Below are 112,692 nucleotides of genomic sequence, written 5' to 3'. Positions count from 1 at the left end.
GCCGGCCCGGACCCCCGATAAGGCACATGCAGAGCCTGGATGCCGCCCTTGTAGGTAAACATGGCGCCGCTGAGATGGCTGAAGGCGTCGATGCCGGCCGAGCCGAACTTGAGCGGCTTGGCGGGATCCTGCCCGGCGGCGATCAAGTCCTTTACCGAGTGGTACGGCGAATCCTTGCTGACGGCAAGCACGCCGGGCCCCTGTGCAACCAGCGTGATCGCGGCAAGGCTCTTGGCAGGATCATAGGGAATGTCTTGGCGCGTGACCGGAGAAATGGTGATGGGCCCAGGGGTCGCCGCCAGTAGGGTGTAGCCGTCCGGCGCCGCGCGGGCTACCTGGTGCGCGCCTATGGTGCCGCCCGCTCCCGTCACGTTCTCGACCACAAAGGACTGGCCCAGGCGCTTGCCCAGCTCGTCGGCCGCCAGCCGGGCCAGCATGTCGGTAGAGGCCCCGGGTGCGAACGGAACGACAACGCGGACGGACCGCGATGGATAGCTGTCGGCCCAGGCCAGGCCGCTGAAGGCGCAGCAAGCCAGTATCAGGCCGGCGCCGGCCCGGCGCGCAATGGCGCATGCAATGGTGGACATAGTCTCCTCCTTGGATTCTCTTGCATCACGATTCGTTCTCGTATCAAAAGCGGCTCTACTCTTCGATGTGGGCGCACCAACAGCCGCCGAAGCCGCAGCCTTCTGTGTGAACCGCCCCTACCACCAGGCCGTGCTCGATGTCGGCGGGATCGTCATGCCCCGGAAACAGGCGAAAGCGCGGCGCGGCGTTCAACATGCGCTTCAGGGCAGCTTTCTCCGCGCGGCGCGACACCACGAAATTGGCGCTGGTGGCCGGATCGGCCTCGAGCACGCGAGGCATCAGCAGCTGATGCCTGACGCTGTACACCAGGTCGCCGCAGAAACAGGCCAGGCCGTCGTCGGTATCGACGTAGATCATCATCGACCCCTCGGTGTGCGCGCGCGCCGCCACGCAGCGTATGCCTTCCATCACCTGCTCCGAGTCGACCAGGTCGAGATCGAGCAGCCGCAAGGCGCGCGGCGTATGCAGGCGGTCGACCAGATGCTTGATATCCTCGGGCGGGTAGGAAGGGCCGGAAAGGCCGGATACCGAATATTCCAGCTCGCGGCGATTCACTACCACCGTGGTCTGCGCCGGGAAAATGTCGGTCTGGCCAGCGTGGTCGATATGCAGGTGGGTGTGCAACACATAGCGCACGTCGGCGGGTTTGAGTCCGTATTGCGCCAGTTGGGCGGCCAGGCGCTGCTGCGGGGTCTCCACGCCGCGCGCGCGGTCTCCCAGGCGCTCAAGGATATCCGGCGACCGGAATCCCGTATCGATGACCACGGCATCCTTGCCGTTGAGCAGCAGCCATCCTTGCACCGGCACGCGCACCACGGCGTTTTTCTCGTCGGTGACGATAAGGCGGCTCTTGTACAGTTCCACCTGTCCCAGGTCCAGGTGCTGGATTTTCCATGTCATATCGATCGTCCTCGCTGCAGACCCAGGCCCAGCACGCCCGGATTCAACGTGTGGTTCGGGTCGGTGATGGCCTTCACTTGGGTCAGCATGTCCCAAGCCGTCTGACCCGCCAGCGCATCGGCATAGGGATAGGCCTTGGCCCATTGCACGTGAAACGAGCCCATCTCGCGGAACATGCGGGTCAGGCGATGGCGGAAATCGATCGCCGCGGCCGTGCGCTCGGCGTCCTCGGCGATGCCGGCCGAACGGGCGCGCCTGTCCTCGGTGGCGTAGTGCATACGGTAGGGGCCAAGCGGGCGCTTCCAGAAAATAACCGGCTCTATCCCCCAGAAGTGGCCGTGCAGCAACGAGTTGCAGGCCACACGGATGCCGTGGCGCTGCAGAACGGCGCGGTTCTCGAGCAGGAATGCCTCGAAAGCCTCCATGGCCGGCACCGCGCGCGAAGCTGCGAATTTGGCATTGATGGGGAAGTTCACCTCGCCTTCCCGGTTGGCCATGATTTCACCGACATTCAGGAAGGGGCCATAGCGCAGGCCGAACGGAATGGTGGTAGGCACCCGCTTGCCGCCATGGGCTTGCATCAGGCGCTCGATCTGCCGTTCCATGCGGTCGGCGGCCGCCTGGTCGTGCGCCTCGGCGCTGTAGTACATGATGTTGGTCAGGCCGTCGAGGAAGCCCAGCCCCTTGGGATGCCAGGCGCGCAGCAGGTTGCGCCAGGCACGCAGCTTGTTCGGATGATCGGCCAGGAATTCGCCCACCATGCGGCGCTTTTCCTGTTTGTCGGGCGGTGGGTGCTTGGCGTACTCGCTGACGAAGTGACCGTCGAACGCGAACGCCTCGGTCTGCAGCCCGGTCTGCGCCAGCGCGGCCTGCCCGCGGACCAGATCGATGCGATTGCCAAAGGCAACGCAACCGAACGACACCTTGGGCGTTGGCTCCAGCAGCAAGTGCACCTTGGTCTTGATTCCGAAGGCACCCGAATCGCACAGGAACATGCCGGTCAGGTCCGGGCCGTTATAGCGGTAGATGGGCGGCGTGCCCCGCGTCGCCCAAGAGCCGGTACGCATGATGCGGCCGTCGCCCAGCACTACCTCGAGGCCCAGCACGTGCTCGGCCAGCGTGACGCGGCCCATGCCGGTGGCGTTCTGCGACAGGCCGCCGCCGACCGTGGCATGGTTGCCCGACAGGGTACCGATGTAGGGGGTTCGGAAACCGGTGCCGCGCAGCCCCGCGCGCAAGGCGGCCCAGGTGACACCCGTCTCTAGCGTGACGTACCGGTCTTGCGTATTGATCTCGATGATGCGGTTCAGCCCGGTGGCATCGACGATCAGGGTATCCGGCCGCACCGGCACATGGCCCCTGGTATACGACATGGCGCCACCGCGGGTGTTGACCGCCACACCGGCCATATTGGCGGCCAGCACGATGTCGGCCACCTGCTCGGCGGTGCTGGGCTTGACCACCGCCAGTGCGATTTCGCCCGGCTCTTCGGAAAAATCCAGCGAATAGAAGCGCCGGTGCTCCAAGTCTTCCAAGACCGCGTCGGCGCCGACAATGGCGGCAAGCCGCCCGATCAGGTCGGCATGCGTGTTGCGATCCGCTGCCGACGGCAACGGACTAGAAAAGGCGCTTGAGCTTGCCATGGTCGATCCACTCCTTCAATGTGCTGCGCTGCACTTTGTTTGTCATGGTGGTGGGAAACGCTGCCGTGGCATAGATCGCTTTCGGCACCTTGAATCCCGCCAGCCGTTGGCGCATTTCGCTGTACACCTTGTCCCAGTTGACGACCAGCGTGTCCAGCACCACGGCGGCGGGAACTTCGCCCAGGCGTTCATCGGCCAGGCCCAGCACGCAGACCTGGCCCAGGCGGCAGTGATCGTGCATGACGTGCTCGACTTCGGCTGGCGCGAAATTCTCGCCGCCGCAGCGGATGATCTCTTTGGTGCGCGCCATATAAGTGACCACGCCTTGCTCGGACAGCGCGCCTATATCGCCGGAACGCAGCCAGCCATCGGCGGTAAAGGCCTCGGCGTCGGCGCCGGGGCGATCGAAATAGCCACGCGTCACCGTCGGCCCCCTCATCTGGATCTCGCCGATGGCGCCCGGCCCCAGCGGTTCGCCGCTGGCAGGATCGCAAATACGCAGATGATTGCCGGGCTGCGGCCGGCCGTTGGACGAGATGCGCAGCTCTAGCGGATCGTCCGGATACCACATGGTGAATTGCCCGCAGGTCTCGGTCATGCCGTAGATGTTCGATATGCCGGGGATACCCAATTCGTCGTGCAGCCGCAGCAGGTATTCGCGGGTGCCCAGGTCATGGGCAATCTGCAGGGTCTGCAGTTTTTCGCGCGCATGCCGGTCTTTCAAGGCCAGCACGTCCCGCAGGTAGATCATGTGCGCGACATCGCAGCGATGCCGCTGTACCAGGTCGAGAAAATGTTCGGGATTCCAGATCGACATCGAGGTCAGCGTGCAGCCGGCCCATAGGCACGTCGTCAAGGCATGCATACTGCCGCTGCAATGGAAGAACGGGCCCGCGCTGATGAAGCGGCTGGACGGCGTCAGCCGCTGGCATCGCGCCACGTAGGCCGCCGTGCGCAGATATGCCTCGGTGGTCAGCAACACACCCTTGGGCGTCGAGGTCGTACCGGATGTGTACTGTATGCATAGCAAGCCGGCCTCGAGGCCGTTGCCGTCTTTCGCAGGGCCCGACAGTGTGCCGGCCCTGCCCCACTGGCCGACGCCGCGCGGCGGTGGCGCCAACACCAGCACACCGCTTGCCGCGCCCGCCAATCGATCGGCGGCCTGTTCGAAGTAGTGGCGGCCGCGGTAGCTTTTGCTGGTCAGCAGCACGTGCGCGCCGGCATCGCGCATGATGACCTCGAGCTCCTCTGGAGTCAGCCGGGTGCTGATCGGCACCGATACACCGCCCAGCAGATTGATGGCGATGAAAAGGGCGGCCCATTCGACACAGTTGTGCATCCACAGGCCCACCCGCTCTCCGGCCTGCACGCTGGGGCCCAGCACCTGCGCCAGGCGCTGCACCAGCTCGGCAAGATCACGCCAGGTAATGGTGTCTTCGTCGATGCGCAGGGCGATGTGATCGCCGAATTGCTGCGCGTTGCCGGCCAGCAACGTCGCCAGGCCCGGCATCCCGCCGGGTGCAAGAACGTTATTCATCGGGCAGGGTCACCGCGGCGAAAGCCGGGTCGTCAGGAAAGGGATAGGGCACCGGCGGCCCATCACGCAGCGGCAATACGCCTATGGCGTGCCCGCCGGTGGATTCGCCGCCATTCTGGTCCAGCAGTTGCACGCGCAATACCAGGAAGCCCAGCCCCTCGACCACCTGCTTGCCGATCACTTCGGCATGGCCGCGTATGCTGTCTCCGGCCACGTCGAGCTTCTTGTACCGAAAGCGCAGCCGCCAGGCCCAACCCAGGGGACCCAGGCCGTCTTTCACCAGTTGAACCAGCACGTGCTGCTTCCATGAGCCGTTGATGAGCACATCGGGCAGGCCATCATGCCCTGTGGCGAACCGCTGGTCATAGTGGATGCGGTGGAAATTCTCGACGGCGGCGGACCACCGCATGATGTGCGCGGTGGTGACCGCGCCTTTATCGATGGCGCCAAGGACGGCGCCCACTTCAACGTCTTCGTAATAGCGTTCGGCCACGATCATCTCCAGATCAGCGTTTGACGGTTGACCAGCAGAGGTTCGCCGGACTCGGTGCAATAGCTGGTCTCGACCACGACCAGCAGCATCATGCCGCTCTTCGACTGTTTCAGGCGCACGTCGGCATAGCGGGGCGTGACGACGCAGCGTTCGCCCAGTTTCAAATTGCGATGGAAGACCAGCTCGTTGCCGCCGTTGAGCAAGCGTTTGTACGGCATGTCTATGGACGGCAGGCCGAAAGTCACGCCATCGTTGCCGGCAGTGCCGTCACTGTCCGGATCGTCTTGCACGGCACGCAAAGGATCGGCGGCGCCGGCTGGCGTACGGTACGCATGTGCGGGATACAGGGGCGGCGCCACGACGCCGCCATAACGGCTCTGCGCGGCGTGTTCATCGTCGTAGTAGGCGGGGTCGGGGTCCATGATGGCTTGCGTGAAGCGTCGCAGCGTGTCGCGTTCCAGCGGCATGGGCGCGAGCTTCGGCTCGCCGGTCATTCCTATGTACTTGTCGTAGTTTTCCTGGCGATCGGCCAGGGCATTGGTAGCGCTACTCATGGCCTGCTGTCCCCGTTCAAGATGCCTTCGCGGCGTTGTTGCGGTAGTCCTGCAAATTTCCGCCCCGCATCACTTTGCCGGGCAGCGGGTGGCCGACGATGCGTTCGGCCTCGCGCGCGATGTCCACCAGTCGGGGCAGATCGACGCCGGTTTCCACGCCGATTTCCTGGCACATGTGCACAAGGTCTTCGGTGGCGATATTGCCCGGCGCATCCTTGAATCCGGCATAAGGGCAGCCTCCCAGCCCGGCAACGGCCGAATCGAAGTCATCCACGCCCAGTTCCATGGCGGCGAAGGCGTTGGCCAGGCCCATGCCGCGGGTATCGTGCAAATGCAGGTTGATCCGTTTTTCAGGCCATTTCTCGCGCACGCTGCCCACCAGGCGGCGAATGGAAACGGGCGTGGCCCACCCCATGGTGTCGGCCAGCTGGATCATGTCTATCGTCAAGCCATTTTCGTCGGCCAGGGACTGCAGGCGAGCGATCAGGCGGATCACGTGATCGGGATCGATGCTGCCTTCGTAGTTGCACCCGAACGCCGCCATGACGCTGATCTCGCGCGCCGCCACGCCGAGATCCTTGAAGGCTTCGATGCGCTTTTCGGTTTCGGCGTAAGTGTCTTCAATCGTGCGGTTGGTGTTGCGCTTGGAAAAAGTCTCGCTGGCCGTGACGCTGAGACTACCCTCGACCAGCAGCTTGCCGGTCTTGAGCGCGCGCACGACACCCTGCGTGTTCAAGTACACGCCGGTATAGGAAGTGCCTGCGCGCGGTGTAAGCCCCGCCACGACCGCCTCGGCGTCGGCCATCTGCGGTACCCACTTCGGGTTGACGAACGAGGTCACCTCGATCTCGGGAAAATTGCATTCCGACAGCATGTCGACCAGGCGGACCTTCTCTGATGTGTCGACCGGATTCTTTTCGATCTGCATACCCTCCCGAGGGCCGAGTTCGTGGATGGTGATACGTTTAGGCAGGCTCATTGCACTTCTCCCGATGTCATTCATGCCGGATGTTGGCCTTGCGGACCACACCCCCCCATAGTTCGAAATCGCTGTCGACCAGATCGCGGAAACCGCTGGGACTCATGGCCTCGGGCTGCAGCCCGTTCTTCACGAGCGTCTCGAGCACGGCCGGATCCGTCAGCACCTCATTGAGCGCCTGGTTCAGCTTGTCCACGATAGGCTTCGGCAGCTTGGCGGGGCCGAAGATGCCCAGCCAGGCGCGCGCCGATATCGGCAGGTTCTGCGACTCGAAGGTCGGCAGGTCTTCCATGCCGGGAAAGGGCTTCTGCAGGGCAACACCCAGTATCTTTACTTTGCCGGCCCGGTAATTGGGGTCGGCCATGGTCAGCGGCACCATCATGGCGTCGACCTGCCCGGCAAGAATGGCTGTCATGGCGGGCGCGGCTCCCTGGAAGGGTACGTGCAGCAGGTTGATGCCGGTGGATGTATTCAACATTTCCATCGCCACCTGCGACGAACTGCCGACGCCATAAGATGCATAGGTCAGTTGCCCCGGCTTTTGCCTGGCAAGCGCGATAAGGTCGGCAGTGTTCTGCACCGGCAGGTTTGCCCGCGCCACCAGGGCCAGGGGCAGATAGCCGACCAGCCCGATGGGCGTGAAGTCGCGCTTGGCGTCATAGCGGATATCGCGATAGACGCTGGGATTGATGGAATGGGTATCCGAGGCGGTGAATTCCAGGGTGTAGCCATCGGGTGCCGACTTCGCGACCCACTCGGTACCGATCATGCCACTGGCGCCCGGCTTGTTATCGACGATGAAGGTCTGCTTCAGGTGCGCACCCATGTGCTGGGCAATGGCGCGCGCCACCACGTCGGTAGATCCTCCGGCCGGATAGGGCACCACCATCCGGATAGCGTGCGCGGGGTACTCGCTGGCGGCATGCGCCGGCACGGTGGGCAGCGCCACCGACAGCAGAGCCATCACGCCGGGCAGCACCGCGGCAAGAAACCGAAAAGGCATGCGCGGCCTGCGCGCACCATGCGTCGCTGATGTCATTGTCGCCTCCGTATCGTTATGCGATCGGCACCGGCCGCCGCGTTTATGACGCCCATTATGAGATCGGCTGTCCTTGGAAAACAGTATGGATACAATGAACTTTGATAAGCATTGCTTATATAAAAAGGCGCCCCGCCTACGGGGCCAACCGGAGGCCCCATGGAGACGCGTCATCTGCGGTATTTTCTGGCAGTGGTCCAGGCTGGCACGCTGACCCGTGCGGCCGAGCAGCTTGGCATCGCCCAGCCGGCACTGAGCCAGGCCCTGGACCGCATGGAACGGCAACTGGGGGTGAAGCTGTTTGTGCGCTCGCGCAGCGGCGCCCGGCTGACGCCGGCCGGCGAAGCCATCGTCGAGGAAGTGCAAATGGGGCTGTCGCGCATCGATTCGGCAACCCACCAGGCGCGCCAGGTCGGCAAGGGCCTGGGCGGCCGGCTGACGATCGGCTTCGTCGCCACCGGCGCATATCGCATTCTTCCCGCGGCGCTGCAAACGTTTCGGGCCGGCATGCCCGATGTGCACGTATCGCTGCTGGAGCTGAGCAATTCCGAGCAGGTCGCCAAGCTGGAAGACAGTACGCTTGATCTGGCCATCCTGTTCACGCCGGTGGAGGTCAACGGCAGCATGAAGCAGCGGGTACTGCGACGCGAACGGCTGATCGCAGTACTGCCCTGCGATTTCCCGGCGGCCGAAGACGGCAAGGTCGGACTGAAAGAGTTAGCACAGCGCGGCCTGGTGTTCGCGCCACGCGAGCAGGTGCCCATGATGCGTGCCGAGATTCTCAGTGCCCTGCGGCAGGCTGGCGGAGACGGCCGCGTGGTGCAGGAAGCCTATCGCATCATGGCGGTGCTGGCTTGCGTGGCCGGCCACTGCGGCGTGTCGTTGCTGCCGCAAGCCACGCGCGACCTGGGCTTTCCGGGCGTGCAGTTCCGCGAGGTGCGAGAAAGCCGGCTGCTGCCGCTGGTGGAGCTTAGCGTGATCTGGCCGGCGCGCTCGCGCCGGACCCTGGCCGATTGCTTTGCCGACATTCTGATAACCCAGGCGGGCCTGGGCTGAGGCGGCCTGCGGGCCTATGCCACAGGCCTGCAGCGCATGCTCAGGCCAGCACCGCCGCGCCGGCTGCCGCGCGCTGCTGCGCCCGATGGCGCGGAATCTTCAACCCCAGGTTCTCGCGCAGCGTGCCGCCCTCGTACTCGGTGCGGAACAAACCGCGCCGGCGCAGTTCCGGCACGACCAGCTCGATGAAGTCATCCAGCCCGCCGGGCAGCCAGGGCGACATGATGTTGAAGCCATCGGCGCCACCCTCTTCGAACCATTGCTGCAGCTGGTCGGCAATCTGGCACGGGGTGCCGACGATCTGCTGGTGCCCGCGCGCACCCGATATTTTCAGGTAGAGCTGACGGATCGTCAGGTTCTCGCGGCGGGCCAGGTCCACCAGCAACTGCTGGCGGCTTTTGCCGCCATTGGTCTCGGGCAGCTCGGGGATCGGGCCGTCGACGGGGTAAGGCGAAAGGTCGAAGCCTATCATCGACGACAGCAGCGACACCCCCACCACGGGATGGATGCGTTCTTGCAAGTGTTCGAATTTCTCTTCGGCTTGCGCCAAAGTCTGGCCCACCACCGGGAAAATGCCCGGCATGATTTTCACATCGTCGGGGTCGCGTCCATGCTGCACGGCCCGCTGCTTGATGTCGGCGTAGAACGCCTGGGCCTCGCCGAAGGTCTGGTGCGCCACGAAAATGACTTCGGCGGTGCGCCCGGCCAGTTCGCGGCCGGCCTCCGATGCCCCGGCCTGCACCACCACCGGCCGCCCCTGCGGCGAGCGGGCCACGTTCAGCGGCCCGCGTACCGAGAAATGCTTGCCCTTGTGATTCAGCACATGCAGTTTGTCGACGTCGTAGAAGATGCCGGAATCCTTGTCGCGCAGCAGGGCGTCCTCTTCCCAGGTGTCCCAGAGCCCGGTCACGACATCATGGAATTCGGCGGCGCGCTCGTAGCGCACTTCGTGGGCGGGGTGTTTGTCGTAATTGAAGTTCTGCGCCTCGACCTCGCTGCTGGATGTCACCAGGTTCCAGCCGGCGCGGCCGCCGCTTATCAGGTCCAGCGTCGCGAACTTGCGCGCCAGGTTGTAGGGTTCATTGAAAGTGGTGGACGCCGTGGCTATCAGCCCGATATGGCGGGTAACGGCCGCCAGCGCCGGCAAGACCGTCAGCGGTTCCAGCTGGTCGGCGCGCGCGGTGCGTGCCATGAAGGACAGGTTCGAACTGCGCACGCCGACCGAATCGGCGAAGAATATGGCATCGAACTTGGCGGCCTCGGCCTTGCGCGCCAGCTCGGCATAATGGCCAAAGTTGGTGCCGGCATCGGCCTGGGCCTGCGGCAGGCGCCAGGCCGCGATGTGATGGCCGGTCTGCATCAGGAAGGCGCCCAGCTTCAGTTGGCGAGCCGTGACAGTCATGGTGTTCCCGCAAAAGTAGGTTCGAACCGGCTACCAGGCCATGGCCAGGTCGGCCAGGGAACGGGGGCGCACGTCGGCGACGGGTGCCGCCGCGCCGCCCGGGTTGGGCCCGACATCAAGAAAATCGCCCAGCACGTCATCGCGCAGGCGGATGAAGGCGGGGTCGCTGCGGCTGCGCGGGCGCGGCAGGTCGACCTGCACGGTGCGCCGGATGCGGCCCGGATGCGGCGCCATCACCACGACCTGGTCGCCCAGGAAGACGGCCTCGTCCACATCGTGCGTCACCAGCAGCATCGTGATGCCCTCTTTTTGCCAGATGTGCTGCAACTCGATCTGCAGGCGCGAGCGGGTCAATGCGTCCAGCGCGCCGAAAGGCTCGTCCAGCAGCAGCACGCGCGGGCGGTTCACCAGGCCGCGCGCGATCGCCACGCGTTGCGCCATGCCGCCCGAGATCTGGTGCGGATACGATTTCTCGAAACCCTGCAGGCCGACCAGCGCCACGTGCCCGGCAATCAGTTCGCGCTTTTCTGCCGTGGTGAGGGGTGCGTTGCGCAACCCTACGCCGATGTTCTGCTCGACGCTCAACCACGGGAACAGGCGGTGATCCTGGAACACGATGCCGCGCTCCGGGCCCGTGCCGGAGATCGGCTTGCCGTCGAGCAGGATCTGGCCATCGAATTCCGGATCCAGCCCCAGGACCAGGCGCAGCAAGGTCGATTTGCCGCAACCGCTGGCCCCCACGATGCTGACGAACTGGCCGGCCGGCACATTCAGGTCGATGCCCTGCAGCACCTGCAGGACACCGCCATCACCCTGCGTGCTGGCGTAGCGCTTGCCGACACCGATGATGTCGAGCTCGTTGGATAACAGGCTGGCGGCTGCGGCCCGGCCGGCTTGCGCTTGGGGTTGACTCATGGTTGTTCCTTGTTCATGACGATGGACGCACGCGCCAGCGGCCTATGTGCCGCTCGACGACACGCGCCGAGGCATTCATCAGCCAGCCCACCAGGCCGATGATGAACATGCCGAAGATGACCAGGTCCATGCGGAAATGCTCGCTGCCCTCGATCAAGATATTGCCTACGCCCCGCCCGGCCACCAGCAGATATTCGGCGCCAATGGTGGCCAGCCAGGAATAGATCAGCGCCAGGTAGATGCCGGTGAAAATGGCCGGCAGCGCGGCAGGCAGCACGATCTGTGTCATGGTCTGCCACTGGGTATAGCGGTACACGCGGCCGACTTCCAGCAGGCTTTGCGGCACGTTGCGTATGCCATCGCAGGTATTGACCACGACCGGCACCAGCGCGGCCAGCGACAGGAACACCACCTTGGCCACATCGCCCAGCCCGAACCACACCGAGATCAGCGGGATCCAGGCAAACAGCGACACTTGCTTGAAGGTGTTGAAACTGGGGCCGACCAGGCGGTCGAACAAGGGCAGGAAACCCAGCAGCGCGCCCAGCACCAGGCCCGCCGTGGTACCGATGACGAAGCCGGTCAGCTCGCGGGCCAGGCTGGCGCCCAGCGCCAGCCATACCTGCCCGCTGGCGAACTGGTCTACCGCGGTTTGCCACACCTTGGCCGGCGGCACCAGCAATGCGGAATTCACCAGGTGCAGCGACGTGACGGCCCACCACAGGGCAATCGCGGCCAACGGCAAGACCAGGCCGCGCCATCGGCCGGACAATCGGACGCGCGACGGCGCAAGCGATTCGGCGGCGGCTGTACTGTCGCCACGCAGCGCGGCGACGGCCGAAACAGGCGTGTTCATAGGCTGGCTCCCAGGCCCGCGGACGGACGGCTGCCGATCAACTTGATCTCGAGCAGGTTCAGCCCCCGGTCGATCAGGTAGCCGATAGCGCCCACGACGATCACCGCGGCCATGACCAGATCCAGCTGGAACAACTGCCTGCCGTAGACGATCATGTAGCCCAGGCCTTCGCTGGAGGCCACCAGTTCGACCACCACCAGCGACAGCCATGCCTTGGTGAAACCCAGCCGCAGCCCGGTAAATAGCGTGGGGGTGGCCAGGGGCAGCACCACTTCCAGCACTTCCTGGCGGCGCGTGTAGCCATACACCTGCGCCACCTCGCGGTAGGCCGCCGGTATCTGCCGAAAGCCCTGCAAGGTGTTCAGCGTGACCGGTACCAGCGCAGCCTTGGCGATCAGGATGTACTTCAGCGGCTCGCCTATGCCCACGATCAGCAGCACGAACGGCAGCCAGCCCAGCACCGGGATCTGCACCAGCGCGTTGAACGTGGGCAGCAGGTAGGCTTCCAGCCGGCGCGACAGGCCCATGGCGCAGCCCAGCAAAAGCCCCAGCGTGGCGCCGGCCAGGAAGCCCAGCAGCACGCGCCGCATGCTGGCCTCGACGTTGATCCACAGTTCGCCGTTGCGAGCCGTGTCGGCCAGCGTCTGCACCACCCATCCGGGCGGCGGCAATACCTGCGGCGAGATCCAGCCCTGGCTGGCGCCCGTCTGCCATAGCGCCAGCAAGCCCAGCGGCAGCAGCCATGGCAAGAGACCATTGCTCAAGGGGTTGCGCAGCAGGCGCTGCCGCCAACCCACGGCGGTATTTCCCGTGGTGCCATAGGGAATCAGCGTGGTGGTTTGCGTCATGGCGGCTCCTGCCTAGCTTCCCACGATGGCGGGCGGATCGCCAGGCGCCTTGCCGCTGGCATCGAAGTAAGTCCAGCGGCTTTCCAGCCCCTGCGACTTGAGCGATTGCCGCAGGAAGCTGGGATCGAACCAGTCGTCCACCGACACCTCGCGCCGGATCAGTTTCAGCTTCAGGGCGTCGCTGACCACGGCCTGGTAGCGCCCGATGATGAACTCGTCGATCAAGGGCGAATTGCGCACGGCAAGATCCTGCCCTTCGAACTCGGCCACGTACGATTGGTATGGCGTGCCGCTGCGCGCCCACAGCTTGAACAGCTCATCGCGGTTCTTCTCGTCCGAGGCCCAGTCGGCGGCGCGGACGAACACATCCACGATACGCTGCACCGCCTCGGGATACTGGGACGCGAACTCGTCCCTGACATGCAGGTGCGCCTGGCGGGTGAATGAAGGGTCGCCGCCCTGTGTAGAGAACGCAACGCGGGCCAGGCCCTGGTCGCGCAGCTTGAAGAATTCCGATCCGCCGAACGAGGCATCGATGCCGCGCGAGGCCAGCGCCGCCTGCGCGCTGCCGCTGTCCAGGTTGATACCCTTGATATCGCGTTCGGACAGGCCGTGCGCGGCCAGCAGGTTGACGGCCACCAAGTGTCCGTTGGTGCCGCGGAAGATCGATACCCGCTTGTCCTTCAGGGCCTCGATGGAATTTATGCTCGAGTCGGGCGGGGTGACCACATAAAGATTGTTGCGCGCCCCGCTGATGAGCAAGATGCGCGTCTTCAAGCCGTTGGATCGGCCCACCGTCGAGGGCAGGTCGCCGTGGTAGGCAAAATCGATCTGTTTGTTCGAGATGGCCTCGTTGACGGCCGGCCCCGCACCCTTGAAGAACAGCCACTCGATCCTGGTGCCCGTGTTCTTGAAGGTATCTTCCACCCAGCCATTAAGCCGTGCCACCGAGCCGGGCGACCCGCCCCAGGTGATGGGGTCTCCGCCGCCCGCGGTGGCGACGGCAATGCGCAGTGTGTCGGGGGTGGCGGCCAGCGCCGTGCGCGGGACATACGCGGCCGCCACCGTGGCCGCCGCGCCTGCGAGCAGGCGGCGGCGTGTGATTCCATGCCGATTCATGACTTGTGCTTCCTTTGTGCGATGCTTATTTGGACGGGGCCAGCTTGCGCTCGACGGCCGTGCCGGCAAAGAAGTCCGGGTTGGCTTCCGTGTAGAAGCGGTAGGGATTGCTGAATACCCAGGACTTGAAATCGGCGGCACTGATGACGCCCTGCTCGACCAGGTCCCAGCTTTCGGCCAGCGGTTCGGTCAGGTCGGGCACGTCCCAGTGCCCGATGTCGGACGACCAGATGGCGTTGACCTTGACGCCCAGCGGGTTCAGCTTGTCGTTGAATGCCGCCGACACCGTGCGGTCGTCCGACTCCGAACCGAAGTAGAAGTTGTCGACCCATCGGCTCTTGATGTCTTCGGGCGCCTCGATACCGGCCAGGGCGAAATCGTCGATCTCGTCCTCATTGGGTTCGCGGCTGTGCGGCAAGGCGGATATGCCCAGCGTATCGCGCAACAAGGTAGACCGGTCGACCGGGCGGCCCTGGGTGACATCCTTGCCGTAGCGCTCGTACAGTTCTTCCAGCAGGTCCAGGTCGGCATGCGCGGGGTTGTAGTTCTGGACCGCATCGCGGTTGCGCTTGTCCCAGCGATCCAGCAAATGCGTGAACACGTGCGCGCCCCAATCTGCGCCACCTTCCAGCAAGGCCACGCGCAGCCCCGGGAAGCGCCGGGTAACGCCACCGAAGAACAGCGCCTTGGCAAACGCCTGCGACCCATCGGCGAAATGGCCGATGTGGTTGTACATGTAGTTGCTGATCGAATGGCGGCCAGTCCAGCCCTGGCTGCCGTAGTGCGTGGTGACCGGCACGCCCAGCTCGACCACCTTGGCCCAGAACGGGTCGTAGTCGTGCTCGCTGTCGATGCCGTAGAAGTCGATGTAGGCCGCATGCTTGGCCAGCTCGGGATGCTCGGCGGCGGGATACTTGTCGGCGATCGCCCGGATCGGCCGGCGCACGCCGCCCGCGATGTTGATCACCTTCAAGCCCAGCGTCTTGACGGCGAACTCCAGCTCTTCGATACCCTCTTGCGGCGTGTGCAGCGGAATGCCCGCCACCGGCGTCAGCCGGTCGCTGTATTTGCGGTATTGATCCGCATGGAAATGGTTGATGGCCCGATGCAGCGCCTGCCGATGTTCCTGGCCCGCGCCCAGCGGCGCCAGCACGTCGTTCGGGAACAGCACCGAGTAGTCGGCACCCTGCTCGGCCAGGCGCTCGCTGAGCAATTCGGGCAGCGTGTAGGTGGCCAGGTCCAGTGTGTTGCGCGTGACGCGCGCCCACCACGGCGAGCGCAGCGTGCGATGGTAGCGCCGCTCTTCCTGGGTTTGCTGGTACCAGTCCCTGCCGTTGCTGCGCGTGTTGAAGCGCGACCCCAGCGCCTTGCGCAATGCATCGACCAACTTGCCGCCGCCGTATTGCTGGACGTAGTCTTCCAGCAACGGGGTGTAGTCGTTGACATGCACATCGGTGTCAATGACGGGGAAATCCAGGCCCGCCTTGACGGCAACCGAGCGGGACGCGTGAGCGGTAACGAGACGATCGTTCATAAGATTCTCCGTAGGGCTGGCGGCGCTTTTTCCGCCCGGTCTGCGTGGCGGCATCGGCGATGCATTTCCGCTCAGAGCTTGAAAATCTACGAGAGAACCGAAGAGACTTGAACGACGTATTTTGTCTTTCTATATGGAAACCGATCCGCATTTCCATATGCGGTTCGTGTCGGGCACGGGCGGGAAAGTGATGGGTATGCCGGCCTGCCGTGGGTAGCGACGGCGCCGACCGATTTGGCACATATTTTCAAAATACTGGCTTTGGCATATGTATGCGCAATATTGGCAATTGCCAATATTTTGCTCAGCCGCCCGTCGGTGCTTCAGTTGCGCCGCCCCGCTTCAATACATGTTGCGCTTGTAGTCCTGCTGCAACCCTTTGCGCATCAGCCCGGGAATGGACACCATGGCGCGCGAGATCGCGGCGCCCAGGCCGCGCGTCTTGTTCAGCCTGACGTGCGCGGCGAAGATCTCGGCCGGGTCGATGTCGGCCGGCGGCACGGGCGAAAGCCATGGCCGCGAGCGCGCCAGCGCGGCGCTTTCGCGCAACACCAGCACTGGCGCTGCCAGGCTGGTGACCAGTTTCGGCGTCTTGTCCTGCACCATGAATGCCCGCCGCTGCGCCGGGTCGGCGCTGATCTGCGCGCGGCCTTGCGCCGCCGCCACCCGAGTGCAGCCGGGCACGATCAACAAGGCGGCCGCATCGGGCCGCTGCAAGATATTGCGCAGGCTGTCGGTGCGCCGATTGCCAGGCCGGTCGGCATAGCGGATGCCGTCGCCATAAGCCTGCACCAGACTGCCGGCCGGATCGCCCTTGGGGCTCAGGTCGGTATGCAGCGCGGCATCGGCCGTGGCCAGGGCCATGAAACGGCAAGCCTGCAGAAAAGCCGCGGCGTCTTGCGGATCGGCGCCCGGATCGGGCCGCCAGAAATCGGAACGCAGCAGCGCCTTCGCACAATGCGCATAGCATTCCTGCACGTTGATCAGGATGTCGGCAGTGGACGTGTCCGCCACCACGCCATTGATGCGCAGGGTCTCGCCCAGGCCGGGTATCAGGAACAACAGTCCGGCACCGCGCCCGGCTTGCGCGTGCTGCGGATCATCCAGGGCCGCGCGTGGCACGCGCAGTTGCCCGGGCTCGGGGGCCGATGCAAAGCCTGGCGCGCCACCAACCAGGGTGGCAGCCACTTGGTGCGCATCGCTGAAACCGGCAAACGCCAGCGGCGAGGCCGCCAGCCATCGCTGGGCATGGACATCCAGATGGTCGATGACTTTCAGGTTGACCGCGTCTGGACGCGTGCCGACCTGGGCCTCCAGGGCCTCGACTGTATGAATCACGCCGTCCATGCACGCCTCCGGGCCCAATGATCGGCCATTTTATAAATGAGAACTATTTATGTCTACACTTTTTGTTGTTCTGCGCGGGCCGTGCCTCGATTGAGTACGATGGACGCTCACGCCAGACAGTGCCCAAAACGGAGCCCCGCCATGCCCCCAGCCCCCGCCGACGCCTGCGCGGCCTTCCGCGCCCTGCACGAACAAGATTGCTTCATCCTGCCCAACCCCTGGGACGTAGGCAGCGCCCGGTTCCTGCAAAGCCTGGGATTCAAGGCCTTGGCCACCACCAGTTCCGGTATGGCGTGGTCGCAAGGCCAGCGCGATGGCGCGGCCACGCTGGAATCGGTGCTGGCGCACCTGCGCACGATGGTGGCCGCCACCGACCTGCCGCTGAACGCCGACTTCGAGAACGGCTACGCGGCCGATGCCGACGGCGTGGCGCGCAACGTGCGCCTGGCGGTGGACACCGGCATCGCCGGCCTGTCGATCGAGGATTCCACCGGCAACCCGGCCGATCCGCTGTTCCCCATCGACGTCGCGGTCACCCGCCTGCAGGCCGCGCGGCGCGCCATCGATGCGGCCGGCACGGGCGCGCTGCTGGTGGGCCGCGCCGAGAACTTCATCGTGGGCCGGCCCGACCTGGACGACGCTATCGCCCGCCTGCAAGCCTACGCCGAAGCCGGCGCCGACTGCCTGTATGCGCCCGGCATTCGTACGCGCGAACAGATCGCCGCGGTAGTGGCGGCCGTGGCCCCCAAGCCGGTGAACCTGCTGGTGGGCTCGGCCAGCGAGCTCAACCTGCAAGATATCGCCGCGCTGGGGGTGCGCCGCATCAGCGTGGGTGGGGCCCTGGCGCGCGCAGCCTGGGCCGGCTTCATGCAAGCCGCACAAGCCGTGGCGCAGGGACGCTTCGATACTGCGTTTGCCCAGGCGGCCACCGGCAGCCAGCTAAACACGTTGTTCGCGCCGCGCCCTTGATGAAACCGCGGCCGGAAATCGACGGCAAGAATGCGAGTGCGGCAGGCTTGCGCAGTGCCTAGACTGGGTACCTGTAATGCCAGGCGGCCGATGCCGCCCCGTACTCAAAGGAACCTGATCATGTCATACGCATACAAGACCGTCGACTCGCCCGTGGGCCAGTTGAAACTGGTGGCCAGGCAATCAAAGCTGGCCGCCATTCTTTGGGAAAACGACAAGCCCAATCGCGTACGCCTGGGCCCCATGCAAGAAGACCCGCACCACCCGGTGCTGCGGGAAGCCGAACGCCAGTTGGCCGAATATTTTTCCGGCGAGCGCAACCGCTTCGATCTGCCCCTGGACTTCAATGGCACCGAATTCCAGAAGCAAGTCTGGACCGCGCTGCTGACGATTCCGTATGGCCAGACACGCAGCTACCGTGACATCGCCATGCAGATCGGCCGCGACAAGGCTGTACGCGCGGTGGGCGCCGCCAATGGGCGCAACCCGATTTCCATCGTGGCCCCCTGCCATCGCGTGGTGGGCGCATCGGGCGATCTGACGGGCTTCGCTGGCGGACTGCGCGCCAAGGCCCTGCTGCTTGCCTTGGAAAGCGGCCGGGACAAGCAGGCCGCATGAGCGCAAGCAACGGCGTCATCATCGGTGCGGACGGTCTTGCGCGGCCGCCATGGGCCGCGCAAGACCCGCTGCTGCGCCACTACTACGATACCGAGTGGGGCATGCCGGTACGCGACGAACAAGGCTTGTTCGAACGGCTAAGCCTGGAGTGCTTTCAGTCGGGGCTGTCATGGGCCACCATTTTGCGCAAGCGCCAGGCATTTCGCGCAGCGTTTCGCCAGTTCGCACCGGACATGGTGGCGGCGTTCACGGCGGCCGATATCGAGCACCTGCTGGCCGACAGCGGCATCGTGCGCAACCGCGCCAAGATCCTGGCCACCATCAACAACGCGGCCGCCACGATCGCGCTGCGGCGCGACGGCGGGCTGGCGGATTTCATCTGGTCGTTCCAGCCGGCAGCCACGCCGGCGCCACGCACCATCGTGGAAATTCCCACGGTATCCGAGGCATCCACGGCGCTCAGCAAGGCACTGCGCCAGCGCGGCTTCTCGTTCGTGGGCCCCACCACCATGCATGCGTTAATGGAAGCCACCGGCATCATCGATACGCATCTGGTCGACAGCCACCGCCGCGGCAGCTCGGGCGTATGGCCGCGGCCTTGATTGACGACGCGCCCGGCCAGGACAGCCTTGACGAAGATCCGTCATGATCGCATTGCGGGCCTGCGACAGGCCCAGCAGCGATTCGGCTACGGCCTATTTGCGCTTTTTTACATCCTGTTTGCATGCCGTTCGGACATAATTCCGTATCGTCAGCACCGGATTCGACGCCATGAAGCTCCTTGCCTTCCGCTTTCTTCTGATCGGTGCGCTGAGCGTACTGGCTGCCTGCGCCATGAACGACAAACGCGCCCCCTCGGCCGGCACATCGGCCACCCCCGCAACCGCCGCGCCCGACCTGTCGGCCTACCACTGGGACCTGACCCATGCGCGCGATGCCGGCGGCGCCGCGCAAACGCGCTGGGTGCCGCCCACCACGCGCAACGGCGCGCCGCTGCGCCTGAGCTTCGCCGACAACCGCCTGTCGGTGTCGGGGCTGTGCAACCGCCTGGGTGCCAGCTACGCCATCCAGGGCGACCGCCTGAAAATATCGCAGGTGGTCGGCACCATGATGGCCTGCAGCGAACCCGGCCTGATGCAGTACGAACAGGCTTTCAGCCAGCGACTGCCGCAGGCCGCTTCGTGGCACATCGACCAGGGGCAAGACGGCCCCACGCTGACGCTGGGCTTTGCCGACGGCGCGCAATGGACGCTGGCGGGTACGCCTACCGACCAGACCCGCTTCGGCTCGGCCGGGCAAACCATCTTCCTGGAAGTGGCGGCGCAACGGGTGGCTTGCTCTCATCCGCTGATTCCCGACACGCAGTGCCTGCAAGTTCGCGAGATCCAATACGACGCCAATGGCCTGAAAACCGGCCATGGCGACTGGCAGGCCTTCTACAGCGACATCGAGGGCTATACACACGAGCCCGGCGTGCGCAACGTACTGCGCATCAAGCGCTATGAACGCCAGCAGGTGCCCGCCGATGCCTCGCGCTACGCCTATGTGCTGGACATGGTGGTGGAAAGCGCCCAGGAAGGCCGCTAGGTGTGAAGAGCCAAGGCGTTGTATCCATTCAGGTTGAGCCTGAAGATGGGTACAGCGCGGCCGCTGGGCGTGATCCAGATCTTTCCCGTGATACCGCAACAGCCACTCATGACGAACCGTTCTGTGGAACCGTTCGAGAGCTCGCGATAAATCGGTAGATGCGCTTGATCGCCTCGATCCGGCTATCCGTGAATCTCGGCTTGTTCATACTGCAGGACTCCTCAACGAGAAAATCCTGCTTCTGGTCGCGCCACTTTGCGGGGTTGCCCCGCGAACGAGTCTATTAATATAGATAGTGGCAGTTCGCGCCAAATTTCATTCCTTAAACTCTTATGTCCTCGCCTTTATGCTCATCGCCAATCGCAGCGTATGGACCATGAACTTCTTGACAAATTCCCATCTGATCGACATAGCTCTTTACAAATTTACAATTTAACAACAACTGTATAGGATAAGCTTGCGGCCACGAACGAACTTAACTGAGCAACCTGAACGTTTGATGGGGACACCCACCTCGACTTATGGTGCTACCGTAGAAATAAGTGCCTCAATGCGCCGTGATTTAGAGGTCAAACAACAATGAAAACATTCGCACAACGGGTGCGTGGCGCCAGGATGTGCTGTGGCTGGACACAAAGAGAACTTGCCACGGCCAGCGGCCTCACGCAAAGCACGATCGGAAACTATGAAAGCGGCCAGCGCACCGAGCCTACCGGTGCAGCACTCATCAAGTTGGCCAATGCACTCAAGGTCGACGCTGAATGGCTACGAGAGGGCGCTGCCACTATGGCTGCGCAAAAGCAAAAAGCAACACAAGCGAAGGCGGCCACGCCCAATTTAACCTGGCCTTTTCATGGTGCAAGCCTGGAAGACTATCTGGCACTCTCGCTGGCCGAGAAGAGAATTCTGGATTCCATGGTTGAGACCTTCATCCGCTCACGCCAAGCGCAGCGTTAGGCCCACTTAGCATCAGCAGTAGCGAGCAATGCCAGGGCCTGACCGGCCCTTTTTATCGGCCCTTTCATGCTCAACATAACAACCTAGCCTAAATTTGCGCTTGGGCGACGTAAAAAAATAAACACATATGTGTTCAATTTTTACGGGTTTAGGTTTAAAATATTGTCGAGACAAAGAAAATCGCCCAAACTGCTATTTGAATTAAGCCTCGCGGGCACCGTGCATAAGTTGAAAAGTGGCTGAGGTTGCAATGCTACTGACAATGCATTAATCAAAAACATGTCAAGCAGCCCACCCTCACATACACAACATATGGAACTGAAGAAGCAGCATATTCATGCTCGCCGGTTTGAAAGGGCCGTCTATGAGGCTGCTGACCGCCAAGAGTTGGACGCGGCTCCTCTGCTGGCCGCACTCGAGTCCGCGCGCACGCTTGCATCTGGTGTGGTCTCGATTTTGACCGTCGTCCGTAACCACGGGCTGCCCGAGGGTGAAGACGACGAAGACTCCCGAGCCCTCATCGACAACCTTCAAACCGATGACATGATTTCGCTGTGCATTGAGTCTATGGGCATGCTCTACACACAGATCGAACATCTTGCTGATCAGTTGTCCCTGAAGCACGCGACGAAGTAGCCGTTCTGCGATGAGCGGCTTGCCCTTCACTGTCCTCGTCAGCTGATATCTGCCAGGGGATCGTTGCTCACGAATATGTAGCCCGTGCCCCTGATGCTTCGAATGGGAAGCATCATTCCTTTGGATGCAGCCTTCTTTTTCAGCCTGCTGATATTCACATCAATGCCTCGGGAGATCTGGCCCGTAATGGGATCGTGGATCGCGCCTTGGCTTTCTCGAGTCAGAGGCACATCCGGCTTCTTGAGGAAATGACCGATGATCTGCCTTTCAGACCAGGTCATTTCCAACCTGGCGCCGTTGGGCGCCACCAGCACCCATCCTTTGTCGACCAGATGCCACTGACCGAGAAGCTCTTCCTGAGCAGGGGGTGTCAATGCCGGCCTGGAGTCCGATTGTGCTTGGAATGCTGGCTGCGCCTGGACCTCTGGCCGGGGGCGCTCAGCTTCCATGCGCCGCTTGGAAGCCAGGATCGCTGCCATCAACTCCATCGAACCCGGCGCCGATTCTACGCAAGCGTCCGCCCCAGACAGCATGATGTCGGTTCGGGTCAATCGATCGGGGGCATCTGCAATGACGACGATGCCTGCGCGTCGAAATACTGACCGCAATTTGGCAACGGCAAGATGGATAGTGTGGGGCGTTGCCTGCAAGGCAATCAGTGGGGCAGCGCCCGGGGCAAGCGTGGCGCAGATTGAGGCGATGCTCGTGAAAAACCGGACAGTGAAGCCAAATGCCGTGAGATCGTCGGCATAGAGAGCAGTCGAGTTGTGGCTCAACGCCAGATAAACGACATCCTGATCTACAGCCTTCGCAACGGGACTGCCTGCCGTACCCTGATTGGCTCGATCCATCGACTGCGGGTCGGTTGGTACTACGCCGTCCCAGGAGCCACCCATTGCCGAGGGACGTATTTCATTCGTCGTTACGACTCGCATGGCGGCTTCAATGCCTTTAAACACAATTGTGTTTATTATTTAAACACAACGCAACATCAAGAGACAACAATTGTTATATATCTAACTGATTACTTTGCCTTTTCATGATTCCCGATAAACACAATCGTGCCTATCAGGAAAGGCTGCCATGATTGGCCTTGCTTACTTCCACCATGCATCAGCGCCGATCAACATAGCCCCCACCGGGACAGCAACCGTCTCCTTCAGGCAGAAGGTTGAGGACAGCCACTTTCTCCGTTGCAACTAAACTTCTCTTTTTGAACACATCTGTGTTTATAATTTTAAGAATCAGAACACAATTGTGGTGTCAAAATTAAGATAAAGCATTGTTTTTATTTGATTTTTCTTCGAATTGCTTGACAAGCTATCGGCACAATTTGATAGAAAACGAACGTTCCCATACGCCGAGACAAATTGCGTCAATAGTTACTAATGTTGCCAAATTAATACGAATTCCCGCTATCGCCTTGAGAGCGATCGAAGGTCAATCCACCGACCTTTGGATCGCGCTCGGCACATAGCCACGCGGCACTTCCGCCGCCGCCTGAATCCAGCAATCCCCGCCTGGTGTGTCGTCTTGCGCGACCGGTACGCCCAGGCACCAAAGTTCCGACAACGACAGAAGGTGTGAACTGTGAGAGATTTCAAACGTGAGAAAGGAATGACCAGGACGGTGCTGACGCTGGCCCTGATGGCCGCCTTCAGCCAAGTGCCTGTGGCCATGGCCGATCCTGGCAGCAACGTCGTCATCGATATCCCGGCAGACGGTTCTGGCATGGATATCAACGGTGGCACCCTGACCATCGTCAATGGCGGCGTACTGACGGGTAGCAACGCACAAATTTCGGGGGCCGCAGTAAACCTCGTGACCGTTGAGGCCGGCGGCATCATCGAAATGGACAACGTGATTGCCACCAATAACGTTGACGGCCCGGGCATCAGCGATTCGAAGACGATCTACGCCCGAGGCGAGGACGCCACGGCGATCTTGGGCAATGCTCAGATCGAAATCTCCGCCCATTCGACCAATCCGAACGTCAATTTCACTGGCACCGCCGGTGTAGGCGCCCTGGACGGCGGCACCGTAACGCTCAATGGCGGAACGGTGACCGCCTCGGGTAGCAAGCGCACCTCTGGCCTGGTCGCCATTGATGGTGGCACCATCAACGCCAATGGCACGGAAATCGTCACGAAAGACGGATTTGGCCATGCCGTACGCGCTTTCGCTACGACTGGCCTGGACAAACCCGCCACGGTCAATCTTGACGGGGCCAAAATCAGGACGGAAGGCGACTCGTACTCTGTCGGCGTCCAGGCGGTCAACAAAGGAGCCACGGTAACGGCTGTTGATACCGACATCATCACCGAAGGCCAAAACAGCTTCGGCCTGGAAGCGACCAACGGTGCTGAAATTTCCTTTGCCGGCGGCTCCATCACCACAAGCGGCAATGGCGCTGCAGCCGTACGTGCCTATACCGACGGCTCCGAAGGCCCTGGCTCCATCACGATCGACGGTGCGCAGCTCAAGACCAGCGGCGACCTGGCCTTTGGTGTTATGGCTGGTGACCCGGGTGAACCGACCGCAGGCAAGGTGGTCATCCAGAATTCACTGATCGAAACCACCGGTTCGAATAGTGCCGGTCTGGCAGCGGGCTTTGGCAGCACTGTCTCCAGCACGAATACCGACATCGTGACCACTGGTGCCGGCGCAATGGGCGCCGTGGCCTTCGAGCAAGGCAAGATCGAGATCAATGGCGGCTCGATATCCGTAGGCGCGGATCACACTTATGGCTTGCTCTCCACCGGCGCCGGCTCCGAGATCACGGGCACGAATGTAGCGGTGAGCACCGCTGGCCTGCACGGTTACGGCGCGCGCGCCGAAGACGGTGGCACGATCACCCTGACGGGCGGCTCGATCTCTACCAACAACGAAAAAGGCAAGGGCACCCAGGACGGCGATGGCTCGCGTGGCTACGCCCTTGCTGCGGATGGCGATGGATCGAAGATCAGCACCTCCGACCTGCTGATCGCCACGAAGGGCCAGCGCGCCTATGGTGCTTACGCGACCGGCGGCGCTGAAATCGGCCTGGAAGGCGGTTCGGTTTCCACCGAAGGCTTCATGGCTTACGGCCTGTACGCAAGCGGCGACAATTCGGTCGTCAATGCCAAGGGCGTCGATGTCACGACCTCGGGCAATGCGGGCGACGGCGTCTGGGCCTACAACGGCGGCACCGTCAATCTCGAAGGCGGCACGGTCATCGTCAATGGCGGCCCCAACGGCAATGAACCCGGTGAAACGGCCAATGGCCTCATTGCCGTGGGCGGCATCCACGAGCCCCTGTACGACTTCCACATCACCGCCTCGTCCCCCACCGGCGGTACCATCAATGCCAAGGATGTCACCATCATCACCCGCGGCGCCAGCAGCGCGGGGGTCAAGGTCGGCTCTGTGATCGGCACGGACAATACCTACGGCAATATCAACCTGGAAGGCTCCACCGTCGTTGTTCAAGGCGAGAACGCCCGCGCCGCCGAGGTGAACTATGGCAGCACCTTGAATGCGAAGGGCTCGACCCTGGTGTCCGAAAAGGGCAACGGCATCGTCATCAATGACAGCGGCACGGTTGTGCTGGAATCGACCACCGTTCAAGCGGCCAAGGCGTCGCTCGTCTCGAATCTGGACAATGCTGGCCAGGAACAAACCATCACCGTGGGCGCAGGCTCCAACCTGACCCAGAACAATGGCACCCTGCTGCAAGTCAATCGTAACGACGACGGCATGGATGGCGTGGTCAACCTGACCCTGGGCTCGGGATCCACCTCGCGCGGCGACGTGATTGACCGTGATGGGCTGGACGAAACGGGCAACCGTGCCGGCGGTGGCAAAACCAACTTCATCGTCGCAGATGGCGCAAGCTGGATGGGTCGCCAGGAAGGCCTCAGTGATATCACCGCGGGCGATGGCGCCACCATCATCAACGAAGGCGGCGCCCCGATCGCCGGGAATGTCACGGGTGGCCAGAATTCGACCATCGCCTTCCTCGATGGCGCAACCATTGGTGGCGACTTCGCGGTCGATACCGGCAGCCAGGCCCAATTCAATGGGAACACGTCGATTGCTGGCGGTGTGGCCGCCAATGGTTCCAATGTCGGATTCGCCGGTTCTGCTGCCATCGGCGGCAACCTGTCCGGCGATGCCTCGAAGTTCTCCTTCAGCCAGGCCAATGGCGGCGCCATCGGTGGCGATGTGAGCCTGAGCAATGGTTCGTCGATGCTCGGTGGCTCGATTGCAGCGCCGATCCAGATCGGTGGCAATGTCGTTGTTGCGGGTGGCTCCACCCTGGGTGGCAACCTGAATGTCGCCGGCTCGCTTGACGCCTCGGGCGGCACGCTCAGCCCGGGCAATTCTGTCGGCACCCAGACCTTCGGTTCGATCTCGAACCTGGGCACGGCCTACTTCGCTGAAGTCAACGCCGCAGGCCAATCCGACCTGGTGATCGCCCAAACGGGAGACGTCGACCTGACCGGCACGGCCCTGACCGTTGGCCAGGAAAACGGCAATGGCGGCTTCCGTATCAACCGCGACTACGCCATCCTGCAGACCCAGGCTGGCAACGTCGTCGGTGACTTCGCCAGCGCCGGCCTGGACTCCAGCTTCGACAGCACGCTGGTGGGCCTGGATCCTGTCAAGGTGAATGCCCAGGACGTCAAGGTAAGCCTCTCCGTTGACGCGGCCAAAGTGGCTGCCAAGAAGGAGACACTGTCCTCGAACCAGAGCAACACGCTGGACGGCGTGGTCTCGGTTGCGGGCGCGAACACCGCGGCTGATGCAGCCCTTACCTCTGGCAATGTCGAAGACTCGCTGAACCAGCTCTCGGGTGAAATCCACGCCAGCACCCAGTCGGCCCTGCTGTACTCGGGCGTCCAGGTGCGTGAGGCGCTTTCGAATCGCCTGCGGGGCGGCCTGACCACCCAAGAAACGTTCCCGCTGTGGGCGCAAGTTGCCGGCGGCGAGTTCACGCTGGATGGCGACGGCAATTCCGCCAAGGCCAGGACGACCTCGGGTGGCCTCTTCATCGGTGGTGATACCGAGATCGGCCAGGGCTGGCGCCTGGGCGCTGCGTTGGGCTACACGGATAGCACGACCAAGGTAAGGGATCGCGCTTCCTCGAAGTCGGACGTCAACAGCTACACCGCTGCCCTGTACGGCGGCAAGAGCTGGGAACGTTCCAACGGCCAGGTGGACTTCCTGTTGGGCGCGGCCTACACCCATCACGACATCGACACCCGTCGCAACGTGACCGTGGGTGGCAACCAGACCCTGAAGGCCGACTACAACGCCAAGAGCGCCCAGATCTTCACCGAGCTGGGCTATGGCTTCAATGTCGGATCCAACACCCAGGTGGGCCCGTTCCTCGGCCTGGCCTGGCTGAACCTGAAGTCGGATAGCTTCAACGAAAAGGGTGGCGATGCCGCTCTGCATGGCGATTCACGCACCGACAACACCTTCACCACCACCCTGGGCGTACGCGGCAAGACCTTTTTCGAGGTGCGCGGCACCCAAGCCTTCGTGCAGGGTGGCCTGGGCTGGCGCCATGCCAATGGCGACATCGATCCCAGCCGTTCGATGGCCTTCATCGCGGGCGACGGCGCTTCCTTCAGCGTGGCCGGCGCGCCCATCGCCAAGGATGCTGCAGCAGTCAACCTGGGCGTTGGGGTCTCGTTGGGCAAGAACACCACGATGGGCCTGAGCTACAACGGCCAGTTTGGCGACAGCCAGACGGACAACAATGGCTCGCTCTTCCTGAAGGTCGGCTTCTAAGACAGCAGCCCCAAGCCTGGCCAAACCTTGACCGGGCACACGCCCCCGGATCAAAAGTCCGGGGGCGTATTCACGACCAAACCGGCTATTCATCAACCTTCTCTAATCCATGGGAAGTGAGACATGACAAATCAACAAGTGAACTACCTTCTTGAAAATCTGAATACTTCAGTTTCGCGCGCCGCGGAACTCACGGACGATCCCAAGCTCCTGAGATATCTGGGTGCCGTCAAGAAGGTAGGAAAACAGCTTGCCGAGGCATCGCTGGGCGCCAAGCCAGTAACGCCTGCCGCCGTCAGGATTGACAGCGTGGCAACGCCGACAAACAACCCCTGCCCCCAAGATTGAGCGGGCGGCTCCGCGCGAGTTGATTCCCGTCATGGGCCTGGCCGGCGCGCAAGGTGAAGATCGGCATTGATATACAACCCCATCTCCCGCGCCATGTCCTATCCCGTCCTGCTGACCCTGCACCTGTTCGCCGCGGTAGCGTTTGCCGGCACCGTATTCTTCGAGGTCGTCATGCTCGAGGGCGTGCGCAGGCACGTGCCGCGCGAAGCCATGCGCATCATGGAATCCGCCATCGGCACGCGGGCACGCCGCGTGGTGCCCTGGATCTTGCTGGTGCTGTATGGCGCCGGCCTGGGCCTGGCCTGGCAGCACCGCGCCGCGCTGGCGCAGCCGCTGGCCAGCGGTTTCGGGCTGCTGCTGGGGCTGAAGATCGTGCTGGCGGCCAGCGTGTTCGGCCACTTTCTGACGGCCATGGCCTTGCAGCGCCGGGGCCGGCTGAACGCGCGCAACTCACGCCGCATCCACATCAGCGTGTTCGGCCACGTGGTGCTGATCTTGCTGCTGGCCAAGGCCATGTTCTATCTGCATTGGTAGCGGGCGGGCACGACGCCCGCCCCGCCACCCGCGCCGCCTACTGGCCGGCGTTCGGAAAGAACAGTTGCTGGCCATTGACCTTGTAGGCGGCAATGGCGTCCTGGCCGGCCTTCGCAGTAACCCAGTCCACGAACTGCTGCGCCTGCTTGGCCTTCACGTGCGGATACTTGGCCGGGTTCACCACCATGACACCGTATTGGTTGAACAGGCGCTTGTCGCCTTCCACCAGCACTTTCAGGTCGCCGGGATTCTTGAAGCTGAGCCACGTGCCGCGATCGGACAGCACATAGGCATTCATCGACGACGCCATGTTCAGAGCCGGCCCCATGCCGCAGCCACAGGCTTTATAGCCCTTGCCCTGGTCATCGACACCGGCGGCCTTCCAGAATCGCAGTTCGGCCGCGTGCGTGCCGCTTTTATCGCCGCGCGACACAAAGGGCGCATCGGCTTTTGCCAGCTCGGCCAATGCCTGCACGATGTCCTGCCCCTTCACGCCGGCCGGATCGGAAGCCGGACCGATCAGCACGAAGTCGTTGTACATGACGGGATAGCGCTTGGTGGCATAGCCCTCGGCCACGAATTTTTCTTCGGCCACCTGGTCGTGCACGAACAGCACGTCGGCATCGCCGCGGCGGGCCATGTCCAGTGCCTGGCCGGTACCCTGTGCCACCACTTTGATGTCGATGCCGCTGGCCTGCTTGAAAGCGGGCAGCAGGTGCGAGAACAAGCCCGACTGCTCGGTGGACGTGGTCGAGGCCATGACGATGGTTTCGGCGCCCGCCACCGGCACGGCCAGGGTCGCGGCCATCAGCAATGCCGGTGCGGCGCTGCGGCGCAATAGCATGGATAGGTTCATAGTATGCGTTCTCCTTTGACGAACAGGCTGGCCGCTTCGGGCAGCGGACCGTAGAAAAAATCGTCGACCGGCAGGTCGGCCACGACACAGCCGCGTTCCAGGTAGACCACGCGCCGTGCCAGCCGCTTGACCTGCCCCAGGTTATGGCTGCTGAACACCATGGCGGGAGCCCGGCCGGCGCCGGCTTGCACGAAGCCTTGCATCATCTGCTCGACCTCGCGCTTGGCGTGCGGATCCAGGCTGGCGGTGGGTTCGTCCAGCAGCAACACCTCGGGGGCCAGCGCCCAGGCACGAACCATGGCCAGCCGCTGTTGCTGGCCGCCGGACAAGGTCTTGGCATTGCGCGCGGCCAGGTCCGCCATGCCGGCGTCCAGCAGCGCCTGCTGCGCCTGGGTGCGGGCCTGGCGCCAGCGCACGCCGCGCAGCCACAGCCCCAATGCCACATTGTTCAGCGCCGAGGTCCGCAGCATGTACGGATGCTGGAACAGCATCGCCTGGCGCCGGCGCGCCGCACAGTGGGCCTGGCCCCGCGTCGGCTGCACCAGGCAATGCAACAACCGCAGCAGCGTGCTTTTGCCGCTGCCATTGGCGCCCACCAGCGCCACGCATTCGCCCGCCTGTATGGTCAGCGACACACCGCGCAGCGCCCGCACGGCGCCGTAATCGACATCGACGTCGCGCAAATCGAACAACGGCCCGGGCGCGTCGCCCGCCGCTCGACGCTCGGTAGCGCCCGCCATGATCGACCCGGTCTCGCAGGCAGCCAGCTTCATGGCAGGGCTCCGGCATGGCCGAACAGCCCCGGCACCCCGGCGTCGCGGCGCTCGCGCCAGCGCCGTACGATGGCGGCCAGTATGTTCAGCAGCAGCACCACCAACAACAGCAGCAGGCCCAGCGCCAATGCCAAGGGCAGATCGCCCTTGCTGGTTTCCAGGGCGATGGCGGTGGTCATGACCCGCGTAAAGCCTTCGATATTGCCGCCCACCACCATCACCGCCCCAACCTCGGAAATGGCCCGGCCGAATGCGGTGATGACGATGGTCAGCAAGGTGAAGCGCTCGTCCCAGACCAGCAGCAGGCTGCGCACCAGCGTACGGGCGCGCAAGGAGCGCAATTGCTCGCCATGGTGACGCTCGGCGTCTTCGACGGTCTGGCGCACCAGCGCCGTGACGACCGGGGTGACCAGCACCGCTTGCGCCAGCACCATGGCCTGGAACGAAAACAGCCAGCCCAGGAAGCCCAGCGGGCCGGAATGCGACAACAGCAGGTACACGGCCAGGCCTACCACCACGGACGGCAAGGCCAACGAGGTATTCAGCAGGGTCAGCACGATGCCGCGCCCGCGGAAACGCGCCACCGCCAGCCATGAGCCGGCGACCATGCCCAGGCTACAGGCCAGCAGGCAGGCACAGGCACTGACAGCCAGCGAACGCAGCACGATGGACAACAGCACCGGATCGGCCGCGACGATCAACCGCAGTGCAGTCATCACGCTTTCGGACAGAGTATTCATTATTGGCCCACGCGAGACTGCACTGAGGGTAGCCCAGCAGTATCATCGGAACCATATGAAATAGATTTCATAGGGCGGCCCCGACGGCCCTGGCGCCGGCATTTGGTGCATACTCGCGAACGTGCATCGTATCGACCTTACCTATCAGTTGGGCGGCGCTGAAACCGCCCCCGCCAACATCGGCAATGCGCTGATGGACCTGCTGTTCGCCGTACGGCAGCATGGATCGATCTCGGCCGCCGCCAAGGCGCTGGGCCTGTCGTACCGGCATGTCTGGGGCGAACTGAAACGGTGGGAACAAACCCTGGGCCGCACCTTGATCGTCTGGGACAAGGGCCAGCCGGCGCGATTGAACGAGTTCGGTGAAAAGCTGCTGTGGGCCGAACGCCAGGCCCAGGCCCGGCTGGCGCCGCAGATCAACGCCCTGCGCGCCGACCTTGAACGCGCCTTCGCCATGGCGTTCGACGACGCCGCGCATGTCGTGCCGCTGTACGCCAGCCATGACGACGCGCTGGGCGCGCTGCGCGAACACGCGGTGGCCAGCGCCAAGCTGTACCTGGATATCCGCTACACCGGCAGCGTGGATGCGATCCGCGGGTTGAACGAAGGGCGCTGCGTGATTGCCGGCTTCCATACCCGCCAGGACCCGGTGCCCGGCTCGCTGACCGAGCGCATCTACAAGCCGCTGCTCAAGCCCGGGCTGCACAAGATCATCGGCTTTGCGCAACGCAGCCAGGGCCTGATCGTGGCGCGCGGCAACCCGCTGGCCCTGGCCACGCTGCAAGACCTGCGCCGGCCCGGCGTGCGCTACGTGAACCGTGCGCTGGGCACGGGCACGCGCGTGCTGTTCGACGAACTGCTGGAACAGGCGGGGCTGCCGGCTTCGGCGATTGCCGGCTATGCGCGCACCGAACCATCGCACGCCGCCGTGGCCCATGCCGTTGCGGCCGGCAGCGCCGATGCCGGGCTGGGCATCGAACCGGCGGCCCACGACCACCACCTGGACTTCGTTCCCCTGGTGCACGAAAACTATTTTCTGGTGTGCCTGAAATCGACGCTGGACCTGCCCTCGACCCAGGCGCTGCTGGCCATCTTGCGCAGTTCGCCGTGGCAGGCAGCGCTGTCGCGCATGCCCGGCTACGCGCCGGCGCAAAGCGGCCAGGTGCTGTCGATGCGGCGGGTGTTGCCGTGGTGGAGCTTTCCCGCCAGGAAGGCGCGCGGCTAGGACGAAACGCCACGGGCCGCGTCGGCCGGCGGGCGCACGGCCAGTTCGGGCTGCAGGGCCAGCCGCTCGGGCGCCGTATAGCAGACAAAATGCCGGTTCACGGCGCGGCCGATGGCGCATAGCCCCAGGCCGCGGGCGATCTCGTAGCCCATCTGGGTCATGCCGCTGCGCGACACGACGATGGGCACACCCATCTGGGCCGACTTCATGATCATTTCGCTGGTCAGCCGGCCGGTGGTGTAGAAGATCTTGTCGGCACCGCCCTGTTCGGCCGGGGGCTGCAGCCACATCCAGCCTGCCAGCGTGTCGATGGCGTTGTGGCGACCGACGTCTTCCACGAACATCAGCATGGTTTCACCGCGGAACAGCGCGCAACCATGCACCGAGCCCGCCGATTTGTAGGTGGTTTCCTGTACCCGGATGGCATTGAGCAGGCCGTACAACTGGGCCTGCGTCACGCGGGCCTGCGGCGCCAGGCGGATATGGTCCAGTTCTTCCATCAGGCCGCCGAACACGCTGCCCTGCCCGCATCCGGTGGTTACCACGCGCTGGGCCGTGCGCGCTTCGATATCGTCAATACCGTCGCGGGTAACGACCGAGGCCGCGTTGACTTCCCAGTCGACCATGATCGACTGCACATCGCCCACGTCGCGGATCAGGCGCTGATTGCGCAGGTAGCCCAGCACCAGCAATTCCGGCATGGCCCCCAGCGTCATCAGGGTGACCAGCTCGCGCCGGTCGACGTAGATAGTCAGCGGCCGCTCGGCCGGAATCGACACGGTCTCGGCCGTGCCGTGCTCGTTGACGACCGTGACTTCGCGCGTAAGCGGAGCGCGAGCCTGGGTCAGGCGCGGCAGAGACAAGCTGGAAGCGGTCACTTGGCGGGCTTCTTGTCGGCTTCGGGCTGCGCCGAGCTGGGGGGCTGGCTGGCGGTCTCGGCAGGCGAGTGCGCGCCTGAGTCCTCGCGCGACTGGTCGGCGACGGGCGCATACGCGAATGGGCCGGGATCCTGGCATTCCGGCGTGGGGATCGGCGGCGCCGGCGTGCGGCCCGCGGCCCTGGCGCTTTCGAAGAAAGCGGCGGCGACCCGGTCCTGGACGCTGCATAGCTGGAAGGCGGCAACCTGGGCCGTCCAGGCGGTCTTGGCCTTGGCTTCGGCCGCCTTGGCCTGGGCGGCGGCATCGGGTTCGGGCAGCGCGGCGTGGGCGCCGGCGGCAAACAAGGCCAACGACAGGATGGCAAGAATCTTCATGGCGTGCTCCTTCGGTGCGCGGGTCAGGCGCCAGCCGGACGCGTGCCGCGCCCTTTTGCCGCCTTGTCGGGCGTACGCTGGGCGGGAATCTTGCCCGACTTGATGTCGTCGTACCACACGTCGTGGTGCTCGCGCGCCCAGGCCTCGTCGACATAGCCGGTCTTCATGGCTTTGAAGGCACCTTTCATGCCGATGGTGCCCAGGTAGATGTGCCCCATCAGCATGCACATCATCAAGATGACCGACACGGCGTGGATCATGTGGGCAATCTGCATGTTGCCACGGGTGTAGACCATGGCGCCCGGGATCACGCGATCGAGGAACAGCCCCGACGCCACGGCGATCAGGCCCAGCAGCAGCATGCCGACCCAGAACATGATTTTTTCGCCGGCATTGAAACGGCCGGAAGACACATGCGTGACGCGCAGCAGCCCGCCGCCCTTGCGCAGCCAATCCAGGTCGTAGCGCTTGAACAGATTGTCTTTGGCGAAAGTGATCAATATCACCGCCAGCGATACGGCGAAAACCGGGCCCACGAAGTTGTGGACGGTCTTGAGCACCCAGGTCAGCCAGCCGAAGATGGCACTGCCCACCAGGGGCAGCAAGAAGAACTTGCCAAAGGCCATCACAATGCCCGATAGGGCCAAAATGACGAAAGCCGTGGCATTGACCCAATGGGCCGCGCGCTCGAAATAGGTGAAGCGCTCGATCTTGCGCCCGGTCTCGGCGCCATGGACCTTGATGGCCCCCTTGGCCAGATAGAACAGCGCGATGGCCACCAGCACGATCAGCAACAAGCCGCCGCCATAGGGAATGAGCCAATGGTTGCGCACTTGGCGCCAGGCTTCGCCGGCCGTGGTGTACGCGGACCCCGGATACTGCACGAAGCGCTGGATCAGGATGCCGGCCTCGGGCGCCTGGCTGGCCGGCAGGCTGGTAAAGCCCGGCTCGCCGGAATTGACCTGGCGCCACATCGGCGCGTTGTTGCCCGGCTGGACCTTGGCGCGCTGCGCATTGGTCTGCTCTGCGTAGCCGGGCTGTTCGTTGGCATCCGGCCGGACTTCGAAAATATTGGCGTCCTTGATGCCGCCCAGGCCGCCGTCGGCCGGCGCGGTATTCTGCGCCGCCACCGGCACCGACATCAAGATGCCAACCAAGAGTGCCGCGAAGAATGACCGTACCATGGCTGCCTCCGGCCTATATCCGGGTGTAATCGTTTTGCCCGCGCTGGGTGCGCACGTTAAGCTGGCGCACCCAACTGGCCCTGTCGCCCTGCGTCCAGCCGGGCGCAACGAAATTGCTGCCCGTGCCCATATACGCGGGCGTGCCGGTGTCGCGGCCGGAATGCAATTCTTGCGAGGGCTCGGAACAAGCCGTCAGGCCCAGCACCAGTACCGCCGCGAAGACGATGCGCGCGATCATGATTTTTCCTTCGTGTCGGCCGGTTTCTGGGGCGGCTGCCCGGCTTGCTGCGACCCGTAGGCCGTGCCCCAGCCCCACACTTCGGCGCCCTTGCCGCGATGTGCCACCCGCGTGCGAAAGATGTCGGCCACCACATCGCCGTCGCCGGCCAAGAGCGCCTTGGTCGAGCACATCTCGGCACAGGCCGGCAGCTTGCCTTCAGCCAGCCGGTTGCGGCCGTATTTTTCAAACTCGGCGGCACTGCCGTGTTCTTCCGGGCCGCCGGCACAGAACGTGCACTTGTCCATTTTGCCGCGCACGCCGAACGTACCCTGCGACGGGAACTGCGGCGCGCCGAACGGACAGGCATACGAGCAATAACCGCAGCCGATACAGGTGTCTTTGTTGTGCAGCACCACGCCTTCGTCGGTGCGGTAGAAACAGTTCACCGGACAGACCGCCATGCAGGGAGCATCGCTGCAGTGCATACAGGCCACCGAGATGGATCGTTCGCCCGGTACGCCATCGTTCAGCGTGACGACGCGGCGACGATTCACCCCCCAGGGAATCTCGTGTTCGTTCTTGCAGGCGGTGACACAGCTATTGCACTCGATACAGCGCTCTGCATCACAAACGAATTTCATTCTTGCCATGGTGATCTCCTAGGCTTTCGCGATGTTGCAGATCGTGGTTTTGGTTTCCTGCATCATCGTGACGGAGTCATAGCCGTAGGTCGTACCGGTATTGACCGCCTCGCCGCGCACGATGGGTGCCGCGCCTTCGGGGTAGCTGGACAGCAGGTCGGCCCCCTGCCAGTGCCCTGCAAAGTGGAACGGGATGAACGCCGTGTCGGGCCCCACCCGCTCGGTAACCATCGCCTGTACGTTCAGGCGCGCGCCGGTGGGCGTGGACACCCACACCCGGTCGCCGTTGCGGATGCCGCGATCGGCGGCCGCCTTGGGGTTGATCTCGACGAAGCATTCCTGCTGCAGCTCGGCCAGCCAGGGATTCGAGCGGGTTTCGTCGCCGCCGCCCTCGTATTCGACCAGGCGTCCCGAAGTGAGGATGATGGGGAATTTCTCGTACAACCTGTCGGCCACGTTCTTCTGCTGCAGCGACTTGTACAGCGTGGGCAGGCGCCAGAAATTCTTGAGATCGTCGTGCGAGGGGTACTTGGCAACCAGGTCGGGACGCGTGCCGTAGATGGGCTCGCGATGCTGGGGAATGGCATCGGGGAAGTTCCACACCAGGGCGCGCGCCTTGGCGTTGCCGAACGGATAGCAGCCGTAGGTCTTCATGACCACGCGGATGATGCCGCCCGAGGAATCGGTTTTCCAGTTCTTGCCTTCGGCCGCGGCCTTTTCGGCATCGGTCAGGTCATTCCACCAGCCGAGCTTCTTGAGCAGCACGTGGTCGAATTCCGGATAGCCGGTGGTCAGGGCGGCACCCTTGGAATGCGAGCCATCTTCGGCCAGCAGGTTGACGCCGTTGCGCTCGACGCCGAAATTGGCGCGGAAATTACCGCCGCCATTCATGACGTGCAGGCTGGTGTCGTACAGGTTGGCCGTACCCGGGTGCTTGAGCTCTGGCGTGCCCCAGCACGGCCACGGCAATCCGAAGTAGTCGCCGGTCAGGTCGTAGCCGGTCTCGGCGTCTTTGCCGCCCTTGGCACGCAAGGTCCTGACGTCGAACACATGCATATTGCGCATGTGGGCCTTCAGCCGTTCGGGGCTTTGGCCGGTATAGCCGATGGTCCAGCATGAACCGTTGACTTCGCGCAGCACGTCTTCGATGACGGGCTCGTCCATGCCCTTGACCTTCTGCATCTTGTAGTTCTTGACGAACTCTTTGCCGAAACCCAGCTTGTCGGCCAACTGATACATGATCATCTGATCGGTGCGGCTTTCCCACAGCGGCTCGATGACTCTCTCGCGCCACTGCAGCGACCGATTGGACGCCGTACAGGACCCGCTGGTCTCGAACTGCGTGGCGGCCGGCAGCAAGTAGACGGCCCGCTTGGGATTCAGGTCTTCGGCCTTGCCCGGCATGGCGGCCATGGCCGCCGTGGCCGACGGGTACGGATCGACCACCACCAGCAGGTCGAGCTTGTCCATGGCGCGCTTCATTTCCAACCCGCGCGTCTGCGAGTTGGGCGCATGGCCCCAATAGAACACCGCCCGCAGGTTGGTGGGCTGGTCGATGACATCGGGGTCTTCGAGCACGCCGTCGATCCAGCGCGACACCGTGATGCCGGGCTTGGTCATCAGGGTGGGCGAGGCGTAGCGGCTTTTGATCCATTCGTAGTCGACGCCCCAGGCCTGGGCGAAGTGCTTCCACGAACCCTCGGTCAGGCCGTAGTAGCCGGGCAGCGAATCGGGGTTGGGGCCAATGTCGGTGGCACCCTGCACGTTGTCGTGGCCGCGGAAGATATTGGCCCCGCCGCCCGAGATGCCGATGTTGCCCAGCGCCAACTGCACGATACAGGACGCGCGCACCATGGCATTGCCGATGGAGTGCTGGGTCTGGCCCATGCACCACACCAGCGTGCCGGGGCGGTTTTCGTGCATGGTCTTGGCTACGCCGTAGACGGTGGCCTCGTCGACGCCACAGGCTTCTTCCACCTTGTCGGGAGTCCATTTGGCCAGCACATCGGCCTTGACCTCGTCCATGCCGTAGACACGCGCATCGATGTAGGCCTGGTCTTCCCAGCCATTCTTGAAGATGTGATACAGCAGGCCGAACAGGAACGGAATATCGGAGCCGGACCGAATGCGGATGTGCTGGTCGGCCTTGGCGGCGGTACGCGTGAAACGCGGATCGACCACGATCATCTTGCAGCCGGTTTCCTTGGCATGCAGCATGTGCAGCATCGAGACCGGGTGGGCTTCGGCGGCGTTGGACCCGATGTACAAGGCGACCTTGGCATTCTGCATGTCGTTGTACGAGTTGGTCATGGCGCCGTAGCCCCAGGTGTTCGCCACGCCGGCCACCGTGGTGGAATGGCAGATGCGCGCCTGGTGGTCGCAGTTGTTGCTGCCCCAATAGCTGACGAACTTGCGCATCAGGTACGACTGTTCGTTGCTGTGCTTGGAAGAGCCGATCCAGTAGATGGAATCGGGTCCGCTTTCCTTGCGCAACTGCATCAGTTGGGCGCTGATCTCGTTCAGGGCGGTGTCCCAGCTGATGCGCTGGTATTTGCCGTTGACCAGCTTCATGGGATAGCGCAGGCGGTGTTCGCCGTGCCCGTGCTCGCGTACCGCGGCGCCCTTGGCGCAATGCGCGCCCAGGTTGATGGGCGAATCGAAAACCGGCTCTTGGCGAACCCAGACGCCGTTCTCGACGACGGCGTCGATGGCACAGCCCACCGAACAGTGGGTACAGACCGTGCGATGGACGGTGGTCTTGGTGTCGCCGATGGCGATCTTGCGTTCGTCGGCCGCCTGGGCCTGCTTGACCAGCGCCAGCGGCGCGGCGGCCAGGCCAGCCCCCACGCCTACGCCGGAACGGCGCAAGAACGTGCGGCGGTCCATGGTGGGCAGGGCCTGCGACATGCCGCGCCGCAGGCTTTGCACGAAGTTGGATTCGGCCGCGATGTCGCGCGCGGCACCGGTTTTTTTGGTAAGCAGCATGCCGGGCTCCGTCAGACGAGAGTGGTCTTGTAGTACCGCTTGACGTGTTCGCTAAGGCGATAACCCCCGCCCCGCTCGGGCGGGGCAGGGGTAACGGCGGCAGACTGCGGCTGAGGAACAGCCCCCGGCAAGGCGGCCGCGCCTACGGCCGCGGCGCCCGCACTGGCGGCACCGGCCAAGAATACCCGGCGCGAGAGTCGAGGATTTGTGTTTGTCTTGGGCATGTCCGTCTCCTGGGCAGCCAGATATGAAATGCTTTGCATACTGTACCCCCACACTTGACTTCGGGCAATGTCCCCGAATTTTTACAAACGCCCGGGGGATTGCGCCTGATCAGGGAAGCATGTCGAAGCCTTGCGCCTCGACCTGGACGAAATCACGGGTGAAATCGGCGACGCGGGCGTAGAACCGGGCGGACGGCTGGGCGACGATTGCATCGCACAAATCGGCCGCCCAGGGCTGGATATGCGCGCCAAAGAACTCCCGCTGGCGCACCAGGTCGGCCGACTGGGCATGCGGCCCGCCGATCAGCAGCCGCATGACTACGCACAGGTAGGCGATATGGTCTTCGGTTTCGGGCATTGCCGGGTCGCGCGCCAGGCCCAGCGCGGACAAGTCATCGCGCAGCCGGACCAGGGGTTTCTCGTTCAGGAAGCCCGCCAGGTAGTGCGAACCGAACAGATAGACCTCGGGCTTGCCCACGCCGCCGAACAAGGCGTCGTATTCAACCTGGACGGCGGGCGCGCTCAATTCGCGCGCGCTGGCGGCCAGCGCGTCCCAGGACGCTTCCAGCAGGCTGCCGGGCGCGGCGGCCGGCGCATCGCACAGCTGTGCCAGCAGTTCGGCCGGCGGCGCATAGAACAGATGCGCCAGCAAGCCGTAGATTTCGGCCCGTGCGGCGTCTTCGTCGAGACCGGTGGAGGCAATGTCGGCGGGCGGCACGGTGGCATTCATAGGTCGGTGATGCGAGTTTCGTGGGGCGAGGAATACAGGTCGATGACGCGGCAGTCGCCGCACATCTTCAGGCGTTCGAGCGCCGCGCCCTGGAACATGGCGTGGCCGCCCAGCCGGTGCAGCATGGCGTCGATGCCTTTCTGGGTACCGAATGCCTTGCCGCAGCGCACACAATGGAACGGCTGGGTTTCATTGAGCACCACGGCTTCCTTGCGGCGCTCGGACAGCAGCAGGCGCGGCACCAATTGAATGGCGTTTTCCGGGCAGGTTTTTTCGCACAAACCGCATTGCACGCAGTTCTTTTCGATGAAGCGCAGTTGCGGCAGTTGCGGGTTGTCTTGCAGCGCGTTGGACGGACAGGCGCTGACGCAGCTCATGCAGAGCGTACAGGCCTGGGGGTCGACCGTTACTGCGCCCAACGGCGCCCCCGCGCCAGGCGCGCCGGCAGGCAGGGCAATGGCCGGCGGCAGCGGCCCGGGCGCCTGGGCCACCAGGTGGTCCAGCGCCAAGGCCAAGGTAGCGCGCTTTTCGGGTGCCACGGCGAAACGCGCGGGCAGGGCTGGCACCCGGGGATGCTGCGCCGCAATGTGCTGCAGGTGCGTGTCGAGCGCCTCGGCCGTATCGGCGCGCAGCAAGCGCAGGTGCTGGCCTTCGTAGCCCAGCCCGTTCAGGATGGCCTGGGCGGTTTCCATTTGCGCCCCCAGCCCATCCAGATACTGCGGCGCTTCTTCGTCGGTGACCAGTACGGCCACCTGGGTCGCACCGAAGGCCACGGCGGCCAGCCACAGGTCGGCGCCCAGGCTGGCGGTGTGCCACAACGCCACCGGAATCACATTGGCGGGCACGCCGTGCGCCAGCTTCAGTTGCGCGGTACGGCCCAGGGTTTCCACCAACCGCTGGCCGCCCTGCTGGCTGTGCAGCAGCACCACGGCATCGCGCCCGCCCGCCTGCGCATAGGTGGACAGCAAGGTGCGCAGTTTGCGGCCCTGGTCGGGATTGCGCGGGTACGTGTAGGCCATGGCACCGGTGGGACACACGGTGGTACAGGCCCCACAGCCGACGCACAGGTGCGGGTCGACCACGATCTGCTGGCGATGCGCGTCGCTGCGGATGGCCTCGGCCGAGCAGACATCGATACAGGCACGGCAACCGACGGTTTCATTGCGGCTATGGGCGCACAGCGACTGCTTGTAGTCGAAGAACCTGGGTTTTTCGAACTCGCCCACCATGTCGCGCAACTTGAGCAAAATGCCCGGGTCACGGCCATCCCAGGTGAAATAGCCCTGCGGCGGTTCGTGGCAGCGCAGTTGCGGCGTGGCGCCCAGGTCGAGCACCAGGTCGTATTGTTCGGTGTGCTGGCGGGGCGGGCGCTGGAAATCGATGGCGCCCGCCACCGTACAGGACGCCACGCAATCGCGATGCGAGGTACATCGCCCCGGATCCACCTGGTAGTCCAAGCCGATGGCGCCTTCGGGACAGGCGGCCAGGCAGGCATTGCAGCGGGTGCACAAGTCCAGGTCGATGGGGTTGTCCTGCGACCAGGCCAGCTCGAAGGCCCCCAGCCGGCCCTGCAGGCGCTCGAGCTTGCCGGCCAGTACCGGATAGCGGCGCGCCTGCGTTCCGCCGTCGCGGCCTTCGCCCTGCACGAACAACGTCACCTGCAAAGCATCGTCGAGCAAGGCGGCGGCCTGTTCGGCACGGTCGAGCGGCCCGATGATCAGCAACCGGCCCGCGCTGCGGTAGGTAACCGTGGCGACCGGATCGGGGTCGGGCAAGTGTGCGGCCGCCAGCAAGGCGGCCAGCTTGGGCATGGCCTGGGCGGCATCGCGGCTCCAGCCGCCGGTTTCACGGATATTGACGAAGCGCACCGGCGCCAGGGCGCCTTCGGTGGCGCGGCCCAGTTCGCCGAACAGGCGTTGTTCTTGCGTACAGGCCACCACCACGGGGTCGGTGCCGCGGATGGCCTGCTGGAAGTCGCCCGCCTGGCTGCGGCACAGCAGCGAATGCGGCGCCAGCGGTTCGCCCAGCGCGCGGCCCAGCTCATCGGGCGCCAGCGGCATGGTGCGGTTGCAGTCGCAGATCAGGGTGGTCATGGGTGCGGTTGCATGGGTGGGATCAGCCTTGCCGCTGCGCGGATGCGCGGCCTGGCACCGTAGTGGCCGGATCGGGGTCGGGGTGGGCATCGATATCGGTATCGACGTCGGGCGTGGGCGACGCGTGGGCCACGGGCGGCAGCGCGTCATCGGCGCGGCTTTGCGCCGGCTGTGGCGCGGCGTCCTGGCCTGGCTGGGACGGCGGGGCCGCCGTCGTGTCGTCGGCGGGGTCGAACATCGCCAGCGCCCGCGCACTGGCCAGGCGGGCCAGCATGGACGCGGGCAGCGTCTGCATGTTCGAGTAGTCGTCGATGTAGGTGTCCAGCCCGTCCATCACGTTGTAGCGCGGGTCGGAAAACAGCTTCTTCAAGGCCGCGTTCTTGACGTCGGGCGCCACTTGCCGCGCCACAAAGGGGGCGAAATCGGATTCGGGGGTCAGCGCCCGGACATCGTCAAGCGTCAAGGCAGGGAGCTCGGGGGACGCCTCGTCGCGGGGTGCCGCGGCAAGCTTGGCCGATTCGACACCGGCCGGATCGACGGCTGGCGCGTCGGGCAGCGGCGCCCCGTCGGGCGGCAGGCCTTCGCGAACCTGCACCTTGCGGCGCGACCAGCGTTGCAGGAAGCCGTCGGGGTCAGAAGCCATCATGGGCCACCCTCGCCGCGGAATTTCTTCAGGGTGGATACCGATGCCGGGTTGCCGAAGCGGTCTTGCAACGACTGGAAGCTGGCCGGGCGCTTGCGCCGCTTGGGTTCGGGCACGTAATGCGTGGCAATGAAGGCGTTGAGCCAGTCTACGATGACCTCGGGCGCCGGCACCTGCTCGACGGTTTCCTGCGCATCGAGCCAGCGGCCCGCATCGTGGTAGCTGAGCGTGACGATTTCGGGCCGCGCGCGCGCTTCGCCGCCATCTGCGGATTCGTGCATGCGCCACAGCACGAACCAGCACGGCGACGGCGTGGTCGCATTGAGCACGTAGCCTTCGGCATCGTCTTTGAACAGCCGCACGGTATATCCGGGGTGCAGCCAGCGTTCCTGGGTGCCGTCTTTATAGAGCAGGCGTTCGGCGGTGCCGAACGTGGCTTCGTTGGCAACCACGTCGTCGAGTATCCAGCGCCATTCCTGCCAGCGCCGCATCGGCCCGGTGATACGCTCTTTGCGCATCACCACGGCAACGTCCAGGCTGATGGGCAGGGTATCGCTCATGGCAGGCTCTAGGTGACCCGGCTGATGGAAATGGCGGACAGCTTCGAGGAATGGTCTTTGGCCATGTCGGCCACCGACACCGCCACCTGGCGGGCCACTGCCTTGTACAGGCCGGCGACCTCGCCGTCGGGGTCTGCCACCACCGAGGGCTGGCCGCTGTCGGCCTGCAGGCGGATGTTGATATCCAGCGGCAAGGCGCCCAGATAGGCCAGGTTGTAGTCTGTCGCCATTTTCTTGCCTCCGCCCGCGCCGAAGATGTGCTCGGCGTGGCCGCACTGGCTACAGACATGCACCGCCATGTTCTCGACCACGCCCAGGATCGGTACCCCGACCTTTTCGAACATTTTGACCCCCTTTCGGGCATCCAGCAAGGCGATGTCCTGGGGAGTGGTAACAATGACCGCGCCGGTTACCGGCACTTTCTGGCTGAGCGACAAGTGGATGTCGCCGGTGCCGGGGGGCATGTCGACGACCAGGTAGTCGAGGTCTTTCCAGTTGGTCTGGCGCAGCAATTGTTCCAGCGCCTGCACCGCCATGGGGCCCCGCCAGATCATGGCTTCGTCGGCATCGACCAGGAAGCCGATGGACATGACCTGCACGCCATAGTTTTCGAGCGGTTCCATGGTGTTGCCGTCTTCGCTTTGCGGGCGCGCGTCGATGCCCATCATGAGCGACTGGCTGGGGCCGTAGATGTCGGCATCCAGCAGGCCCACCCGCGCGCCTTCGGCGGCCAGCGCCAGCGCCAGATTGACGGCGGTGGTGCTTTTGCCCACGCCGCCCTTGCCCGAGGCAACGGCGATGATGTTCTTGATATTGGGCAGCAGGGCCACGCCGCGCTGCGCCGAATGCGGCGCAATGACCGAACGCACATTGACCGACACATTGCCCACGCCGGCCACGCCGCGCGCGGCGGCGATCAGGGCGCCGCGCAAGGCAGGAATCTGGCTTTTGGCGGGGTAGCCCAGTTCGACGTCGAACGCGACGTCGGCGCCGTCGACCTGGAGATTCTTGACCGCCTTGGGGCCAGCCAGGGGCTTGCCCGTATTGGGATCGATGACGGCCTGCAAGGCCTGCAGCAAAGTATCGGAAGCGACCATGGGGTCTGTGCGGGAAAGTCGGCAAAAGGAAGAAAAGGCCGCTGCTGCGGCCGCCATCGGGTCATCTTAGCAGAGCCCTTTGCGTTGTCGCATGAGACCCGTCATGCACCTGCGAATTGGGCGCCGGGCCTGGTCTATACTGGCTTCCATACCGCGATGTTGAGCGCGGCGTTTCCTATCGAGCGTCATGATCGATAAAACCGACATCACGGGCCTGATACTCGCAGGCGGGCGCGGCAGCCGCATGGGCGGCGTCGACAAGGGCCTGCAGAACTACCTGGGCATGCCCATGGCCGTGCACGCATTGCTGCGGCTGTCGCCGCAGGTGGGGCAGGCCATGATCAACGCCAACCGCAACCTGGGCGCCTACGAGGCCATGGGCGTGCCCGTCTGGCCCGACAACCTGCCCGATTTCGCCGGCCCGCTGGCCGGCCTGGCCGTGGGGCTGGAACGCTGCGAAACCCCCTACCTGGTCACCGTGCCCTGCGACTGCCCGCGCTTTCCCGACAACCTGGTCGACCGCCTGGCGCAGGAACTCGCCGCGCACGGCGCCGACATCGCCATGGCTGCCACCCTGCAAGACGGCACGCTGCGCACCCAGCCGGTGTTCTGCCTGCTGAAGACCTCGCTATTGCCCAGCCTGCTGGCGTTCCTGCAAAGCGGCCAGCGCAAGATCGACGCCTGGACGGCCCAGCATGCCTGCATCGAGGTGCGCTTCGACGACGCGCAGGCGTTCGCCGGCGCCAACACCCTGGCCGAACTGCAACACCTCCAGCCATGACCCGCCCCCTGCCCCCCAGCCTTGCCTCCATCGCCTCGTGCATCAGCGGCTACGATCCTGCCGCCCTGCCGGTGGAACAGGCCCGCGCCTTCATCGACCAGCTGGTGCCGCGCGTGCGGGCCACCGAAATGCTGCCGCTGCGCTCGGCGCTGGGGCGCGTGCTGGCGCGCGACATCGTGTCGCACCTGAACGTGCCCGCGCACGACAATTCCGCCATGGATGGCTACGCCTTCGCCGGCCATGACCTGGCCGACGGTGCCGACACGGTGCTGCAAATGGCCGGCAGCGGCCTGGCGGGTACGCCGTTCACCGGGCAAGCGGGCCCTGGGCAATGCGTGCGCATCATGACCGGCGCCGTGATGCCCGCCGGGCTCGATACCGTCATCCCGCAAGAATTCGTGCAGCAGGATGGCGACCGCATCGTCATCCCCGCCGGGGCCGTGCGCACCGGCGACAATCGCCGCCTGGCGGGCGAAGACCTGGCCATGGGAGACGCCGCGCTGGCCGCCGGCCGCGTGCTGCGCCCGGCCGATATCGGCATGCTGGCCTCGCTGGGCCAGGCCGAGGTGCCGGTGCTGCGGCGCCTGCGCGTGGCGTTCTTTTCCACCGGCAACGAACTGCGCTCCATCGGCGAACCCCTGGATGAAGGCTGCGTCTACGACAGCAACCGCTACACCCTCTACAGCATGCTGCAGCGCCTGGGCGTGGACGTCATCGACCTGGGCGTGGTGCGCGACGACCCCCAGGCACTGTCCGACGCCTTCGCCACAGCAGCCGCCAATGCCGACGCGGTCATCACCTCGGGCGGCGTCAGCGTGGGCGAAGCCGACCACACCAAGACCGTCATGGCGCAATTGGGCGATGTGCTGTTCTGGCGCATTGCCATGCGGCCGGGCCGGCCCATGGCCATCGGCCGCATCCATGCCGAACACGGCGATGCCATTCTGTTCGGCCTGCCGGGCAATCCGGTGGCGGTCATGGTCACGTTCTACGCCCTGGTGCGCGATGCGCTGCTGGCCATGGGCGGCGCCACCCCGCAATCGCTGCCGCTGCTGCGCTGCGCCGCCGCGCGCGCCATACGCAAGAAACCCGGCCGCACCGAATACCAGCGCGCCATCGTCACGCCCGCCCCCGATGGCGGCTGGCAGGCCTGCATCACCGGGTCGCAAGGCTCGGGCATATTGCGCAGCATGAGCCAGGCCAACGGCCTGATGGTGCTGCACCACGAACAGGGCGATGTCGCAGCGGGGCAACTGGTCGACGTCCTGCCCTTCGAAGGCCTGATCTGAACGCCCCTGTTACGAGCCCCGAATGACAAGAATCATAGGCTTTGCCGGATGGAGCGGCGCGGGCAAGACCTCGCTGCTGACCAAACTGATCCCCTGCCTGAAAGCCCGCGGCTACAGCGTGTCGACGCTGAAGCATGCCCACCACGCGTTCGATATCGACACCCCCGGCAAGGATTCGTACCGGCACCGCGAATCGGGCGCCACCGAAGTGCTGGTGGCCTCGTCGGCGCGCTGGGCCCTGATGCACGAATTGCGCGGCGCCACCGAACCCGAACTGGGCCAGTTGCTGGGCTCGATGAGCCCCGTCGATTTCATCCTGGTCGAGGGCTTCAAGCGCAATGCCCACATCAAAATCGAAGTCCATCGCCAGGCAAACGGCAAGCCCTGGCTATACCCCGACGACCCCAGCATCGGCGCCATCGCCAGCGATATCGCGCCCGATGGCGCGCCGCTGCCGCGCGTGTCGCTGGATGACAGCGAAGCCCTGGCCGACCTGGTCGAGGCGCTGGCGTGGCCGCTGGACCTGGCCGTGGCGCGGCTGGCCGAGCCCGCGGGCAAATAGCGCGCCGGGCACGCAATGGGGCCACCCCATTACGTCATATAGATACCCCCGTTGATGTCGATGCAGGCGCCGTTGATATAACTGGCGGCCTCGCTTGCCAGGAATACCACCAGGCCCCCGATCTCGGCGGGCTCGCCGAAGCGGCCGGCGGGTATCATTTTCAGGGTGTCGGCAAGCAATGCCGGATGCGTGGCCTTGGCCATCGCCGTGGCAATGCGCCCCGGCGCCACGCTGTTGACCGTGACGCCCTGGCCGCCATACGCGCCGGCCAGCGCGCGAGTCAGGCCCAGCAGGGCCGTCTTCGACGAATGGTAGTCCAGCCCCGACACCGGCACATAGGTACGGGCGGCTCGCGAGACGATATTGACGACCCGTCCGAAGCCCCGCTGCGCCATGAACGGCATCAGTTCGCGACAAAGGATGAACGGCGCTGTCACGTTGATCCGGTGTACCCGGTCCCATTGCTCGGTGGTGATCGCGGGCAAGGGAATCGGACCACCCTCGCCCTTCGGCGAGATACCTGCGCAGTTCACCAGCACATCGCACACTCCGCCGGCTTGCCGCAGGCACCAGTGGGCCGCATCGACCAGTTGCGCTTCGTCGCCGACATCGACGACGCGCCCGTGCACCTGGCCAGGCTGCGAACAGAGCGACCGGGCCACTTCGACGACCCGCTCGCTCAGGTCCAACAGGTAGACCCGGTAGCCCTCTTTGGCCAAGCTGCCGGCAATGGCCTGGCCAATACCGCCGGCGCCGCCCGTGACCAGGGCCGATCGCCCGCTCGTTGTCATCCTGCGACTCCAGCCGCCTTGCGTAAGGCCGGCTCGGCTGGCACGGTATCGAAAGACGCGATCAGCGCCTTGTAGGAAAGCCCGGTGGAAATACGCGCGTCGATCACGGTGGGCACTTCGGCCAGCAGGGCTTCGCGTATCGCGGTGGCAAGCTGGTCCGGCGTATCGACCTGCACGCCGTGGCAACCCATGGCACGGGCGATGGCCGCATGGTCGAAGTCGTGGAACTGGGCCGCAAAGGGGCCGCGGATGTGGGTCGACCACCCCAGCATCTGATTGTTGAAGATCAGGGTGATGATCGGGATATCTGCCTCGATGGCCGTCATGAGTCCGTTCATCGACATCGAGAATCCGCCATCGCCGCATACCGCGACGACTGGTCTTTCAGGATGCACGAGCTTGGCGCCCATTGCCGCCGGAATGGCATAGCCCATGGGCCCGGCGCCCGCGGCCTGCAGGAAACCGCCCGCTTCGCGCGTCTTGTAGTAGCGCATCATGAAAATGCGGTTCTCGCCGGCATCGCAGCAGACGATGGCGTCAGACGGCAGCACGTGCTGCAGTTCAGCGATCAGGCGCGGCGGCGACATCGGCAGCGCCGCGTCTTCGGCCGCGGCGGCTTCGGCTTCGGCATAGGGGGCGCGATAGGCCTTCGCGCGGGCGGCGCCCTGCCCGTTCAGGCCATGGGCGGCTTCGCGCAAGGCTTCCAATGCAATCGCTGCCTCGCCGATCACCACGTGATCGGCCGGGAAGCTCCAGGAAGCATTGAGCGGTTCGATATCCAACTGGATGAGCACCTGGCGGCGCGGATCGATAAGCGCCGGATTCTCGTACGCAGTATCCGAGGCGGTAAGCTTGGTACCGACCGCCACGATGACATCGGCTTCGGCCACGCAGGCGTTGGCCGCCGGATGCCCGAACGTGCCGTACAACCCCAGCGCCAGCGCATGCGACTCGGCAAACACGCCTTTCCCGGAAGGCGAAGTCACCACGGGAATGTCCAGGCCTTGCGCGAAGGCGTGCAGCGCCGGGTAGGCTTTGCCGATGCGTACCCCGTTGCCGGCAATGATGACGGGCCGCCTGGCGGTCTTCAGCGCCTGGGCGGCCTGGTCGACGGATTGCGGGTCGACGCACGCGGGCCTGCGGTTCAGGTAGGCCTGCGTGCGATACAGGCGCGGCGCGTCATCTTGCTGCACCTTGCCGCTCAAGGCCGAAATGCTGAACAGCACGGCCACGGGACCGGGCTGGCCGGTGGTGGCATGCTTGATGGCCAATTGCGTGGCATGCGCCGCGCCGGCTGGGTGATGCGCCTCGAATACCTGCTTGGTCACGCCCTTGAAGCTCAACCGCGCATCCCAGCCGCCGTAGTCGCCCCGCCCGCTTTGGTAAGGGCCATGCAGCGACAGGTCGGGGGTATCGCTGAAGTCGGTAAGCAGCAGCATCGGCGAGCTCGACAAATGTGCTTCGATGGTTCCCAGCAAACCGTTGCCAAGTATCCAGGGGCCCTGCCCCACCAGTACGCCCGGCTTGCCCGTGAGCCGGCCATAGACCTCTGCCATCGCGCTACCCAGCGATTCTTCCCGCACCAGCACGGTACGAATCGAGTCCTGGTATTTTTCCAGCGCCGCCCAGATATGGCCGGCGTGCCCTCCGGCAATGCCGAACACGGTATCGATACCGGCCTCTTTCAATACCTGGACGACGGCCTGCGCGGCGTCGCTAGGGTCTTGCAGCAGCGGTGCGGTTGTCATGCTTGATCCTGTATGCCTTCATCAATATGGGAAACGGGACATCATCACGCCAGAACGCGGCTAGCGCGCCTGCATGCCCGATACCTGGAAGATTGTGAAGCCACCCCTGCAGGCTGGCAATTTGCGAATTTTCAACTTGTTTATAAGCATCCTAAATGCGGCTGGGCCGATTGCAACGAACGGGTTGCAACGAGCTTAAAGATGCTTAATAACCACCTTTGAAAATTGCAATAATCGAAGGCCTTCTCCTTCTTTAGACTATGCGGCACAGAGCGCTGGGCGCAAAAAGAAAATCCAAGGAGGAAGGCATGCAATCGTCACGCGGTACATTCAAGAAGCTGGCAAGGCTGTTCACCATGATGGCCGCCGTCGCGCTGGCCCCGGCGGCGCACGCCGCGTATCCCGACAGGCCGCTCACCATAGTGGTGAATTTCGGGCCAGGCGGCGTTACCGACCTGATGGCCCGGGCACTGGCATCGGGCATGGAAAAAGACCTGGGGCAGCCCGTGGTCATACAGAACAAGCCAGGCGCGCTGGGCACGCTGGGCCCTGCCTACGTAGCCAAGCAGGCACCGGATGGATACACGCTGGCGATTGTCTCGGCATCGGTGGTGACCACCACGCCGCACCTGATGGACGTTCCGGTCAAGCCCGAAGATCTTATCCACGTGGCCGGTTTCGGCAAGAACCGTTATGGAATCGTGGTGCGCCAGGACTCGCCGTTCAAGAAAGTCGCCGACCTGGTGGAAGCCGCCAAGGGTAGCCAGTCGGTATTTTTCGGGTCTCCGTCCACGCCCAACAGCCTGATTTTCTTCGACCTGGGCAGGAAAACCGGTGGCAAGTTCGAACTCATTTCATACAAGGCGGGGCCAGAAGCATCTTTGGCGCTGCTGGGCGGCCAGGTGGCGGTAATTGCCGCCAATCCACCGGATGTCATCAGCCACTTGCAGGCCGGCAAGTTGCGCCTGCTGGCCTCGGGCAGTTCGCAACGCTGGCCCGAATACCCGGACGTCCCGACACTGAAAGAGGCGGGTTATGACGTCTCGGTGGAAGCCTGGGCAGGCGTGGCGGTTCCGGCGGGCACCCCACAGGCGATCGTGGATCGGCTGGAAAACGGCATGAAGCGCGCGCTGGAAATGCCCGCCGTCCAGGCAAAGATCCGGCAGATCGGCGCCGACCCCGAGTTCATGGGCGGCAAGGCCTATACGCAATACCTGCTGCAGGAACGCGAGAAGACCGGCGCCATCATCAAAGACGCGGGGATACCAAGAATCAAGTAGAAGTCGTAGCATCCTTCAGCTATGGACCTACAACACATCAGAGCGTTCGTGGCCGTCGCCCGCGAGGGCAACCTTACGCGTGCGGCCGACCGCCTGCACCTTACCCAGCCGGCCGTCAGCATCCAGCTGAAGAATTTCCAGCAAGACCTGGACTTGACCCTGCTGGTGCGCAGCAGCAAGGGCCTGACGCTGACAGGTGACGGCGAAGAGATCCTGCCGCTGGCCGAACGCGTACTTGCCGCGGTAAGCCAGCTGCAAGAGCGCGCATCGCACATGCAGGGCAGCCTGGGCGGGGAACTGTCCATCGGCACGACGATGAACCCCGAGATAACGCGCCTGGGCCCCTTCCTGCGCAACCTCATCACCACGTATCCCCGCATCCGCACAAAGCTGCACCACGGGATGACCGGCCTGGTCAAGAGCGAGATTCTCAAAGGCACGCTGGACGCCGGCTATTACGTGGCCGGGCCCGAAGAAGGCCTGCCGCCCGAGCTTTACGCCGAGCACCTGACGGTCTTTACTCATTTCATCATTGCGCCTCAGGGCTGGCGATCCCGTGTGGCCGGTAAAAGCTGGAGCGAACTGGCGCGCCTGCCATGGATATGGCCCTATCCCAACTCGGTCTACAACCGGCTGCTTTCGGCCAAGTTCAAGGCCCATGGGCTGATTCCCAACATCGTCGCCGAAGCCGACGTGGAAGCTTCGATGCTGGACATGGTGCGTTGTGGGATGGGACTTTCGCTGGCACGCCAGCCGGTGGCCATACGCGAAGCCGAAACGCACGGGCTGGTTTACCTTGACGAAATGCCGCTGCCGTCGAACCTGTATTTCATCGCCGCGGCGAACCGTAAAGATGAATCGGCCATTGCCGCCGCGTTCAAGGCGGTCAGGGATGCATTTTCGGTTTGACGTTCGCGACACCGCGTGGCCGTTGAATGCGAAATAACGAAGTTAAAAATCGCATTTAATAATTTATCAATAGGCGCCCCTATGATGCGTCTCTAGAATTCGTGTTGCTGCTTTGGACGCCCGGTATTGCACTTGCCGCCGCGCGCCCAAAGCGGATCCGACTGGCCCTGCCTGACCTTCTTTTAAAGAAAATGGGAACCAACACGAAGAATAGAACCGCGCTGGTCACCGGCGCGTGCGGCGGACTTGGCCAGGCCATTTCGCTGCGGCTGTGCCAGGAAGGCTACCCTGTCTTGCTGCTGGACCTGGACGAGCGCGTACATGCGCAGGCCCGGAATCTGGCCAGCCTGGGCCATCATGCCCGCTCGCTGACATGCGACATCACCGACGAAGATGCCGTAAAGACCCTCTTTGCCCAACTCGATGCGGAAGGCGCACGCGTCGACATCCTTGTCAATAATGCAGGCATCTCACCCAAGAGGCAGGGCAAGAGCCTGCCTCCGGACGAAATCAGCCTGGCCGAATGGCAGGCAGTGCTGAATGTGAACCTGACCGCGCCCTTCATCTTGTGCCGCAATGCCGCGCCGCGCATGCGCGCCAACGGCTGGGGCAGAATCATCAACATGGCTTCGGTGGCCGGACGCACCCGCTCGATGGTCTCGGGAGCCCATTATTCCGCCTCGAAGGCCGGGTTGATCGGGTTTTCGCGTTTCTTTGCCTCGCGCGTGGCCAAGGATGGCATCACCGTGAATTGCATTGCCCCCGGCACCATCAACGCGGGCCTGGGCGGCCAGCTCGATGCGCAGATGACCGAGAACTACAAGACGAACATTCCGGTTGGCCGCATCGGCGAAGCGCACGAAGTCGCCGCCATGGTCGCCTACCTGGCCAGCGAAGACACCAGCTTTGTCACGGGCGCCATTTTCGACATCAACGGCGGCTACTTCATGCCATGAGCCGCAGTCAGCGCAACACATAACAGACCACACGCCCAGGAGACATCTACCTTGAGGAAGCTCTTGCTTGTCGCGGCATTGCTTGCCGCCATTCCCCTGCACAGCCAGGCAGCAGACCCCTACCCTTCGCGCCCCGTCACGATCACCGTGCCCTTTGGCGCCGGCGCCTCGATCGGCAGCATCGCGCGCATCGTGGCGGACAAACTGGCGGCGCGACTGGGCCAGCCGTTCGTCGTGGAATACAAGCCCGGCGCGGGCGGCACTATCGGCTCGGCGCACGTTGCCGCGAAAAAGCCCGACGGCTATTCGCTGCTGGTGTCGGCCACGGGCACCATGTCGATCGCGCCAGTGCTCTACAAGAACCTCACGTACAAGTCAGAGGACCTGACACCCGTGGCGCAGATGATGCGCGTGCCCTTCGTGATTGCATCGGGCTCGGAGTTCAAGGGCAAGACGCTGGCCGAACTGATTGCCCAGCTCGAGGCCCAGCCCGGCAAATACAATTTTGCGTCCACTGGTAACGGTACGCTCGTCCACCTGGCCGGCCAGTTGTTCCTGGACCAGTTCGGCGGCAAGGCCGAACATGTGCCTTATGCCGCGGGCTCGGAAGTGGCCGTTGCGCTGATCTCGGGCGACGTCCTGTTCAGCGTGGCAAACATTTCCACGGTGTCGCCCCACTTTGCCGGTGGGCGCATCAAGGCCCTGGCCATCACCGGGCCTGAACGCTTTCCGCTGCTGCCAGATGTGCCTACCGTCGCCGCAAGCGGCCTGAAGGATTTCTCGGTCCGGCACTACGTCGGCATTTTTGGCCCACCGGGGCTGCCTGCGGACATTGCCGACAAGCTGAACCAGGAAATCAACGAAATCTTGCGCCAGCCGGAGGTCGAGGCGGCCTTCCAGGCGCAGGGCGACATCCCCGTGCCGGCAAGCCGCGACGCCTTTGCCCAGACAGTCGCCAGCGACGCAAAGGCCTGGGGCTCGCTGGCGCGCCAGATGAACCTGGCGCCGAACTGAAACCCATCGGGCGGCGCTCGCTGGGGGCAGGGTGGCCGCACGCCTTCGAGCAAAATGTTACCGAGGACCGCGCGTCGGTATTTGCGCGGGCATGGCACCGATGTAAAGTAGCTTCCCGCACGCAAACCTGATTCTTGCGCAAGGAAGCCCCTTGAACTTCATTTTCCGTGGCAACGAACTGCTGGTGCAGGAAACCGGGCTGGACCTGCCCGACGCCACCGTCTGCGCGGTACTGGGCCTTCAACCCGACACCCTGCAACAAGTCTGGCTGAACAACCCGCAGATCCGCACGATCCACGTACCCGCCACGGCCGAAGCCCCGCCGGGCTATGTGTTTCGCAAGCTGCGCGCCCTGCTGGGCGACCTTGGCGAGCGCGCGCCGCTGGCCGGCCGGGCGTTCCAGATTTCCGAATGGGTGCGTACCCACCGATACTGCGGAGTGTGCGCCACCCCCATGCAACCGGTGGGCCACGAGTTCTGCATGCGCTGCCCGGCCTGCGGCATGTCGGCCTACCCGCGCATCTCGCCGGCCATGATGGTGCTGGTGCGCAAGGGTGACAGCATCCTGCTGGCGCGCCACGCCACCTACGCCACGGCGCGCCATACGGCCCTGGCGGGTTTCGTCGAGGCCGGCGAAAGCATCGAAGACGCAGTGCACCGCGAAGTCCTGGAAGAAGTCGGCCTGCAGGTCGACAACCTGCAATACTTCGGCAGCCAGTCGTGGCCATTCCCGCATTCGCTGATGATTGCCTTCACCGCCGAATACGCCGGCGGCGAGATCCGCCTGCAAGCCGACGAAATTGCCGAAGCGCGCTGGTACGGCCCGGGCGACCCCTTGCCCGATATTCCCATGCACGAATCCATCGCGGGCCGCCTGGTCCGCGCCAACCTGCCAGCCGGCGCCTGCTCCTGATCCCGCACCGCGCATCCGGCGCGTGGCGCCGGTAATGGCGGAACACTATGCGACATTCGACTTTACTGTTCATCATCGCGGCCTACGTGCTGCTGACCGGCAGCCGCCTGGCGCTGGCTGCCTGGCAATGGCGCCGCGTCCGGAAGGCGGGCGGCCTGAAGCCCATCCTGCTGGGCGGGCTGCGCATCGACACCAACCAGATCGCCGTGCTGGTGGCTTTGCCCGCCGTGCTCTCGCCCTGGCTAGGACATCTGCCGTGGGCCGCCGTGGCCACCGGCATCTGGCTGCAAGTGTGCTGGATACTGCTGGGCTTCCTGGAAGTGGCCACGCCGGCCTTCATCCAGGAATACGATACCCGGCCCAACCGCCTGTTCGTGGAATACCTGAAGCATCCGCGCGAAGTCTCGGGCATGCTTTGGCGCGGCTACAAGCTGGAACTGGTTGGCGCGCTGGTGTCGGTGGTGGTCTTGCTGGCGATCGGCCATGCCTTGTTCGGCAACCCAACCCCCGGCGCGCGCTGGGCCTGGTGGCAGATGGGCCTGGGCAGCCTGGGCAGCCTGGCCGCGGTGATCCTGGCCATACGCGGCACGCTGGGACACCGCCCCATCAACCCGTCCACGGTGGCATATTCCAACGACGGCATGCTGAACACGCTGCCGCTGAACTCGCTGTACAACGTGTTCTATGCCATCTACAGCATGAAGTACGAGAAGTCTGCCGCCGCCGTGTACGGCAAGATGCCCGGCGCGCGCATGCAGGAAGTGGTGCTGTCGTGCGCCGGCCTGCCCGACCCGCCGGCGCTGGACACGCACCCCAGTGTGCACCACCAGGCACCGTCGCGGACGCGCACGCGTCCCGCCAATATCGTGATCATCCTGGAAGAAAGCCTGGGCGCCCAGTACAGCGCCGCGCTGGGCGGCGCCAACCTGACGCCGCACCTGGATGCGCTGGCCCGCGAAAGCTGGGCCTTCACGCGTGCCTACGCCACCGGCACGCGCTCGGTGCGCGGGCTGGAAGCCGTGACGGCGGGTTTCCTGCCCACGCCCGCCCAGGCGGTGCTGAAACTGCCGGCGGCGCAGCGCGGCTTTTTCACGCTGGCAGATGTGCTGGGCCGCCATGGCTACCATTCGCGCTTCATTTATGGCGGCGAATCGCACTTCGACAACATGAAGGCATTCTTCCTGGGCAACGGCTTCGACGAAATCGTCGACCGGCCCGACTTCACCAACCCGGCTTTCGTGGGTACCTGGGGCGCCTCGGACGAAGACATGTTCACGCAGCTGGACGCCCGCTTGCGCACCGACGGCGACCGGCCTTCGTTCACGCTGGCCTTCAGCGTGTCCAACCATTCGCCCTGGGAATATCCGGCCGGGCGCATCGAGGTCGACGGCAACCCCGCCACCGTCGAGAACACCGTGCGCTACGCCGATTGGGCACTGGGCCAGTTCTTCGAGCGGGCGCGGCAGGCACCCTACTGGAACGATACGGTGTTCCTGGTGGTGGCCGACCATGACTCGCGGGTGTTCGGCGATACGCTGGTGCCGGTACGGCATTTCCATATCCCGGCGGTGATCCTGGGCGGCGGCATCGAAGCACGGCGCGACGAAGGCATCATCAGCCAGATCGACCTGCCGCCCACGCTGCTGTCGCTGGCCGGCGTGGCATGCACGCATCCGATGCTGGGCCGCGACCTGACCCGCGGCAATCCCGACCGCGCGATCATGCAGTACGAGAACCACTACGGCTACCTGAAGGGCGATGACCTGCTCGTGCTGCTGCCGGGCAAGGCGCCGGTGCAGTTCCGTTACGCCATGCCCGCGGGCTACGCCCCGGCCGACACCGATCCGGTGCTGGCCGAAGAAGCCCTGGCCCACGCGCTGTGGCCCAGCTGGGCTTACCGCGAAGAACGCTACTGCGTACCGCGCGAGGCTCAGCCTTCGTAGCGCCGCCCCTGCGCCAGCAGGCCGGGTGTGCCGACCAACTCGTTCAGGGTATTGAAATCGTTCATTTCATCCCACAGCGGCCGGGTGGTGCCATGCGTCTTCAGGCTGGCCAGGTAGCGCTGCAACTGCCTGGACACGAAACGCGCCGTACCGCCCGGATAGATCACGATGCGATAGCCGCGCGCCGACAATTCGTCCACGCTGCCCACGGGCGTCTTGCCACCTTCGACCATATTGGCCAAGAGCGGCACGCGCGCGGCGAACAGGCCGCATACCCGCTCCATGTCGGGCGCCGATACCACGGCCTCGATGAACAATGCATCGACCCCGCATTCCAGGTAGGCCTCGGCACGGTCCAGCGCCGCGTCCAGGCCTTCCACGGCCACGGCATCGGTGCGCGCCAGGATCAGCGTATCGGCGCTGTGGCGGGCATCCAGCGCGGCGCGCAGCTTGCCGCACATTTCCCGCGCGGACACCAGCGTCTTGTTCTCGAGATGGCCGCAGCGCTTGGGAAACGTCTGGTCTTCCAGCTGGATCATCGCGGCCCCGGCACGCTCGAACACGCGTACCGTGCGCTGCGTATTCAAGGCGTTGCCATAGCCCGTGTCGCCATCGACGATCACCGGCAGGTTGACGCGGTCGGTAATGCGCGCCAGCACGTCGGCCGTCTCGGTGGCTGTGGTCAGGCCCACATCGGAACGGCCCAATTGCGTATACGCCACCGCGCCACCCGACAGGTACAGGGCATCGAAACCTGCCTGTTCGGCGATCAGCGCGGTCATCGCGTCATAGACTCCGGGGGCCAGCACGGCGGGGCCGCCGGCCAGGCGTTCGCGCAAGGCAAGCCGGCTCATGCCGCGCTCCCGGCGGCCACCGGCTTGCCGGCAGCCGCGATGATGGCCTCCATGTCTTCTTTGCGCACCCTGGGCTGCCAGGTCTCGAACGGCATGCCCATGGCCGCGGCCTGGCGCTTTTCGTAGGCCAGGAATTCCCCGGTGATGGCACTGCCCCGCACGCCGCCGCGCACCGCGCCGGCACGCGCATCGCCGTAGTATTCGGCCCAGTCCTCGGGCAACGGCTGCGAGCCGGGAATGGCCAGCCACAGGCGCAGCAAGTGGCGCTTGCGGTCGGGTTCTTCGTAGTCTTCGAACGGAGTACGCGAATGCAGCGTCACGTAGTTGTTCAGCAACTGCATATCGCCGCGTTCGAGCTCCATGGAATAGCAGAACGCATCGCTGGGCATCAATTCGTCGAGCAGGTCCAGGGCCTGGACCTGGGCTGCCGTCAGGCGCGGCACCTCGGGGAAATCGCGCTGCGCGGCCACCGTGTTCTTGCGATTGGTACGCGCCGAGAAATATTCCGGATGGCTGCCGAAAATCGGGCAACGATAGTACGGCGGCTGGATGGGATCCTGGGTGCCTTGATAGCTGTGGAAGAACGGGCTTTCCAGCACCGGGATCAGGTCGGGGCGGCGCTTGCGCACTTCGTCGCGCAGCGCGAGCGAGCTGACGACCTTGCTGGTGCCGCCCGACTTGGCGGTGCGCCGGCACAGCAGCGCCACCACATCGCACGAGTCCTGGTGGAAATCCAGGCCGGCATTGGTGTTGTAGCCGCGTCCGCCCTTGACCTTGTATTCGCCCCCGGCATCGCGCACGTCGTTCATCACCTGGCTGGCGCGGTTCTGCGTGCGGCCCACGCCCATGTACAGCGACATGCCCCAATACGCCAGGCGGGTGTCGTCTTCGCTCCAGTCGTCCACCGGGAAGCCCTTGACCAGGCACATGCCCCAGCGCCCCTGGGTCATGTCGATGGCCTGGCGCAGCGCGGCGCGCGACGCGGCGGGCAGCGGGAAGTCGGCCTGCTCCATGGCCAGCAGCGGCTTGTCCAGGCGCTTGGCATGCGCCAACGCGGCCTGCACACCGTCTGCCTGCTCGGCGCTCAGGTGCAATTTCCATGCAGGATCTTGCCGGACCTGGTCGGCGGTCCAGGCCAGGGGGCGGTTGGAAATGGCGTTGGCCGGCATCTGTGTCTCCGTGTGTGATCGACTGCCGCCAGTGTAAGTACGCCCGTTCATCTAGAATAGCGATGATATTTGACGCTTTTCCTAAGAAAATTTGATGAAGCTAGAAACCTTCGCCACACTCGAAGCGGTTCTGCAAACCGGCACTTTCGTTGGCGGCGCCCGGCTGATGAACATCACCCCCAGCGCGGTCAGCATGCAGATGAAGCAGCTAGAGGCCTACCTGGGAAAACCGCTGTTCGACCGCTCGGGCTTGCAGGTGCGCCCCACCCAATTGGCCCACGAAGTGGCCAACACCATGCGTGACGGGCTGCATGGGCTGGACGCGCTGCGCAGCGGCACCGTGCTGGCGATCGAGGGCGTAGTGCGCGTGGGCATCATCGAATCCATGCAGCCGGCGGTGTTGCCGGGCATGATGCGCTTCATCCGCACGCGCCACCCAAAGCTGGACGTGGTGCCGGTGCGCGGCCGCAGCAGCAGCCTGGCGGCCGCGCTGAAGGCCGGCGAAATCGACGCCGCGCTGGTGGCCCAGCCCCCGGACGGCGGTACCGGCCGGCTGTGCTGGACGCCCATGCTGCGCCGCGAGCTGGTACTGATCGCCCCGCCCGGCACGCCGGACACCCCGATCGCCACGCTGTTTCGCCAATTGGAATGGATACGCTACGACCGCAAGACAGTCACGGGCACCATGGCCGCGCAGTTCGTCAGCAACCATATCGGCGATGTGCGCAGCACCCTGGAATTCGACAACGCATCGGCCATCGTGGCGATGGTCAGTTCGGGACTGGGCATCTCGGTGGTGCAGCGGCCCGATCCGGCCACGCTGCACAGCTACCCCGTGCGCATCTTCCGCCTGGGCAAGGCCGGACCGGTGCTGCAGTTGTCGATGGTCAACCGCAAGGCCGACGAGGAAAGCCGCCAGCTTGCCGTGGTGCGCGAAGCGATGGCGCAGGCCTGTACCGAATATCAGCGGCTGCTGATGAAATAACAGTGGGGCCCCGTTTTACGTAGCAGCGCGGCCGGCCAGCGCCCATCAGCAAGCCGCCAAGGCCTGGGTGTTCTGCGGTGCCAGTCCGGCGATCAGTTGCCGTACGAACTGTTCGGTCACGTCCGGCAAGACGGCATGGCGCGCGGTTTGCACCTGCAACGTGCGCTGCGCAAAGGCGGGGTGGTCCAGGCTTACCGCTACCAGCGTTCCCTGGCGCAATGGCTCGGCCAGGGTGATTTCGCCCGCCAGGGTCAGCGCATGGCCGGCTTCGACAATGGCGCGGATGATCGACGATGAATTGCTGGAATACGCCACGTCGAACGGCGGACCATCGCCGTCGGCCGCCGAATTGTCAAACAGCAGGCGCACGGTCGTGCCCGAATCGGTCAACGCCACCGGACAGCTGCGCAGGTCATCCAGCGACACGCTGCCACGGCCGGCCAGCGGATGGCCTGGCGCCATGATGGCCCGCACGGGCGAGATGATTTCATAGCGCACATCGATGCCGCTGCCCGGCTTCACGCTGAAGGCCAGCCCCACATCGATGGCGCCGTCGCGCAGGCGCTGGGTCACCACCCCCGGCGAAGCGATGTGCACCTGGAAGACCACGTCGGGATGCCGGGCCCGGAAGGCCCCCAGGACGGCGGGCAGCACATTGCGCGCGACGGCCTCGTTCGAGCCGATGCGCACCGTGGTCAGGTCGGCGCGCCGCAGGCTGCGGATATCGCGCAGCACGTGTTCGGAATCCATGGCAACCCGGCGCGCGTAGTCGGCCAGCATTTCTCCGGCGCGCGTCAGCACCATGCCGTGCGGGCGGCGTTCGAACAGGGCCGTGCCGCATCCCTGCTCCAGCTTGGCAACCTGCCGGCTGATAGCCGAGGGCGCCACGTGCAGGGCGGCGGCCGCATCCTTGATGCTGCCGCCCCGGACGACTTCCAGAAAGTAGCGGTGCGCAGTGCTGAGCATGGTCGATTGAATTCTAAAAAAAGCAATACGTATGCGAATTATTGAACTTGATTGCCCAAAGCGCAATTCCTAGAATGGCCAGACATAGCGGCGGCCAAGACCAAGTGGACATTCAACCGCAACGGGCCACCACCTATTACTCAAGGGGAATATCGCATGGCCATTCATGCCTGCAAGTGCAATACCGCCCAGCCGCGCAACACTGCGCGCGGCGCATTCATGCGTGCCGCAGCCAAAGTGGGCGCCGTGCTCGCCCTATCGGCCGTTGCCGCCAGCGCCGCGGCAGCGGAATTTCCGCAGCGCTCGATCCAACTGATCTTGTCGTTTCCTCCTGGCGGCGCCACCGACGTGCTGGCCCGCGAGCTGAGCCAGAAGCTGGGCGATACGCTGGGTCAATCGGTCGTGGTGCTGAACCGGCCCGGCGCTGGCGGGCTGATCGGCATGCAGGCCGCGGCCCGCTCGGACGCCGATGGCTACACGCTGTACATCTCTTCGGTGATGTCCAATTCCATTTATGAGGCCGTCAATGGCAAGCAGCAGGTGTCGCTGGACGGCGATTTCGATGCCGTGGGCGCCATCGCCAGCGCACCGCACATCCTGGTGACGCCCGGCAAACTCGGCATCAAAGACTATGCTGGCCTGGTGTCTTTCCTGAAAGCCGAACCCGGCAAGCACAATTACGCGTCGATGGGGGCCGGCACGCTGTCGAACCTGGAGGGCGAGATTTTCAAGGAGCAGGCCGGCGTAGACGCGCTGCAGATTCCCTATAAAGGCAGCAGCCAGGCGCTGCCCGAAGTGATCGAAGGCTCGTCGGCCTTCATGTTCGACAGCGTGACCAGTTCGCTGCCGCACAAAGAGGCGGGCCGCATCAACGTGCTGGCCGTGGCCTCGGCCAAGCGGCTACCGGTCATGGCCGACGTGCCCACGTTCAAAGAGCTGGGCGTGCAAGGCCTGGAAGCCGAGAACCTGTTCGCGCTGATGGCGCCCAAGGGCACGCCCAAGGACCGCATCGAGATCGTGGCCCAGGCGCTGGCCAAGGCCCAGGACGACGAGGGTTTCCGCAAGGCGGTCGGCGCCCAGGGCTTTCAGATCAGCGAAATATCCGGCCAGGCCTTGCCGCAATTCATCCTGGACCAGCAAGCGTTCTGGCGCGACAAGGTCAAGGCGCTGAATATCAACATCGGCAAATAGCCGGCCATACGCGATTCACTTCTCTGCTGCAGGTTTCCATGCCCATACCCAACGACCCCTTCTGGCAACTACCCTACCCCTCGCAGCGCATGCCTGTGCTGGCGGACAACGTGGTCAGCACCTCGCAGCCACTGGCCAGCTCGGCCGGCCTGCAGATGTACGCCCGCGGCGGCAATGCCATCGACGCGGCCCTTGCCACCGCCATCGCACTGACCGTGGTCGAGCCATGCATGAACGGCATCGGCGGCGACATGTTCGCCATCGTCTGGCACGATGGACAACTGCATGGCCTGAATGCATCGGGCCGCGCTCCGGGCGCCTGGGAAACCGCGAAGTTCGAGCACCTGGACAGCATGGACGCAATCGGCTGGGGCAGCGTGACCGTGCCGGGCGTCGTGTCGGGCTGGCACGCGATCTGGGAAAAATTCGGCTCGCTGCCGTTCGAAGACCTGTTCGAGCCCGCTATCCGCTACGCGCGCGATGGCTACCTGGTATCGCCCACCGTGCATCGCCAGTGGCAAAAGCAGGTCGCCAAACTGAGCGGCCAGCCCGGCTTTGCCGAGTCGTTCGCGCCAGGCGGGCGCGCGCCGCGGCCGGGCGAGCGCTTCAGTTGCCCCGGCCAGGCGGCCACGCTGGAAAGCATCGCGCGCAGCAAAGGCGAGAGCTTTTATCGCGGCGAACTGGCCGCCGCCATCGCCGCGCACGCGCGCAACACGGGGGGCTATATCACCGAGGCGGATATGGCCCGCCACCGGGCCGACTGGGTGCAGCCCATCGGCACGCGCTACCGCGATTGCGAGCTGTTCGAGATCGGCCCCAACGGCCAAGGCATCGGCGCCCTGATGGCGCTGGGCATGCTGCAGCATTTCGACCTGGCCGAGACCGGCCGCGACACCGGACGCACGCTGCACCTGCAGATCGAAGCGATGCGCCTGGCGTTCGCCGACCTGTACGAACACGTGGGCGACTCCGACCACATGCAGGTATCCAGCGCCCAGTTGCTGGACCCGGCCTACCTGGCCCAACGCGCCAAGCTGATCGACCCTGCCCGGGTGGGCACCCCGCGGCCCGGCAACCCGCATAGCGGCGGCACGGTATACCTGACCGCGGCCGACCGGCACGGCACGATGGTGTCGTTCATCCAGTCCAACTTCAAGGGTTTCGGCTCTGGCGTCGTGGTGCCGAACGCGGGCATCGCCCTGCAAAATCGCGGCTGGGGCTTTTCCACGCGGCGCGGCCATCCCAATGTAGTGGCGCCGCACAAGCGCCCGTTCCACACCATCATTCCTGGTTTCCTGATGAAGAACGGCAAGCCCTTGATGAGTTTCGGGCTGATGGGCGGGTCGATGCAGGCGCAGGGCCACGTGCAGGTCACCAGCCGGCTGGCCGATTTTGGCCAGAATCCCCAGGCGGCCAGCGACGCGCCGCGCTGGCGCATCAAAGACGACAACGTCGGCGTGGCCGTCGAATGGAACACCCCGCCCGAAGCGATAGAGCAATTGCGCGCGATGGGCCATCAAGTCGAAGTGGCGCCGCGCTTCGACCTGGAATTCGGCAGCGCGCAAATGGCCATGCGGCTGGAACAAGGCGGCTACGTGGCGGCTTCCGACCACCGCAAAGACGGCTACGCCATCGGCTACTGACGGGGCCTGTCGCGCGGCATTGCCGGCCGGGGGGGCGATACGCGCCGCCCGGCCGGCAAGATCAATGCTTGACCGTCGTCTGCTCGGTGATGGGGGGCGCAATGTTGATGTCGCCTTCCAGCTTGTAGCCGTAGTCCACATTGTCATTGTGCGCCCACACCTGGCGCAGGTCGAACAACGGCACGCCGCAGACGTCGTCGTTGATCTGCTGCTGCGCCGTCTTCCACAGCGCCAACTGCTTGGCGCCATCGATCTCGGCCCGCGCCGCGCGTATGGCCTCGTCGCCCGCCGAGCAGTGCGAGAAATTCGTGATGGCCTTGGGCGTGCCCACAATGGAGTCCGAGTCGTAGAACTGCGTCAGGTAGGTGTCGGCCACGGGGAAACGCGCAGCGCCGTAGAACACGATGGCACTGGCGTCCTTGCGGATCTGTTCATGGAAAGTGGGGTGGTCCACCACCTTCATGTCCAGGTGGATGCCGACCTTGCCCAGCTGATTCTGCACGACTTCCATGATGGGAAGGATCGAGGATATGTTGGACACCACCACCGGCAGCGTGATGCCGTCCGGGTGGCCGGCCTCGGCCAGAAGCTGCTTCGCCTTTGCGGGGTCATAGTTGTACTTGAACGAGCAGTCTTGGCCCAGGTAACCCGGCGGCACCACCGAGCAGCCCTTCTGCGCCACGTCCTTGCCCACGAATTGCACGATCTCGTCCACGTTCACCGCATGGGCAACAGCCTGGCGCACCCGCAGGTCGTCCAGCGGCTTGATGGTGCGGTTCAGGTGCAGCGTGCGGAATTCGCCGGGGCCGAAGATGTCAAGTTCCACCCCCTTGCGGTCGCGCGTGCTGGTCACCCAGCGCTGTTCGCGACGTCCGTAGATAACATCCAGTTGCTTGGCTTTGAACGCCAGGTCGCGGCTGCTGTCGGACATGACGAAACGCCAGTAGACCTCGTCGATCTTGGGCTTGCCACGGAAGTACTGCTCGTTCGCCGTCAGGCGCACATACTGCTGCGGCACATGCTCGGCCACCTGGAACGGGCCCGTCCCCACAGGCTGGGCGGCCAGATTGGCACCCGGCTTCTCTGCTGCCTTGCGGCTGGTGATGTTGCCGCCCCGATAGTTGGCGACCAGGCCCAGAAAACCCGGCGTAGGACGCTTGAGCGTAATGCGCACGGTGTAGTCGTCCAGCGCTTCCACCTTGGCGAACGGCTCGAACGCAGCCGCTTGCGAAGACTGCGTCGTGTCGGCGGCACGCGTCAGCGAAAACACCACGTCGTCGGCATGCAGCTCGCCGTTGTCGCCATGGAACTGCACGCCCTTGCGCAAGTGGAAGGTCCAGGTCAGGTGGTCGGCGGATTCCTCCCAGCGCTCGGCCAGGTCTGGCTCCAGCTTGGCCGGGTCGGCACTGCCCGGCGGAAAGCGCACCAGGCCGTTGAACACGTAGCTCAGCAGCATGGAGTCAAAGCCCGTGGCGCGATGGATATCCAGGGTCTGGATGTCGGACGTGCCGATACCGATCTGCAGGGTTTCCGCCAGCACGGCAGGTGTGCCGGAAAGCAGTCCCGCGCCCAGCAGCGCGGCGCAAAGCAGTTTTCTTATACGCATGTTTTCTTCCTCCTTGGGGGCAGGTGCATTGCCCAATGTATGGACGGGATGGCTGGACTGGCCTTACAGCCAGTATTCGCCTTCCCACAGGCTCAGGGTCTGGCCCTGGCCGGCTTGCTTGGCATTTTCATAGACCCGGTAGCCGCTCATCACGTCGTACAGCGCCATGCCGCGGGCAAAGTAAATGATGATGTCGTCATCGGCAGCCCGTCCGCGCGACTGGCCCAGTATCACGCCGCCGATATCCACCAGCTTGTCTTCGGTGGTGACCTGCTCGGCCACCAGGCAGGCCGGCGTCATGGTGGTGCGCTCCATGACCAGGTCAGAGTTGGTGAACATGGCGTCCGCCTTCTCGAACACTTCGTACTTGGCGTCCCACAGCGACAGGTCCACGAACAGGGCGCCCTTCTTCAGCCAGCTGTATTCGATGTACGCGGCGTCCTTGTTTTGCACGCTGGTGGCGGGCACCACGACGTCGGCATCGACAATGGCTTCCTTGGCCGAGGCGCACACCACGATCTCGATGTTCAGCTGCCGCGAGAACTTGTCTGCGAAGCGCTGGGCACGTTCGGTGTCGTAATCGAACACATAGGCGCGCTCGAGCTCGGGCATGACTTCGGCGATACCCATGATCGCGGCCTGGTTGACCGGCCCGACACCAATGAACCCGGCTGTCGCGGCCTGGGCCGAACGCAGGTACTTCACACCCAGCGCGCCCAGGCAACCCGTGCGCATGCAGCTGATGACCATGGCGTCCATGACGGCCAGCGGGTAGCCGCTCTCGGGATGCAGGATCGTCACCAGGCCCGACGCGCGCGGACCGTGGCCATTCTTCAGGTTATCGGGATTGCTGGGAATGTTCTTGATCGCAACCTTCTTCACGCCATCGTCATCAATGTAGCCGGCATGAATGTTCGCGCGCTTCTTGCTGGGATAGCCGACGAAGCCGCCCTTGAGCACGGCGGGATCCACGTCCCAGAACAAAGTGGCAGTGGGCGCTTCGATTGCTTTGCCCTGGTAGGTCAGGACGACCGTGCGCTCCACGTCGGCCACCGTGGCCGCCACGTCATCGGCGCCATGCTTGATGGCTTCTTCCTGACTCAGGTAGATAAAGCTTGCTGAACTCACAACGATGCTCCGTGCAATAGAGAAGGACAGAAGAAGGGCAGGACAGCGGCTCGGCCAGGAACCCCGCCCTACAAAGGAAAGTGACAGGCAACCGTGCGGCCGGCCGGCCCGGCCACCGGCTGCGACACTGGAATCTCGGTGCGGCAACGGTCCTGGGCACGCGGGCAGCGTGGGTGGAAAGCACAGCCCGGTGGCGGATTGGCCGCCGACGGCAGCTCTTGCGCGGTAGACACCAGCGCAATACGGTGAGCCGGATCCGGCACGGGCGAGCTGTCCCGCAACACGCGGGTGTACGGGTGCCTGGGATCATCCAGGATCTGCGCCGTGGGGCCGGACTCGACGATGCGCCCCAGGTACATGACGTTGGTCAGGTAGCAGAAATGCCGAACCACACCCAGGTCGTGCGATACAAACAGGAACGACAGGCCGCGGTCTTCCTGCAGCTTCTTCAGCAATTGCAGAATCTGGGCCTGCACGGACACGTCCAGCGCGGACACCGGCTCATCGGCCACGATGAAATCCGGTTGCAGGATCAGCGCCCGGGCAATGCCAATGCGCTGGCGCTGGCCGCCCGAGAACTCATACGCGTAGCGCGACAGGCTTTCCACTGGCAGGCCCACTTCGGTCATGGCCGCTTCCACGCTGCGCGCAATCTCGGCGGGCGTGCCCATGCGATGCACGCGCAACGGCTCCTCGAGCGTCTGGCGCACCGTACGCTTGGGATTGAGCGATGCATACGGATCCTGGAACACCAACTGCGCACGGCGCCGGTACAGGCGCAAGGCATTTCCGGACAAGGCGCGCACGTTGATGCCGTCATGCACGATGCGGCCGGCGTCGGGCTCGACCAGGCGCAAGACAGCACGCGCCACCGTGGACTTGCCGCAACCGGACTCGCCCACCAGGCCCACGGCCTGGCCTTTGGGAATGCTGAGCGAAACATCGGCAATGGCCCGCACAGTCTGGCGCGCGCGGCCAAACAGGCCACCCCCCACCGCATAGTGCTTGCGCAGGTTCTCGACCACGATGCCGGAAGGCGAGGAATCATGGGTATTCATGTCGTCTCCGGGCTGCGTACGAAGCAGCGGACGGGGTGTTCGGCATCATCGGCCAGCGGCGTCAGGCGCGGCGCCTCGGTTTCGCAGCGGGCAATCTTCAACGGGCAACGGGGTGCGTAGGCACAACCCGCCGGCATGGCGCGTATGGAAGGCACGCCTCCGGGTATCGGCTGCAGGTCTTCGTTGGCGCGATCCACCCGCGGCATGGCAGCCAGCAAGGCCTGGGTATAGGGATGGACCGGCCGGGCATACAGGTCGGCCACCGGCGCGAGCTCGACGATCTCGCCGGCATACATCACGGCTACCCGGTCGGCAATCAGCGCCACCACACCCAGGTTGTGAGTGATGAACACCATGGACATGCCCTGGCTGGCCTTCAGTTCATTCAGCACCGCCAGCACTTGCGCCTGGATGGTCACGTCCAGCGCCGTGGTGGGCTCGTCGGCCAGCAGCAGCGTGGGCTGGCAGGCAATGGCCATGGCGATCATGACACGCTGGCGCATGCCGCCGGAGAACTGGTGCGGATAGTCGTCCAGCCGCGTCTGCGCAGAGGGAATACCCACTTGCAGCAACAACTGCACGGCCTGGCGGCGCGCCTCGGCGCGGGACACGCCCTTGTGGGCGCGCAGCGATTCACCGATCTGCTCACCCACGCGCATGGTGGGGTTGAGCGAGGTCATGGGCTCCTGGAACACCATGGCAATGCGATTGCCGCGGATCTGCCGCATCTGGCGGTCCGGCAGGCCGGCCAGGTCCTTGCCTTCGAACATGACCTGGCCCGCGCCAATGCGCCCGGACTTGGCCGGCAAGAGTCCCAGCACCGACAAGGCGGTCATGCTCTTGCCGCTGCCGGACTCGCCCACGATGGCCAGCGTTTCATTGCGCCTGACGGCCAGCGACAGGTCACGCACGGCGGCGTGCCATTGGCCGTCGATCAGGAATTCGGTACGCAGGCCACGGATCTCAAGCACGTGCTCGGCAGAAGGGGAAGATAGCGTGTCAGTCATCGGTCAGCCCTTGCGGTACTTGGGGTCGACGGCGTCACGCAGGGCATCGCCAAGAAGGTTCAGCGCCAGCACGACGAGCAGCACGGCCAGGCTGGGGAACACCGCCAGCCACCAGGCATCCAGGATGTTCTCGAAACCCTCGCGGATCATGCCGCCCCAGGTGGCCGTAGGCGGACGCACGCCCAGGCCGATGAAACTCAGCGATGCCTCGGTACGAATGGCAGTGGCCATCCACAGCGATCCCATGACCAGGATGTCGGCCATCAGGTTTGGCAAGATATGCACGCTCATCAGCCGGGCATGGCCAAAGCCCAGGGCGCGTCCGGCCTCGATGAACTCCTTTTCCTTGAGCGCAAGCGTGGGCGCCCGCGCCAGCCGCACGAACGGCGCCACCTCGGTGATTGCAATGGCAATGATCAGGTTCTCGATACTGGCACCCAGCACGGCCGCCACCATCAGGCCCAGCAGCAGCGACGGGAACGAGAGCATCACGTCCACGATGGCCATGACCAGTTGGTCGAAACGGCCGCCTACGTATCCCGACACCACGCCCACCACCGTGCCTACCGTCATCGCGATCAGGATGGACACAAAGCCCACCACCAGCGACACGCGCGCGCCATAGATGATGCGCGACAGCACGTCCCGCCCGTAGCTGTCGGTACCCAGCAGGAACTCGGGCGACGGCGGCAACAGCCGGTTGACGATGCTCTGCTCCAGCGGGTCGTGCGGCGCTATCCAGGGGGCAAAGACGGCAACCAGCGTAATGAAGAGCAGCAGGCCCAGGCCGATCCAGCCGGCCAAGCCCCCGCGCGACATGAACCGCATGAACCTGGCCTGCGCCGAGGGCATGGCTTGTAACGTATGCATGCCGCTCACCTTCCCACTCGCACGCGCGGATCCACGACGCCATACAGCAAGTCGGTCACCACATTGGCCACCACCACGAATGCGGCGAACACGATCATCAGCCCCTGCAGCAGCGAGTAGTCGCGCGTGTTGAGCGCCCCCAGGATCAGGCGCCCCATGCCGGGCCGGTTGAACACGATTTCGGTCAGTACGGCATTGCCGATAAGCGTACCGAAGTAAAGTCCCGTCACCGTGATGATGGGCAGCAGGGCATTGGCCAGGGCGTGGCGCAACACGAACCGGAAGGTGCCGATGCCCTTGGCCCGAGCGGTCCGGATGTAGTCTTCACCCAGCACCGACAACATGGATGTGCGGGTCACGCGCGCCACGTAGGCGCTCATGATGAAACCCAGCGTACAGACCGGCAGCACCAGGCCGCGCAGGTCGTCCACCAAGCCAGTGCCCATGGGAATGACCGGGAACCATTGCAGTTGAATGGCGAATACCAGCAACAGCAGAATGCCCCCTACGAAGGCCGGCAGCGACAAGCCCAGCAAGGACACGACGCGCCCCACGTAATCGGGCCAGCGGCCCTGGTACACGGCCGCCACCACGCCCAACGGCAGGCCCAGCAACAGGCCAAACACCATAGAGCCGGCAGCCAGCTGCAGCGTACTGGGCAGGACACGCAGAATCTCGGTCATGACCTGGCGGCTCGTGACCAAAGAGGTGCCCAGGTCGCCGCTTAAAGCGCCGAACAGAAAATCGGCGTACTGGCGCCACAGCGGCTGGTCCAGCCCCAGCTTGATCCGCAATGCCTCCAAAGAGGCGGCACTGGCCTGGTCGCCCAGGATGACCGTGGCGGCATCGCCCGGAACCACTCGCACGAGCAGGAAAATGGCCGTGAACATGGCCAATAGCGTGGGGATCCCAAGCAGGATCCGCTTGATTGCGTAATGCATGGGGACGAACGATTCCTTGCGGCGCCGGAAATAATGGCCATACTCGGGCCGGCAGCCTAGAATGTCAAAAAACATTTTCAGGGCAACCCATTCCAAACAGTTATAGGATGCGATCATTCAATCTGCGGCAGGTCGAGGCATTTCGCGCCGTGGTGGAAAGTGGCACGGTCAGCGCGGCCGCCACCCACCTGCATGTCACCCAACCCGCCGTCAGCAAGCTGCTGTCGCAGTTCGAAGACCACACCGGGCTGCGCCTGTTCGAGCGCGTGCGCGGCCGCCTGATCGTCACCCCCCAGGGCATGCGGCTGTATGACGAAGTGGATCGCATCTTTGCGGGGCTGCACCAGATCGAACGGGCGGTGGAATCCGTCAAGCGTGAAGAACATGGCCAGCTCATCGTGGGCGTGCTGCCCGCCCTGGCGGGCCATTTCATTCGCCTGGCCACCATGCGGTTCCTGGCGCTGCACCCGAATGTCTTCGTGTCAGTGAAAGTGCGGGCCTCGGCCGTGCTGGCGGACTGGCTTGCCACCCGGCAGGTGGACGTGGGCCTCTTGAACACCAGCGTGCATCATCCCGAGCTGGAACTGGAGCCCTTTCTGCAACACCCCCTGGTCTGCCTGCTACCGGCCGGGCACCGGCTGACGCGCAAGGCCAGCGTATCCGTGCTTGATCTTGAAGGTGAGCCATTCATCGCGTTTGACGGCTCGGTCGCCATCCGCCGTGTCGTGGACGACTTGTATGCCCGCGCCGGCATCACGCCCAACTATGTGCTGGAAGCCACCACCGCGCCCACGCTCTGCGAATTCGTGGCCGCGGGCCTGGGGCTGTCGCTGGTCCACCCCCAGATGGCCGATACCGTATCCAGGGGCGTGGTGGCCAAGCGCTTCCTGCCCACCGTGGAAAACCACTTCCTGCTCGGCCGCGCGCCCGGCACACGCAATGCCCGCTATGTGGAAGACTTCTTGCGCGCCACGCGCGAGGTGGCCGGCGAATCGTCTTGATGGCGCATGTTCTTGATGGCTCATGTGGCGGCCGTGCACGGCCCGCCCGGACGGCCGACGCGCGCCCTTGGCCGAACACCGCACACGCAAAAAAGCCGGCACCGCTTGCGCGATACCGGCCATTGCCGTGGTTTGGGAAGAACCACCCAGAAATTCGACCAAATCAATGGTCGGGGCGAGAGGATTCGAACCTCCGACTCCTGCGTCCCGAACGCAGTACTCTACCAGGCTGAGCTACGCCCCGGCTTGCTTGGGTTTTACCGCGGTTTTCACGCAGTTGTCGTGCAACTTTCACGCAGTCTTCACTAACCGCTTTTCAGCGATCGCGATTCACCGCGAAAGCGCAAAATTCTAACAGGGATTCCTGATAAACGGAAATGGGAAAGCCAGCCAGTGCCTGGCGGGCCGCCTCGGCCTCGGCGTCGGCCGCCTGGCGGGCGTGTTCCAGGGCATCGGTGGCCTGGATGGCCTGGGCCACGGCGGCGAAATCGGCGTCGCCCGTCTGGATGGCATTGCGGATCAGGTCGCGCTGGGCCGGCGTGCCGGTTTCCATGACGCGGATCAGCGGCAGCGTGGGCTTGCCTTCGCGCAGGTCGTCGCCGACGTTCTTGCCCAGCGCGTGGGCGTCGCCGCTGTAGTCGAGCACATCGTCAACCAGTTGGAACGCCGTGCCGATGTGGCGGCCGTAGGCGGCGGCGGCGTCTTCCTGTTCGGGCGTGGCGCCGGCCAGCACCGCGCCCACCTGGGCGGCCGCCTCGAACAGCTTGGCGGTCTTGTAGCGCACCACTTGCAGGTAGCGTTCCTGGGACACGTCGGGATCGTGCACGTTCAGCAGTTGCAGCACCTCGCCTTCGGCGATGATGGTGGTGGCTTCGGACAGGATCTGCATGATGCGCATCGATCCGGCCTCGACCATCATTTCGAACGAGCGCGAATACAGATAGTCGCCCACCAGCACGCTGGCGGCATTGCCGAACATGGCATTGGCGGTTTCGCGGCCCCGGCGCAGGTCGGATTCGTCGACCACGTCGTCGTGCAGCAAGGTGGCGGTATGGATGAACTCGACCACCGCGGCCAGCAGGCGGTGGTGATCGCCCTGGTAACCCAGCGCGCGCGCGATCATCAGCACCATCGCCGGGCGCATGCGCTTGCCGCCGGCGCCGATGATGTAGTCGGCGATCGTCCGGATGAGTACGACTTCCGAATCGAGGCGTCCGCGGATAACCGCGTCGACAGCCTTCATGTCATCGGCAATGGGGGCGATCAGCTCAGGGAGATTCAAGACGTATCCGGCACATTACAGGGCGAGCCGACCCGTGGCTCTTTGATCCGCCGGCACGGGCATGCCGTGCCGGAACCCGGGGTCTGGCGAATTATACGGGGTATGCGTCCCCGTTCGCGGCGCCGGCCGCCGCGTTATAGCCCGCGTTTGCGCAAATTGGCATAAAGCGCGCGTACGCCGAAGGTCCAGGGTGCAATGCCATTGCACAGGCCCACCCGGTTGACCAGCGCGCCCAGCCGCGGCGAAGCGATGCGCACGAGGTCGCCCTGCCGGTGCGTGAAACCGCTGCCCTTGCCGTCGCGGTCTTGGGTGGGCGAGAACATGGTGCCCAGGAACAGCATGAAACCGTCGGGATATTGGTGGTATTCGCTGGCCTGGCGTACCAGGTCGAGCGGATCGCGGCTGATCTCGCGCATGTGGCTGACGCCGTCCAGCACGAAGCCGTCTTCGCCCTCGATACGCAGCGACACGTCGTCCTGGCGCATATCGTCCAGCGTGTAGTGCTCGTCGAACAGGCGCACGAACGGACCGATGGCGCACGAACCGTTGTTGTCCTTGGCCTTGGTCAGCAGCAAGGCGCTGCGGCCTTCCACGTCGCGCAGATTGACGTCGTTGCCCAGCGCGGCGCCCACCGCCTGGCCGCGGCTGTCGACGGCCAGCACGATCTCGGGCTCGGGATTGTTCCATTCCGACTGCGGCAACAGGCCTACCCAGGCGCCCGTGCCCACCGAGGCCATCGGCGGCGTCTTCGAGAACACCTCGGCATCGGGGCCGATGCCCACCTCCAGGTATTGCGACCATTGGCCGCGGGCCTGCAGTTCGGCCTTCAAGGCCATGGCTTGCGGCGAACCGGGTTGCAACTGCGACAGGTCGGAGCCGATCAGTTCGTGGATGCGCGCGCGCACCACCTCGGCCTGGCTGGCATCGCCGCCGGCCTGCTCTTCGATCAGGCGTTCCAGCAGGCTGACCGCGAAAGTCACGCCAGCAGCCTTGACGGGCTGCAGGTCGCAGGGCGCCAGCAGCACCGGCCCGGCCTGGGCATCGCCCGACAGGCTGCGCGCCAGCAGGTCGGCCACCGACCCCAGGTCTTCGCCGTGGCCGTCGCGCACGATGGCCAGCCGGTCGGGGTGGTCGAGCAGGTCGGCCAGGGTGGGGGCCAGCGCGGTCAGGTCGATGACACGGCCTTGCCGCACGGCCACCACGCTGGGGCCATCGATGGGGACAGGGCACCAGGCGCGTCCCACCAGCAGGGCGCGGTCCAGGTCTACGGGCAAGTCGTTCAAGGCGGGCATGCGGGGGCTCCGGTTGCGGGGGCGGGCGGCCCCATCTCGTGGGGCAAGTCTAGGAAGACCGGCGATGGATGTCCAATATAATGACTTTTGATCCAATATATTGGACAGCAATGCCCGCCCCTGACTACGACGTGCCGGCCATCCGCCGCACCCACGACATCCTGCGCGCGCTGGCCGGCCAGCGCGCGCCGCTACGCGCCGCCGACCTGGCGCGCGCCTGCGGCATGCCGCGCAGTTCGCTGTACCTGCTGCTGGATTCGCTGGTGCGGCGGCGCTGGATCGACCGGGCCGGCGACGGCTATGTCATCGGCCTGGAACTGATGGCGCTGGGCGCGGCCTATTTACGACACGACGGCCTGCAGGCGGCATTCCGGGCGGCCGCCAGCGAGTTCGTCGAACGCCACAACGAAGTCATGCAACTGGCGGTGCTGGACGGCACCGAGGTGGTCTACCTGGCCCGCGAAGACGCGCGGCGCCCGGTACGCCTGGTGTCCGAACTGGGGTCGCGCCTGCCGGCCCACGCCTGCGCCCTGGGCAAGGCGCTGCTGGCCAGCCTGCCCGACCCGGCCTTGGCCGGGCTGTTGCCGCCCGTGCTGGCGCAGGTCAGCGAGCACACCCAGGCCGACCGCGGCGCCCTGCTGCGCGAACTGGCCCGGGCGCGGACGGACGGCCTGGCGCAGGAACACGAAGAAGTGGCCGCCGGCCTGCACTGCTACGCGGCCTATGTGGGCGAAACCGCCCTGGGCAAGCGGGTGGCGGTCAGCACGTCGATTCCGGGCGACCGCCTGGAAGCCGCGCACGTGCAGGCCGTGGCACAGGGGGTGCGGCGGGCCGCCCGGGCCATCGCGGCGCGCGTGGCGTTGGCCCCAGGCGACGCCTAAGCGCCCGGCCCGTAAGGGCTTTTTGACTTTTCCACAGGTGCGCGCTAGAATCTTTGGTTCGGTCGATACCGAAATTCATTCGTAGTACTTCACGTAAGTACCCCAAGTACTCCACGTAAGTACCCCCCATTAAGGAACACCCCATGTACGCGGTCGTAAAAACCGGTGGCAAGCAGTATCGTGTTGCCGCTGGCGAAAAACTCAAGGTAGAACAGATACCTGCTGACATTGGGCAAGAAATCACCCTGGACCAGGTCCTGTCGGTGGGCGAAGGCGACCAACTGAAAGTTGGTACCCCTCTCGTCTCTGGCGCCGTGGTCAAGGCAACGGTTCTTGCGCATGGCAGGCACGACAAGATCAAGATCTTCAAGATGCGTCGGCGCAAGCACTACCAGAAGCATCAGGGCCACCGTCAGAACTACACCGAGATCCGCATCGAAGCCATCACGGCTTGATGACCCGGTTCGGTATTGATTAGCAGGAGCTATCAACATGGCACAGAAGAAGGGCGGCGGCTCTACGCGTAACGGTCGCGACTCAGAATCGAAGCGACTGGGCGTCAAGGTTTTTGGCGGCCAACAAATCCCGGCTGGCTCGATCATCGTGCGCCAGCGCGGCACCCGTTTCCACCCCGGCACCAACGTCGGCATCGGCAAGGATCACACCTTGTTCGCGCTGACCGACGGCAAGGTTCAATTCGGCTTCAAGGGCGCATTGAACAAGCAAATCGTGTCGGTCGTGGCGGCCGAGTAACGGTCTACCGTTACCCAGACGGCAAAAGCCCTGTCGCATGCGGCAGGGCTTTTTTGCTTTAGAGCTTTAGGCAGAATATTTTCATGAAATTCGTAGACGAAGCCACCATCGAAGTCATCGCCGGTAAAGGCGGCAATGGCGTGGCGAGCTTTCGCCGCGAAAAATTCATCCCCAAGGGCGGCCCCGACGGCGGCGACGGCGGACGCGGCGGCAGCATCTTTGCCATCGCCGACCGCAACATCAACACGCTGATCGACTTCCGCTATGCCCGCCTGCATCGCGGCAAGAATGGGGAAAACGGCCGTGGCTCGGACCAATACGGCGCGGCCGCGCCCGACATCACACTGCGCGTGCCGGTGGGCACCGTCGTGCACGATGCCGACACCGGCGAGCTGCTGTTCGACCTGAGCCGCCATGAACAGAAGGTCACCTTGGCCGCCGGTGGCCAGGGCGGCATGGGCAACCTGCACTTCAAGTCCAGCGTCAACCGCGCCCCGCGCCAATGGACGCCGGGCAAAGAAGGCGACCAGCGCCGCTTGCGGCTCGAACTGAAAGTGCTGGCCGACGTGGGCCTGCTGGGCTTGCCCAACGCCGGCAAGTCCACCCTGATCAGCCGCATTTCCAATGCGCGCCCCAAGATCGCCGACTATCCATTCACCACCCTGCATCCCAACCTGGGCGTGGTGCGCACCTCGCCCTCGCGCAGTTTCGTGGTGGCCGATATTCCCGGCCTGATCGAAGGCGCCTCGGAAGGCGCCGGCCTGGGGCACCTGTTCCTGCGCCACCTGGCGCGCACCCGCGTGCTGCTGCACCTGGTCGACATCTCGTCGGCCGACCCCGATACCGATCCCATCGAACAAGCCGTGGTAGATGCGCGCGCCATCGTCGAGGAACTACGCCGCTACGACCCCGAACTGGCCGCCAAGCCCCGCTGGCTGGTGCTGAACAAGCTCGACATGGTGTCCGATCCCGCTGCCGCGCGCCAGCGCTTCGTCGAGCTGTTCGATTGGCAGGGCCCGGCATTCTGCATTTCGGGCCTGAGCGGCGACGGCACCCAGGAACTGATCTGGGCGTTGCAAGATTACCTGGACGCCGAACAGCGCAAAGACCATATCGCGCAAGACCAGGCCGATGGCACTTACGTGGCCGAAGACCCGCGCTTCGATGCCACGCGCAGCGACGCGCCGCCCGAGGCGCCGCGTGGCGGTAACGAATAAGCCATAATCGCATTTCGTCTACCGGCGGCCGCGCGTTGCGGCCGATTCCACCATCGCAACACCCCGGTCATCGCCATGACTGTCGACACCACCGCCGTTTCTGTCGTTGCCTCTGCCACCCGACTGGTGGCCAAGGTCGGATCTTCCCTGGTCACCAATGAAGGACGTGGCCTGGATCGCGCCGCCGTGGCGCACTGGGCCGCCCAGATTTCCTCGCTGCGCCAGCAAGGCAAGCAGGTAGTGCTGGTATCCAGCGGCGCCATTGCCGAAGGTATGGCACGGCTGGGCTGGCGCAAGCGCCCATCGGTAATGCATGAACTGCAAGCGGCGGCGGCCGTGGGCCAGATGGGCCTGTGCCAAGCCTACGAAGCCGCCTTTGCCGAACACGGCCTGCGCACCGCCCAGATTCTGCTGACCCACGAAGACCTGGCCGACCGGCGCCGCTACCTGAATGCGCGCAGCACCCTCTTCGCGCTGCTGCGGCTGGGCGTGGTGCCCATCGTGAACGAAAACGACACGGTGGTCACCGACGAGATCCGCCTGGGTGACAACGATACGCTGGGCGCGCTGGTAACCAACCTGATCGAAGCCGACGCGCTGGTCATCCTGACCGACCAGCGCGGCCTGTACGATTCAGACCCTCGCAAGAACCCCGCCGCGGTATTCATTTCGCACGCCCAGGCCGGCGACCCGGCGCTGGAAGCCATGGCGGGCGGCGCGGGGTCGGGCATCGGCACCGGCGGCATGCTGACCAAGATCCTGGCGGCCAAGCGGGCCGCGCGCAGTGGCGCGCACACGGTGATCGCATCGGGTCGCGAACGCAATGTACTGACCCGCCTGGCGCAGGGCGAATGCATCGGATCGGAACTGCGGGCGGTACTGCCGATATGGTCGGCCCGCAAGCAATGGCTGGCCGACCACCTGCGCCTGCGCGGCCGGGTGGTACTGGACGACGGCGCGGTACGAGCCCTGCTGCGCGAAGGAAAAAGCCTGCTGCCGATCGGCGTGGTCGACGTGCAGGGCGAATTCGAGCGCGGCGACGTAGTGGCCTGCGTCGATGCGCAGGGCACGGAATGCGCCCGCGGCCTGATCAATTATTCGTCGGCCGACACGCGGCGCATCTTGCGCCAGCCTTCGTCGCAGATCGCGCACATTCTGGGCAGCATGACCGACCCGGAACTGATGCACCGCGACAACCTGGTGGTGACCTAGCCGCCGGCCGGCGGGTCGGCGTTCACATAGGCAAGTACCGTATCGGCGGCGCCGCTGGCGCTGTCGACCAGGAAGATATAGCCCCATTGCCGCACCGCCAGCAGCGGCAGTTCCACCCCCAGTCGCTGCGCCTTGCTGCGCAGGCGCGATACCAGGACGTCGACGCTACGCGTCGAATGGTGCCCTTGCATGCCCGCCACAGGCGCGGCAACCAGGCTATCGCGCGGCAGGCAATGGCCGGGCGCGGCCAGCAGGCGCAGGAAGAACGCGCTTTCGGTAAAGGTCAGGGGCAAGCGCTGGCCACGCGGGCCGGCCAGCACACGCCCCCCGCTGATCAGGAGCCACCGTTGGCCACCTACCGGCGGCGGTGGAAGACCGCCCTGCCGTAACCGCACCTGCGCGCGTCCCAGGGCGGATAATTCGCGCACATCGACGTTCAGCGAGCAAATGGTATCGGCGCCGGCATTCAGCGCCGCGACACGCGCATCGACCTCGGCATCATCGGCCAGCACGATCAGGGCGGCATCGGGCACGGTAAAGCGGGCGATGCCGACCAGCGCGTCCAGGATGTTGGCGGATGCTTCCAGTACCAGCAACCGCGGCGAGCAGTCATGGGCCAGTTGGGCCAGATCGCCGATGGCGGTGCAATCGCGCACCGACCACCCCAGGGCGCCGAAGGCGCTGGACAGATGCGGGCGGCGCGGGGCACCGCCGTGAATCACGATGGCTTCGATGGCGTTTTGCATGGATCCTCTGCGGCGTAAATTACAAACGTAATAACGATGATCGCCAAAGTAATCCAACCGCACGGTTCAATCGGTGGGTGAAGACATTTTCGGACCGATTGAAGCATGCCCGGGTACTGCGCCAGCACACGCAGAAAACCTTGGCGCGTGCTTGTGGCTTATCGCAGAGCACGATCTCTACGTATGAGAACGGCGTACGCCGTTCGAGCCGCTCGTTTCGCAAAATAGCCAATGTGCTGCGAGTCGAGCTGGATTGGCTGGAAACCGGCAAAGGTCCGATGGAGAAGCGCGAGACCTACAGCCTGGCCGATGCAACTGGCGCGCACACCCTCAGGGAATCGGACGGCCCCGACAGCAAGCCTGCGCCGGCATGGCCTTTTCCCAGTGTCTCACCGCTGCTGATCAATGCACTGTCGGCCAGCGACAGGCGCGAACTCGAAAAATGGCTGCGGATGACGGTAGACGGTTATCTGCGCGCGTACGGCGAAAGCAAGAAAGGCAAACGGCGCGGCGGATAAGCGGCGGCCCGCAGGGGCAGGCCGTGCTGCCAGCCTCTTCCAACATGCCGCGCATACGCCGCAGAGCACGGCACAGACGAACAAACGCTGCAGGGCCCCCTTATTGCGGGGGGCCCTGCAGCGTTTCGAACGCCGTCAAGCAGCCTTAGGGCGCCTTGGGCGGAGCGGAAGACGCCGGCGCATTGGGCGCGGCCGGCGACGGGGGCGTGGTGGCGCCGTTGGCCGGCGCGGCACCGCTGGGTGCCGCACCGTTAGGCGCTGCACCGTTGGGCGCGCCCTGGTCGCCACGGATCTTGGCGGCGATTTCGGACGCAGCCTGGGCCGAAGGCACACTGAAGGCCAGCACGCCGCGGTTGAGCGGCTCGGCGATGCGCGGGGCGGCGACCAGTTCGCGGTCGATGACCAGGGCCAGCATCTTGCCGATGTTCTGGCCGCTGATGTCATTGAGCTTGCGGGCGCCTTCTTCGGTGAAGCGCAGCCCCACGAAATTCTGCCCCTGGCGGTCGACCAGCGCGGCGGCTTCGGTCAGGTCGCCCCGGGTCAGCACGGGCTGGCGCTGCATGAACAGCGAACCGTCGGGTATCTTTATTTCCATCAGGCCGGGCGCGGTTTCGGCCTGGGCGACGTAGAACTCGACCACGGACGCCGTGGCCGGCTGCTGCTGCGATGCCGGGGGAGTGGCGGTGCTGCTCTCGGCGTCTTTCTGGGGCGCGGTTTTGCACCCCGCGAGCACGAGCGTCAGGACTGCGAGAGCCGGGGCCAGTTTGCGTAACGTTGGTTGCATGATGGGTTCCTTCTTTGATGACTGGGGGGCTGGCATGCCAGGCTACGTGCATCCCGGCGTTACAAAAAAGTGTACAGGTCTGCGGCCCGGACCGATAGCCCCAAGCGTATACAGATGTAATGCGTTAATACGGCCTATACTGCGCGTTCACGCAGGGGTACTCGCTGGCCGCAAGCGGCTGGCGTGTTGAGAGAGTCCCTTCGTACCAGTACGGATAATGCCGATGCTGGGAGCGTATTCCGTGCCCGCCTGTCATGGCTTCTTCCTGCCCGGAATCCATCCCGATTCGGCTCCAACCTCAATATTGGAGCTTTCCATGAACGCCAGCCCGAAGTTCCTGGCAGCCACGGCCGAAGTCGACGCCGCCGCCGTCGCGCCGCTGCCCAAGTCCCGCAAAGTGTACGAAACCGGTTCCCGCCCGGACATCCGCGTGCCGTTTCGCGAAATCTCGCAAGACGACACGCCCACCATGTTCGGCGGCGAAAAGAATCCGCCCCTGACGGTGTACGACACCAGCGGCCCGTATACCGATCCTGACATCCGGATCGACATCCGCCGCGGGCTGCCGGCCGTGCGCAAGGCCTGGATCGAAGAGCGTGGCGATACCGAGCTGCTGGCCGGCCCCACCAGCGAGTATGGCCAATCGCGCCTGACCGACCCGAAACTGACGGCCATGCGCTTTGACCTGCAACGGCCGCCGCGCCGCGCCAAGCCGGGCGCCAATGTGTCGCAAATGCACTATGCGCGCCGCGGCATCGTCACGCCGGAAATGGAATTCGTGGCGATCCGCGAGAATCTGCGTCGCGAACAGTACCTGGAAACCCTGCGTGCCAGCGGTCCGGACGGCGAAAAGCTGGCTCGCCGCCTGCTGCGCCAGCACCCGGGCCAGTCGTTCGGCGCCGCGATCCCGGCCGCCATCACGCCGGAATTCGTGCGCGATGAAATCGCCCGCGGCCGCGCCATCATCCCGGCCAACATCAACCACCCCGAAGTCGAGCCGATGGCCATCGGGCGCAACTTCCTGGTCAAGATCAACGCCAATATCGGCAATTCCGCGGTCAGCTCGGGCATCGGCGAAGAGGTCGAGAAAATGACCTGGTCCATCCGCTGGGGCGGCGACACGGTCATGGACTTGTCCACCGGCAAGCACATCCACGAAACCCGTGAATGGATCGTGCGCAATTCGCCGGTGCCCATCGGCACGGTGCCGATCTACCAGGCGCTGGAAAAAGTGGACGGCAAGGCCGAGGAACTGACCTGGGAAATCTTCCGCGACACCTTGATAGAGCAGGCCGAACAGGGCGTGGACTATTTCACGATCCACGCGGGCGTGCGCCTGCCTTTCATTCCCATGACGGCCGACCGCATGACAGGCATCGTGTCGCGCGGCGGATCGATCATGGCCAAGTGGTGCCTGGCGCACCACAAGGAAAGCTTCCTGTACGAGCGGTTCGAGGAAATCTGCGAGATCATGAAGGCCTACGACGTCAGCTTCTCGCTGGGCGACGGCCTGCGCCCGGGCTCGGCCTATGACGCGAACGATGAAGCGCAGTTCGCCGAGCTGAAGACGCTGGGCGAGCTGACGCAGGTAGCCTGGAAGCACGATGTGCAAGTCATGATCGAAGGCCCGGGCCACGTGCCCATGCAGATGATCAAGGAAAACATGGACCTGCAGCTGGAACACTGCCACGAGGCGCCGTTCTACACGCTGGGACCCCTGACCACCGACATCGCCCCCGGCTACGACCACATCACCTCGGGTATCGGCGCAGCGTTGATCGGCTGGTACGGCACCGCCATGCTCTGTTATGTGACCCCCAAGGAACACTTGGGGCTGCCCAACAAGAAGGACGTGAAAGACGGCATCATCACATACAAGATCGCGGCGCATGCGGCCGATCTGGCCAAGGGGCACCCGGGGGCTGCAATCCGTGACAATGCGCTGTCGAAGGCGCGGTTCGAGTTCCGCTGGGACGACCAGTTCAACCTGGGCCTGGATCCGGACACCGCCAAGGAATTCCACGACGAGACCCTGCCCAAGGACTCGATGAAAGTGGCGCACTTCTGCTCGATGTGCGGACCGCATTTCTGCAGCATGAAGATCACCCAGGACGTGCGGGATTACGCGGCGACGCTGGGGGTGGCCGAAAAGGAGGCCTTGCAGAAAGGCATGCAGGAGAAGGCGGTGGAGTTCGTCAAGAAGGGGGCGGAGATTTATCACCAGGCTTGAGAGGGGCGGTCTTTTCTTCTGGCGTCGAGGCCTGCCCCCGGGGAAAGGAAAATCGTGCGGGGCCGCCATGGCATTCGGGTGATGGCTGGTCTCCAAGGTCTGCAAGGTGTCTGGCTCCCGTCAGGGTGCCTGACACCAAAGTGTGCAGCGGCTGTCTCAGCCATATGGTGTCAGGCACCTGCGGAGCCTGACACCTGGCAACTCGAATACCACGGCCGTGAAGCTCCACCCGCTCTCCATCCGCCGCAACGACGCCAATAGAACTTAAACCAGCCCCGCCGGCAAACCAGAAACCGTCAAGCCGCGGTATAAGCCGTCTTGACGGTGGTGTAGAACTCCGCCGCATAGCGGCCCTGCTCCCGCGGACCGTAGCTGGATCCTTTGCGGCCCCCGAACGGCACGTGATAATCCACCCCCGCCGTGGGGCAGTTCACCATCACCATGCCCGCCTGGGAATCGCGCTTGAACTGCGTGGCGTACTTCAGCGATGTGGTGCAGATGCCGGACGACAGGCCGAATTCGGTGTCGTTGGCCAGTTCCAGGGCATGCTCGAACGAATCGGCCGGGATCACCGCGGCCACCGGGCCGAAGATTTCTTCGCGGCTGATGCGCAGGTCGTTGCTGCAATCGACGAACAGCGCAGGGGTCATGTAGAAGCCCTCGGTGGCGCGCTTGACGCGTTCGCCGCCGTAGGCCAGCTTGGCGCCTTCTTCGCGCCCGATGCCGACGTACTGCTCGTTTTGCGCCAACTGGCTTTCATCGACCACCGGGCCGATATCGGTGCCGGCCAGCAAGGCATCGTCGATCTTCAGGCCTTGCAGGCGTTCCTGCATGGCAGCGACGAAACGCGGGTAGATGCCTTTTTGCACGATCAGCCGGCTGGATGCCGTGCAGCGCTGCCCGGTAGAGAAGAAGGCGCCGTTGACGCAGCTTTCCACCGCCACTTTAAGGTCGGCGTCGTCCAGCACCACCATGGGGTTCTTGCCGCCCATTTCGAGCTGCACCTTGGCCAGGCGCGTCATCGCGGCCTGCGCCACGCGGCGGCCGGTGGCCACCGATCCGGTGAAACTGATGGCGTCGACGCGCTTGTCGTCCAGAATGGCCTGGCCCACGATGCCGCCACGCCCCATGACCAGGTTGAACACACCCGCCGGCAGGCCGGCGCGGCTGAGGATCTCGGCCAGCGCCCAGGCGCTGCCCGGCACCAGGTCGGCCGGCTTGAACACCACCGTGTTGCCATAAGCCAGGGCCGGAGCGATTTTCCAGGCGGGGATCGCAATGGGGAAGTTCCAGGGGGCGATGATGCCGACCACGCCCACTGGTTCACGCGTGACGTCGGCTTCGATACCGGGGCGCGTCATGGGCAGCTTTTCGCCCTGGATGCGCAACGCTTCGCCGGCAAAGAACTTGAAGATATAACCCGCGCGGCTGGCCTCGCCGATGCCTTCGGGCAAGGTCTTGCCTTCTTCGCGCGACAGCAGCCGGCCCAGCTCTTCCTTGCGCGCCAGGATCTCGGTGCCGACAGCGTCCAGGATATCGGCGCGGCGCTGGCCCGTGGTACGGGCCCAGTCGTACGCGGCGGCGCGGGCGGCGGCGATGGCCTGGGCGGTCTGGGCGGCATCGGCCTGGGCGTACTCGCCCACGATGTCCGCCAGGTTCGACGGATTGATGTTGTTGCGCGTGTTGACGCCGTCGACCCAGGCGCCGTTTATGTAATTCGCATGCATATGTCTCTTCCCGTTAGGTGGATGAATAGGAAAATGGCTACAGCAGCTTGCCAGGATTCAAGATGCCGGCCGGATCGAGCAGGCGCTTGATATCGCGCATCAGCCGCAATTCCAGCGGGTCTTTGCTGTGCAGGAAATGTTCGCGCTTGAGTTGGCCGATGCCATGCTCGGCACTGATGCTGCCGCCATAGCGATTGACCTCGTCGAGCACGATATCGGTAATGGCCGCGCCGTGCTGCGCCGCCCATTCGCGCGGCGCGCCGGCCGGGCGCGACAGGTTGTAGTGCAGGTTGCCGTCGCCGAAATGGCCAAAGATGAAGGGCCGGATATCGGCATGCGCCTCGCGCAGGCGCTGTTCGGCCGACTGCATGAAATCGGGAATGCTCTCGATGGGCAGGGAAATATCGTGCTTGAGGTGCGGGCCATCGGCGCGCTGCGCTTCCGAGATTTCTTCGCGCAGCTTCCACAGCGCCTGCAATTGCGCCAGCGAGGCCGATACTGCCGCATCCAGGCACAGCTCGCGCTCGAGCGCGGTGCCGATCACGGTTTCCAGCAAGGCGTTCAGGGCGGCCTCGTCGGCCGTATCGGCCAGTTCCATCAGCACATAGCCGGGATAGCGTTGCGCGAACGGCTCTTGCACGCCCTGCGCGTGGGCCAGCACCAGGTCCACGCAGTGGCCGGTAAAGAATTCGTAGGCCTGCAGGCGCGGGCCGCATTGCTCGTAGACCAGTTCGAACAACTGCAGCGCCTGGGCGGGCGACTGGACCGCGGCCAGCACCACGGCACGCACCCCGGTACGCGGAAACAGGCGCAGCGCCACCGCGGTGATCACGCCCAGCGTGCCCTCGGCGCCGATCAAGAGCTGCTTCAGGTCGTAGCCGGTGTTGTCTTTGCGCAGGGTGCGCAGGCCGTTGAAGATTTCGCCGGTGGGCAACACGGCCTCGATGCCCAGCACCAGTTCGCGCGTCATGCCATAGCGCACCACGTTGACGCCGCCGGCGTTGGTGGAGACGTTGCCGCCGATCTGGCAGGAGTCTTCGGCCGCCAGGCTGAGGGGCAGCAGGCGCCCGGCGTCCTCGGCAGTGCGGCGCAGATTGCCCAGGATGCAGCCGGCTTCGGCCACCATGGTGTTGGCGATGGTATCGACAGAACGGACTGCATTCATGCGGTCCAGCGCCAGCACCACGTTGGCCGGCTGCTGGTCGGGCGTGGCGCCGCCACACATGCCGGTATTGCCGCCGCGCGGCACCACCGGCACGCCGGCCTGCTGGCACAGGGCCAGGCACTGGGCAACGTCTTCGGTACGGCGCGGGCGCACCACGGCCTGGGCCTGGCCCTTGTACAGGCCACGCCAATCGGACAACCAGGGAGCGATGTCGTCGGGCGCGGTAAGAACCGTCTCGGGGCCCAGTGCCTGCACCAGGCGCTGCGGGAAATCGGATGGATTCATGGCGTGGGAGTGGGATCGAACGAGGAAAAATCAAGCCGCAGGCGGGTGGCGGCGCGCTGCAGGTGCAGCACGGCGGCCTCGCGCGCGCGTTGCGGGTCGCGGGCGGCAATGGCTTCGTAGACGGCGACGTGTTCCTGGTGCACGTCGCCCACCAGGTAGGCCTGGTGCTGCAGGGTGTGTTCACGCGCCATGCGTACGGCCGCGCGCACTTGCAGGTTCAGGTATTGCAGCAGTTGCTGGTAATAGGTGTTCTGGGTGGCCACGGCGATGGCCGCATGAAAACCGATGTCTTGCTCGACGCCCTGGTCGTCGGCGTGGCTCAGGTGGTTTTCCAGGTGGGCCAGGCAGCCGGCCATCTTGGCCAGGTCGGCATCGCTGCGGCGCAGGGCCGCCAGGGCCGCGGCGCCCCCTTCCAGTTCCATGCGCAGTTCGTACACGCTGGCCAGTTGGGCGCGGTCGAGCGTGGCGCGGCCCGGCACCTGGAAACCCGGGTTGGCGGTGCGCGACACCACCGTGCAGCCGGCCCCCTGGCGGCTTTCCACCAGCCCCTGGGCGCGCAGGCGCTCGGTGGCCTCGCGGATGACCGCCGCGCTGACCCCATACAACTGCGCCAAGGCCTTGCCGGTGGGCAGCTTGCCGCCCACGGGGTAGACGCCCGCAGCGATGTCGTCGGCCAGCCGGCCGGCGACTTGTTCGGTCAGCGTGAGGGACTTGGTGAGCATCCCTCGATTGTAGGGGATTTATCAGGTTATATGAAAACTTTTACTGAGCCTTTGCACCGGAAACCGGGACCTGCGCCCCGTCACGCAGGCCTGTGCCGTCATGCGCTATTCGGCCTTGATGCCGCCGCGCTGGATCACCTGGGCCCATTTGGCTACATCGGCGCGGATGCGGCGCTCGAACTCCGCGGGCGTGCTGCCCACAGGCTGGAAGCCCTGCTCGGCCAGTTTGCGGTGCAGCTCGCCTTCGCGCACCGATGCGCCCAGCGTGGCCGACAGCTTTTCCACGATAGCAGGCGGCACCCCGGCCGGCGCCACCAGCCCGAAGAGCGGCGAGATATCCACCCCCGGCAAGCCGGCTTCACTGAAAGTGGGCACGTCGGGCAACTGGGCAACGCGCTGGGCGCTGGTCACCGCCAGCGCCCGCAGGCGCCCTGCCTGGATATGCGGCAGCAGCGTGGGCACGGTGGCAAAGGCGAATTGCACCTGGCCGGCCAGCAGGTCGGTGAAGACCGTGCCGCCGCCGCGATACGGAACATGCAGCACGTCCACATCCGCCTGCTGGCGCAGTTGCTCGCCCGCCAGGTGCGGCCCGCTGCCTATCCCGGCGGAGCCGAATGACAGGGCGCCCGACTGCGCCTTGGCCAGCTTGATGAAAGACGCAATGTCGGCCGCCTTGACCGAAGGGTGCACCACCATGACGAATGGCGCGGTGGCCATCAGGGAAATCGGCGCGAAGTCTTTCAGCGTGTCATATGGCAGCCGGTCGCCCAGCAAGCCAGGGTTGATGGTGAATGCCGAGTCGACCATGCCGATGGTGTAGCCGTCGGGCTCGGATGTCGCGACGGCGCGGGTGCCGATGGTGGTGCCGCCACCTCCGCGGTTCTCGATGACGAACGGCTGGCCGTAGGCCTGGGCGTACCACTCGCCGGCCAGGCGTCCCAGCCTGTCGGTGGCGGCCCCCGGCGGATAGGGCACGTACAAGTGCACGGGCCGGTCGGGATAGGTGGCGGCGCGGGCGGGCGCCATCCACGGCGCGGCGGCGGCGCCCAGTATCAGGGCCGAGCCGCGGGCCAGGAATGATCGACGGGCATTGGGCATGTTGTCTCCTGTGGTTTTTATCTGGGGTTGGCCGGGGCCTTGGCTTAATTGCGATACAGGCCCTCGGCCAATTCGGGCTCGGGGTCGGCCCCCAGGCCCGGCTGTTCCGGCACCCGCACCCAGCCATGCGCGATGGGCACGCTGTGGGCATACGGCACATGCGCCAGTTCCACGTACAGCCGTTCGAGCGACACCTCGGTTTGCTGCGCGGCGATCAGGTGCAGGCTGGCCAGGTAGCCCGGCCCGAAGAAGGCAACCTGCGGCGCGCATACCGTGGCACTGCCATTGCAGCGCTGGGCCAGTTGCCATGCGGCAGTCAAGCCCAGCTTGATGACGCTGGGCTGCACATACCGCACGCTGCCCTGCTCGGCTAGCCGCTGCAATGCATAGGCGCTGCTGGCGTTCTCGCCCACGGCCAGGGGCACGGGGCAGGCCTGTTGCAGGCGCGCCAGCGCGCCATCGTCTTCGGGCGGCCAGAGCGGCTCTTCGATCCAGTACGGATCATGGGGCAGCATCGCGGCGATCTGGGCCTGGGCGTCGTCGGGCAGCCAGGCGCAATTGGTGTCCACCATCACCGGTACCTTCGGCCCCACCGTGCGGCGCACGGCGGCCAGCGCATCGGCCGTGCGCTCATGCAGCTTGATCTCGGTATAGCCGTCGTCCTGGGCGCGGCTGGCGACTTCATGCAGCCGGCCCGCGTCGCCGTAATACTGCAGCAGCGAGGCGTAGACACGCACCCGGTCGCGGCGCTTGCCGCCCAGCAACTGGTAGAGCGGCACGCCGGCGCGCTTGGCATGCAAGTCCCACAGCGCAATGTCCAGTCCGGCCAGCGCATGCACGACTGGGCCGGAACGCCCCAGGTTGTGCAGCGTGCGCTGCATCACAGGCAGCAGGTCGTCGCTGCCGTCCTTGCCGCGCGCCAGGGGTTCGACCAGGGTTTCGAATACCGCAGCCAGGGCGCGCGGTTCGACACAATACGACTCGCCCCATGCCACCGTGCCGTCGGTGGTTTCGACCCGCACCAGGGCGCTGTCCAGCTTGTCGCGCGGCCGGCCGGCGAACAAGGGCGGCGGGCTCCAGTGATGAAAGGGCAGGCGCATCGGTATGCAGCGCACCGAAACAATGGTGTTGGCGGTCATGGCCGGCAAGCGTTATCCAGTAGCAATCGACCGGCTATTCTTGCTGCCGCTGCTTCATATGGTCAAATAGATAGATTATCTGTTTTCATATGAATTTCATATGCTTAGCCGGCGTGAACTTTCGCTATTGCGTGCCATGTACCAGCACGGCACGGTCACGGCCGCCGCCGCGTCGATCAACATGACGCAACCGGCGGCCAGCGCACTGCTACGCGATATGGAAACCCGGCTGGGCTTTGCGCTGTTCAGCCGCGAGAACCGCCGGCTGCAACTGACCAGCCAGGGCCGGGCGCTGATTCCCGACGCGCTCAATGCGCTGGCGGCCATGGAAACCGTAGACCGGCTGGCCAGCGATATTCGCCAGGACGCCCTGGCGCGCCTGGCGGTCGGCGCTGTCGCGATCGCGACATCCAGCCTGCTGCCGGCCGCGCTGGCCAGGATGCGCCAGGCGCATCCCGCCGTCGCGATCACAGTGCGGGCGGGCACGGCGCTGGAAATCATCGAGATGGCCGTCGATCACCGCATCGACCTGGGCATCATCGTGGGCTCGCCGGCCGACAGCCAGCGCGTGGCCAGCCAGCAGCTCGCCCCCCTGAGCCTGTACGCCGTGCTGCACGCCGGGCACCCATGGGCCGCCCGGCCCACGCTCACGCTGGCCGAGGTAGCCGAGACCGGCCCGATCGTGCTGGCAACGGCCCTGCCCGCGGGCCGGGCCACGCGCCAGGCCATGGACGCCCACGGCCTGCCATATCGTCCCACCATCGAAGTGGCCCAGTCTTCCGCCGCGTGCGCGCTGGCGGCCGCGGATCTGGGCATCGCCATCGTCGAAAGCCTGGGCGCGCAATACGCCATGCGCCAGGGCCTGGTCGCCAGGCATCTGATGGTGCTGCAAGACCCCATCCTGGCCCTGGTCTGGCCACGCGACCGCGCCATGAGCGAGCCCGCCCAGTGCTTGCAGGAATGCTTGACGGTCCCTAGCTGATTGAAGGGCGGCGAAAGAACCTACTCTACCGATGCCCGCAAACGGCGCACTCAGGATCCCGCACCACATTGACGCTGCGCCACTGCATCGTCCGCACATCCAGCCACAGCAGCCGCCCCGACAGGCTTTCGCCGATGCCAGCCAGCAGCTTCAGTGCCTCGGCCGCCTGCGTCGCCCCGATGATGCCCACCAGGGGCGCAAACACCCCCATGGTGGCGCAATTGGCTTCTTCGACCTCGTCGGCCTCGGGAAACAAACAGTGATAGCAAGGCGCATCGTCGCGCCGCAGGTCGTACACGCTGACCTGGCCGTCGAAACGGATGGCCGCGCCGGACACCAGCGGCTTGCGATGGTGCACGCAGGCGCGGTTGATGGCGTGCCGGGTCGTGAAGTTGTCGGTGCAGTCCAGCACCAGGTCGGCGGCCGCGACGGCGTCACTCAAGCGCTGGCCGTCCAGGCGCTCGACGCGTGGTGTGACGCGGGTTTCGGGGTTGTAGGCAACCAGCGTATCGCGGCCCGACTCGGCCTTGGGCCGGCCGACGCTGGCGTCGGCATGCAGGATCTGGCGCTGCAGGTTGCTGAGCTCGACGATGTCGTCGTCGGCCAGGGTGATGTCGCCCACGCCGGCGGTAGCCAGGTACAGCGCCGCGGGCGACCCCAGGCCGCCCGCGCCGACGATCAGGACCTTGCCGGCCAGGAATTTTTCCTGGCCCTCGATGCCCAGCTCGTCGAGCAGGATGTGCCGGGCATAGCGCAGCAACTGCTGGTCGTTCATTTTTCCTTGGCGGGCTCGACTCCGGACGGCGTGATGGTCAGGCGTTCGGGCGTACCGTTGCTCGGCTTTGCCGAAGCCTTGGCCTGGGCACGCGCGCTGCCCTTTTGCACCGGCTTGCCGGCCAGCAGGTTCAGGGCCTGCTGCAGTTGGAAATCGTCTTTGCCGCCGAACTCGAACACCTTGGCCGGGGGCGGCGTGGCGGCGGCATCGAGCGCGGACTTGACCTCGTCGCTCTGGTTGTTGGCCAGATGGCGCTGCAGGTCGGCTTCGCGCGGCAGGCGGAACAGATCGCCTTCGGCGGTGTCGGCCACCACGTAGTCGGGTTCGATGCCGGTAGCCTGGATGGAACGGCCGCTGGGCGTGAAATAACGCGACGTGGTGAGCTTGACGCCGGTGTCCTGACTGAGCGGCAGGATGATCTGCACCGAGCCCTTGCCGAACGTGCGGTTGCCCAGCACCTTGGCGCGCTTGTGATCTTGCAGGGCGCCCGCCACGATTTCCGAGGCCGAGGCCGAGCCCACGTTGACCAGCACCACCATGGGCACGGTCTTGACCCACGCGGGCAGGCCCGACAGGTAGTTGCCTTCGCCGCGCGCGTACTCGGCCGGGGTGGCCAGGTACTTGTGGCGCGAATCGGGCGTGCGGCCGTCGGTGGACACCACCAGGGCATCGGGCGGCAGGAACGCCGCGGCCACGCCGATGGCGCTGGTCAGCAGGCCGCCCGGATCGTTGCGCAGGTCGAGCACCAGGCTCTTGGGCGGGGCCTTGGCACCCAGCTCTTTCAGCTGGTTGGCCAGGTCGGACCCGGTTTTTTCCTGGAACTGGGCGATGCGCACGTAGGCCACGCCGTCGTCGAGCATCTTGCTGCGCACGCTGCGCACCTTGATGATGTCGCGCACGATGGTCACCACGACCGGCTGCGGATTGTCGGCGCGCATGATGGTGAGCTTGATCGGCGTCTTGGGGGCGCCGCGCATGAGCTTGACCGCTTCGTTCAGCGACATGCCCTTGGTGGGGGTGTCGTCGATCTTGATGATCAGGTCGCCTGCCTGCACGCCGGCGCGTGCGGCGGGCGTGTCTTCGATGGGCGAGATCACCTTGACGAAGCCGTCTTCGGCGCCGACCTCGATGCCCAGGCCGCCGAATTCACCTTGCGTGGTGCTTTGCATTTCGCGGAATGCGTCGGCGTCCAGGTAGGCGGAATGGGGGTCCAGATTGGACACCATGCCCGAGATGGCGTTGTTGATCAGGGTCTTGTCGTCGACCGCCTCGACGTAGTTGTTCTTGATGGCGGCGAATACGTTGCTGAGCTGCCTGAGTTCATCGAGCGGCAACGGGCTGCCCCGCTGCGCCAGTGCCGAGACACCTACGCTGAGCAAGATGCCCGCCACCGCACCGATGGCAACTAAACCGAAACCGCGAAACTTGCGAGTGCCCATGCACACTTCCTGATTTTGATACCGGGTTATAGGGCCAGCCATTGGGCCGGATCCACCGGAGCGCCACGATAGCGAATTTCAAAGTATAGGCCCGATTCCACCTGCCCGCCGGTGGCGCCCACCGTGGCAATGGTGTCGCCCGCGGCGACCGGGTCCCCGACCTGCTTGAGCAGGCTCTGGTTATAAGCGTACACGGTCAGGTACTGCTTGCCGTGGTCGACGATGATCAGGTTGCCGAATCCGCGCAACCAGTCGGCGTAGACCACCGTGCCCGGCGCCACCGCCTTGACCGGCGTACCGGCGGCCGTGCGCAGCACGATACCGCGCCAGACACCGCCATCGGGCCGGTCGACCCCGAAACGCCCCTGTACCGTACCACGCACCGGCAGCGGCAGGCCGTGGCGCAGGCCGTTGCCGCCCCCCGGCGGGGGCGCGGCCGCGCGGCGCGGCGCCGGTTGCCGATCGTCGGCTTCCTGGGCTTCGTCGGCTGCGTCGGCCTTATTGGCTGCGTCGGGCGCCTGGTCGGCCGAGGGGCCGGGCCGCGTGTCGGCCGGCACCGCCACACGGTCTTGCCCGGCCGGTTTCAGGCCGGCGGCATCGGGGTCGGCCAGCGCGACGGGGCCACGTTCGCGTTCGCGCTCACGCTCGCGCGCGGCGGCGGCTTCGACTTGTTCGCGCGCCCGGGCCGCGTCGCGCGCTTCTTCGCCGCGACGCGCCTGGGCGGCCTGGCGCGCGGCTTCGGCCTGGCGTGCAGCTTCGGCCTTGCGGCGTTCTTCGGCCTGGCGCGCCTCTTGGGCACGCCGTACGGCTTCGGCGCGCTGCCGGGCCTCTTCGGCGCGGCGCGCCGCCTCGGCCTGTTCGGCAATGGCTTTTCCCAGATCGCCGATCAGGTGCGACAGGCGGCTGTCGTCGCGGCCCAGTTGGCGGGCCTCGGCGCGTTGCGCGGCAATCTGCCCTTCCAGCTGCGCCAGCAGCGTGGCGCGCTCTTTCTGCTGGACCACCAGCTCGGCTTTCTGCTCGGCGGCCTCGGCCACCATGGCCTGGATGTCGGCCCGGCGCGCATCGGCCTGGGTCTGCAGCTGTGCCAGGCGATCGATGTCCTGCCGCAACGCCTGCACCGTCTGGGCGCGGGCTCGAGATACATAGCCCAGGTAACCCAGGTTGCGGCCCAGTTGCTGGGGATCGTCGCCCGACAGCAGCGCCGTCCAGGGCGACAGGCCGCTGGTGTACTGGGTGCGCAACTGTTCGGCCAATTCAGTGCGGCGCTGCTGCAAGACCTGCTGCTGCTCGCCGATCTGGCGCTCGATATTGGCCAGGTCGGCCTCGGCGCGGCGATTGTCGTCGGCCAGGTCGCGCAGCCGGCGATTGATGCGCGAAATGGCCGACTCGGACGCTTTCAGGGCATCGGCCGCTTCTTTGCGGGCGGCCTCGCGGTCTTCGATGTTCTTTTGCAGCGAACCGATGCGGTCGCGCAGCGCGGCTTGCTGCTTTTCGGCCTGGGACTGGCGGTCGGCCAGTTCCGATGCCGCCGCCATGGCCGGCCATGGCGTCGCCGCCACAGCCGCCATCAACAGCAAACCCGCCACAAACCGCATGAATCAGTCCTTTTTCGCCTTGCCCTGGGCCGCCACCGCCGCCATGGCGGCTTCGATTTCGGCGGCATCGCCCAGATAGTAATGGCGGATCGGGCGCAGCGCTTCGTCAAGTTCGTATACGAGCGGCTGGCCGGTGGGAATATTCAGCCCCACGATGTCGTCTTCCGAGATATTGTCCAGATGCTTGATCAGGGCGCGCAGGCTGTTGCCGTGCGCGGCCACCAGCACCCGGCGGCCGGCGCGGATGGCCGGCGCGATCGAATCGTTCCAGAACGGCAGCACGCGGGCCACGGTGTCTTGCAGGCACTCGGTGGCCGGAAGCTGGTCGGCCGGGATCTTGGCGTAGCGGCTGTCAAAGCGCGGATGGCGCTCATCGTCCAGGGCCAGGGGTTCGGGCGCGATCGCATAGGCGCGGCGCCAGATCAGGACTTGCTCGTCGCCATACTTGGCGGCCGTCTCGGCCTTGTTCAGGCCCTGCAGATTGCCATAATGGCGCTCGTTCAGGCGCCAGCTGATGCCCACCGGGGTATACATGGCGTCCATGGCATCCAGGGCGATCCAGAGCGTGCGGATGGCCCGCTTCAGCACCGAGGTATAGGCCAGGTCGAATTCGTAGCCCTCTTTCTTGAGCAGCTCGCCAGCCTTGCGGGCCTGTTCGCGGCCGGTATCGGTCAGGTCGACGTCGGTCCAGCCCGTGAAGCGGTTTTCCAGGTTCCACTGGCTTTCGCCGTGGCGCATCAGAACGAGTTTGTACATGGTTTTCAGCCGCGCGCAGGCGGGTTTTAAGTTGATGGATCCGCTCATTTTATAATTGACTGCTTTTGCCCCTGGTTTTCCCCCCGACAGACGGTAGGCACCGCACGCCGGCCCAGGCCGGGCCGCCGTTTCCAGGCAGGCTGCGCACCCGTTGCAGGCCCGCCGCATTTCAGTTCAGGAACTTCCGTGGATCTTTTGCAATTCTTGGTAGACAAAAACAACATTTTCATCGTGGCCGTGGCCTTGGCATCCGGCGTCATGCTGGCCATTCCCGCCCTGCGCAAGGGCCGCAGCGGCTCGGGCATCAGCACATCCGAGGCCATCCAGATGGTCAACCAGCGCCAGGCCGTATGGGTCGACGTGCGCCCGGTCGAACAGTTCCGCGCCGGCCACATCGCCCAGGCACGCAATATGCCGGCGGCCGAGGTCGAGCAAAAAGCCGGTTCGCTGCCCAAGAACAAGCCCCTGGTGCTGGTTTGCGAATCCGGACGCGATGCCGGCCGTATCGCCGGCCGCCTGCGTTCGCAGGGGTTCGCCGAAGTGGCCGTCATGGAAGGCGGCATGCGCGCCTGGTCGTCGGCCGGCCTGCCCGTCACCCAGAAATCCTGAACCGGAGCCCCGCATGGACAAGGTTGTCATGTATTCCAAGGATTATTGTCCGTACTGCGCGCGCGCCCAGGCCCTGCTGAAGCAGCGCGGTGCGGACGATCTTGAGATCATCCGCATCGACCAGGACCCGGCCCAGCGCGACATCATGATCGAGCGCACCGGCCGGCGCACCGTGCCGCAGATTTTTATCGGCGACAAACACGTCGGCGGCTGCGACGACCTGATGGCGCTGGACCGCTCCGGCGGCCTGGCGCCGCTGCTCAACGGCTGACGGCCGCTCGCGACTCTATTTCTTTTGCCCACCCCCAACCCGGAAATTCTCATGGCCGAACAGGATCAAAACACCCAGCAAGCAGGCGGCGACGCGCCTTCGTTCAACCTGCAGCGCGTCTACCTGAAAGACCTGTCGCTGGAAATGCCCAATGCGCCGCACGTGTTCCTGGAACAAGAGCAGCCGCAAGTCGAGGTCAGCATCAACGTGGGCGGCCAGCGCCTGGCCGAAACGGTGTTCGAATCCACCGTCACCGCCACCGTCACGACCCGCATCAACGACAAGGTGCTGTACCTGATCGAAGGCACGCAAGCCGGTATTTTCGAACTGGCCAACATCCCGGCCGAGCAAATGGACGCGCTGCTGGGCATCGTGTGCCCGACCATGCTGTATCCCTACTTGCGTGCCAACGTGGCCGACGCCATCACCCGCACCTCGCTGCCGGCGCTGCACCTGGCCGAAGTGAACTTCCAGGCCCTGTACGAGCAGCGCCTGGCCGAGCTGGCGCAGCAGCAAGGCGGCAACAACGGTTCCGACTCCGGCATCATCCTGCCGGCCGGCACCACCCGCCAGTAAGCCTGCCCACTGCCCCATGAGCCGACCACCCGCCCCCTTGAGCGTCGCGGTTCTGGGCGCGGGTAGCTGGGGCACGGCGCTGGCCGCCGTGGCCAGCCGCCGCCATCGCGCCGTATTGTGGGCGCGCGATGCCGCCCAGGCGAGCGCCATGGCTGACGCCCGCGAGAACACCCGCTACCTGCCAGGCATCACCCTGCCTGATGCACTGGCCTGCACCAGCGACCTGTCGGCGGCCCTGGCGCCACTGGCGGCCGAGCCGGCCCGCGCCCTGATCATCCTGGGCGTGCCGGTGGCGGGGCTGCAGGCCACCTGCCTGGAGCTGGCGGCACGCCTGCCGGACCTGGGCCTGGCCCAGGTGCCGATCGTCTGGACCTGCAAGGGCTTCGAGGCCGGCACCGCGCGCCTGCCGCATGAAATCGTGGCCGATGCGCTGGCCGGCATTCCCGACGCCTGCGGCGGGGTGCTGTCGGGCCCCTCGTTCGCCCGTGAAGTCGCCCAGGGCCTGCCGGTGGCGCTGACCATCGCCAGTACCCACACCATCGTGCGCGAGGCCACCACCCGCGCCCTGCATGGCGGCGCGGTGCGCGTTTATGCCAGCACCGATGTCGCGGGCGTGGAAGTCGGCGGAGCGCTGAAGAATGTCATTGCGGTCGCCTGCGGCATTGGCGACGGGCTGGCGCTGGGCACCAATGCGCGCGCCGCCCTGATCACCCGCGGCCTGGCCGAAATGAGCCGCTTCGGCATCGCGCTGGGCGCGCAGCCCGAGACCTTCGCGGGCCTGACCGGCCTGGGCGACCTGGTCCTGACGGCCACCGGCGAGCTGTCGCGCAATCGCCGCGTCGGCCTGGAAATCGGTGCCGGCCGCAAGCTCGACGACATCCTGGCCAGCGGCATCACCGCCGAAGGCGTGCGCTGCGCCCGCGCCGCCCTGCAGCGCGCCCAGGCGCTGGGCGTGGAGCTGCCCATCACCGAGGCGGTATGCGCGGTGCTGTTCGACGGCGTGGCACCCATGACCGCCGTGTCGGCCCTGCTGGCGCGTGAGGCTCGGCTGGAGTGATCCCCCCCCGAAGCGCTGCGCGCTTCCCCCCCAGGGGGGCGACGCTGGCGGACCGGCGGAGCCGGATCCGCGGCGTCCCCGGTCGAGCCACACTGGTTTCATGCGACGCGAGTGCCGTATGGCGCAATGGACAACTGATGGGCCAACGATAAACTTTCACGTCGGGCTCGACTCTCGATTCACACCAGACAAATAACCAAACCAGATACCAAAGGAGCTTCCGCCATGTTTTCCGTCCGCCCCTTGCGGGCCGGCGCGCTGCTGCGCCGCCTTGCCCTGGCGCTGGCCGCCGCCACCCTGCTGCCGGCCGCTGCCCAGGCCGAATGGCCCGACCGCCCCATTCACATGGTGGTGCCGTTCCCGCCGGGCTCGTCGCCCGACCTGCTGGCGCGCACGATTTCCGAACCGTTGGCCCAGGCACTGGGCCAGCCCGTGGTGATCGACAACAAGCCCGGCGCCGGCGGCAACATCGGCACGCGCATCGTGGCCAAGGGCACGCCCGATGGCTACACCTTGCTCTACACCATCAACGGCCCGCTGGTGACCGCACCCACGCTGTACAGGAAGACGCTGGGCTACGACCCGCTGAAAGACCTGGCGCCCATCACCCTGGTCGCCACCAGCCCCAATGTGCTGACCGTGCCCGGCAATCTGCCGGTGGCCAATGTGGCCGACTTCGTCAAGCTGGCGCGTGAGCGCAAAGGCGCCCTGAACTACGGGTCGGTAGGGCCGGGCAGCTCGGCCCACCTGGCCATGGAGATGTTCAAGAACGAGGCCAGGATCGACCTGGCGCACATTCCGTATTCCGGCTTTCCGCAAGTGATCAGCGCCATCATCGCCGGCGACGTGCAGGCCGGCTTCATGGTGCCCGCCATCGCCATGCCGCAGGTGCGCAGCGGCAAGGCCAAGGCGCTGGCCATCACCAGCCTGGAACCGAGCGAATCGCTGGCGGGCATTCCCACCATGGACAAGCAGGGCTACCCGGGTTTCGAGGCGATTTCCTGGAACGCCATCCTGGCCCCCGCCGGCACGCCCGCCCCCATTGTCGAGCGCCTGAACCGCGAACTGGCCCGCATCATCGACAGCGCAGCGGTGCGCAAGCAACTTGCGCAGCAGTACTTCACGGCGGCGCCGTCCAGCCCCCAGGCGCTGACCGATCGCATCAAAGACGAACGCAGCCGTTGGGATGCGGTGATCGAACGCTTGAACCTTACGCTGGATTAAGGCGTATGCCGGCCGGGCTATTGGCGCTTGACGACAAACCGCAGGCCCACCCCCGGCTCGGTCGCGATGTAGCGCGGCGCCGAGGCGTCGTCACCCAGCTTTTGCCGTAGCCGTCCCACCAGGATGCGCAGATAATGCGCATCCTCTACGTGGGTCGGCCCCCAGATCGCTTTCAGTATTTGCGACTGGGTGACCAGGCGGCCCGGCTCGCGGACCAGCAGCGAGATCAGCGCGAATTCCTTGCGCGTCAGCGACACCGGGCTTCCCTCGAGGATGACCTCGCGTTTCGCAAGGTCGATGCGCAGCACGCCGTCGTCGTGGATCGGCCCGGCCTCTTGGTGAAAGCCCGTGGTGCGCAGAAACGCGCGGATGCGCGCCATGAGTTCGTCGACGCCAAAAGGCTTGGTGACGTAATCGTTGGCGCCGGCATCCAGCAAGGCGACTTTTTCCCGCTCGTCGGAACGCACCGTCAGCACGATGACGGGCACGTCGGACCACTGCCGAAGTTCCTTGAGCACTTCGCCGCCGTCCTTGTCGGGCAAGCCCAGGTCCAGCACGACCAGTTCGGCTCCCTTGCTGGCCAGCAAGGTCAGGCCCTCGCGGCCGGTCGCGGCCAGCAGGGTGTCGTATCCTTGCGAGCGCAGGCTGATGTCGATGAACTTGCGTATCTGCGGTTCGTCGTCGATGATCAGGATGCGGGCAGCCGGCATGCCCGCCGTCGATTCACTGGATTGATTCATGCCCGTTCGCTTCGTGACGAGTGGGCCAGCCCCACGGCAGGATTATACGGATGGTGGTGCCCTGGCCGTCCGGGCCGGGCAGGGCCTCGACACTGCCCATGTGCGCGCCGACGATGCCCTGCACGATCGTCAGGCCCAGCCCGGTGCCCTGCCGGCCGCGGTCGCCGCGTTCGACGCTGTAGAACATATCGAAGATCCGGCGCCGTTCGTCTTCCGGAATGCCGGGGCCCCGATCGGAAACATCGATCCGCAGCCGGCCGTCTTCCTCTTTACGGACCCACACCCGGACCGGCTGGCCGGGCGGCGAGAACTTCGCCGCGTTCTCCATCACGTTGAACAAGGCCTGCTCGATAAGGGCGGGATGGACATGGATCGGCGGCAGGTCTGCAGGGATGTTGTATTCCACCCGCACCGCGGGTTCGTACCGCTGCAAGCGCCGGGACGCGGACCCCACTAGTTCGTCCACGCCGATCCAGTCGCGCGCCAGCGTGAGGCCTTGCTGGCCCAGCCGCGTCATATCGAGCAGGTTCTGGATATAGCGATCCAGCCGCTCCCCCTCGACATGGATGGTTTCCAGCAGGCTTTGCTGGTCGTCGGGGCCCATGTCATTGCCATAGCGCGCCAGGCTCTCGGCGGCGCCGATGATCGACGACAGGGGCGAGCGCAAATCGTGCGATACGGACGACAGCAGTGCGGAACGCAGCCGCTCGGTCTCGCTGGTGACCCGGGCGACTTCCAGCTCGGACACCAGGCGGGTGCGCAGCGCCGCCTGGCCAATGTCCTCGACCATGCTCTCGGCCAGGCGGCGCTGCTCGAACGACAGCCGCCCCATGTCCGACGGGAACTTCAGTCCCACCACGCCGATCGTGTCTTGCTCGGAACGCACCGGCAGGAACCACCACTCCGAGCTTGTCAGGGTATCGGTGTAACGGCCGCTCATCTGGCCGTGCTTCTGCGTCCAGTCCGCCGCGGCGAGATCCATCTCGCCAAGCTGGCCAGCGGCCGCGGCGGGGTCGGATTCACCATTGATGCGTGCCCACGCCTGCGCCTGCAGCGTCGATTTCAGCATGCCCGAGCCCGCCGCGATGACCTGCCCCAGGTCAGCGGCCTTCGAGAGCTTGCGGCCCAGATTCTGCATGGCCGTGGCGTGGTTGTTGGCGGCGCGCAGCGCCACCACTTGCATGCGCATGCGCGAGGCCAGCCGCCCCGCGATGATGGCCGCGGCCAGGAAGAACAGCACCGTGGACAGGCCGCGCGGCGCGTCGATCCGCAACGTGAAGCGAGGTTCGATAAAGAAGAAGTTGTAGGCCACGAAACACAGCAGCGCGGTGATCAGGGCCGACACCATGCGCGTACGGGCAGCCACGAACATGACGGCCACCAGGAACACCATCGACAGGTCTATCAAGCCCCAGTAACGTTCCGAGAAAGCCGCGGTCAGCGTGGCGACCAGGCTGGCCAGCAGGATCAGCAAGGGCTCGTGCCGGGCCATCTGCAGCCGGGTCCGAAACGGCCGCAGCCGTCTCTGCGCCCGCCTCTGGGGCGCGCTGACGATGGTCAGCTCGTAGGGCGCCCCCCGCTGCAGCAGTTGTTGCGTCAGCGTGCGATTGAAAATACGGGCAATCGGACGTTCGCGGGTACGGCCGATGACGATGGACCGGGCGCCGCGCGCCGCGGCCGCATCCAGCAGGCCCTGCACGACATCCGTGTTGTGCAGGATCTCGGTTTCTCCACCCAGATTGCGCGCCAGCGCGAAGGCCTTGTCGATTTCCAGCAAGCGCTGCTGCTCGCCCCGCAGTTCCGCGCCGGCCGACGCGGCCGCGCCGCCGGGATCCGGCCCGTTGGCAAGCATTGCAGAAGCGCGCGCGGTGTCCACAGTGACGACCGACCACGGCGCCCCGCGACGCTCCGCGATCCGGGCGCCCGCGCGTACCAGGTACTCGGAATGCCCCAGGCCATCGATGGCGATCAAGACGTGGCGTTGCACCGCAATGCCATCCAGCCCTAGCGCCGTGCGCGCTTCGCGCAGGTCCACATCGACGTGGTCGGCGACGGTCTGCATAGCCAGTTCGCGCAAGGCCGTGAGATTGGACGGCGAGAAAAACGCCTGCAGGGCCTGGGCCGCCTGCTCGGGCAGATAGACCTTGCCCTGGTTCAGGCGCTCGATCAGCTCGCGCGCCGGCAGGTCCACCAGCCGGATATCGCGCAGCCGGTCCAATACCGTATCGGGCACGGTTTCGCTGACCCGGATGCCAGTAATCTGGTGCACCACGTCGTTCAGGCTTTCCAGGTGCTGCACGTTGACGGTGGTGTACACGTCGATGCCCGCGTCCAGCAGTTCCTGCACATCCTGCCAGCGCCGTTCGTGCCGGCTGCCGGGCACGTTGCGATGCGCCAGCTCGTCGACCAGGGCGATGGCGGGTTTGCGTGCGAGCAGGCCGTCGAGATCCATTTCCTCGAGCGGCCGGCCCCGGTACATCATGGCTCTGCGCGGTACGGACGGCAGGCCATCGGCCATGGCCTGCGTTTCTTTGCGTCCGTGCGTCTCGACTATGCCGATGACCACATCGATGCCCTGGCGCCGGAGCTCGCGCGCCCGCGCCAGCATGGCGTAGGTCTTGCCGACGCCAGGAGCCGCGCCCAGGAATACCGTCAGGCGGCCCGCCGCCTGACGCTTGAGCTCGCCCAGCAAGGCGGCGGCCTGTTCAGTCTTCCGGTTTTCCATGGCGCGTCAGGGCATCGGAGGTGGTGGCCGGGAAGTATCGTACGGCGGCGCACTGCCCGTGGCAATGGCGCTGCCCGCCTGCGCCGGGCGGCTGCTCGACGCCACGCTCGAACCGCTCGCTGACTTGCCGAGGCGTACCCGGCCTGTTCATTTTCCGGCGCCTGCTCGGATCGCGCCGGGCTGGGCGCGCGCCGCCAGTTCGTCGAGCGCCAGGTTCAGGTTAAGCACGTGGACCCGGGGTTGCCCGAAGACGCCGAATTGCAGGCCTTGCGTCTGTTCCGCCACGAGCTGGTCTACGACGTCGCGGCCCAGCCCCCGCGCCCGGGCCACCCGTTCGGCCTGCAGGGCCGCGCCCGCCGGCGTGATGTGCGGATCGATGCCGCTGCCCGATTGCGTGACCAGGTCGCCGGGCACCGCCGCCGGATCGACGCCTTCACGCTGCGCCACCTCGGCGCGCGCCTCGTCGACCCGCTTGCGCAGGTCGGGGTTGGTGCGGGCCTGGTTGCTGCCGGCCAGCGCCATGGGGTTATAGCCGGCGGCCGAGGGACGGGGGTGGAAGTACTTGTCGCCGCTGAACGGCTGCGCCACCAGTTCGGACCCCACCACCCGGCCCCCGCGTTCGAGCACGCTGCCATTCGCGGCATAGGGAAACAGCGCCTGCCCGATTCCCACGCCCGCCAGTGAATAAAGAAACCCGAACCCGATCAACGACAGGGCCGTCAGTCCGATGGCGCCGCGCAGGACGCCTTGGTCGAAGACCGAAGCCTGGGTGGCGGGCCGGGCCCGCAAATTGCCTGAAGTCGCCGTAGTCATGATCAACCTTTGAATTTAAATAGAGAACAGGCTCGACAACACGAGGTCGATGAGCTTGATGCCGACGAACGGAAGCAGCAGGCCGCCCACGCCGTAGATCAGCATGTTGTTGCGCAGCAAATGGGTGGCGCTGGCCGGCTTGAAGCGCACGCCGCGCAAGGCCAGCGGAATCAGCGCCGGGATGATGATGGCGTTGAAAATCAAGGCCGACAGCACCGCGCTGGCCGGGCTGGACAGGCCCATCACGTTGAGCGCGGCCATTTGCGGGATGGCTGCGGCAAACAGGGCGGGCAGGATGGCGAAGTACTTCGAGACATCGTTCGCCAGCGAGAAGGTTGTCAATGCGCCCCGCGTGATGAGCTGCTGCTTGCCGATTTCCACCACGGCCAGCAGTTTGGCCGGATCGGAATCCAGGTCGACCATGTTGCCGGCTTCCTTGGCGGCCTGCGTGCCGGAATTCATCGCCAGGCCGATGTCGGCCTGTGCCAATGCGGGAGCATCGTTGGTGCCATCGCCCACCATGGCGACCAGCCGGCCGCCGGCCTGTTCGGCCCGGATGCGGGCCAGCTTGTCTTCCGGCCGGGCTTCCGCAATGTAGTCATCCATGCCCGCGTCGGCGGCAATGCTGGCGGCGGTCAGCTTGTTGTCGCCGGTGATCATCACGGTCTTCACGCCCATCTCGCGCAGGCGCGCGAAGCGCTCTTTGATCCCGTGCTTGATCACATCGGACAACTCGACCACGCCCAGCACGTATCGGCCATCGCTGACCACCAGCGGGGTGGCGCCCTTGCGCGCCACGTCGTTGACGCGCGCCTCGAGTTCGCCCGGCACGGCGCCGCCCAGCGTGCCGACGTGCCGGGTAATCGCGTCGATGGCGCCTTTGCGGATCACCCGATCATCACTCATATCCAGGCCCGACATACGCGTTTGCGCGGTGAACGGCACAAACCGCGCCTGTGCCGGATCGGCCAGTGTCTCACCCTGCTCGCGCGCCAGTTTGACAATGGACTTCCCCTCGGGAGTCGGATCGGCCAGCGACGCCAGCAGTGCAGCCTGGCGCAGCCGCGCCTGGTCCACGCCGGGCAGCGCGTGAAACGCGGTGGCCTGGCGGTCGCCGTAAGTAATGGTGCCGGTCTTGTCCAGCAAAAGTACGTCCACGTCGCCAGCCACCTCGACAGCCTTGCCCGACTTGGCCAGCACATTGGCCTTGAGCGCGCGGTTCATGCCCGCAATGCCGATGGCGGGCAGCAGGCCGCCGATGGTGGTGGGAATCAGGCACACCAGCAATGCGACCAGAAGAACGACGTTGATATCGACGTTGACGAAGCCGCCGATGAACGGCAGGGTGCCAACCACGATGAGGAACGTCACCGTCATCACGGCCAGCAGAATGCCCAGCGCAATCTCGTTGGGCGTCTTCTGCCGGTTGGACCCTTCCACCAACGCAATCATGCGGTCCAGGAAGCTGTTGCCCGGTTCCGCCGTGATGCGCACGATGATCCTGTCGGACAGCACCTTGGTGCCGCCGATCACGCCGGAACGGTCGGTTCCCGCCTCGCGCAGCACGGGCGCCGACTCGCCCGTGACCGCCGCCTCGTTGATAGACGCCAATCCTTCGACGATCTCGCCGTCGGCGGGAATCAACTGGCCTGCCTCGACCAGCACGCGGTCGTCCGGACGAAGTCCGGCGGCCGGCACGGCTGTCTCCTGGCCATCCTGGCCGAGGCGGCGGGCGATGAGATCCTTGCGAGCCTTGCGCAGCGACGCGGCCTGGCCGCGCCCACGCGCTTCGGCCACCGCCTCGGCAAAATTGGCAAACAGCACCGTGACGAACAAGATGCACGTGACCGCCCAGCCGAAGCCCGCGCCGGTCCAGCCGGCCAGCGTGGCCGCCGCCGTCAGGAGGGTGCCGAGCCACACCACCGCCATGACGGGATTGCGAATGGCGTGCCGGGGCGCCAGCTTCACCACCGAGTCGATCAGGGCCGGCATCAGGCCGAACCCGCTTTCTGCAGGACTGCGTGCGCCCTGCGCCATATGCTTGGTAGTCATTTCAAAGTTCCTTCAACGGGCCAGCAGCGACATGAGCGAAAGATGGTCGGCCACGGGCCCCAGCACCAGTACCGGCATGAACTGCAGCAGCGTCAGGATGACGATGATCCCGATCAGCGTCAGGGCAAAAGTCGGCGTCTCGACGGGCAGGGTCCCCGATCCTTCGGGCGCCTGGCGTTTGCGCGCCAGCATGGCGGCAATGACCAGCGGAATGACCAGGGCGGGAAAACGGCCCGCGGCCAGCACAATGGCGCAGCTCACGTTCCACCACACCGTGGCGTCGCCCAGGCCCTCGAAGCCCGAACCGTTATTGGCGAAAGCCGACACGTACTCGTAGAACACCTGGCTGATGCCGTGAAAGCCGGGATTCGAGTTGCCGGCCAGGCCTGGAACGGCCAGCGTGAAGGCGGTGAAACCCAGGATGACCAGCGGCTGCCACAGCACCAGCAGCGCAAGCAGCTTGACCTCGGGCCCTTCGATCTTGCGCCCGAACAGTTCCGGGGTGCGCCCGGTCATGAGGCCCGCCAGGAACACGCTCAACAGCAGGTACACGATGAACTGCTGCAGGCCGCAGCCCACGCCTCCCCAAACGGCGTTGATCAGCATGTTGCTCATGGCGACCATGCCCGTCAGCGGCGCGGCCGAGTCCAGCATCATGTTGACCGAACCATTGTTGACCTGCGTGGTCATGGCGGCCCAGAGCGCCGAGGCGTCCACGCCCAGGCGGACCTCTTTGCCTTCCATGAGGGCGATGTCGGATGCGGTGGAGGAATATCCCTCCGTCCACATGGCCAGGCCCGCCGAGATGACCGACATGGCCAGCATGGTGCCGAACACCATGGCGCCGAACTTGCGTCGGCCGGTGAGCGGGCCGACCATGAAAATGATGGATACCGGGATCAACGCGATAGCCAGCACTTCCAGGAAGTTCGACAGCGGCGTCGGGTTTTCCAGGGGCACCGTGCTGTTGGGGCCGTACCAGCCGCCGCCGTTGCTGCCCAGCTGCTTGATGGCCACCATGGGCGCAACGGGTCCGACCGGAATTTTCTGTTCCGCCAAGGCTTCGCTGGCTTCTACCGGACTGGCCAGCAGGCCTGCCGCCAAGGTGGCAGGCACCCCCTGCCAGGTCAGCAGCGCGGACCAGACCAGGCACAGCGGCAGCACGAACCGCAGGGTGGCGCGGATCACGTCCGCCCAGTAGTTGCCCACGTCGATCTTGGCGCCGGCATGCTCGCCCTGCCCCTGCCCCTTCGCCTGGCGGCCGCCGAACAAGCCGCGCAGCGTGGCCGCCACCACGGCCAGCCCCATCACCGGAGTGACCACCTGCAGCCCCACGATGCCGGTCATCTGCGACAGGTAGGAAAGCTGCCCCTGCCCGGAATAGTGCTGCTGGTTGGTGTTCGTCAGGAACGACATCACAGTGTGCAGCGCCAGGTCCCAACTCATGTTCGGCACTTCGTCGGGGTTCAGCGGCAACCAGGCCTGTGTCGTGAAGATGATCCAGACCACAATGGCGAGCAGCAGGTTGCTCAGCAGGAAAGCGCTGGAATAGCCGCGCCAGCTCATTCCCACTTCCGGGCGCGTGCCCAGCATGCGATAGAGGGGTCGTTCGATCCACCCGAACAAGACATCGCTGCGCAAGGCATCGCCGCGCATCACTGCCGCGAGATACCGGCCCAGCGGCCAGCCCAGCGCGATGAGCAGCACAAGAAACACGGCATATTCAATCATGATAGAAATTTCCGGATGATCATGGCGGCACGAAAACAGCAGCCATGAGTAGCTTGCTTAGAAGGCGGCCTGGACCGCGAATTCGACGCGCGATCCCGCCGCGCCGGGAAACAGCCGCTTGGCGGCGGAATCGGTGCCGTGCAGCGTCAGGCGCGCCTCGAACGGTGCCTTGAAGGCCCACACCACGCCCACGTAGCCATGCGTGTAGCTGTCGGCGTAGTCACTATCCAGGAAGTAATGGGCGATGGCGCCTTCGACACGCCATTGCTCGTCGATCGGATAGCGGGCGCCCAACTGCACATAGGTACCCGTGGTGTCGCTGGCCATGGCGTTGTCTGAAACCCCCAATGCCAGCCAGTAGTTCTGGCGCCAGGTGACGGCGGCATTGATTTCATTCCAGTTGAGATCGACGTCGGCGGACGGGTATTGATAACGCAGGAAATAAACATCCAGCGCCCAGTCCTGGGCGATGTCTCCATTCCAGCCCAGCGCAAGATCGAACTCGCTGGACGCACCGTTATCCGGCTTGAACTTGACGTTGGAGCCCCAGACGGATCCATACAGGCCCGATTCGTGGGCATACTTGATGCCGGCCTGCACCGCCGGATCTTCTTGCGTCTGCGAGGAACCGCGCCAGACGTAGTCGGAGGTCACTGTCGCCGAGCCGGTAACGTCGGCGGCCGCGCCATGCGCCGCCGTCAGAAGTAGAAAACCCGCCGAAAAAGAGACAGCCGTGGAAGGTAGCGAAGAGTGTTTGCGCTTCATGTTGCCTGGATGACAAACGGCGAAATAGCCATCCGAAATTCTGCGACCGGTGCCCGTATATTTTCCATTCCACAATCCGGCCTCTACATAAAATCTGCGTAAATTCTGCGGCGTGAAGTCTTTTGGCGCGACGGTCGCGGACGACGCGACTGCGTGGCGCCGGGCAATCTGCTACCGTCGCAAGACAGCCAGCGCCGCCGGAGCTCCGCGCATGAAAGTCCTGATCGCCCGCCTGAACCACGAGACCAATACGTTTTCGCCGGTGCCCACGCCCCTGGAGGCGTTTGGCGAACATGGCCCCGACTATGACGAGGCCGCTTATCGCGCCAATCACGGCCAACGCACCGCCATGGCGGCTTTCATCGACCTGGCCCAGGCTCGCCAGGCGGCCCTGGTCACGCCGGTGTCGGGCTGGGCCTATCCCAGCGGGCCCGTGGCGGCCGACGCCTACGAGCAGATGTGCGCGCGCATCATCGCCGCCGCGCCGGGCTGCGATGCCATCCTGCTGGACCTGCACGGCGCCATGGTGGCCGAACACTGCGACGACGGCGAAGGCGAGCTGCTGCGGCGCGTGCGGGCCGCGGCGCCCGGCGTGCCCATCGGCGTGGCGCTGGACCTGCACGGCAATGTCACCCAGGCCATGATGGACAACGCCGACGTGATCGTCGGCTTCAAGACCTACCCGCATGTCGACATGTACGAAACCGGCGACCATGCCGGCCGCCTGCTGTTCGACATGCTGGATGGCCGCTGCCGGCCCATCCTGGCCTGGCGGCAATTGCCGCTGATGACCCATACGCTGCGCTCGGCCACCGGCCAGGGCGCCATGCGCGCGGCGGTCGAGGCCGCCGGCCGGCTGGAAAGCCAGGGCCTGCTGGCCGTATCGGTGCTGGCCGGCTTCAGCCTGGCCGACATCGAGCGCCCCTGCATCAGCGTGATCGCCGTGGCCGACGGCGATGCGGCGGCTGCCGATCGCGCCGCCGCCCAGGTGGCGGCGCAGATCTGGGACCAGCGCGACGGTTTCGTATACCGCAGCGACCCCTTGGATGCGTCGTTGGCGCGCGCTGTCGGCATGGCCGCAGGGCAAGACCGCCCCGTGCTGCTACTGGATCACGGCGACAACTGCAATTCGGGCGGCACCTGCGACACCACCGCGGTACTGGAAGCCGCCTTGGCAAAGGGCCTGGGCGGCATCCTGGCCGGGCCGCTGTGCGACCCCGAGGCCGTGGCGCAACTGATCGCGGCGGGCGTTGGCGCGCGCGTGTCAGTGCCGGTAGGGAACAAGCGTTCGCTGGCGCACCTGGGCATCCACGTCCGGCCGTTCGTGCTGGACGGCGTGGTGCGCACCATTACCGACGGCCAGTACCGCATCAGCGGCCCCACCTATACCGGCATGCTGTGCCATATGGGGCGCACGGCCGTGCTCGATACCGGGACGGCCTGCCTGGTGTTGTGCGAACGTCCCCACGAACCCTGGGACCTGGGCGTATTCGAAAGCGTGGGACAAGACCCGCGCGGCGCCCGCTACCTGTTGTTGAAGTCGCGCATGTACTGCCGCCCGGTGTTCGTGCCGATCTCGGCCGGCCTGGTCGAATGCGACAGCCCCGGCGCCACCACATCGGATTACGGCATTTTCCCGTACCGCAAGCGCGCGCGGCCCCTGTACCCGCTGGAACCCGCCCTCTACGATGGCCGCTAGCTAGCGCGCCCCGCTAGCCCCCGCCGGCGTAGCCGTTCTGGCGCCACGCCTCGAATACGGTGACCGCCACGGCATTCGACAAGTTCAGGCTGCGCTGGCCTGCCCGCATGGGCAGGCGCAGGCACTGCTGCGGCGCAAACAAGGCCATGTGCGCATCGGACAGGCCCGCAGTCTCGCGGCCGAATACGAATACATCGCCCGGGCCGAATGCCACGTCGGCCACATTGCGCTGCGCCCGGGTGGTCAGGGCGTAGATATGCGCGGCCCCGGCCCCCGTGGCGGCCAACGCATCGGGCAAGCTGTCGTGCACCTGCACAGGTTGCCATTCGTGATAATCGAGCCCGGCGCGGCGCATGCGCGCATCATCGAGCTGGAAGCCCAGTGGGCGCACCAGGTGCAATTGCGCACCGGTATTGGCGCACAGGCGGATGGCATTGCCGGTGTTGGGCGGGATTTCGGGGCAGACGAGTACGACGTGAAACATGATTCCATCCTGGCGCGCGGACGGCCCGCGGCGCATGATGCCCGCTATTGTGCCAGGGTGCCGGCAGGGTTATGCCGTTGCAAACCCGTCCTTTCAGAAAAGCGAAGCAAAATCCGGCAGCCAACGGCACGCGCCGCCCGCGCATTGCGCCACAATAGACAGCTTCAGTGCAGGTGCCAGGCCTGGGCAACATACCGACACGACGGAGACCTATCTTGAAGCGTTACCAGCTCTACATCGATGGCCAGTACGTCGACCCCGCCTCGGGCGAGTGGTTCGAGTCCGATAACCCCTGCGACGGCAAGCCCTGGGCCAGCATTCCCAAAGGCAACGCCGAAGACGTGGACCGCGCCGTGCAGGCGGCTCACCGCGCCGGCCGCGAGGGTCCGTGGGCCAGCTACACGCCCAGCCAGCGCGGGCAATTGCTGCATCGCCTGGGCGACCTGATCGCCCGCGATGCCGAAACACTGGCGCGCACCGAAGTACGCGACAACGGCAAGCTGTACGCCGAAATGGCCGGCCAGCTGAAATATATGCCGCAATGGTTCTATTACTACGGCGGCCTGGCCGACAAGATCGAAGGCACCGTACCGCCCATCGACAAGCCCGGCCACTTTGGCTATACCCGCCGCGAGCCGCTGGGCGTGGTGGCCGCCATCACCCCCTGGAATTCGCCGCTGCTGCTGCTGACCTGGAAGATCGCGCCGGCGCTGGCGGCGGGCTGCACGCTGGTACTGAAGCCATCGGAATTCACGTCGGCGTCCACCCTGGAATTCGTCAAGCTGTTCGAAGAGGCTGGTTTTCCGCCCGGTGTGGTGAACGTGGTCACCGGCTTTGGCGCCGAGGTCGGCACGCCGCTGGTCACGCACCCGCACGTGCGCAAGATCACTTTCACCGGTTCGGACGCCACCGGCCGCCTTATCAATGAACAGGCCGCGCGCGGCTTCAAGCACGTCAGCCTGGAACTGGGCGGCAAGTCGCCCAACATCGTGTTCGACGACGCCAACCTGGACGACGCCGTCAATGGCGCGGTGTCCGGCATTTTCGCGGCCACCGGCCAGACCTGCATCGCCGGCTCGCGCCTGCTGCTGCAAGACAGCATCTACGACGCCTTCGTCGAAAAACTGGTGGCACTGGCGCGTACCGCCAAGATGGGCGACCCGATGCAGGCCGACACCCAGGTCGGCCCCATCACCACGCCGCCGCAGTACCGCAAGGTGCTCGAATACATCGACATCGCCCGCCAGGAAGGCGCGCGGCTGCTGCTGGGCGGCGAACCCGTGCGCGAAGGCCCCTGGAAAGACGGCCGCTTCATCCAGCCCACCATCTTCGGCGACGTCGACAACGCCATGCGCATCGCGCAGGAAGAAGTGTTCGGACCGGTGCTGTCCATCATCCGCTTCAAAGACGAAGACGAAGCCGTCCGGCTGGGCAACGACGTGCGCTTCGGCCTGGGCGCCGGGGTATGGACGCGCGACATCGGCCGCGCGCTGCGCATGGCCGAACGCATCCAGTCGGGCACGGTATGGGTCAACACCTATCGCCTGGTCAGCTACCTGATGCCGTTCGGCGGCTACAAGGATTCGGGCCTGGGCCGCGAAAGCGGCATCGATGCCATGCGCGAATACCAGCAGGTGAAAAGCGTGGTGATCAATGCCGGCGCGCCGGTGGGCAACCCGTTCGTGATGCGCTAGCGGCCGGGGGCGGGTCAGCCCGCACCGGCGTGCGCGCGGCCACCAGCACCGTGACTTCCGCAGCGCCGGCTTGCAGCAGGGCACGCGCGGCGGCGTCCACGGTGCTGCCGGTGGTCATCACATCGTCGACCAGCCCCACGCGGCATCCTGGCACGGGCTGGCCGCAATGGAACAAGCCCTGCGCGCCCTGGCGGCGTGCCTGGCGGTTGCCGGCAGCCTGCCGCGGGCCTTCGCGCACGCGCTGCAGTACGCCGCGCCGCAACGGCAATCGCAACGCGGCCGCCAGGCCGGCGGCCAGTTCGGCTGCCGGATTGAAGCCGCGCCGCCGCAACGAGGCCTGGCTGGACGGAATCGGGATCAATAGCGTGGCAGGGTGCAGGCGCACCACCTGCCGTGCCGTGGCGTCGGCCAGCAGTTGCGCCAGTGCGGTCGCCAACCCGTAGCGCCGTTCTGCCTTGTAGCGGCCGATCAGGCTGTCAAATGGCGGTTCGTAGTCGAACGCGGCGATGGTGCGGGTAAAGGCGGGGGCGGCGCGGGCGCAGTCTGGGCAGCTTTGCGCGGCCGCCTCCAGCCGCAAGGCACAGCGCGCGCAGCGGGGGCCGCCATCGTGCATGGTGCGCCCGATATCGACGGCGCAGCCCGGGCACAGCAGCCCGCCCGCGGCCAACCCGCCGCACAGCGGGCAATCCGAGGCCAGGCCGGCCAGCATGCGCCGGGCGGCGGATCGCAACGGGAACAGAAGGCGCGAATGGGCAATAATGGGCGACATGACGGCTGGTCCGAGCACCGAACGGCCGATATCACATCACGCTTTTGCAGCGCCGCCGCCCCGCGGTGCGCCCTTCATGTCACAGTCTTCACCCGAATCCCCGCCTACCCTGCCCCTGGTGCCCGCCCACGTCGTGCGGCAATTCTCGCGCCGCGGCGACTTGTCCGACGCGCAATTCCTGTATGGCGAAATCGCCCGTCGCATGCTGGGGCGGCTGCAATACATACGCCTGCAACCGGCCGCCCTGCTGGATGCCGGCTGCGGCGCCGGCGACAACCTGCCGCTGCTGCGCGAGCGCTACCCCCAGTCGACCTACCTGGGCCTGGACGCCAGCGAAACCCTGCTTGAGCACGCCCGCCAACGCCATGCGGCCGGCAGCGTGGCCGATTGGCTGGGCAAGCTGGTGGGCCGGCGCGGCAACGGCCCGCGGTTCGTACGCGCCGACCTGGCCGACACCGGCCTGGCCGCCGAATCGCTGGACCTGGTGTGGTCCAACCTGGCGTTGCACTGGCACCCCACGCCGCATGCGGTACTGGCCGAATGGCGCCGCGTCCTGAAGGTGGGCGGGCTGGCGATGTTTTCCTGTCTAGGGCCGGCCACGCTGCGCGAACTGCGCCAGGCGCTGGACGACGCCGGCCTGCGCACCGCCACGCCTTCGTTCGTGGACATGCACGACTTCGGCGACCTGCTGGTGGAAAACGGCTTTTCCGACCCGGTCATGGACCAGGACACCCTGACACTGACGTACCGCAGCCCTGAACGGTTGCTGCAAGATATACGCGCGCTGGGTGGCAACCCCGCGCGCGACCGGCGCCGCGGCCTGGCCGGGCGCGGCTGGCGCGACCGCCTATGCGCCGCGCTGGAAGCGCAGCGCAATGCCGAAGGTGTGATCCCGCTGACGATCGAAGTGGCCTACGGCCATGCCTGGCGCGCCGCCGCACGGCGCAGCGCCCCGGGCGAGACGCGGCTGTCGGTCAGCGCCATTGGCGGACGCCGGGCTGGCTGAGCGCCCGGCCGCGGCTCAGTGCAGGCGGTCGGGCCGCCAGCCCGGCGTGACGCCGGCTTCCGGCGTGGCCAGGGCCTGCACCCCAAGCACCGGCTCGGACGTGGCGCGGATACGGCGCCGTGGCACCTCGGCCGCCGTGCTGCTGGTATCGCGTTCGCCGCGCCATATGCGCGCCATCGATTCAACCACCAGCGGCAGGTCGCGCACCCGGTGGAACTGGCTGCGCAGCCAGCGGGCATCGTTGCCATTGCGGATGGATTCGTCGCGCAGGGCCGCCAAGATGTCGCCGGTACCCAGTTCGTCGGCAATGGGCATCAGGCGCTGGAACAAGCTGCGCAAGTGGTCGATCAGGCGCAGGCGCTGGCCGTCCGGGGTGACGTAGCTGCCTTGCAGGCCGAAGCGGCAGGCCTGGAAATGATTGCTGCGGTAAGCCAGCCAGGCAGTCTGCGCCGGTTCGGGCTCGCGCGAGACCAGCACCGCCAGCGCCTGCGCGAACGCGGCCAACTGGCAGGCGCGTTCGACGGTCAGCGGCGTATCGCACACGCGGATCTCGACCGTGCCGAATTCGGGCTTGGGACGGATATCCCAGTACAGGTCCTTGATGCTTTCGGCCAGGCCGCTGGCGCGCAGTTGCGCCATGTGGGCCTCGAACCGGTACCAGTCGGTAACGTCGGCCGGCAGGTGGCCGGCCAGCGGGAAGCTGCTGACGGCATTCAGGCGGCAGCACGAGAACAAGGTATCCACGCCTTCGTAGTAGGGCGAAGACGCCGACAAGGCAATGAAATGCGGCACGTAGGGCGACAGGCTGCGCACCATGCGCACCGCCGCGTCCCCCGAGGGCACGCCCAGGTGGATATGCTGGCCGAACACCGTGAACTGGCGGGCCAGGTAGCCGTACATCTCGGCCAGGTACTGGAACCGGGGCGAATCGGAAATGGCGCGTTCTTGCCAGCGCATGAAGGGGTGGGCGCCGCCGCCGGCCACCGAGATGCCCACGGCGTCGGCAGCCTCGCACAGGGCATCGCGCATTTCGCGCATTTCGGCCAGCAGGCCCATGGGGTGCTCGTGCACCGAGGAATTCAGTTCGATCATGGACCGGGTGATTTCAGGCTTGACCCGGTCTGCAATGGGATGGTTCGCCATTTGGGCGAGCAGTTCGTCGGCGGCGGCGGTCAGGTCGAAACTGCGCGGATTGATGAGTTGCAGCTCGAGCTCGATGCCGAGCGTATTGGGGGCGGACGAAACGAACGGGATCTGTTCCATCTCCGACTCCTTCAGAATGCGTTGGTGGGGGCGCATCGTTCGGCCTTGAAGCCCGGCAGCTGCCCGGGGGGCTCTTGACGACGTCTTATGTCTGCATGATAGCCGCAACTTTATGTCGGGAAGATTCGAAATCGTGACATTTGTGGGCAACTTCGAGAATCATTGCGTTTTTCTCTGTGACGCCATTGTGAGTAAACGCTCACAGCCCAATAACGGAGCGGGTGGCAGCCGGATACCCGGCGCAACAGCGCGAAAATCGCGGATATCCGACGGGGATGGGATAACCCTTACAAGGGTTATCCCTTATATTTTGAGGCCTGTCGTTGACCGAATCGTGACAGGATCCGGCGGCTCGATCCCCTATTTGAAAGCGGCCGCCGGATCGTCCGAACCGCTGCCGTAGACACCGCTGCCGTAGCTGCTGTCGATCTCGATCTTGACCGTACTGGGATCGACGGTAGAGGCGCCGGCCTTGTAGTGCATGACCATGCCGGGGAAGATCATCACCGCGGCCACCATGATCAGCTGGATCACGATGAACGGCACCGAGC

The 112,692-nt window shown here is 65.3% G+C and carries 104 protein-coding genes, 1 tRNA gene, 2 pseudogenes and 1 riboswitch (1 of these 108 only partly in view); of the genes and pseudogenes, 40 read left to right on the top strand and 67 right to left on the bottom strand.

The genetic code is table 11. The features are described 5' to 3' along the window. The 8 genes in view from KW845_RS08335 to KW845_RS08300 are tightly spaced (at most 55 nt apart) and all read right to left on the bottom strand, a layout consistent with a single transcriptional unit that may run on beyond the window. A protein-coding gene (locus KW845_RS08335; RefSeq protein WP_218368769.1) for a tripartite tricarboxylate transporter substrate binding protein crosses the window boundary here: on the bottom strand, positions 1–587 show its 5' portion. Its footprint begins 412 nt before the window's first position; 587 of the gene's 999 nt are visible here — the first part of the coding sequence; its start codon is at positions 585–587; its stop codon lies off the left edge, out of view. Between the two features lie 55 nt (positions 588–642). After that, positions 643–1,488 carry an MBL fold metallo-hydrolase gene (locus KW845_RS08330; protein ID WP_218368768.1) on the bottom strand — a complete coding sequence of 282 codons (846 nt, stop codon included), beginning with the start codon at positions 1,486–1,488 and terminating at the stop codon, positions 643–645. Beyond that, entirely contained in the window at positions 1,485–3,131 is a 1,647-nt protein-coding gene (locus KW845_RS08325; protein WP_218368767.1) for an FAD-binding oxidoreductase, read from the bottom strand. The genes KW845_RS08330 and KW845_RS08325 overlap by 4 nt, the downstream gene beginning before the upstream one ends. Beyond that, the gene (locus KW845_RS08320) at positions 3,106–4,668 is read right to left on the bottom strand and encodes a class I adenylate-forming enzyme family protein (RefSeq protein WP_218368766.1); all 1,563 of its coding nucleotides are present in this window, start codon (positions 4,666–4,668) and stop codon (positions 3,106–3,108) included. Before KW845_RS08320 ends, KW845_RS08325 begins: the two co-directional genes overlap by 26 nt. Beyond that, a complete protein-coding gene (locus KW845_RS08315; protein ID WP_218368765.1) occupies positions 4,661–5,161 on the bottom strand; it encodes an acyl dehydratase in 501 nt (166 codons plus the stop codon). The genes KW845_RS08320 and KW845_RS08315 overlap by 8 nt, the downstream gene beginning before the upstream one ends. Before the next feature lie 2 nt (positions 5,162–5,163). Further along, positions 5,164–5,715 carry a MaoC family dehydratase N-terminal domain-containing protein gene (locus KW845_RS08310; protein WP_218368764.1) on the bottom strand — a complete coding sequence of 184 codons (552 nt, stop codon included), beginning with the start codon at positions 5,713–5,715 and terminating at the stop codon, positions 5,164–5,166. A 16-nt stretch (positions 5,716–5,731) separates the two neighbouring features. Next, positions 5,732–6,694 (bottom strand): hydroxymethylglutaryl-CoA lyase, encoded by a 963-nt coding sequence (locus KW845_RS08305; RefSeq protein ID WP_255592505.1) that lies wholly within the window; start codon positions 6,692–6,694, stop codon positions 5,732–5,734. A 16-nt stretch (positions 6,695–6,710) separates the two neighbouring features. Next, the gene (locus KW845_RS08300; RefSeq protein WP_218368762.1) at positions 6,711–7,697 is read right to left on the bottom strand and encodes a tripartite tricarboxylate transporter substrate binding protein; all 987 of its coding nucleotides are present in this window, start codon (positions 7,695–7,697) and stop codon (positions 6,711–6,713) included. Positions 7,698–7,892: 195 nt separating this feature from the next. Between KW845_RS08300 and KW845_RS08295 the strand changes: the two genes are divergently transcribed. Beyond that, the gene (locus KW845_RS08295) at positions 7,893–8,789 is read left to right on the top strand and encodes a LysR family transcriptional regulator (RefSeq protein WP_218368761.1); all 897 of its coding nucleotides are present in this window, start codon (positions 7,893–7,895) and stop codon (positions 8,787–8,789) included. 40 nt (positions 8,790–8,829) lie between these two features. Here KW845_RS08295 and KW845_RS08290 read toward each other — a convergent pair whose 3' ends face one another. The 7 genes from KW845_RS08290 to KW845_RS08260 form a co-directional block, all read right to left on the bottom strand. Beyond that, positions 8,830–10,191, bottom strand: a complete 1,362-nt coding sequence (locus tag KW845_RS08290) for an LLM class flavin-dependent oxidoreductase (protein WP_218368760.1) — start codon at positions 10,189–10,191, stop codon at positions 8,830–8,832. Between the two features lie 30 nt (positions 10,192–10,221). Beyond that, complete coding sequence (locus KW845_RS08285; RefSeq protein WP_218368759.1) at positions 10,222–11,106, bottom strand: ABC transporter ATP-binding protein; 885 nt, start codon at positions 11,104–11,106, stop codon at positions 10,222–10,224. 13 nt (positions 11,107–11,119) lie between these two features. Further along, a complete protein-coding gene (locus KW845_RS08280) occupies positions 11,120–11,962 on the bottom strand; it encodes an ABC transporter permease (RefSeq protein ID WP_218368758.1) in 843 nt (280 codons plus the stop codon). Continuing rightward, complete coding sequence (locus KW845_RS08275) at positions 11,959–12,810, bottom strand: ABC transporter permease (protein ID WP_218368757.1); 852 nt, start codon at positions 12,808–12,810, stop codon at positions 11,959–11,961. Before KW845_RS08275 ends, KW845_RS08280 begins: the two co-directional genes overlap by 4 nt. 12 nt (positions 12,811–12,822) lie before the next feature. After that, positions 12,823–13,929, bottom strand: coding sequence for an ABC transporter substrate-binding protein (locus KW845_RS08270; protein WP_218368756.1), 1,107 nt, complete (start codon positions 13,927–13,929; stop codon positions 12,823–12,825). A gap of 25 nt (positions 13,930–13,954) precedes the next feature. Further along, positions 13,955–15,463: an amidohydrolase family protein gene (locus KW845_RS08265; RefSeq protein ID WP_218368755.1), complete on the bottom strand. Its 1,509-nt coding sequence runs from the start codon at positions 15,461–15,463 to the stop codon at positions 13,955–13,957. A 342-nt stretch (positions 15,464–15,805) separates the two neighbouring features. Further along, positions 15,806–16,810 carry a pyridoxamine 5'-phosphate oxidase family protein gene (locus KW845_RS08260; RefSeq protein ID WP_218368754.1) on the bottom strand — a complete coding sequence of 335 codons (1,005 nt, stop codon included), beginning with the start codon at positions 16,808–16,810 and terminating at the stop codon, positions 15,806–15,808. A 141-nt stretch (positions 16,811–16,951) separates the two neighbouring features. Here KW845_RS08260 and KW845_RS08255 point away from each other — a divergent pair, with 141 nt between their 5' ends. The 6 genes and pseudogenes from KW845_RS08255 to KW845_RS08230 all read left to right on the top strand — a co-directional run bounded on the left by KW845_RS08255 (position 16,952) and on the right by KW845_RS08230 (position 21,577). Next, complete coding sequence (locus KW845_RS08255; RefSeq protein WP_218368753.1) at positions 16,952–17,779, top strand: oxaloacetate decarboxylase; 828 nt, start codon at positions 16,952–16,954, stop codon at positions 17,777–17,779. Between the two features lie 120 nt (positions 17,780–17,899). Next, a pseudogene (locus KW845_RS08250) lies at positions 17,900–18,379 on the top strand (methylated-DNA--[protein]-cysteine S-methyltransferase); the annotation flags it as partial. A 14-nt stretch (positions 18,380–18,393) separates the two neighbouring features. Then, positions 18,394–18,999, top strand: a complete 606-nt coding sequence (locus KW845_RS08245) for a DNA-3-methyladenine glycosylase I (protein ID WP_218368751.1) — start codon at positions 18,394–18,396, stop codon at positions 18,997–18,999. 169 nt (positions 19,000–19,168) lie between these two features. Further along, a complete protein-coding gene (locus KW845_RS08240; protein ID WP_218368750.1) occupies positions 19,169–19,984 on the top strand; it encodes an META and DUF4377 domain-containing protein in 816 nt (271 codons plus the stop codon). A gap of 579 nt (positions 19,985–20,563) precedes the next feature. Beyond that, positions 20,564–20,941: a helix-turn-helix domain-containing protein gene (locus KW845_RS08235; protein WP_218368749.1), complete on the top strand. Its 378-nt coding sequence runs from the start codon at positions 20,564–20,566 to the stop codon at positions 20,939–20,941. 312 nt (positions 20,942–21,253) lie between these two features. Next, positions 21,254–21,577 (top strand): hypothetical protein, encoded by a 324-nt coding sequence (locus KW845_RS08230; protein ID WP_218368748.1) that lies wholly within the window; start codon positions 21,254–21,256, stop codon positions 21,575–21,577. Positions 21,578–21,615: 38 nt separating this feature from the next. Here KW845_RS08230 and KW845_RS08225 read toward each other — a convergent pair whose 3' ends face one another. Next, positions 21,616–22,512, bottom strand: a complete 897-nt coding sequence (locus KW845_RS08225; RefSeq protein ID WP_218368747.1) for a hypothetical protein — start codon at positions 22,510–22,512, stop codon at positions 21,616–21,618. Positions 22,513–23,194: 682 nt separating this feature from the next. Between KW845_RS08225 and KW845_RS08220 the strand changes: the two genes are divergently transcribed. The 3 genes from KW845_RS08220 (at position 23,195) to KW845_RS08210 (ending at position 28,237) form a co-directional block, all read left to right on the top strand. After that, positions 23,195–27,355, top strand: coding sequence for an autotransporter domain-containing protein (locus KW845_RS08220; protein WP_218368746.1), 4,161 nt, complete (start codon positions 23,195–23,197; stop codon positions 27,353–27,355). Between the two features lie 123 nt (positions 27,356–27,478). Further along, complete coding sequence (locus tag KW845_RS08215) at positions 27,479–27,703, top strand: hypothetical protein (protein ID WP_218368745.1); 225 nt, start codon at positions 27,479–27,481, stop codon at positions 27,701–27,703. A 93-nt stretch (positions 27,704–27,796) separates the two neighbouring features. After that, the gene (locus KW845_RS08210) at positions 27,797–28,237 is read left to right on the top strand and encodes a CopD family copper resistance protein (RefSeq protein WP_218368744.1); all 441 of its coding nucleotides are present in this window, start codon (positions 27,797–27,799) and stop codon (positions 28,235–28,237) included. A 37-nt stretch (positions 28,238–28,274) separates the two neighbouring features. Here the strand turns inward: KW845_RS08210 and KW845_RS08205 are convergent, their stop codons facing one another. The 3 genes from KW845_RS08205 to KW845_RS08195 are packed head-to-tail and all read right to left on the bottom strand — an operon-like array spanning position 28,275 to position 30,606. Continuing rightward, entirely contained in the window at positions 28,275–29,093 is an 819-nt protein-coding gene (locus KW845_RS08205; protein WP_218368743.1) for an extracellular solute-binding protein, read from the bottom strand. After that, positions 29,090–29,833, bottom strand: a complete 744-nt coding sequence (locus KW845_RS08200; RefSeq protein WP_218369960.1) for a phosphate ABC transporter ATP-binding protein — start codon at positions 29,831–29,833, stop codon at positions 29,090–29,092. The genes KW845_RS08205 and KW845_RS08200 overlap by 4 nt, the downstream gene beginning before the upstream one ends. Positions 29,834–29,862: 29 nt before the next feature. Further along, a complete protein-coding gene (locus KW845_RS08195; protein WP_218368742.1) occupies positions 29,863–30,606 on the bottom strand; it encodes an ABC transporter permease in 744 nt (247 codons plus the stop codon). A 121-nt stretch (positions 30,607–30,727) separates the two neighbouring features. Here KW845_RS08195 and KW845_RS08190 point away from each other — a divergent pair, with 121 nt between their 5' ends. Then, on the top strand, positions 30,728–31,831 hold the full coding sequence (locus KW845_RS08190) for a substrate-binding domain-containing protein (RefSeq protein ID WP_218368741.1): 1,104 nt from the start codon (positions 30,728–30,730) through the stop codon (positions 31,829–31,831). Here the strand turns inward: KW845_RS08190 and KW845_RS08185 are convergent. From KW845_RS08185 to apbC, 12 genes are all read right to left on the bottom strand, one after another. Continuing rightward, entirely contained in the window at positions 31,828–32,709 is an 882-nt protein-coding gene (locus KW845_RS08185) for a formate dehydrogenase accessory sulfurtransferase FdhD (RefSeq protein ID WP_218368740.1), read from the bottom strand. The genes KW845_RS08190 and KW845_RS08185 overlap by 4 nt on opposite strands. Then, positions 32,706–33,083, bottom strand: a complete 378-nt coding sequence (locus KW845_RS08180) for a hypothetical protein (RefSeq protein ID WP_218368739.1) — start codon at positions 33,081–33,083, stop codon at positions 32,706–32,708. The genes KW845_RS08185 and KW845_RS08180 overlap by 4 nt, the downstream gene beginning before the upstream one ends. A 23-nt stretch (positions 33,084–33,106) precedes the next feature. Then, positions 33,107–34,267 carry a formate dehydrogenase subunit gamma gene (locus KW845_RS08175; protein WP_218368738.1) on the bottom strand — a complete coding sequence of 387 codons (1,161 nt, stop codon included), beginning with the start codon at positions 34,265–34,267 and terminating at the stop codon, positions 33,107–33,109. Between the two features lie 13 nt (positions 34,268–34,280). Beyond that, a complete protein-coding gene (locus tag KW845_RS08170) occupies positions 34,281–34,505 on the bottom strand; it encodes a hypothetical protein (RefSeq protein ID WP_218368737.1) in 225 nt (74 codons plus the stop codon). Continuing rightward, entirely contained in the window at positions 34,502–35,137 is a 636-nt protein-coding gene (gene fdh3B / locus KW845_RS08165) for a formate dehydrogenase FDH3 subunit beta (RefSeq protein ID WP_218368736.1), read from the bottom strand. The genes KW845_RS08170 and fdh3B overlap by 4 nt, the downstream gene beginning before the upstream one ends. 9 nt (positions 35,138–35,146) lie before the next feature. Then, entirely contained in the window at positions 35,147–38,113 is a 2,967-nt protein-coding gene (locus tag KW845_RS08160; protein ID WP_218368735.1) for a formate dehydrogenase subunit alpha, read from the bottom strand. Between the two features lie 11 nt (positions 38,114–38,124). Beyond that, positions 38,125–38,337: a formate dehydrogenase gene (locus KW845_RS08155; protein WP_255592504.1), complete on the bottom strand. Its 213-nt coding sequence runs from the start codon at positions 38,335–38,337 to the stop codon at positions 38,125–38,127. A gap of 109 nt (positions 38,338–38,446) precedes the next feature. Then, entirely contained in the window at positions 38,447–39,067 is a 621-nt protein-coding gene (locus tag KW845_RS08150; RefSeq protein WP_218368733.1) for a molecular chaperone, read from the bottom strand. After that, positions 39,064–41,160, bottom strand: coding sequence for a 4Fe-4S binding protein (locus KW845_RS08145; protein ID WP_218368732.1), 2,097 nt, complete (start codon positions 41,158–41,160; stop codon positions 39,064–39,066). The genes KW845_RS08150 and KW845_RS08145 overlap by 4 nt, the downstream gene beginning before the upstream one ends. Positions 41,161–41,182: 22 nt before the next feature. After that, entirely contained in the window at positions 41,183–41,806 is a 624-nt protein-coding gene (locus KW845_RS08140) for a DUF3306 domain-containing protein (RefSeq protein WP_255592503.1), read from the bottom strand. After that, positions 41,803–42,363: a DUF3305 domain-containing protein gene (locus KW845_RS08135; RefSeq protein WP_218368731.1), complete on the bottom strand. Its 561-nt coding sequence runs from the start codon at positions 42,361–42,363 to the stop codon at positions 41,803–41,805. Before KW845_RS08135 ends, KW845_RS08140 begins: the two co-directional genes overlap by 4 nt. Positions 42,364–42,371: 8 nt before the next feature. Further along, positions 42,372–43,460, bottom strand: coding sequence for an iron-sulfur cluster carrier protein ApbC (gene apbC, locus KW845_RS08130; protein WP_218368730.1), 1,089 nt, complete (start codon positions 43,458–43,460; stop codon positions 42,372–42,374). A gap of 187 nt (positions 43,461–43,647) precedes the next feature. Here apbC and mobA point away from each other — a divergent pair, with 187 nt between their 5' ends. From mobA to mobB, 3 genes are read left to right on the top strand one after another with little or no spacing between them, the layout of a single operon-like run. Further along, positions 43,648–44,241, top strand: a complete 594-nt coding sequence (gene mobA, locus KW845_RS08125) for a molybdenum cofactor guanylyltransferase MobA (RefSeq protein ID WP_218368729.1) — start codon at positions 43,648–43,650, stop codon at positions 44,239–44,241. After that, positions 44,238–45,530, top strand: coding sequence for a gephyrin-like molybdotransferase Glp (gene glp, locus KW845_RS08120; RefSeq protein WP_218368728.1), 1,293 nt, complete (start codon positions 44,238–44,240; stop codon positions 45,528–45,530). Before mobA ends, glp begins: the two co-directional genes overlap by 4 nt. Positions 45,531–45,552: 22 nt before the next feature. Further along, positions 45,553–46,092 carry a molybdopterin-guanine dinucleotide biosynthesis protein B gene (gene mobB, locus KW845_RS08115; protein ID WP_218368727.1) on the top strand — a complete coding sequence of 180 codons (540 nt, stop codon included), beginning with the start codon at positions 45,553–45,555 and terminating at the stop codon, positions 46,090–46,092. A 29-nt stretch (positions 46,093–46,121) separates the two neighbouring features. On the opposite strand, the gene KW845_RS08110 is transcribed toward mobB, so the two are convergent. Together KW845_RS08110 and KW845_RS08105 are read right to left on the bottom strand one after the other, a co-directional pair. After that, the gene (locus KW845_RS08110) at positions 46,122–46,883 is read right to left on the bottom strand and encodes an SDR family NAD(P)-dependent oxidoreductase (RefSeq protein WP_218368726.1); all 762 of its coding nucleotides are present in this window, start codon (positions 46,881–46,883) and stop codon (positions 46,122–46,124) included. Continuing rightward, the gene (locus tag KW845_RS08105) at positions 46,880–48,631 is read right to left on the bottom strand and encodes a thiamine pyrophosphate-binding protein (protein WP_218368725.1); all 1,752 of its coding nucleotides are present in this window, start codon (positions 48,629–48,631) and stop codon (positions 46,880–46,882) included. The genes KW845_RS08110 and KW845_RS08105 overlap by 4 nt, the downstream gene beginning before the upstream one ends. 308 nt (positions 48,632–48,939) lie before the next feature. Here KW845_RS08105 and KW845_RS08100 point away from each other — a divergent pair, with 308 nt between their 5' ends. The 6 genes from KW845_RS08100 (at position 48,940) to KW845_RS08075 (ending at position 55,646) form a co-directional block, all read left to right on the top strand. Continuing rightward, on the top strand, positions 48,940–49,911 hold the full coding sequence (locus KW845_RS08100) for a tripartite tricarboxylate transporter substrate binding protein (RefSeq protein WP_218368724.1): 972 nt from the start codon (positions 48,940–48,942) through the stop codon (positions 49,909–49,911). A 21-nt stretch (positions 49,912–49,932) separates the two neighbouring features. Next, positions 49,933–50,820: a LysR family transcriptional regulator gene (locus tag KW845_RS08095; protein WP_218368723.1), complete on the top strand. Its 888-nt coding sequence runs from the start codon at positions 49,933–49,935 to the stop codon at positions 50,818–50,820. A 191-nt stretch (positions 50,821–51,011) separates the two neighbouring features. Next, on the top strand, positions 51,012–51,776 hold the full coding sequence (locus KW845_RS08090) for an SDR family NAD(P)-dependent oxidoreductase (protein ID WP_218368722.1): 765 nt from the start codon (positions 51,012–51,014) through the stop codon (positions 51,774–51,776). 51 nt (positions 51,777–51,827) lie between these two features. Next, complete coding sequence (locus tag KW845_RS08085) at positions 51,828–52,790, top strand: tripartite tricarboxylate transporter substrate binding protein (protein ID WP_218368721.1); 963 nt, start codon at positions 51,828–51,830, stop codon at positions 52,788–52,790. Between the two features lie 151 nt (positions 52,791–52,941). Further along, positions 52,942–53,703: an NAD(+) diphosphatase gene (gene nudC, locus KW845_RS08080; RefSeq protein ID WP_218368720.1), complete on the top strand. Its 762-nt coding sequence runs from the start codon at positions 52,942–52,944 to the stop codon at positions 53,701–53,703. Positions 53,704–53,750: 47 nt separating this feature from the next. Next, positions 53,751–55,646, top strand: a complete 1,896-nt coding sequence (locus KW845_RS08075) for an LTA synthase family protein (protein ID WP_218368719.1) — start codon at positions 53,751–53,753, stop codon at positions 55,644–55,646. Here KW845_RS08075 and KW845_RS08070 read toward each other — a convergent pair. Beyond that, positions 55,634–56,500, bottom strand: coding sequence for an oxaloacetate decarboxylase (locus KW845_RS08070; RefSeq protein WP_218368718.1), 867 nt, complete (start codon positions 56,498–56,500; stop codon positions 55,634–55,636). The two genes, KW845_RS08075 and KW845_RS08070, sit on opposite strands and share 13 nt — an antisense overlap. After that, the gene (locus tag KW845_RS08065) at positions 56,497–57,669 is read right to left on the bottom strand and encodes a TauD/TfdA family dioxygenase (protein WP_218368717.1); all 1,173 of its coding nucleotides are present in this window, start codon (positions 57,667–57,669) and stop codon (positions 56,497–56,499) included. Before KW845_RS08065 ends, KW845_RS08070 begins: the two co-directional genes overlap by 4 nt. 94 nt (positions 57,670–57,763) lie before the next feature. Here KW845_RS08065 and KW845_RS08060 point away from each other — a divergent pair, with 94 nt between their 5' ends. Beyond that, the gene (locus KW845_RS08060) at positions 57,764–58,654 is read left to right on the top strand and encodes a LysR family transcriptional regulator (RefSeq protein WP_218368716.1); all 891 of its coding nucleotides are present in this window, start codon (positions 57,764–57,766) and stop codon (positions 58,652–58,654) included. 45 nt (positions 58,655–58,699) lie between these two features. Here the strand turns inward: KW845_RS08060 and KW845_RS08055 are convergent, their stop codons facing one another. Continuing rightward, complete coding sequence (locus KW845_RS08055; protein ID WP_218368715.1) at positions 58,700–59,620, bottom strand: LysR family transcriptional regulator; 921 nt, start codon at positions 59,618–59,620, stop codon at positions 58,700–58,702. Between the two features lie 156 nt (positions 59,621–59,776). Here KW845_RS08055 and KW845_RS08050 point away from each other — a divergent pair, with 156 nt between their 5' ends. Both KW845_RS08050 and KW845_RS08045 read left to right on the top strand, forming a co-directional pair. Continuing rightward, the gene (locus tag KW845_RS08050; protein ID WP_218368714.1) at positions 59,777–60,811 is read left to right on the top strand and encodes a tripartite tricarboxylate transporter substrate binding protein; all 1,035 of its coding nucleotides are present in this window, start codon (positions 59,777–59,779) and stop codon (positions 60,809–60,811) included. Between the two features lie 38 nt (positions 60,812–60,849). Then, entirely contained in the window at positions 60,850–62,454 is a 1,605-nt protein-coding gene (locus tag KW845_RS08045; protein ID WP_218368713.1) for a gamma-glutamyltransferase family protein, read from the top strand. 61 nt (positions 62,455–62,515) lie between these two features. Here the strand turns inward: KW845_RS08045 and KW845_RS08040 are convergent, their stop codons facing one another. The 6 genes from KW845_RS08040 to KW845_RS08015 all read right to left on the bottom strand — a co-directional run bounded on the left by KW845_RS08040 (position 62,516) and on the right by KW845_RS08015 (position 69,064). After that, positions 62,516–64,060 (bottom strand): ABC transporter substrate-binding protein, encoded by a 1,545-nt coding sequence (locus KW845_RS08040; protein WP_218368712.1) that lies wholly within the window; start codon positions 64,058–64,060, stop codon positions 62,516–62,518. Positions 64,061–64,123: 63 nt separating this feature from the next. Beyond that, positions 64,124–65,188, bottom strand: coding sequence for a hypothetical protein (locus tag KW845_RS08035; protein ID WP_218368711.1), 1,065 nt, complete (start codon positions 65,186–65,188; stop codon positions 64,124–64,126). A gap of 68 nt (positions 65,189–65,256) precedes the next feature. After that, positions 65,257–66,246: an ABC transporter ATP-binding protein gene (locus KW845_RS08030; protein WP_218368710.1), complete on the bottom strand. Its 990-nt coding sequence runs from the start codon at positions 66,244–66,246 to the stop codon at positions 65,257–65,259. Then, entirely contained in the window at positions 66,243–67,253 is a 1,011-nt protein-coding gene (locus KW845_RS08025; RefSeq protein WP_218368709.1) for an ABC transporter ATP-binding protein, read from the bottom strand. Before KW845_RS08025 ends, KW845_RS08030 begins: the two co-directional genes overlap by 4 nt. Before the next feature lie 3 nt (positions 67,254–67,256). Further along, the gene (locus KW845_RS08020; protein WP_255592502.1) at positions 67,257–68,123 is read right to left on the bottom strand and encodes an ABC transporter permease; all 867 of its coding nucleotides are present in this window, start codon (positions 68,121–68,123) and stop codon (positions 67,257–67,259) included. 5 nt (positions 68,124–68,128) lie between these two features. Next, a complete protein-coding gene (locus KW845_RS08015; protein ID WP_218368708.1) occupies positions 68,129–69,064 on the bottom strand; it encodes an ABC transporter permease in 936 nt (311 codons plus the stop codon). A gap of 107 nt (positions 69,065–69,171) precedes the next feature. On the opposite strand from KW845_RS08015, the gene KW845_RS08010 reads away from it, so the two are divergent. Beyond that, on the top strand, positions 69,172–70,065 hold the full coding sequence (locus tag KW845_RS08010; RefSeq protein WP_218368707.1) for a LysR substrate-binding domain-containing protein: 894 nt from the start codon (positions 69,172–69,174) through the stop codon (positions 70,063–70,065). Between the two features lie 167 nt (positions 70,066–70,232). Here KW845_RS08010 and KW845_RS08005 read toward each other — a convergent pair. The 3 genes from KW845_RS08005 to KW845_RS07995 all read right to left on the bottom strand — a co-directional run bounded on the left by KW845_RS08005 (position 70,233) and on the right by KW845_RS07995 (position 72,639). Further along, positions 70,233–70,309 (bottom strand) — tRNA-Pro (locus KW845_RS08005). 72 nt (positions 70,310–70,381) lie between these two features. Continuing rightward, positions 70,382–71,347, bottom strand: coding sequence for an octaprenyl diphosphate synthase (gene ispB, locus KW845_RS08000; RefSeq protein ID WP_218368706.1), 966 nt, complete (start codon positions 71,345–71,347; stop codon positions 70,382–70,384). Between the two features lie 134 nt (positions 71,348–71,481). Next, positions 71,482–72,639, bottom strand: coding sequence for a fumarylacetoacetate hydrolase family protein (locus KW845_RS07995; RefSeq protein WP_218368705.1), 1,158 nt, complete (start codon positions 72,637–72,639; stop codon positions 71,482–71,484). 110 nt (positions 72,640–72,749) lie between these two features. Here KW845_RS07995 and KW845_RS07990 point away from each other — a divergent pair, with 110 nt between their 5' ends. From KW845_RS07990 to proB, 5 genes are all read left to right on the top strand, one after another. Then, complete coding sequence (locus KW845_RS07990) at positions 72,750–73,520, top strand: IclR family transcriptional regulator (protein WP_255592501.1); 771 nt, start codon at positions 72,750–72,752, stop codon at positions 73,518–73,520. A gap of 143 nt (positions 73,521–73,663) precedes the next feature. Then, entirely contained in the window at positions 73,664–73,975 is a 312-nt protein-coding gene (gene rplU / locus KW845_RS07985; protein WP_218368703.1) for a 50S ribosomal protein L21, read from the top strand. A 37-nt stretch (positions 73,976–74,012) separates the two neighbouring features. Beyond that, the gene (gene rpmA, locus KW845_RS07980) at positions 74,013–74,273 is read left to right on the top strand and encodes a 50S ribosomal protein L27 (RefSeq protein ID WP_218368702.1); all 261 of its coding nucleotides are present in this window, start codon (positions 74,013–74,015) and stop codon (positions 74,271–74,273) included. A gap of 83 nt (positions 74,274–74,356) precedes the next feature. Beyond that, on the top strand, positions 74,357–75,490 hold the full coding sequence (gene obgE, locus KW845_RS07975; protein ID WP_218368701.1) for a GTPase ObgE: 1,134 nt from the start codon (positions 74,357–74,359) through the stop codon (positions 75,488–75,490). Between the two features lie 75 nt (positions 75,491–75,565). Beyond that, on the top strand, positions 75,566–76,702 hold the full coding sequence (gene proB, locus KW845_RS07970) for a glutamate 5-kinase (RefSeq protein WP_218368700.1): 1,137 nt from the start codon (positions 75,566–75,568) through the stop codon (positions 76,700–76,702). On the opposite strand, the gene KW845_RS07965 is transcribed toward proB, so the two are convergent. Next, positions 76,699–77,448: a winged helix-turn-helix domain-containing protein gene (locus KW845_RS07965; RefSeq protein WP_218368699.1), complete on the bottom strand. Its 750-nt coding sequence runs from the start codon at positions 77,446–77,448 to the stop codon at positions 76,699–76,701. The genes proB and KW845_RS07965 overlap by 4 nt on opposite strands. Positions 77,449–77,525: 77 nt before the next feature. Here KW845_RS07965 and KW845_RS07960 point away from each other — a divergent pair, with 77 nt between their 5' ends. Beyond that, on the top strand, positions 77,526–77,966 hold the full coding sequence (locus KW845_RS07960) for a helix-turn-helix transcriptional regulator (RefSeq protein WP_218368698.1): 441 nt from the start codon (positions 77,526–77,528) through the stop codon (positions 77,964–77,966). Positions 77,967–78,111: 145 nt separating this feature from the next. Here the strand turns inward: KW845_RS07960 and KW845_RS07955 are convergent, their stop codons facing one another. After that, positions 78,112–78,750 (bottom strand): preprotein translocase subunit SecD, encoded by a 639-nt coding sequence (locus KW845_RS07955; RefSeq protein ID WP_218368697.1) that lies wholly within the window; start codon positions 78,748–78,750, stop codon positions 78,112–78,114. A gap of 143 nt (positions 78,751–78,893) precedes the next feature. Continuing rightward, positions 78,894–78,999: riboswitch (TPP riboswitch) on the top strand. Positions 79,000–79,066: 67 nt separating this feature from the next. On the opposite strand from KW845_RS07955, the gene thiC reads away from it, so the two are divergent. Beyond that, positions 79,067–80,980 (top strand): phosphomethylpyrimidine synthase ThiC, encoded by a 1,914-nt coding sequence (gene thiC, locus KW845_RS07950; RefSeq protein ID WP_218368696.1) that lies wholly within the window; start codon positions 79,067–79,069, stop codon positions 80,978–80,980. Between the two features lie 296 nt (positions 80,981–81,276). Here thiC and KW845_RS07945 read toward each other — a convergent pair whose 3' ends face one another. From KW845_RS07945 to KW845_RS07925, 5 genes are all read right to left on the bottom strand, one after another. Beyond that, on the bottom strand, positions 81,277–82,707 hold the full coding sequence (locus KW845_RS07945) for an aldehyde dehydrogenase family protein (RefSeq protein ID WP_218368695.1): 1,431 nt from the start codon (positions 82,705–82,707) through the stop codon (positions 81,277–81,279). Between the two features lie 37 nt (positions 82,708–82,744). Then, positions 82,745–84,157, bottom strand: a complete 1,413-nt coding sequence (locus KW845_RS07940) for an FAD-binding oxidoreductase (protein ID WP_218368694.1) — start codon at positions 84,155–84,157, stop codon at positions 82,745–82,747. After that, positions 84,154–84,879, bottom strand: coding sequence for a FadR/GntR family transcriptional regulator (locus KW845_RS07935; protein ID WP_218368693.1), 726 nt, complete (start codon positions 84,877–84,879; stop codon positions 84,154–84,156). Before KW845_RS07935 ends, KW845_RS07940 begins: the two co-directional genes overlap by 4 nt. Positions 84,880–84,984: 105 nt before the next feature. Continuing rightward, a complete protein-coding gene (locus KW845_RS07930; RefSeq protein ID WP_218368692.1) occupies positions 84,985–85,977 on the bottom strand; it encodes a tripartite tricarboxylate transporter substrate binding protein in 993 nt (330 codons plus the stop codon). A 44-nt stretch (positions 85,978–86,021) separates the two neighbouring features. After that, positions 86,022–87,116: a mandelate racemase/muconate lactonizing enzyme family protein gene (locus KW845_RS07925; protein WP_218368691.1), complete on the bottom strand. Its 1,095-nt coding sequence runs from the start codon at positions 87,114–87,116 to the stop codon at positions 86,022–86,024. 100 nt (positions 87,117–87,216) lie between these two features. Here KW845_RS07925 and KW845_RS07920 point away from each other — a divergent pair, with 100 nt between their 5' ends. Next, positions 87,217–88,098, top strand: coding sequence for a LysR family transcriptional regulator (locus KW845_RS07920; protein ID WP_218368690.1), 882 nt, complete (start codon positions 87,217–87,219; stop codon positions 88,096–88,098). A 25-nt stretch (positions 88,099–88,123) separates the two neighbouring features. On the opposite strand, the gene KW845_RS07915 is transcribed toward KW845_RS07920, so the two are convergent. Genes KW845_RS07915 through gpmA form a run of 4 tightly spaced genes read right to left on the bottom strand, consistent with a single transcriptional unit; the run spans position 88,124 to position 92,663 of the window. Beyond that, on the bottom strand, positions 88,124–88,873 hold the full coding sequence (locus tag KW845_RS07915) for a molybdopterin-synthase adenylyltransferase MoeB (protein ID WP_218368689.1): 750 nt from the start codon (positions 88,871–88,873) through the stop codon (positions 88,124–88,126). Continuing rightward, complete coding sequence (locus tag KW845_RS07910; RefSeq protein ID WP_218368688.1) at positions 88,870–90,312, bottom strand: S41 family peptidase; 1,443 nt, start codon at positions 90,310–90,312, stop codon at positions 88,870–88,872. Before KW845_RS07910 ends, KW845_RS07915 begins: the two co-directional genes overlap by 4 nt. 26 nt (positions 90,313–90,338) lie before the next feature. Further along, on the bottom strand, positions 90,339–91,907 hold the full coding sequence (locus tag KW845_RS07905) for a murein hydrolase activator EnvC (protein WP_218368687.1): 1,569 nt from the start codon (positions 91,905–91,907) through the stop codon (positions 90,339–90,341). Positions 91,908–91,910: 3 nt separating this feature from the next. Then, positions 91,911–92,663, bottom strand: coding sequence for a 2,3-diphosphoglycerate-dependent phosphoglycerate mutase (gene gpmA, locus KW845_RS07900; protein WP_218368686.1), 753 nt, complete (start codon positions 92,661–92,663; stop codon positions 91,911–91,913). A 186-nt stretch (positions 92,664–92,849) separates the two neighbouring features. Here gpmA and KW845_RS07895 point away from each other — a divergent pair, with 186 nt between their 5' ends. The 5 genes from KW845_RS07895 (at position 92,850) to KW845_RS07875 (ending at position 96,400) form a co-directional block, all read left to right on the top strand. Next, positions 92,850–93,272 carry a rhodanese-like domain-containing protein gene (locus KW845_RS07895; protein WP_218368685.1) on the top strand — a complete coding sequence of 141 codons (423 nt, stop codon included), beginning with the start codon at positions 92,850–92,852 and terminating at the stop codon, positions 93,270–93,272. A 13-nt stretch (positions 93,273–93,285) separates the two neighbouring features. After that, positions 93,286–93,543 (top strand): glutaredoxin 3, encoded by a 258-nt coding sequence (gene grxC / locus KW845_RS07890; RefSeq protein WP_218368684.1) that lies wholly within the window; start codon positions 93,286–93,288, stop codon positions 93,541–93,543. 51 nt (positions 93,544–93,594) lie between these two features. Beyond that, on the top strand, positions 93,595–94,119 hold the full coding sequence (gene secB / locus KW845_RS07885) for a protein-export chaperone SecB (RefSeq protein ID WP_218368683.1): 525 nt from the start codon (positions 93,595–93,597) through the stop codon (positions 94,117–94,119). Between the two features lie 16 nt (positions 94,120–94,135). Next, positions 94,136–95,176 carry an NAD(P)H-dependent glycerol-3-phosphate dehydrogenase gene (locus KW845_RS07880; protein ID WP_218368682.1) on the top strand — a complete coding sequence of 347 codons (1,041 nt, stop codon included), beginning with the start codon at positions 94,136–94,138 and terminating at the stop codon, positions 95,174–95,176. Between the two features lie 225 nt (positions 95,177–95,401). Then, a complete protein-coding gene (locus tag KW845_RS07875; RefSeq protein ID WP_218368681.1) occupies positions 95,402–96,400 on the top strand; it encodes a tripartite tricarboxylate transporter substrate binding protein in 999 nt (332 codons plus the stop codon). 17 nt (positions 96,401–96,417) lie between these two features. Here the strand turns inward: KW845_RS07875 and KW845_RS07870 are convergent, their stop codons facing one another. The 7 genes from KW845_RS07870 to KW845_RS07840 are packed head-to-tail and all read right to left on the bottom strand — an operon-like array spanning position 96,418 to position 105,226. Continuing rightward, positions 96,418–97,140 (bottom strand): response regulator, encoded by a 723-nt coding sequence (locus KW845_RS07870; protein ID WP_218368680.1) that lies wholly within the window; start codon positions 97,138–97,140, stop codon positions 96,418–96,420. Next, the gene (locus KW845_RS07865) at positions 97,124–99,865 is read right to left on the bottom strand and encodes a sensor histidine kinase KdpD (RefSeq protein ID WP_218368679.1); all 2,742 of its coding nucleotides are present in this window, start codon (positions 99,863–99,865) and stop codon (positions 97,124–97,126) included. Before KW845_RS07865 ends, KW845_RS07870 begins: the two co-directional genes overlap by 17 nt. Next, positions 99,846–100,016 carry a hypothetical protein gene (locus KW845_RS07860; protein ID WP_218368678.1) on the bottom strand — a complete coding sequence of 57 codons (171 nt, stop codon included), beginning with the start codon at positions 100,014–100,016 and terminating at the stop codon, positions 99,846–99,848. Before KW845_RS07860 ends, KW845_RS07865 begins: the two co-directional genes overlap by 20 nt. Next, on the bottom strand, positions 100,013–100,678 hold the full coding sequence (gene kdpC / locus KW845_RS07855) for a potassium-transporting ATPase subunit KdpC (RefSeq protein ID WP_218368677.1): 666 nt from the start codon (positions 100,676–100,678) through the stop codon (positions 100,013–100,015). Before kdpC ends, KW845_RS07860 begins: the two co-directional genes overlap by 4 nt. A gap of 15 nt (positions 100,679–100,693) precedes the next feature. Beyond that, positions 100,694–102,715 carry a potassium-transporting ATPase subunit KdpB gene (kdpB, locus tag KW845_RS07850; protein WP_218369958.1) on the bottom strand — a complete coding sequence of 674 codons (2,022 nt, stop codon included), beginning with the start codon at positions 102,713–102,715 and terminating at the stop codon, positions 100,694–100,696. Between the two features lie 27 nt (positions 102,716–102,742). Then, complete coding sequence (gene kdpA / locus KW845_RS07845) at positions 102,743–104,461, bottom strand: potassium-transporting ATPase subunit KdpA (RefSeq protein ID WP_218368676.1); 1,719 nt, start codon at positions 104,459–104,461, stop codon at positions 102,743–102,745. Positions 104,462–104,518: 57 nt separating this feature from the next. After that, a complete protein-coding gene (locus KW845_RS07840; RefSeq protein WP_218368675.1) occupies positions 104,519–105,226 on the bottom strand; it encodes a TorF family putative porin in 708 nt (235 codons plus the stop codon). 211 nt (positions 105,227–105,437) lie between these two features. Here KW845_RS07840 and KW845_RS07835 point away from each other — a divergent pair, with 211 nt between their 5' ends. After that, positions 105,438–106,925: a M81 family metallopeptidase gene (locus KW845_RS07835; RefSeq protein ID WP_218368674.1), complete on the top strand. Its 1,488-nt coding sequence runs from the start codon at positions 105,438–105,440 to the stop codon at positions 106,923–106,925. A gap of 13 nt (positions 106,926–106,938) precedes the next feature. Here the strand turns inward: KW845_RS07835 and KW845_RS07830 are convergent, their stop codons facing one another. Further along, positions 106,939–107,409: a tRNA (cytidine(34)-2'-O)-methyltransferase gene (locus KW845_RS07830; protein ID WP_218368673.1), complete on the bottom strand. Its 471-nt coding sequence runs from the start codon at positions 107,407–107,409 to the stop codon at positions 106,939–106,941. A gap of 215 nt (positions 107,410–107,624) precedes the next feature. Between KW845_RS07830 and KW845_RS07825 the strand changes: the two genes are divergently transcribed. Then, complete coding sequence (locus KW845_RS07825; protein ID WP_218368672.1) at positions 107,625–109,103, top strand: aldehyde dehydrogenase; 1,479 nt, start codon at positions 107,625–107,627, stop codon at positions 109,101–109,103. On the opposite strand, the gene KW845_RS07820 is transcribed toward KW845_RS07825, so the two are convergent. Next, complete coding sequence (locus tag KW845_RS07820; protein ID WP_218368671.1) at positions 109,060–109,872, bottom strand: ComF family protein; 813 nt, start codon at positions 109,870–109,872, stop codon at positions 109,060–109,062. The genes KW845_RS07825 and KW845_RS07820 overlap by 44 nt on opposite strands. Positions 109,873–109,948: 76 nt before the next feature. On the opposite strand from KW845_RS07820, the gene KW845_RS07815 reads away from it, so the two are divergent. Beyond that, complete coding sequence (locus KW845_RS07815) at positions 109,949–110,878, top strand: methyltransferase domain-containing protein (protein WP_218368670.1); 930 nt, start codon at positions 109,949–109,951, stop codon at positions 110,876–110,878. 15 nt (positions 110,879–110,893) lie between these two features. Here KW845_RS07815 and KW845_RS07810 read toward each other — a convergent pair whose 3' ends face one another. Both KW845_RS07810 and KW845_RS07805 read right to left on the bottom strand, forming a co-directional pair. Next, positions 110,894–112,141, bottom strand: coding sequence for a YbdK family carboxylate-amine ligase (locus KW845_RS07810; protein WP_218368669.1), 1,248 nt, complete (start codon positions 112,139–112,141; stop codon positions 110,894–110,896). Between the two features lie 360 nt (positions 112,142–112,501). Continuing rightward, a pseudogene (locus tag KW845_RS07805) lies at positions 112,502–112,692 on the bottom strand (C4-dicarboxylate ABC transporter); the annotation flags it as partial.

Source organism: Bordetella sp. BOR01 (genome assembly GCF_019218885.1).
In the GTDB taxonomy this organism is placed as follows: Bacteria; Pseudomonadota; Gammaproteobacteria; order Burkholderiales; family Burkholderiaceae_B; genus Bordetella_A.
This window is presented reverse-complemented; position numbering and strand designations above follow the sequence as displayed.

Bases quoted from the DNA above. Each gene is read 5' to 3' on its own strand.
- thiC (WP_218368696.1), top strand. From the start codon at position 79,067: ATGAACGCCAGCCCGAAGTTCCTGGCAGCCACGGCCGAAGTCGACGCC.
- mobA (WP_218368729.1), top strand. From the start codon at position 43,648: ATGATCGATAAAACCGACATCACGGGCCTGATACTCGCAGGCGGGCGC.
- kdpA (WP_218368676.1), bottom strand. From the start codon at position 104,461: ATGATTGAATATGCCGTGTTTCTTGTGCTGCTCATCGCGCTGGGCTGG.
- KW845_RS07810 (WP_218368669.1), bottom strand. From the start codon at position 112,141: ATGGAACAGATCCCGTTCGTTTCGTCCGCCCCCAATACGCTCGGCATC.
- KW845_RS07875 (WP_218368681.1), top strand. From the start codon at position 95,402: ATGTTTTCCGTCCGCCCCTTGCGGGCCGGCGCGCTGCTGCGCCGCCTT.
- KW845_RS08220 (WP_218368746.1), top strand. From the start codon at position 23,195: ATGACCAGGACGGTGCTGACGCTGGCCCTGATGGCCGCCTTCAGCCAA.
- KW845_RS08255 (WP_218368753.1), top strand. From the start codon at position 16,952: ATGCCCCCAGCCCCCGCCGACGCCTGCGCGGCCTTCCGCGCCCTGCAC.
- KW845_RS07830 (WP_218368673.1), bottom strand. From the start codon at position 107,409: ATGTTTCACGTCGTACTCGTCTGCCCCGAAATCCCGCCCAACACCGGC.
- KW845_RS08330 (WP_218368768.1), bottom strand. From the start codon at position 1,488: ATGACATGGAAAATCCAGCACCTGGACCTGGGACAGGTGGAACTGTAC.
- KW845_RS07920 (WP_218368690.1), top strand. From the start codon at position 87,217: ATGCTTAGCCGGCGTGAACTTTCGCTATTGCGTGCCATGTACCAGCAC.
- KW845_RS08070 (WP_218368718.1), bottom strand. From the start codon at position 56,500: ATGAGCCGGCTTGCCTTGCGCGAACGCCTGGCCGGCGGCCCCGCCGTG.
- KW845_RS07940 (WP_218368694.1), bottom strand. From the start codon at position 84,157: ATGAATCCATCCGATTTCCCGCAGCGCCTGGTGCAGGCACTGGGCCCC.
- KW845_RS08170 (WP_218368737.1), bottom strand. From the start codon at position 34,505: ATGATCGCGCGCATCGTCTTCGCGGCGGTACTGGTGCTGGGCCTGACG.
- KW845_RS08275 (WP_218368757.1), bottom strand. From the start codon at position 12,810: ATGACGCAAACCACCACGCTGATTCCCTATGGCACCACGGGAAATACC.
- KW845_RS08270 (WP_218368756.1), bottom strand. From the start codon at position 13,929: ATGAATCGGCATGGAATCACACGCCGCCGCCTGCTCGCAGGCGCGGCG.
- rpmA (WP_218368702.1), top strand. From the start codon at position 74,013: ATGGCACAGAAGAAGGGCGGCGGCTCTACGCGTAACGGTCGCGACTCA.
- secB (WP_218368683.1), top strand. From the start codon at position 93,595: ATGGCCGAACAGGATCAAAACACCCAGCAAGCAGGCGGCGACGCGCCT.
- obgE (WP_218368701.1), top strand. From the start codon at position 74,357: ATGAAATTCGTAGACGAAGCCACCATCGAAGTCATCGCCGGTAAAGGC.
- gpmA (WP_218368686.1), bottom strand. From the start codon at position 92,663: ATGTACAAACTCGTTCTGATGCGCCACGGCGAAAGCCAGTGGAACCTG.
- glp (WP_218368728.1), top strand. From the start codon at position 44,238: ATGACCCGCCCCCTGCCCCCCAGCCTTGCCTCCATCGCCTCGTGCATC.
- kdpC (WP_218368677.1), bottom strand. From the start codon at position 100,678: ATGACTACGGCGACTTCAGGCAATTTGCGGGCCCGGCCCGCCACCCAG.
- KW845_RS07870 (WP_218368680.1), bottom strand. From the start codon at position 97,140: ATGAATCAATCCAGTGAATCGACGGCGGGCATGCCGGCTGCCCGCATC.
- KW845_RS07880 (WP_218368682.1), top strand. From the start codon at position 94,136: ATGAGCCGACCACCCGCCCCCTTGAGCGTCGCGGTTCTGGGCGCGGGT.
- KW845_RS08060 (WP_218368716.1), top strand. From the start codon at position 57,764: ATGAAGCTAGAAACCTTCGCCACACTCGAAGCGGTTCTGCAAACCGGC.
- KW845_RS08260 (WP_218368754.1), bottom strand. From the start codon at position 16,810: ATGGACGGCGTGATTCATACAGTCGAGGCCCTGGAGGCCCAGGTCGGC.
- mobB (WP_218368727.1), top strand. From the start codon at position 45,553: ATGACAAGAATCATAGGCTTTGCCGGATGGAGCGGCGCGGGCAAGACC.
- KW845_RS08100 (WP_218368724.1), top strand. From the start codon at position 48,940: ATGCAATCGTCACGCGGTACATTCAAGAAGCTGGCAAGGCTGTTCACC.
- KW845_RS07945 (WP_218368695.1), bottom strand. From the start codon at position 82,707: ATGCATGCGAATTACATAAACGGCGCCTGGGTCGACGGCGTCAACACG.
- KW845_RS08265 (WP_218368755.1), bottom strand. From the start codon at position 15,463: ATGAACGATCGTCTCGTTACCGCTCACGCGTCCCGCTCGGTTGCCGTC.
- KW845_RS08230 (WP_218368748.1), top strand. From the start codon at position 21,254: ATGGAACTGAAGAAGCAGCATATTCATGCTCGCCGGTTTGAAAGGGCC.
- KW845_RS08280 (WP_218368758.1), bottom strand. From the start codon at position 11,962: ATGAACACGCCTGTTTCGGCCGTCGCCGCGCTGCGTGGCGACAGTACA.
- KW845_RS08300 (WP_218368762.1), bottom strand. From the start codon at position 7,697: ATGCCTTTTCGGTTTCTTGCCGCGGTGCTGCCCGGCGTGATGGCTCTG.
- KW845_RS07840 (WP_218368675.1), bottom strand. From the start codon at position 105,226: ATGAAGCGCAAACACTCTTCGCTACCTTCCACGGCTGTCTCTTTTTCG.
- KW845_RS08140 (WP_255592503.1), bottom strand. From the start codon at position 41,806: ATGATGGCTTCTGACCCCGACGGCTTCCTGCAACGCTGGTCGCGCCGC.
- KW845_RS08320 (WP_218368766.1), bottom strand. From the start codon at position 4,668: ATGAATAACGTTCTTGCACCCGGCGGGATGCCGGGCCTGGCGACGTTG.
- KW845_RS08155 (WP_255592504.1), bottom strand. From the start codon at position 38,337: ATGCCCAAGACAAACACAAATCCTCGACTCTCGCGCCGGGTATTCTTG.
- KW845_RS08075 (WP_218368719.1), top strand. From the start codon at position 53,751: ATGCGACATTCGACTTTACTGTTCATCATCGCGGCCTACGTGCTGCTG.
- KW845_RS08020 (WP_255592502.1), bottom strand. From the start codon at position 68,123: ATGCATACGTTACAAGCCATGCCCTCGGCGCAGGCCAGGTTCATGCGG.
- KW845_RS08050 (WP_218368714.1), top strand. From the start codon at position 59,777: ATGGCCATTCATGCCTGCAAGTGCAATACCGCCCAGCCGCGCAACACT.
- KW845_RS08015 (WP_218368708.1), bottom strand. From the start codon at position 69,064: ATGCATTACGCAATCAAGCGGATCCTGCTTGGGATCCCCACGCTATTG.
- kdpB (WP_218369958.1), bottom strand. From the start codon at position 102,715: ATGGCGCAGGGCGCACGCAGTCCTGCAGAAAGCGGGTTCGGCCTGATG.
- KW845_RS08055 (WP_218368715.1), bottom strand. From the start codon at position 59,620: ATGCTCAGCACTGCGCACCGCTACTTTCTGGAAGTCGTCCGGGGCGGC.
- KW845_RS08135 (WP_218368731.1), bottom strand. From the start codon at position 42,363: ATGAGCGATACCCTGCCCATCAGCCTGGACGTTGCCGTGGTGATGCGC.
- KW845_RS07935 (WP_218368693.1), bottom strand. From the start codon at position 84,879: ATGCTCACCAAGTCCCTCACGCTGACCGAACAAGTCGCCGGCCGGCTG.
- KW845_RS08145 (WP_218368732.1), bottom strand. From the start codon at position 41,160: ATGACCACCCTGATCTGCGACTGCAACCGCACCATGCCGCTGGCGCCC.
- KW845_RS07910 (WP_218368688.1), bottom strand. From the start codon at position 90,312: ATGGGCACTCGCAAGTTTCGCGGTTTCGGTTTAGTTGCCATCGGTGCG.
- KW845_RS07925 (WP_218368691.1), bottom strand. From the start codon at position 87,116: ATGACCGCCAACACCATTGTTTCGGTGCGCTGCATACCGATGCGCCTG.
- KW845_RS08160 (WP_218368735.1), bottom strand. From the start codon at position 38,113: ATGCTGCTTACCAAAAAAACCGGTGCCGCGCGCGACATCGCGGCCGAA.
- KW845_RS08110 (WP_218368726.1), bottom strand. From the start codon at position 46,883: ATGACAACGAGCGGGCGATCGGCCCTGGTCACGGGCGGCGCCGGCGGT.
- KW845_RS07990 (WP_255592501.1), top strand. From the start codon at position 72,750: ATGCCCGCCCCTGACTACGACGTGCCGGCCATCCGCCGCACCCACGAC.
- KW845_RS08195 (WP_218368742.1), bottom strand. From the start codon at position 30,606: ATGAATACTCTGTCCGAAAGCGTGATGACTGCACTGCGGTTGATCGTC.
- KW845_RS08225 (WP_218368747.1), bottom strand. From the start codon at position 22,512: ATGCGAGTCGTAACGACGAATGAAATACGTCCCTCGGCAATGGGTGGC.
- KW845_RS07905 (WP_218368687.1), bottom strand. From the start codon at position 91,907: ATGCGGTTTGTGGCGGGTTTGCTGTTGATGGCGGCTGTGGCGGCGACG.
- KW845_RS07965 (WP_218368699.1), bottom strand. From the start codon at position 77,448: ATGCAAAACGCCATCGAAGCCATCGTGATTCACGGCGGTGCCCCGCGC.
- KW845_RS07915 (WP_218368689.1), bottom strand. From the start codon at position 88,873: ATGAACGACCAGCAGTTGCTGCGCTATGCCCGGCACATCCTGCTCGAC.
- KW845_RS08095 (WP_218368723.1), top strand. From the start codon at position 49,933: ATGGACCTACAACACATCAGAGCGTTCGTGGCCGTCGCCCGCGAGGGC.
- KW845_RS08105 (WP_218368725.1), bottom strand. From the start codon at position 48,631: ATGACAACCGCACCGCTGCTGCAAGACCCTAGCGACGCCGCGCAGGCC.
- KW845_RS07995 (WP_218368705.1), bottom strand. From the start codon at position 72,639: ATGCCCGCCTTGAACGACTTGCCCGTAGACCTGGACCGCGCCCTGCTG.
- KW845_RS08210 (WP_218368744.1), top strand. From the start codon at position 27,797: ATGTCCTATCCCGTCCTGCTGACCCTGCACCTGTTCGCCGCGGTAGCG.
- KW845_RS08325 (WP_218368767.1), bottom strand. From the start codon at position 3,131: ATGGCAAGCTCAAGCGCCTTTTCTAGTCCGTTGCCGTCGGCAGCGGAT.
- KW845_RS08215 (WP_218368745.1), top strand. From the start codon at position 27,479: ATGACAAATCAACAAGTGAACTACCTTCTTGAAAATCTGAATACTTCA.
- KW845_RS08090 (WP_218368722.1), top strand. From the start codon at position 51,012: ATGGGAACCAACACGAAGAATAGAACCGCGCTGGTCACCGGCGCGTGC.
- KW845_RS08180 (WP_218368739.1), bottom strand. From the start codon at position 33,083: ATGAAGATTCTTGCCATCCTGTCGTTGGCCTTGTTTGCCGCCGGCGCC.
- KW845_RS08065 (WP_218368717.1), bottom strand. From the start codon at position 57,669: ATGCCGGCCAACGCCATTTCCAACCGCCCCCTGGCCTGGACCGCCGAC.
- KW845_RS07930 (WP_218368692.1), bottom strand. From the start codon at position 85,977: ATGCCCAATGCCCGTCGATCATTCCTGGCCCGCGGCTCGGCCCTGATA.
- KW845_RS08310 (WP_218368764.1), bottom strand. From the start codon at position 5,715: ATGAGTAGCGCTACCAATGCCCTGGCCGATCGCCAGGAAAACTACGAC.
- KW845_RS08045 (WP_218368713.1), top strand. From the start codon at position 60,850: ATGCCCATACCCAACGACCCCTTCTGGCAACTACCCTACCCCTCGCAG.
- KW845_RS08295 (WP_218368761.1), top strand. From the start codon at position 7,893: ATGGAGACGCGTCATCTGCGGTATTTTCTGGCAGTGGTCCAGGCTGGC.
- KW845_RS08025 (WP_218368709.1), bottom strand. From the start codon at position 67,253: ATGACTGACACGCTATCTTCCCCTTCTGCCGAGCACGTGCTTGAGATC.
- KW845_RS07865 (WP_218368679.1), bottom strand. From the start codon at position 99,865: ATGGAAAACCGGAAGACTGAACAGGCCGCCGCCTTGCTGGGCGAGCTC.
- KW845_RS08285 (WP_218368759.1), bottom strand. From the start codon at position 11,106: ATGAGTCAACCCCAAGCGCAAGCCGGCCGGGCCGCAGCCGCCAGCCTG.
- KW845_RS08240 (WP_218368750.1), top strand. From the start codon at position 19,169: ATGAAGCTCCTTGCCTTCCGCTTTCTTCTGATCGGTGCGCTGAGCGTA.
- proB (WP_218368700.1), top strand. From the start codon at position 75,566: ATGACTGTCGACACCACCGCCGTTTCTGTCGTTGCCTCTGCCACCCGA.
- KW845_RS07860 (WP_218368678.1), bottom strand. From the start codon at position 100,016: ATGAACAGGCCGGGTACGCCTCGGCAAGTCAGCGAGCGGTTCGAGCGT.
- grxC (WP_218368684.1), top strand. From the start codon at position 93,286: ATGGACAAGGTTGTCATGTATTCCAAGGATTATTGTCCGTACTGCGCG.
- KW845_RS08235 (WP_218368749.1), top strand. From the start codon at position 20,564: ATGAAAACATTCGCACAACGGGTGCGTGGCGCCAGGATGTGCTGTGGC.
- KW845_RS08245 (WP_218368751.1), top strand. From the start codon at position 18,394: ATGAGCGCAAGCAACGGCGTCATCATCGGTGCGGACGGTCTTGCGCGG.
- KW845_RS08200 (WP_218369960.1), bottom strand. From the start codon at position 29,833: ATGGCGGGCGCTACCGAGCGTCGAGCGGCGGGCGACGCGCCCGGGCCG.
- KW845_RS07820 (WP_218368671.1), bottom strand. From the start codon at position 109,872: ATGTCGCCCATTATTGCCCATTCGCGCCTTCTGTTCCCGTTGCGATCC.
- KW845_RS08040 (WP_218368712.1), bottom strand. From the start codon at position 64,060: ATGCGTATAAGAAAACTGCTTTGCGCCGCGCTGCTGGGCGCGGGACTG.
- KW845_RS08010 (WP_218368707.1), top strand. From the start codon at position 69,172: ATGCGATCATTCAATCTGCGGCAGGTCGAGGCATTTCGCGCCGTGGTG.
- KW845_RS08305 (WP_255592505.1), bottom strand. From the start codon at position 6,694: ATGAGCCTGCCTAAACGTATCACCATCCACGAACTCGGCCCTCGGGAG.
- rplU (WP_218368703.1), top strand. From the start codon at position 73,664: ATGTACGCGGTCGTAAAAACCGGTGGCAAGCAGTATCGTGTTGCCGCT.
- KW845_RS08030 (WP_218368710.1), bottom strand. From the start codon at position 66,246: ATGAATACCCATGATTCCTCGCCTTCCGGCATCGTGGTCGAGAACCTG.
- KW845_RS07835 (WP_218368674.1), top strand. From the start codon at position 105,438: ATGAAAGTCCTGATCGCCCGCCTGAACCACGAGACCAATACGTTTTCG.
- KW845_RS07955 (WP_218368697.1), bottom strand. From the start codon at position 78,750: ATGCAACCAACGTTACGCAAACTGGCCCCGGCTCTCGCAGTCCTGACG.
- KW845_RS07815 (WP_218368670.1), top strand. From the start codon at position 109,949: ATGTCACAGTCTTCACCCGAATCCCCGCCTACCCTGCCCCTGGTGCCC.
- KW845_RS08290 (WP_218368760.1), bottom strand. From the start codon at position 10,191: ATGACTGTCACGGCTCGCCAACTGAAGCTGGGCGCCTTCCTGATGCAG.
- KW845_RS08175 (WP_218368738.1), bottom strand. From the start codon at position 34,267: ATGGTACGGTCATTCTTCGCGGCACTCTTGGTTGGCATCTTGATGTCG.
- KW845_RS08205 (WP_218368743.1), bottom strand. From the start codon at position 29,093: ATGAACCTATCCATGCTATTGCGCCGCAGCGCCGCACCGGCATTGCTG.
- fdh3B (WP_218368736.1), bottom strand. From the start codon at position 35,137: ATGGCAAGAATGAAATTCGTTTGTGATGCAGAGCGCTGTATCGAGTGC.
- apbC (WP_218368730.1), bottom strand. From the start codon at position 43,460: ATGGTCGCTTCCGATACTTTGCTGCAGGCCTTGCAGGCCGTCATCGAT.
- KW845_RS08150 (WP_218368733.1), bottom strand. From the start codon at position 39,067: ATGAATGCCACCGTGCCGCCCGCCGACATTGCCTCCACCGGTCTCGAC.